The sequence below is a fragment of the Pseudomonas sp. GW821-FHT03E01 genome (assembly GCF_059420765.1).
This window is the reverse complement of record NZ_JBWKUI010000011.1, coordinates 1-104,615: the sequence shown is the minus strand read 5'-3', so window position 1 is coordinate 104,615 and position 104,615 is coordinate 1. Positions and strand designations below refer to the sequence as shown.

Below are 104,615 nucleotides of genomic sequence, written 5' to 3'. Positions count from 1 at the left end.
TGCACGCCAGTTTTCAGGTTGAGGTTCACCGCCACGGTGCTGTCGGTGTAGCCGACAGTGTCCATACCGGCGCCGCCGAAGAACTGGTCTGCACCGCCGCCACCAAACAGCACGTCATTACCGGCACCGCCGCTGATGATGTTGTCGCTGGCGTTGCCGTAACCGGTAAAGGCTGCCGCCCCGGTATACGTCAGGCGCTCAACGTTGGCCGCCATGGAGAAAGTGGCGTAGCTGGTACGGATCTCGTCATTACCGCCACCCACCTGCTCGATGATCGTGCCGCCAGAACCGTTGATGATGTAGACATCATCACCCGCGCCCCCATCAAGGGTCACGGTGCTCAGGTCAACGTTGAACGTGTCGTTGAACCCCGTACCGATGACCTTTTCGATGTTGACCAGGGTGTCGCCTTGCGCGTCACCACCAATGCCGGGGCGCCCGCCGCCGGTACGGATATCGACGTTCACCGCAGCAGCCGACGCCGAATAGTCCACGGTATCAGTACCCGTGCCGCCATCCAGCTTGTCCGCACCGGCACTCCCTTTGATCACATCATTGCCACCCAAGGCATAGATCTCATCATCCCCACTGGTACCTGTCAGCGTATCCACGCCGTTTGTCCCGTTTATCACTGCCATTGCGACTTCTTCCTTGCCATGTTGTTGAACCAGATACCTTTCCCGTAGCGATGTACAAACACGCGTCGCAGAAGGGTCTTTCATATGAACGAAGCTGTGGAGCCTGTATCGACGCAAACCAATCCGGGCTTGAGCCGGCCGCCGCAAATTTGTAACGCGCCCGGTACAAACAAAACAGGCGGCCCAAGGCCGCCTGCAGGTGTACATCCATGCTCGATCAGTTTGGCAGCCAGCCCTCGACCCAGTAGTTGAGGTTGTTGCCCTTGAGCATGTAATCGCGCAGCACTTCTTCGCGCAGCGCATCGCCCATGCGATAGCTCGCATCAGGGTCGGACAAGTGCATGCGGATTGCCTCGAGCCATTCCTCGGTGCTGTTGCTCACGACCTTGGTGCAAGGCAGATAGCCGCGATAGGCCTCAGTGTCGGTGCAAATCACCGGATAACCGCAGGCGCCGTACTCCAACAGACGCAGGTTGCTCTTGCAGTCGTTGAAGATATGGAATTCCAGCGGTGCCAAGGCCAGATCGAGGTTCAGGCTGGCCAGTTTGGCCGGATAGGCCTCCAGGCCGATGCTGGGATGGAACTCATGGACAAACGGACGCAAAGCTGGCGGACACATGCCGAAGAACACCCATTCGACTTCGTTGGCAAGCAGGCGCACCACGTCCGCAATGATTGCCAAGTCTCCATCATGACTCGTCCCGCCGCCCCAACCCACGCGAGGTTTGCGAGAGGTGCGGCGCTGGCTGGTGAGCCCGGTCCAGAGATGCGGGGCAAGCATGTTCGGGACGACCCGGATGTCGTGATGCATGTCCCGCAATGCATCGGCCAGGGGCTGGGTCGAGACCACAACCCGGTCACACAGCCCTACGCCACGGCGCACTATTTTATCGACCCCGACCTCAGCCTTGCGCAGGTGCGCGTTCTTCTTCGGGACATCAATCACATAATCGTCAAGTTCGAAGATGCGGAAAGCGTGCGAACAATTTTTGACTCGCTCAACCTCATCGACCGCATTCTTGCTATAGCGCCCCTGCAACACGATCACGTCGGGGGAGCACCGCTCAAGGTCAATGTCTGTCGGCGTGTGATAACTCAGGTGCCCCATCACGCGCCCGGCCGCCTCCAACTCACGGAACGGCTGGGCAACCCGGTAATGGCCCACTGCGGTGGTATTGATTGGGATCCCCAGCACCTTGGGCAAAAGCGGGCGCGAGAACGGGTCCCAGCCATCCTTGAATCCCGGCTCCAGACTGAAGTTGCTGGCGCCCAGACTCAGGTTAGGGTTGTAGGCCGGATCCCTGGCTATCACCGGCAACCATCGCTGGTAAAAACTTTTTTGCTCGGCCTGTAGCACCCTGGGAGCGGGAGTGAAGGCAGAGGATGGAACCACTCGCATCAATTCGGCGTAGGGAGTCCACACCACCAGGTATCCGTTTTGCCTCACGCGCAGGCAAAAGTCAGCGCCATTGAGTGCCTGCGCCAGATTTTGCTCGTCCAGGCCATGCAGCTCATCAAAAACTTTCTTGCGCACAAGCAGACAATCGATGCCCACGGCACTGAAATTCTGTACCGTCTGCTGGCGCTGCATGTAACCGGACGTGTTGAGCGGCTCACCACGATTGGGAACACCGACGGCCCCCCGCAACCCCAGTACCTGGGCCGTGCCCTCGATACGCCCTTGCGGACTCACCAGCCGACCGCCGACCACACCGACTTCCGGACGCTGAGCGTGATTGAGCAACTCGTCGAGCCAATCAGGGCTCACAACGACACTGTAGGGGCTGAGAAACAACAGATAGTCGCCACGGGCGTGGCCGGCAGCAAAGTTCTGCACTGCCGCCAGATTGTCACCATGATCACAGCGCAACACCCGAAGTTTGTCACTGCCCATTTGCTCCATGGCTGACAGCCAGTTGCAGGCATCAACGGCAGTACTGCCATTGTCGACAATGAGAACTTCATAGCGTTGGCAGGCGGTTTTCTCCAACACACTTTCGACGCAACGCTCCAGGGAGCCCAGTTCATCGCGGGTCGCAATGATGATCGAGACCATGGCTGGCTCATCATGCAGGTAGTCCACACGATTGATCATCGACTGGCTGCCGGGACGAATCCGGTGCGGTGCGCCGAGCCGCTGCAGATGCGCGGCCAGCACGCGAGGGCTCTGCTCGATAATCTGCGGCTGCGTGAGCCACTGGGAGAGACACAGAGCGGACTCCACGAGAACTTCAGCAATGTGCCCAATCGCATGCGGCCCGTTACTCTCCACCAGTCGCCAGACCAGATCGTGCACACCCAGCTCGCCAAAACCGTCTTGCATGCCACCCAGCTCGATCATCCGCTGCCGCTGCAGGGCCAGCACACGGCCGACATAGGGATAGCTGCGCATCAGATCCAGGTTGAAGTCCGGCTTGAACACCGGCTCGACCGAAACATCATCACGCAATCCGCCCTCGTCACTGTAGAGGCAGCGCACGTCAGGCATTTCCACCATGCGCTCTGCCAGCAACAGCAAAGCCAGTTCATTCAAGCGATCCCCCGCGCGAACCAGATAGATCCAGTCTGCGTTGTCCAACTGGGCCAGCAGACGATTGAACTGGGTAACCGGTTCATCATCCAGGCGCACATGTTGCACACCGTCGCATGGCGAGTGCTGCAATTGGGACAGCACTACCACTTGCTCAGCAGCATAGGTTTGCTGACGAATGCTCTTGAGCGTTTCTTCCAGCGCCGGAACATCACCTTCGCTGTCGAGAACAATCGGCACGATGCGTGGACGCCAGCTCCAACCCTGCAATCGGGCGTCGAGCAAGCGTTGCTGGGCCGGTTTCAAACGACGGCACGACAGCCATTCCCGATACATGTCGGCAAAGCTCTCGCACTCGACGCCTACCCGGGTGTGCACCATCGTTTGAATGAAGCCCAGTTGCCGGCCCAGCGCGGTTTCTTCCCAGGCATAGGCGTGCCCCGCAATCGCATCAGCCAGTGCCAGATAACGTACCCAGCCCGGCGCAGGCGCCGGCTCACCACTGCGCAAGGCAAGCATTTGCTTGAGCCAGTCGAGCTCGGTCATTACCGCAGTCTTGACTGGTGCCTGATCGCTCAGCCGCGCCGGATGCAAACGCTCAAGGCTCAACACCTGACCTACCACCACCAAATTGCCACGCCGTAGCAGGCAGGCAAACAAGGCGAAGTCCAGACACGCGATAAAACCTTCGCCGATCTGAGTCAGGGCCGGCAGATATTCCAGCGCATGGCGGGTTCGCAACAACGCCCCGCTGAGGCCGCTGAGAAAATTGACCAGACTGCTTTCCAGAATGCCCAGCAGATCCTCGCCCTTGAACAAGGTGACACCGGTGGAAAAACAGCAATTTTCCACACGGTCGGAAAGCAGGATGTAATCAGCGTCGTAAAACTGCCGCTGGCCGATCACCAGGTGGACATCGGCGTGGTCGATGAAGCCACCGATCTGCTGAGTGATGCATTCAGGAAGCAGCTGGTCGTCGTCGCACAGCAATTTCAGATAGTCACCGCTGGCCTCTTTGGCGCAGGCCATGAGGTTGCCCTGAAAACCCAGGCGCTGAGGATTGCGCACATAGCGCAGGCGAATCGAGACAGGCACCTCACAGGCATCGACGATCTCGCGGATCTCGTCACCGCCACTGTCATCGCAGACGATCACCTCAAGATTGGCGTAGGTCTGATTCAGCGCGCTTTGCAGTGCCGTCTGGAAGAACTGCGGGTTGAAGGCGGGGATGGCGATGGTAACAAGAGGTGCTGGTTTCACGGCGGGAGAACTCGCGAGCGGCGGGAGCTTACTTCAACGAAGTGAAACTCCCCGAACCGCTGAATAAAGACGGTTTGCACTCGGCAGTCGCAAGCCTTCGCGAGATCGCGAAGGCCCTGACTCAGACTTTGTTGAACAGCCCCAACTGAGCGATCTTGCTGAACGCCAGTTGCGAAGCTTGCAGCATGGTCTGCTGTAGAGTCAGGCGGGTCATCACTTCAGCCGGATCGGAATCGCGAATGGCCGATTGGGTCTGGGTGTTGGCGAGTGCCAGACTCTGGTTGATATCAGTCTGGGTATCCAATGACGCACCGCGACCGCCTACAGAACTGATACCGGAGGCCAGTTGGTCCATGCCGCTGGAGAGGTTGCCGATACCGGCAGTGACTGCAGCGTTCATTTGCTGAATGGCAATCGGATTATTATTGGTTGGCGTCGACAGCGCTGTTTTCAGCTGGCTGACGGTGTCCAGAATGTTTTGGGTCTGGTGCGTGTTGACCGCCACTGAGAACTGATCGCCTGCACCCGGCGTACCGGACACGGTGAACGAGACACCCGATGCTGTCGCGGTCGTACCGGCCATGGTACCGGTGGACACCGGTTTACTGTTGACGGTCAATGGCGCGGCATAGAGTTCGAAGTTCGTGGCACTGGTGAACTTGAGAATCGCCCCGCCGCCCGGGAAGCTGGCGTGGTAGTTGGTGCTGTTGGTCACAGAGGCGCCTGTCACCAGCGCAGTCGACGGGTTGCCCGGGCTGCGCGAAGTGTTGAAGCTGTCCGGCTTGGCTGCCAGCGTGAAGCTGTGCCCGGTGATCACGGTTCCCGGGACATCCCCCGCTTGCAGGTTGATGTTCAAGTTCAGATCAATGCCACGAAAACTGACAGTCTGTGTGGCCGCACCGCTGGTGGAACTGAACACGCCGTTCTGACTGGCCTCAGCGGTGACATCATTACCCAACGAGTCCGTAATTTGCAGCTGCGTGCCGCTGACGAAACTCACGGTGTAAGGCTCGCCGCTGCGGAACTTGGCGTTGTAAGTGACATCGGATTCGACCTGACCGTTGGACAACACCACACGACCGTCATCGACCGCAGGCGCGGTGAGCGTGGTCTGAGTCCGGGTAGTGTTGATCGCCTGCTGGAACACGTCCCAACCGGTGCTGTTGGTGGCCATCGACTGGGTATCGCCAATCGGCAGATCCAGCGTGACCTGATCACCGTTGTAGGCGTAGCTGCCATCGGTGTTGCGGGTGAACGGCACCACATCGCCCTTGGACCCGGAGAAGATGTACTTGCCGTTTTCATCCTTGGTGTTCATCAGGCTGAGCAGTTGCTCTTCAATCTGCCCCAGTTCGGAAGCGTTCGCCTGACGGTCGGCATCGGTATAGCCTGCGTTGCCTGCGCCGAGCGCCAGCTCTTTGGCGCGCTGCAGCACGTTGCCAATACTGGTCATCACCGACTCGGTCTGGCCTAGGGTGCCTTTGATGGTGGTCATGTTGGCCGAGTACTGGTCAAGCATCGAAGCCTGCTGACCCAATTGCAGCAAACGCGAAGCGCCGACCGGATCGTCGGCCGCGGTATTCACGCGAACCAGGCTGCTGGCCTCTTCGCTGCTCTTGACCACGTTGGAAAAGTTCTTCTGATAGTTGGCAGCAGAGGACTCGTAAAACTGGGCGGTAGAAATGCGCATGGGCTACGACTCCTTAAAGACTGTTGATCAGTGTGCTGAAGATTTCCTGCGCAGCCTTGATGATCTGCGAAGACGCGGTGTAGTACTGCTGATACTTGACCAGGTTGCCGGTTTCCTCATCGAGGTCGACACCGGACAACGAGTCGCGAGCGCCCTTGGCGTTGGCCAGGATGGCGGTGGTCGCGGCACTGTCGAGTTTGCCTTGAGCGGCCTTGGCGCCGACGCCCGAGACCAGCTTGCCGTAGGCATCGTTCAGGGAAATACCGTTGCTGGCCGAACCGGTGTCCACGGTCTGCTTGGTCTGCAAGGCAGCCAGCGTGGTGCCGTTACGGTTATCCAGCGAACCCGGCTGGCTGAGCGATACGTTGATCGCAGTGCCGTTACCTGGCGAACCGGCCACGGTCATGTCAAACGACACAGTGCGCTGCACGATGGGCGGTCCCGGATCATTGATCGCGGCGCCGGTGCCGTCGACCAGCGGAATGGTCAGGCTCAGCGTATTGTTCTGGCCCGGCACGATGGTGCCGCTGCTGAGCGCGTTGCCTTGGGCATCGAGCATTTGGTAAGTCTGAGTCGTACCACCGGCCGCACCAAATACGATCTTGACCGGCGTCGAAGTCTTCAGGCCGTTCTGGAGCGTGGTGGTGGTCGCCGTGTCGTAGATATCGAACTTGGTGGTCAGGGTCGGTTGACCGCTGGCCGGAATCGTCAGTGTGCCGCTGCCGCCCGCAGCAATCGCCGCGCCCAACGGTGCCGCGATGGCCAGACGCTTGGAGTCGGTCATCTCGGTCTTGATGTTGGTCGCCGCGTTGCGGGTCGGGGTGATCTTGAACGTGTCGCCGGCGGCTGCGGTGCCACCGGAAAGTGTCATGGAGAAACCATCGATCACCGGCGGTGGCGTGGTCAGCGTGCTGAACGCGCCCATGGCGGTGCCTTCAGGCAGACGCTGCACGGTGTAGTTGGTGGCGCTGGTGAAGGTGACCTTGTAATCGTTAATGGTCAGCTTGCCGCTGTCCTCGATGCTCACATCGAAGTTGCCGGAGCCGGCGCTGTTGCCGACCGTGGCAACGCTGCGTTGGGCCATTTGCGCGGCGGTGTTGATGCTGTTGAACAGGTTCGAACCAAAATCACCGTTCTTGTCGATGCCCTGGGCCTGGACGGTGTTCATCTGATCGGCGACGACCAGCGCCACACGCCCCAGTTCATTCATGGCCGGGTCCAGCACGGTGCTGCGATAACGCAGCAAGCCGCCCATCTCGCCACCGGTCATCACCGAGGTGATATCGATGGTGCTCGAACCGCGATTGAGCTGAATGGCCGAACGCGACGGATCGTCTTTGCTCGGCACCACTTCCAGCTTGCTGGCAGTGCTGCCCATGACCAGCGGTTGACCGCTGCCCAGGTAAATGTCGAGGTTGCCGTCACGCTCGATCACCTGCGCACCGGTGAAGGTGGACAACTGGCGCACGGTCTCGTTGCGCGCGTCGAGCAAGTCGTTGGGCTGGCCGCCGGCGTTGGAAACTTCGGAGATCTTCTGGTTCAACTGGGCCACGGTGGCCGCCAGTTTGTTGACCTGATCGGCCATGTCCGCCAGGTTGCCGTTGATGTCCGCGTTCTGCGCGGTCAACTGGCTGGAGATCGAGTTGAAACGGTTGCTCACCGCTTGCGCATCGCTGAGCAGCAGTTGGCGGGAAGCATCGTCGCCCGGTTTGGCGTTGACGTTCTGTACCGAGGCGAAGAACTTGGTCAGGGCGCCGTTGAGGCCGGTGCCGCTGTCTGACAGCAACTTATCGAGCGGGCTGATCTGCCCGGCATAGGCAGCCGAGTCGCTGTTGAGCGAGGTGGTGGTTTGCAGTTGCGCATCGAGGTAGCTGTTGTACACCCGACGCACATCGGCCAGGGTCGTACCCGTGCCGATGTAGACATTGCCGAACTGATTCGAGGCCTTGCTGCCCTGCACGGTTTGCTGACGCGAGTAGCCTGCGGTGTCGGCGTTGGCAATGTTGTTACCGGTCACCATCAACGCGCTTTGGCCAGCGGATAAACCCGACATCCCGATGTTGAGCAAACTCATGATTCAAACCTTATGCCTTGTGCCTATAAAGGCGTAGTGGAAGCGCCCGCTGCAGCGTAGTTTTGGTAACTCGTCATCTGCTTGGCTATCTGCGAAATCTTGCTTGCGTAATCCGGGTCGGTTGCATACCCGGCTTTTTGCAACTCGCGTACAAACTGTTCTGGGTTATCGGCCGACTTCAGCACATCTTGATAGCGATTGTTGCTTTGCAGCAGCGTCACAAGGTCATGGAAACTGTCCTTGTAAGAGGCGTAGGAACGGAACTCAGCCGTCTCCTTGACCATCTGGCCATTTCTGAATTCGCTGGTGATCGCCCGCGCCGAATCACCCTTCCAGTTACCACTGGCCTTGATCCCGAACAGGTTGTGGCTACTGCTGCCATCCTGGGCGCGCATGACCGATTTGCCCCAACCGGTTTCCAGGGCGGCCTGAGCCACCAGGTAACGCGGATCGACACCGATACGGTCGGCGGCTTCTTTGGCCATTGGCAGCATGGTGTTGACGAATTCGTCGGCGGAGCTGAAGGCTTTCTTCGCCGGTGCCAGGGGGATTTGAGCCATGGCACGACCATAAATCTGCAGGCGCCCGCTGGAGGTCGTATCCGTTTGCGAAGCCAGCCAATCGCCGTTGTACAGCGGGCCGGAACCGGTCGCGGTGCTCGGCGGCACCTGGATTTTGTTCTGCGTTGCGGTGGCGGTTGTCGCCGTGGTCGATGCCGATGGCACCAGCCCTGCGAGCAAACGGTCGGCCAGTTTCGGTGGCAGCGCCAGACGCCGCTGATTGATCAGCGCCATGTCGTTGCGGTGTGCGCCCTCGCCCGCACCTGCCGGCGCCCTCACCGCGCGTGAAGCCCACAACGGGCGCTCGCCATTGAGGCGCGACAGCGGCCCATTGGTGGCGACCGTACCGGCGGCAATCGGTGTTTCCACGGCGGCCTTCGCGGCGGCTTGCTTGGCGGCAGATGCTGCCGCAGCCTCACCCGGCGCCAACGGTTTGTTCTTCGACATCTGGCGCATCAACACGTCAGCCAGGCCGATACCGCCGCCTTCGCGAGACAGGGAAACGGCCAACTGCTGGTCGTACATTTCCTGGTATTGCTTGGCTGCCGGCGTGTTGAGCGGATTATCCTTGCCCAGCGCTTCGGTGGCCGAGCGCATGGACTTGAGCATTTCGCCGAGGAACAGCGACTCGAATTCCTGCGCCACTTTGCGCATGTTCGCATCGCTGTTCTTGTCGCCGACCTTGAGCTGATTCAAACGATTCAGGTCCGAGTAGGAACCCGAATCGCTGCTGCTGACCAGACCGCTTTTGCGCATATCCATGATCGCCGTCCTCAGATCACGATCAGGTCGGCTTGCAACGCGCCGGCCTGTTTCAACGCTTCGAGGATCGCCATCAAGTCACCCGGTGCTGCGCCGACCTGGTTCACCGCACGAACGATCTCGTCGAGGGTGGTGCCCGGGCCGAACTTGAACATCGGCTTGGCTTCTTGCTGAGCGTTGACCCGCGAGCGCGGCACGACCGCCGTCTGCCCGTTGGACAGAGGACCGGGCTGGCTGACGATCGGGTCTTCGGTGATGGTCACGGTCAGGCTGCCGTGGGTCACGGCGGCCGGGGAAACCTTGACGTTCTGGCCGATCACGATGGTACCGGTGCGCGAGTTGATGATGACTTTCGCCACCGCCTGGCCCGGATCGACTTCGAGGTTTTCGAGGATCGACAAATAGTCGACCCGCTGGCTCGGATCGAGTGGCGCGGTAACGCGGATCGAGCCACCGTCAATGGCCTGAGCGACGCCAGGGCCAAGCATGTCGTTGATCTTGTCGACGATGCGCTTGGCCGTGGTGAAGTCCGAACGGTTGAGGTTCAGGGTCAGGCTGTTGCCCTGATTGAAGCCGCTCGGCACTGCCCGCTCGACCGACGCACCGCCGGGGATGCGACCGGCCGACGGAACGTTGACGGTGATCTTGGAACCGTCACGACCTTCGGCATCGAAGCCGCCGACCACCAGGTTGCCCTGAGCCACGGCATAGACGTTGCCATCGATACCTTTGAGCGGCGTCAACAGCAAGGTGCCGCCGCGCAGGCTCTTGGAGTTACCGATGGACGCTACGGTGATGTCTATCTGCTGACCCGGCTTGGCGAACGCTGGCAAATCGGCGCTGATCGACACCGCCGCGACGTTCTTCAACTGCACGTTGCCCGAACCCGGCGGCACCTTGATGCCGAACTGCGAGAGCATGTTGTTGAAGGTCTGCAGGGTGAACGGGGTTTGCGTCGTCTGGTCGCCGGTACCGTTAAGCCCGACCACCAGGCCGTAGCCGATCAATTGGTTGGAACGCACGCCGGAAATACTGGCGATGTCCTTCAGCCGCTCGGCTTGAGCATCGAAGGCCGCCATCAGCAACAGGACGCCCACCATAAGGTGTTTAAGATTCAACGTAGCCACCTAGAAAGGGAACAGCGGGCTGAGGAAGAAACGGTCGAACCAGCCTGGCTGACTCGCATCGGCAAACGAACCGGTGCCCGAATAGGTGATGCGCGCATCGGCGATACGGGTCGACGAAACGGTGTTGTCAGTCGCGATGTCATCGGCGCGAACAAGCCCTGCAATCCGCACCAGTTCATCACCGGTATTGAGGGTCATCCACTTCTCGCCGCGTACGGCGATGATACCGTTGGGCAACACGTCGGCGACGGTCACGGTGATCGAGCCGGTGAGGCTGTTGCCCTGCCCGGCCTTGCTGTCACCCTTGGTCGCGCGGTCGCCGCTGTAGCTGGCATCCAGACTCAGGTCGCCGCTGTCGAGCGGGTTATTTACGCTGGGCTTAGTGCCGAACAATGAGGAAAGACCAATGCTGGTCTTGCTGGTCTTGTCGACCTGGGAATTGGCGTTCTTGCTCGCCTGGGTGCGCTCGTTCAGGGTGATGGTGATGATGTCACCGACCCGGAATGCCTTGCGGTCGCTGTACAGGTTCTGTTCGAAACCGGCCTGGTAGATCGAGCCGTTATTGGCGGCAGCCGGCAGCGGCGTGCGCGGCAACACCGGGGCGTAGTAAGGGTCATTGGGCTTTGGCGTCGGACCGACGCACCCCGCCAGCGCGGCGACCCCACTCAGTGCCAGAACAGATACGAAGCGATTCATGACCCTACCTCACGGTGTTGCAGGCGACCTCATGGCCGCCTCATAGACTTGATTACAGATTCTGCGTTACGAACGAGAGCATCTGGTCGGCGGTGGAGATCACTTTGGAGTTCATCTCGTAGGCGCGCTGAGTGGTGATCATGTTGACCATTTCTTCAACGGTGCTGACGTTGGACGTTTCCAGGGTGTTCTGCAGCGTGGTGCCGAAACCGGCCAGGCCCGGGGTGCCGACTTGCGGCGCGCCACTGGCAGCGGTTTCCAGGAACAGGTTGTTACCCACCGCTTGCAGACCGGCCGGGTTGATGAAGTCGGCGGTTTGCAGGTTGCCGATCACCTGGGCGGCCGGGCTGCCGGCAACAGTGATGGACACGGTGCCGTCACGGCCAACGGTGAACGTCTGGGCATTGTTCGGAATGACAATGGCCGGCTCCAGGGCGAAGCCGCTGGCGTTGACGATCTGGCCGTTGGAATCCAGGTGGAAGGTACCGTCACGGGTGTAGGACGTGGTGCCATCGGGCTGCAGGATCTGGAAGAAACCGCGGCCGTCGATGGCCATGTCCAATGGCTGCTCGGTGGTTTGCAGGCTGCCGGCGGTGAAGTTTTTCTGGGTGCCGACGATGCGCACACCGGTACCCACTTGCAGACCCGACGGCAGTTCGCTGTCCTGGGTCGACTGGGCGCCTGGCTGGCGCTTGATCTGATACAGCAAGTCCTGGAACTCGGCGCGGTCACGTTTGAAACCCGTGGTCGATACGTTCGCCAGGTTGTTGGAAATGGTGGTGAGGTTGGTGTCCTGGGCGGACAGACCTGTTTTGGCAACCCATAGAGCCGGAAGCATTCGTTTCTCCTCGTGCGCCTGTTTTACGGCGCGACGTTCTGATAATTAGCTGATCTGCAAGACCCGAGCCATGGCCTGGTCATCGTCTTTGGCGGTGTTCATCATCTTGATGTGCAGCTCGAACTGCTTGGCCAGCGCCAGTACCGAAGTCATTTCTTCCACGGCATTGACGTTGCTCGACTCGAGGAATCCGGACACCAGCTTGACGCCGGCATCGGCTTGCGCCGGCTTGCCGTCCTTGGTGTGGATCGAACCGTCCAGGCCTTTGGTCATGTTCTTGAAGTCCGGGTTGACCAGCTTGATGCGGTCGACTTCGGCCGTCACACGCGGGCCTTCGCCCATCGCACGGATACTGACGGTGCCATCTTCGCCGACTTCGATCTGCTGCTCAGGCGGCACGGCAATCAGACCGCCATTGCCCATCACCGGCATGCCGTTGCCGGCGCGCAACACGCCCAGCGCATCAACGTTCAGGCTGCCGGTGCGCACGTAGCTCTCACCGCCATCGGGGCTCTGCACGGCGATCCAGCCGTTGCCTTGCACCGCGACATCGAGGTCACGGCCGGTTTCCACCAGGGCGCCCGGGGAGAAGTCGGTGGCCGGACGTTCGCTCATGGCAAACGCACGCGCCGGAAAGCTGTCACCAAACACCGGCATCGAACGGGCCTGCTCCAGGTCCTTCTGAAAACCATTGGTAGAGATGTTCGCCAGGTTGTTGGCATGAGCCTTCTGCGCCAGTGCATTCTGGCTGGCGCCGGTCATTGCCACATAAAGGTACTTGTCCACACTCTTTCCTCTGCATGCCGGACGTTTGCCGCCCACCGCTGTACTGCTGAGCCATAAGCAATTTGCAGACCAACTTTTTTCTGGCGGCGCCGGGCCCGGCAAACAAAGGACTTGAGGGATTTAGAGGGGATTGAAGGAATGTATCGAAGACGAAAAACCGGCGGTGTCATGCCGCCAAGAGGCAAGGATCAGCCTGGACGCTGATCGTTCCCCTGTGGCGAGGGAGCTTGCTCCCGCTCGGGCGCGAAGCGGCCGCAAAACCTACCTGCGCGATCTGCCTGCAATAATTCGGTTGTCATTTTTTGGGCTGCTGCGCAGCCCAGCGGGAGCAAGCTCCCTCGCCACAAAAGCCGCTTAGCCCGGCTCCTTGCCGACCTCATACTCGCGCAACTTATTGGCAATGGTGGTATGGGAAACCCCCAGTCGCTTGCCCAGTTGCCGACTGCTCGGATACTCGGAATACAAGCGCTCCAGCACGGCTTTCTCGAAGCGCCCGACAATCTCGTCCAGCCCACCCTCGAGGGAGAAGTCGCCAAGCGGCTGACGCACGCCGTAGTCCGGCAGACGAATGTGCTCGGCTTTGACGGTGCCGCCTTCGCACAGGGAGACCGCCTGAAACAGCACGTTCTCCAACTGCCGCACGTTACCCGGCCAGTGATAGTGACTGAGTCGTTCCATCGCCGCCGGCGCCAGCTTCGGCAGTGGGCAACCGATCTGTCGGCTGGCCTGATCGAGGAAGTGCTCCACCAGCGGCGCCAGTCCGTCGAGGCATTCGCGCAGTGGCGGGATGTGCAACGAGAGCACGTTCAAGCGGTGGTACAAGTCCTGGCGAAATTCACCGCGAGCACACAGCTCGGACAAGTCCACCTGAGTCGCGCAGATCACCCGCACATCCAGATAGACCTCTTCATCGCTGCCGACACGACGGAAGCAACCGTCCTGCAGAAAGCGCAGTAATTTCACCTGCAAGCGCGGGCTCATTTCGCCGACGCCATCGAGAAACAACGTACCGCCCGCCGTCAGCTCCAGGAGCCCGAGCTTGCCTTCGGCCCGCGCCCCTTCGAAGGCGCCGGGGCCGTAGCCGAACAATTCGGTCTCGGCCATGGACTCTGGCAGGCCGGCGCAGTTGAGCGCCATCAGCGGTGATTGCCCGCGCGGGCTCGCCAGGTGACAGGCCCGCGCCAACAACTCTTTGCCGGTGCCGGTTTCGCCTTCGATCAATAGCGGCGCATCCAGCGGTGCCATGCGCCGCGCTTCGCGAACCACCGCCGCCATCACTTTCGAGCTTTGGAAAATGCTGTCGAAGCCGCGCAACTCCTGTTTGCGCACGTTATAGATGCGCTCGCCCACCCGGTCCGCCCGGTGCAGCGTCAACACCGCACCGGCCATGGCCTCGCTTTCGTCATGCTCCGATTGCAGCGGCGCGATGTCGGCGAGAAACACGTCACCCTTGACCTTCACCCGCAAGCCGTTGATCCGCGACTTGTTGGCGCGCACCAGTTCCGGCAAGTCGAAGTCTTCGGCGTACCGCGACAGCGGAATCCCCGGCACCTCATCCACCCGCACCCCGAGCAATTGCGCCGCCGCACGGTTGGCCGCGACGATGGAACCGCCCATGTCGATCGACAGAACCGGAAACTCCAGGGCACCGAGCAAGGCATTGAGCTCCATGTGCCGACGCTCGCTGGGCATCAGCCCTACACGCTTGACACCGAATACCCCACCAATCGCCTCGAACTTCGGCCGCAACGCCTGGAACTGAATGTTGATCAGGTTCGGACAGTGCAGATAGATCGCATTGCCATGCTCACCACCCACCTCGCCGCGAGCGACGTTGATCCCGTACTCGACCAACAGGTTGAGAATGTCGCGCAAGATACCGATGCGGTTCTGGCAGTGGACTTTGATACGCATATGAAGGCCCGTAACAGCGGTGATCGAGGCCCGGCGCAAGGAATTTTCTGCGCGAGCACCAAGTTAGTCGTCAAGATTATGTGACACCTGTAGGCCATTTCAAACCCGTAAATATCAATACTTGCGCCACAGCAGACAATACGTAACGAAAACTTTACGAAGAGCGCGGATTTTTCCTACGCAAGACGCGGATCACCTGCTGCAACACCGAACACCTTGGGGTATTTCTAGGTCCATAGCTGTACACACAACAAGAACGATTCCCCTAGCAGGAGAGCAGCATGAAGCAGACGCAATACGTGGCTCGCGAGCCCGATGCGCAAGGTTTTATCGACTACCCCGCTGAAGAACACGCGGTGTGGAATACGCTGATCACTCGCCAACTGAAAGTGGTCGAGGGTCGTGCATGCCAGGAATACCTGGACGGTATCGAAAAACTCGGTCTGCCCCACGACCGCATTCCGCAACTCGGCGAAATCAACAAAGTCCTCGGTGAAACCACCGGCTGGCAAGTTGCCCGGGTGCCCGCGCTGATTCCCTTCCAGACCTTTTTCGAATTGCTGGCGAACAAGCAGTTTCCGGTGGCGACCTTTATTCGTACCCGCGAAGAACTGGATTACCTGCAAGAGCCGGACATTTTCCACGAGATCTTCGGCCACTGCCCGTTGCTGACCAACCCCTGGTTCGCCGAATTCACCCACACCTACGGCAAACTCGGCCTACAGGCCTCCAAGGAAGAGCGCGTGTACCTGGCGCGTCTGTACTGGATGACCATCGAGTTCGGCCTGGTCGACACGCCGCAAGGCCTGCGCATCTATGGCGGCGGCATCCTGTCCTCGCCGAAAGAAACTGTTTACGCCCTGTCGGATGCGCCTGAGCATCAGGCCTTCGACCCACTGGAATGCATGCGTACGCCGTATCGCATCGACATTCTGCAGCCGCTGTACTTTGTCCTGCCGAACCTCAAGCGCCTGTTCGATCTGGCCCACGAAGACATCATGGGCATGGTCAAACAAGGCATGCAGCTTGGGTTGCACGCACCGAAATTTCCGCCAAAAGCTGCGTGACCCGCGACTTTTGGCATCAAGTGAGTCTGTTACGGATCGCCGCTTTGCTTTAGCGTGGTCCCACTGACGACCGTTTTTCAAAACACTCGATTTCAGGAACACATCATGTCCACATTGAACCAAGCCCATTGCGAAGCCTGCCGCGCCGACGCCCCTCAGGTCAGCGACGAAGAACTGCCGATCCTGATCAAGCAGATCCCTGACTGGAACATCGAAGTGCGCGACGGTGTGATGCAGTTGGAAAAAGTTTTCCTGTTCAAGAACTTCAAGCACGCGCTGGCGTTCACCAACGCCGTTGGCGAAATCTCCGAGGCCGAAGGTCACCACCCGGGCCTGCTGACCGAGTGGGGCAAAGTCACCGTGACCTGGTGGAGCCACTCCATCAAGGGCCTGCACCGCAACGACTTCATCATGGCCGCGCGCACTGACGAAGTGGCCAAAGACGCCGAGGGCCGCAAATAATGCATTTCGACGCCATCGGCCGAGTACCCGGCGACCCGATTCTCGGCCTGATGGAGGCCTATGCGCAGGACCCCAATCCGCGCAAGTTCGACCTTGGCGTGGGGGTCTACAAAGACGCCCAGGGCCTGACGCCGATCCTTGAAGCGGTGAAGCTTGCCGAGCAGCGCCTGGTGGATCGCCAGGCCACCAAGACTTACATCGGCGGCCACGGCGATGCGGCGTTCGGTAAAGTCATCAACGAGCTTGTGCTGGGTGCTGATTCGGCGCTGATCGCCGAGCAACGGGCCGGCGTCACGCAAACGCCGGGCGGCACCGGTGCGCTGCGCTTGAGCGCCGACTTCATCGCCCAATGCCTGCCGGGCCGTGGCGTGTGGCTGAGCAGCCCGACCTGGCCGATCCACGAAACGATTTTCGCGACGGCCGGGGTCAAGGTCAGTCACTACCCGTACGTGGGCAGCGATAACCGTCTCGACGTCGAAGCGATGCTCGAAGTGCTCAATCAAGCACCGAAGGGCGATGTGGTGCTGCTGCACGCCTGCTGCCACAACCCGACCGGTTTCGACCTGTCCCATGACGATTGGCGCCGGGTGCTGGACGTGGTGCGCAGTCGCGACTTGCTGCCTCTGATCGACTTCGCCTATCAGGGCTTCGGCGATGGCCTGGAGCAAGATGCCTGGTCGACCCGGTTGTTCGCCGCCGAGTTGCCGGAAGTGCTGATCACCAGTTCCTGCTCGAAGAACTTCGGCCTGTACCGCGACCGCACCGGCGCGCTGATTGTCTGCGCGCAAACCGCCGGCAAGCTGGTGGACATCCGCAGCCAACTGGCCAACATCGCCCGCAACCTGTGGTCGACACCGCCGGATCACGGCGCCGCCGTCGTCGCGACCATCCTTGGCGATCCAGAGCTGAAAAGCCGCTGGGCCGACGAAGTGGAAGCCATGCGTTTGCGCATCGCCCAGCTGCGCAGTGGCCTGGTCGAAGCGCTTGAACCCCACGGCTTGCGCGAGCGGTTTGCGCACATTGGCGTGCAACGCGGGATGTTTTCCTACACCGGTTTGTCGCCGGAGCAGGTCAAGCAACTGCGCGAACATCACAGTGTGTACATGGTCAGCTCGGGCCGGGCGAACGTGGCGGGGATCGATGCGACACGCCTGGACCTGCTGGCCGAGGCCATCGCTGACGTCTGCAAGTAACACGATGCAATGGCGAGCTCCCTGTGGCGAGGGAGCTTGCTCCCTCGCCACAGTGGGTCTTCGCCTCCTGCTGACCTGTCTAGACAATCCCATCCGTCGTAACAATTGGATATAAAGTCTATTTGTCATTTTTCCTGCTGTATCCTGCCCAGGCTTTTTTAAAAGCGCGGATCTACCAGATCTATCAACAGACTTAGCGAGGAGCGCGAAACATGCACGAGATCCCTAATCTCCCCTTCCCAAGCCTGCACGAAACTGAGCAGACAACCACGCAACAAGCCGGTGCCCAACAGCCCGAGCCGAAAGAAGCACCTGAACGCCGCCAGGCCGACAGAGAAGACTGATACACCTGCAATGCCAGACCGTGTGGAAAGCGCTAACATGCGCTTTCCACACTGCCTGAACCGCGAGCCCGCACCATGAGCGATGATTTCACTGAAGCCCAGGCCAGCGTCCTGATCGGCACCGCCGAGAAGATGATCGAGATCTGGAATCGCCTTTCCCCCGAGAAACAAGCCGCCCTGCTGGCCCGCTTCGGCAGCGAAGAAAATGCCCTGGCCGCCTTGGTCACGACGCAACTGGTCGCCCCCGCAAAATCCTGATTCATCCCGTTCGGCAATTAGTTTTACTTTTTCACGCCCTGCGACCGTCCACGCCGCTATCATAAGCAGCCTATCTATCATGCTGCCCCGTGGACCTTTTACCCATGTCTGAAACCCAGCGCCCCCTGGCGGTCACGCTGCAAGTCGTTTCCATCGTCCTGTTCACTTTCATCGGTTACCTCAATATCGGTATTCCCCTGGCCGTATTGCCGGGCTACGTCCACAGCGACCTCGGCTTCGGCGCGGTGATCGCCGGGCTGGTGATCAGCGTGCAATACCTGGCCACCCTCCTCAGCCGCCCTTACGCCGGGCGCATCATCGATAACAAGGGCAGCAAACTGGCGGTGATGTATGGCCTCGCTGGCTGTGGTTTGAGCGGCGTGTTCATGCTGATTTCAGCCTGGACACAAAGCCTGCCGATGCTGAGTTTGATCAGCCTGTTGATTGGCCGCCTGATACTCGGCAGCGCGGAAAGCCTGGTCGGCTCCGGGTCGATCGGCTGGGGCATCGGCCGGGTCGGCGCGGCGAACACCGCCAAGGTCATCTCCTGGAACGGCATTGCCAGTTACGGCGCGTTGGCGGTCGGCGCACCACTGGGGGTGCTGCTGGTGAGTCAATTGGGTTTGTGGAGCATGGGCGTGAGCATCATGCTGCTGGCGGTGCTGGGCGTGGCGCTGGCCTGGCCGAAAACCGCGGCGCCGATTGTCGCCGGCGAACGTTTGCCGTTCATGCATGTGCTGGGACGGGTGTTCCCTCATGGCTGCGGCCTGGCACTGGGCTCCATCGGCTTTGGCACCATCGCGACCTTCATCACCCTGTATTACGCCACTCAGCATTGGTCCAACGCGGTGCTGTCCCTGAGTTTGTTCGGCGCCAGTTTCATTGGCGCGCGACTACTGTTCGGCAACCTGATCAACCGCCTCGGCGGCTTTCGCGTGGCGATTGCCTGCCTCTCGGTGGAAACCCTCGGGCTGTTGCTGCTGTGGCTGGCGCCGGATGCTCATTGGGCACTGGCCGGTGCGGCGCTGAGCGGTTTCGGCTTTTCGCTGGTGTTCCCGGCCTTGGGCGTGGAAGCGGTCAATCTGGTGCCGGCCTCCAGCCGTGGCGCAGCAGTTGGGGCCTATTCGCTGTTTATCGATTTGTCACTGGGGATTACCGGACCGCTGGCGGGTGCGATTGCTGCAGGATTCGGGTTTGCCTCGATCTTCCTGTTCGCCGCCCTCGCCGCCTTGAGCGGATTGATGTTGAGCGTTTACTTGTACCGACAGGCGCCCAAGTATCGGGAAGAGCGTGAAGCACGCTAAAAATCGACCTTGCCCCGCCCGGCCTTGATGCTGCCGCGCTTGGTCTTTGATTCGAGCCGACGCTTTTTCGAGCCCAGCGTCGGCTTGGTCGGACGGCGTTTCTTTTCCACTTTGGTAGCGCTGAGGATCAACTCGGTCAGACGCTCCAGCGCATCGGCGCGGTTCTGCTCCTGCGTGCGGTATTGCTGGGCCTTGATGATCAACACCCCTTCGCTGGTGATGCGACTGTCGCGCAACGCCAGCAGCCGTTCCTTGTAGAACTCGGGCAGGGACGAGGCCGGAATGTCGAAGCGCAGGTGCACCGCACTGGAGACCTTGTTGACGTTCTGCCCACCGGCGCCCTGGGCGCGAATGGCCGTCAACTCGATCTCGGCATCCGGCAGATGCACGTTGTTGGAAATCACCAGCATGGAAAAAGGTCCGGTATCAGGACCGCCAGAATACCCCGGCTTTCGCATCCTCCACAAAAAACCCGGCACATTGGCCGGGTTTGTTGTTTCTGCGCGTTGCGTTATTTCACCGCGACCTGCAACGCCTGCTGGGCGCTGCGCTTGTTCTTGATGCCGTAGCAGATCCACATGAACGCGACCCATACCGGAATCGCATACACCGAGACCTGGATGCCCGGGATCAGCAACATCACGCCCAGGATGAACACCACGAACGCCAGGCAGATGTAGTTGCCGTACGGGTACCACAGGGCCTTGAACAGCGGCGTCTGCCGGGTCTTGTTCATGTGCTGGCGGAACTTGAAGTGCGAGAAGCTGATCATCGCCCAGTTGATCACCAGGGTCGCAACCACCAACGACATCAACAGTTCCAGCGCGTTTTGCGGGATCAGGTAGTTCAGCAACACCGCGATCAACGTCACAGCGGCCGACGCCAGGATCGAACGTACCGGCACGCCACGCTTGTCGATCTTCGACAAGGCTTTCGGCGCATCGCCCTGCTCGGCCATGCCCAGCAGCATGCGGCTGTTGCAGTAAGTACCGCTGTTGTACACCGACAGCGCCGCGGTCAGGACCACGAAGTTGAGGATGTGCGCGGCGGTTTTGCTGCCGAGCATCGAGAACACCTGCACGAACGGGCTGCCGCTATAGGCATCGCCGGAAGCATTCAGGGTTGTCAGCAGACTGTCCCAAGGAGTCAGCGACAACAGGACCACCAGCGCACCGATGTAGAAAATCAGGATCCGGTAGATCACCTGGTTGATGGCTTTCGGGATCACGGTTTTCGGTTTGTCGGCTTCAGCGGCGGTGAAACCGAGCATTTCCAGGCCACCGAAGGAGAACATGATGATCGCCATGGCCATCACCAGGCCGCTGACACCGTTCGGGAAGAAACCGCCGTGGGACCACAGGTTGGTTACCGAGGCTTGCGGGCCGCCGTTACCGCTGACCAGCAAATAGCTACCCAAAGCAATCATGCCAACGATCGCTACGACCTTGATGATCGCGAACCAGAACTCGGCCTCACCGAAGACTTTGACGTTGGCCAGGTTGATCGCGTTGATCAGCACGAAGAACGCGGCGGCGGAGGCCCAGGTCGGGATATCCGGCGCCCAGTAGTGGATGTATTTGCCGACCGCGGTCAGCTCCGACATGCCCACCAGGATGTACAGGATCCAGCAGTTCCAGCCCGACAGGAAACCGGCAAAACCGCCCCAGTATTTATGCGCGAAGTGGCTGAAGGAACCGGCCACCGGCTCTTCGACGATCATCTCGCCCAGCTGGCGCATGATCATGAAGGCGATGAAGCCGCAAATGGCGTAGCCGAGAATCATCGACGGGCCGGCGGATTTGAGCACGCCGGCCGAGCCGAGGAACAACCCGGTACCGATCGCGCCACCGAGGGCGATCAGTTGAATATGGCGATTTTTCAGGCCGCGTTTAAGCTCGCCTGAATGCGAGTTTTGTCCACTCATGAAAAGGGTCTCACGCAAGGTTTGATGATGTTCGGTAGACGTTGCTGCAAGGTTGCGATTTCAAGCAGCGCCGATCAAACCCCAGCGCAGGCACCAGGAGTTCAGCGTTTTTACGACAGTCATGCGTCACCTGTTTGTTTTTATCTGTGACGAAATCGAACCCGACACGCTCGTGACGCGGCGGAGTGAACAAGGCGGATAGCCTTGAGGTTTGCGCTGTTGCGCAGAGGGTCACAGTTAAAACGCGGCGCATTGTACACCGCTAACCCCCTGCTGCCAGACACCGCTGGATCAGCGCGTCGGTTGCCGGGATTGCCTGTGTCCGCCTCGAAGGTCCCGGGCGGCAGCAAAAATTGAGTCAGACCTTTGCAGGTCTTCGACGGGGGCAGCGGAAAAATCGCCCCACGGAGAGAGATGGAGATGAGTCACGGCGTTCATTGCGCCTCCTTCTTGTTATGCACCTGCACGACAGGCATGGGGCGCATCTCACCTTTCAATCGAGGCTGAGACAAGCGCGCCAGAGCCCTTGAACAGCACCATCGTGGCGGCGGACGGCAGGTTTTCCTTACAGCCCTTTCCACAGCGGCATTCCATGGGGTTTGAGCACGCTTTTCGTAAGGATTTATTTACAGCGCGTAACGCATGCTTTCCAAATCAGATCCAGAGAGCCGTCGACTGTAAATTGACGATAGGAAGCTTCCTAAGGAGTTTTCCGACTTAGTTTTCTGTTTTTTATTAGGAAATTTACTTTTTTTAAAATGGAATAATTAGTTCAAATGAAAATTGTTTAATTATTTTTTTGCAATTCAAAAACCTGTGAACTAGGTTTTCAGCGACTTGCCGAACCGCATCGACCGGCAAGTCGACGCGCTCTTCAATGAATGAAAAACGCGCCACTGTTCTTACCGAAGCTGTTCTTACCGAAAAAGTCATCTAGGAGATTCACCATGCAAGCACTGGACAAAGACTTGGACACTGAACTGCAACTCGACGATTGGTTTGAAGCACCGACCCATGAAGCCGCCGTTGAAATGATGCAAGCCGACGCGGTTGTTCCGTTCGGCACGGCGATGTGGCCTCTGTAAGACATCCCGGCGGGCATGATCCGGCCGGTCGTGCCCGCCACTTACCAGGTTTGTCAGGGAGGACTCCATGGATAAGCAGCGTGCCATCTCGCATTTCCTTTACTACCTCGAACATCACCCAGCTGTTGCCGGCATCAAACCGGCGAAGGTCTTGCTCGGCCATACCGCTGATTACGAGGCGCTGACCGGCGCCATCGTCGAACAGGCCGGCAACAGCCCAAGGTTCGCCTTCAGCGCGATGCGTCTGGACCTCGAACCCACCGAATTGCTGGCCAAGGCGATTGCCGACAGCGATCTGTACATTTTCTTCTACGACTCTTCCACCCTGCCCAACCCGCGTCCCGACGGCCCGGACTTTGTTCGCGCGCTGCAAGGTGTGATGGCGGAAAACTGGAAGAAGTCGCTGCTGTTCAAGGATTACGGCGATTACTTCTACGACACGTTCAGTGTCACCCCGCAGCGGATTGCCGGGTTGAACAGCCACTTGATCCAGCGCATGTCCCAGGCCACCACTTTAAGTTTCAAAGATGAGCATGGCTCGTGGTTCGAAACACCGTTGAGCAGTATCAAGAAGTGGACCGACATCAATGGTGTCGGCAACTTCGACCTGGCGCCCGGCGAGATTGCCACCCATAGCGAGGCGATTAATGGCCGGGTCAAGTTCATGGGGACGTTCCTCAGCACGATTCCGTTTGCCCGCAAGTACGGCGTACTCGCGTCACCGCTGGAGTTGTGGATCGAGAACTCGACCATCAGCAAAATCGCCACCGATGTGCCGGGACTGGAACATGACTTCAACAAGTACCTGGACGCCAATCCGTCCAATCGACGCATCGAGGAGTTGGGGATCGGTACCAACGAAGGTGTGAAAGAGTTGTATGCGCGCAATGCCGGGTTCGAAGAGCGCCATTGCGGTTTGCACTTGGGGTTGGGCGGAGGCGCCAAGGGCAGCCATCATCTGGACCTGATCTTCTCTGGCGGCGTGTTGGCGCTGGATGATGAGCCGGTGTTTGATCGGCGGTTTGTGTTTTAACCCAAGGCTTTCGGCGATACAGATGACGCGCTGATCGTTCCCACGCTCTGCGTGGGAACGATCAAACAACCGCACCTGCTGAAAACCGGTTCTGCCAGACACAAAAAAACGCCATCCCGAGGGATGGCGTTTTTTATGCTGCGCTTACCGATTACTCAGGCTTGCGACGACCGAAGCCCGGACGCTGGCCGGAGCCGGCTGGCGCACCGCGGCGCTTGCCCGATGGCGCGTCCTTGTCGACCAGCACGATGCCTGGGCGTTTCTTCGGCGCCGGTTTGGCCGGGCGCTTGGTGTCGGCCGGGCGGTCTGCCACCGGCGTACCACGGCCGGCAGGCGCACCGCGATCGCTACGACCACCGGACGGAGCGCCACGGCCTTCGCCACGCTCAGTACGACCGTTGGCCGGACGCGGCGTGCGTGGACCGCGCTCGCCGTCCTGGCGTGGCGCTGGCTTGCGGGCCGGGCGCTCGCCTTCGATCTGCGGCTCGCGAGATGGACGCGGGCCGGCAGCTGGAGCGCCAGCGGCTGGACGCAGGGTCCGTACGCGTTCGGTCTTGCCCACCGGGCGGGACGATTTGCGCTGCATACGCTCGAGCTTGTCTTTGCTCTTGGCGTTCATTTGCGGCATCGCCACCGGCGTCAGGCCGACTTCAGCACTCAGAATGTCGACTTCCTGCTGGCTCATTTCGCGCCAGCGACCCATCGGCAGGTCGGAGTTGAGGAACACCGGACCGAAACGCACGCGCTTCAGACGGCTGACCACCAGGCCCTGGGATTCCCACAGACGACGAACTTCGCGGTTACGACCTTCCATCACCACGCAGTGGTACCAGTGGTTGAAACCTTCGCCACCTGGTGCCTGCTTGATGTCGGTGAATTTCGCCGGGCCGTCTTCGAGCACCACGCCTGCCTTCAGACGCTCGATCATCTCGTCGTCGACTTCACCACGTACACGGACGGCGTATTCACGGTCCATTTCGTAGGACGGGTGCATCAGGCGGTTGGCCAGCTCACCGTCGGTGGTGAACATCAGCAGACCTGTGGTGTTGATGTCCAGGCGACCGATGTTGATCCAGCGACCTTCTTTCGGGCGCGGCATCTTGTCGAACACGGTCGGACGGCCTTCCGGGTCGTCACGGGTGCAGATTTCACCGTCGGGTTTGTTGTACATGATCACGCGGCGTACCGACTCGGCAGCTTCTTCGCGCTTGATCACCTTGCCATCGATGGTGATGGCGTCATGCAGGTCGACGCGCAGGCCGAGGGTGGCGTCTTTGCCATTGACCTTGATGCGGCCGTGGCTGATCCAGGCTTCTACGTCACGGCGCGAGCCGACGCCGATACGGGCGAGGACTTTCTGCAGTTTTTCGCCTGCTGGGCCGATTTCCTGGTCGTCTTTCTGGTCGTTGATACTCATCTGGGCACCTCCCGGTGTGATCAAGTTCAGGCCTTGGCCTGAAGATGTGAAATCTGGTCGTTTGACGAAGGGATCGCCAAAGGGTCGCGAATCATACGCTCATGGAAGCGTTCGCGCATCAGAGACTAGCTGATCGACCGTCGGTTATTGGTTTTTCCGCCGGCCGGTGGTGGCTGCGATCTTCTGACGGAGTTCAATCCTCGAACTGGCGGCGTTCGGCCTCGATCGCTTCGGCCAGGGCCCGGGCTTCGGCTTCTTCGTCGCTCAGTTCAGGTTCGGGCTTGGGTTGTTCAAGCGCGGCAACCGCGGCCAGCAGTTTCTCGCGAGCCTCGGCAACGCCAAGAATGTCATCCTCAGGCTCTGGTTCCTGCTCTTCTTCGTCAGCAACTGACGCCTCAACCTGAAGCTCTACCTCGACTTCCGGCTCCGGCTGCTCCGATACCTCTTCAGTCTCGGTCAACTCGCCATCGCGCAACAAATCGTCGAAATCGGTCTTGAGCCCCTCCTCCATCGTGTCCAGCTCAAGCAATAGCGTGTGGAAGCTGGTTTCTTCCTTGGGCTCTTCCGGCTCGGCGCTGGCATCTGCCAATTCTTGCAACCCGGCCGGCACCGGTGCGTCGTCGAACTCGAGCATCGGCTCGGGTTCCAGCTCGCGCAGCTCGGCCAGCGGCGGCAGGTCGTCGAGGTTCTTCAGGTTGAAGTGATCGAGAAACGCCTTGGTGGTGGCGAACATTGCCGGTTTGCCGGGCACATCACGGTAACCGACGATGCGGATCCACTCTCGCTCCAGCAGGGTTTTGACGATGTGGCTGTTGACCGCCACGCCGCGCACGTCTTCGATCTCGCCCCGGGTGATCGGTTGGCGATAGGCAATCAGGGCCATGGTTTCGAGCATGGCGCGCGAGTAACGCTGCGGCCGTTCTTCCCACAGGCGCCCGACCCACGGCGCGAACTTTTCGCGGATCTGCAGGCGATACCCGGAGGCGACTTCCTTCAGTTCGAAGGCTCGGCCGTCGCAGGATTTGCCCAGAATCGTCAGCGCTTTCTTGAAAACCGCTGGTTCGGGCCGCTCGCCTTCTTCGAAGAGTTCGAACAGGCGCTCAAGCGATTGCGGTTTTCCCGAGGCCAACAGAAAGGCTTCAAGCAGTGGCGCCAGCTCGCGGGGTTCAGTCAGGTTCATGATTCAACTCGTTATTCGGCTCGGGCTCGCACATGTATCGCCGCGAACGGCTCATTCTGCACCAGCTCGACCAAGGATTCCTTGACCAGTTCGAGGATCGCCATAAAGGTCACCACTACCCCCAGACGTCCTTCTTCAGCGGTGAACAGCTCGACAAAGGGCACGAAACCGCCACCCTTGAGCCGCTCCAGTACATCGCTCATGCGTTCGCGGGTGGACAGTGCCTCGCGGCTGACCTGGTGGCTTTCGAACATGTCGCCCCGGCGCAAGACCTCGGCCATGGACATCAGCAACTCTTCCAGACTCACGTCCGGCAGCAGCTTGCGCGCCCGGGCTTCCGGCGCGTCGAGCTTGGGCACCACGACATCGCGGCCGACGCGGCTCAGGCCATCGATACCTTCGGCGGCGGCCTTGAAGCGTTCGTATTCCTGCAAGCGGCGGATCAGTTCGGCGCGAGGGTCGTCTTCCTCGTCTTCAATGGTTTCGGCTCGCGGCAGCAGCATCCGCGACTTGATCTCGGCGAGCATCGCGGCCATCACCAGGTACTCGGCGGCCAGTTCCAGGCGCACCGACTGCATCAACTCGACATAGCCCATGTACTGGCGGGTGATTTCCGCCACCGGGATGTCGAGAATATTGATGTTCTGTTTGCGGATCAGGTACAGGAGCAGGTCGAGCGGGCCTTCGAAGGCTTCCAGAAAGACCTCGAGCGCATCCGGCGGGATGTACAGGTCCAGCGGCATTTCCATGACCGCCTGGCCATAGACCATGGCGAAAGGCAGTTCTTGCTGGGCGCCGGCCTGGCTGTCGACGGGTTCTGGTTCTACTGCAGACATCTACGCCTCGGCCATGAATGGCGTTGGGTCGCCGCAACCGACACGGATGACTTCCGGCTCGCCGTCGGCGAGGTTGATCACGGTGGACGCCTTGATCCCGCCGAAACCGCCGTCGATGATCAGGTCCACCTGATGCTCCAGCAACTGGCGCATTTCGTAGGGATCGGTCAGCGGGTCAGTGTCGCCGGGCATGATCAGGGTCACACTCATCAGCGGTTCGCCGAGTTCTTCCAGCAGCGCCAACGCAATCGGATGGCTCGGCACGCGCAGGCCGATGGTGCGTTTTTTCGGGTGCAACAATAGCCGCGGAACTTCGCGGGTAGCGTTGAGAATGAAGGTGTAAGGCCCTGGCAAATGGGCCTTGAGCAAACGGAAGGTGCCAGTGTCGATCTTGGCAAATAGCCCCAACTGCGACAGGTCGCTGCAGATCAGTGCGAAGTTGTGCTTCTCATCCAGCTGACGCAACCGACGCACACGCTCCACGGCGGTCTTGTCACCGATCTGGCAACCAATGGCGTAGGAAGAGTCTGTGGGATAAATCACCACCCCGCCGTTGCGGATGATCTCGACAGCCTGTTTGATCAGGCGCGCTTGCGGGTTTTCCGGATGAATCTGGAAAAATTGACTCACATTCTCTACCTGTTCAGACGGCGGCAATAATTGGGTCATGTTTGAATCGACACCACAGTGGTGGCAGATCCTCCGGGAGCGGGCGGTATTCACCGATCTCGGACCAGCCTCCAGGGCCATGAAAATCACTGCCGGCACTGACCAGCAGACCAAACTCACGGGCAAGAATCGCCAGGCTGCCCACTTGCTCGGCGGGCTGATGGCCATTGACCACTTCAATCGCGTGGCCCCCGGCTTGAATATAGTCAGAAATCAGGCGGCGACGCTTGCTACGAGTGAAATCGTAGTGCCAGGGGTGCGCCAGGCTGACCCAGGCACCCGCGGCGCGCAGGGTCTCGACGGTGTCTTCGAGGGTCGGCCAGTGCAGCTTGACGTCTCCCAGCTTGCCGGCGCCCAGCCATTTGCGGAAGGCTTCGGCGCGATCCTTGACGAAACCTTCGCGCACCATCCAGTCGGCGAAGTGCGGACGGGCCGGCGCGTTGCCGCTGTCGCCCAGTTCCTGCTGAATGGCGCGGGCGCCGTCAAGCGCCCCCGGCATGCCTTTCAACGCCAACTTGCGGCTTATTTCTTCGGACCGTAGCCAGCGGCCATCGTGCAATTTGGCGATGGCCTCGACCAATGGCGCGGCATTGACGTCGAAACCATAGCCCAGCACATGAATGGTCGCCCCGCCCCAGGTGCAGGACAATTCGACGCCGTTGACCAGTTGCATCCCCAGTGCCGTCGCGGCGCTACGGGCCTCGTCGAGGCCTTCAAGGGTGTCGTGATCAGTCAAGGCCAGGACTCGCACGCCTTTCTCGAACGCACGCGCAACCAGTGCCGCAGGCGCCAGGGCGCCATCGGAGGCCGTGCTATGGCAGTGCAAATCAACATTCACAGGACTATGTAACCTCAAATCAGCTGACGCTATCGCGCGTCAATATGTTTGTTATTATGCCGCCACATCCTGCTTCTGGCTGCCACTGTGAAACAATTCATCGACTTCATCCCGCTTCTGCTGTTTTTCATCGTCTTCAAAATCGACCCGCGGGTCGTCGACATTGGCGGTCATCAACTGTCTGTCGGTGGTATTTACAGCGCCACCGCGATGCTGATCATCAGCTCCCTGGTGGTCTACGGCACGCTGTACATCAAGCAGCGCAAGCTGGAGAAGAGCCAGTGGCTGACCCTCATTGCCTGCCTGGTCTTCGGCAGCCTGACCCTGGCGTTCCACAGCGAAACCTTCCTGAAATGGAAAGCCCCGGTGGTCAACTGGCTGTTCGCCCTCGCGTTCATCGGCAGCCATTTCGTCGGTGACCAACTGCTGATCAAACGCATCATGGGCCACGCGCTGACCCTGCCGGAGCCAATCTGGACCCGCCTGAACATCGCCTGGATCGGTTTTTTCCTGTTTTGCGGTGCCGCCAACCTGTTCGTCGCGTTCACGTTCCAGAGCTACTGGGTAGACTTCAAGGTCTTCGGCAGCCTGGGCATGACTTTGCTGTTCCTGGTCGGCCAGGGCATCTACCTGTCCCGCCACCTGCACGACGCCGACACCACAACGCCAAAAACCGAGGACTGACATGCTTTACGCAATCATTGCCACAGACGTTGCCAACTCCCTGGAAGCCCGACTGGCCGCACGGCCTGCGCACCTTGAGCGTCTGCAAGTGCTCAAGGGCGAAGGTCGTATCGTATTGGCCGGTCCACACCCGGCGGTCGACAGCAATGATCCGGGCGCAGCCGGTTTCACTGGCAGCCTGATCGTCGCCGAATTCGAGTCCCTGAGCGCCGCCAAGGCCTGGGCCGACGCCGATCCGTACGTTGCCGCAGGCGTCTACGCCAATGTTCTGGTCAAGCCGTTCAAGCAAGTCCTGCCGTAAAGTTCTCGCGTGCGGTGAATCTTATCGATTCATCGCACGTTCAATCGCTCATTATTCTCGTTTACCGGCCGACAACCTGCCCAATACTCGTATTGGAATCAGGAGTTGCGATGCGCAAAGGTCCGTTGTGTCTGATGTTGGTGACGTTGTCGATCATGGCGCCAGCCCATGGTGAAGAAAGCGCCAATGGCGGTAATTCGACGCCGCTGTCCTTGAGCGCCGGTAGCCAGATCACCGAGTTGCAGCAGCGCTTGAAAGAAAGCGAGCTGCAACGAGAAACACTGAGCAAACAATTGCAAACCACCGATGGCGAGCGCGAAAGCGCCCAGCTGAGCCGGTTGCGCCAGGAGAATCAGCGCCTGAAGCTGCAACTCAAGGAAACCCTGGCCAGCAGCCCGCTACCGCGCCTGCTGACCGATCAGCAGCAGTGGTTCGTTATTGGGGCGGCAGTAGCGCTATTGGCCCTGCTCTGCGGTATCTTCGCCAGTGGTGCCACCAGAAAACGTAGGCAATGGCTAAATTGAGTGAGTCATGAGCGAGCTGTTACTAATTGATGATGACCAGGAGCTGTGTGAGCTCCTGAGCAGTTGGCTGAGCCAGGAAGGCTTTCAGGTTCGCGCCTGCCACGATGGCCAGAGCGCCCGTCACGCGTTGGCCGAAACGTCTCCGGCGGCCGTGGTGCTGGACGTGATGCTGCCGGACGGCAGCGGCCTGGAACTGCTAAAGCAACTGCGCAGCGACCATCCGGATTTGCCGGTGCTGATGTTGTCGGCCCGTGGCGAACCGCTGGACCGCATCCTCGGCCTGGAACTGGGCGCCGACGATTACCTGGCCAAGCCGTGCGACCCACGGGAACTGACCGCCCGCCTGCGCGCGGTGTTGCGCCGCAGTCATCCGACGGCGGTCTCCAGCCAGCTCGAGCTGGGCGACCTGTGCTTCAGCCCGGTGCGCGGGGTGGTCAGCATCGATGAACAGGAATTCACCCTCACCGTTTCCGAAAGCCGACTGCTCGAAGCCCTGCTCAAGCAGCCCGGCGAACCGCTGGATAAACAGGAACTGGCGCAAATCGCCCTCGGTCGCAAACTGACCCTGTACGACCGCAGCCTGGACATGCACGTCAGCAACCTGCGCAAAAAAATCGGCCCACACCCCGACGGCCGCCCACGCATCGTGGCCCTGCGCAGTCGCGGTTACTACTACAGCCTCTGAACCTGACACGCCCCTTCGTAGCAGCTGTCGAGCCCCAGCGAGGCTGCGTTCGGCTGCGAAGCAGTCGTGATCCGCCTGATGCGGTGTATCTGAAAGAGCGTGCAAACAGATTTTACGACTGCTGCGCAGCCGAACGCAGCCTCGCAGGCTCGACAGCTGCTACGAAGGCTAGGTTTCGTCAGAGAAATATCGGCGAAGTGTTGGAATTGTCAGCAAAGCAGAAAACCGTCTTTACCCAAGCTTTACGCTCCGCTGACCGCCGTTGACCTTGATCTGCGTAATCTGCACACATCCGGAACGTACCGGGAACGAGACAAGGAGATACACCATGCGCAAGACTCTTATCGCTCTGATGTTTGCTGCCGCCCTGCCGACCGTTGCCATGGCCATGCCTGAAGGCACAGGCCCGATGGGTGATCACATGGACGGCTCACGCCACAGCGGTCAGATGCACGGCATGCACGGCAGAGGCCCTTACAGCCAACTGGACCTGAGCCGCGAACAGCGCGAGCAGATCCGCAAAATCATGGGCGAGCAGATGCACGAGCGTCAGCAACTGGTCGACAAGTACCTGGAAAAACTCTCGCCGGCCGACCAGAAAGCCCTGAAAGACGAGATGGAGGCCAAGCACAAGAAAGCCGAAGCCGACGTTCGCGCCCTGCTGAAACCGGATCAACAGAAGCAATTCGACGAGATCCAGAAGAAACAAGCTGAGCGTCGCGCCGAATGGGCCGAGTTCAAGGCCTGGAAAGCGCAGCAAGCGCAAAAGGCGCAATAATGCGTTAACCCCGGACCCAATGGCTAATCACCGTTGGGCCTGATGCCTCTCAGTTCGTTGTGGGAGCGAGCCTTTGTGGCGAGGGAGCTTGCTCCCGTTGGGGCGCGAAGCGGCCCCGGTATTTCAAAGTTAAACCGTATGTAACGGGTTTACGACTGCTTCGCAGCCGAACGGGGCGATGCGGCGTTCCGACAAGCCCCCTCGCCACACATTGATTTGAGCTTGTTCGAGGATTTTCTGTGCGCTCATTGTTCTGGCGTATCCTGGCCAGCTTCTGGCTGGCCATCGCTCTGGTTGCAGGGCTTTCCATTTTGCTGGGACACATGCTCAACCAGGACGCGTGGATTCTCAGTCGCCACCCGGGCCTCAACACCCTGGCCGAACAGTGGACGCAAACCTACGAAAGCCAAGGCGAGGAAGCCGCCCAGGACATCCTGGAGCAGCGCAAGCGCCAATATCACATCGACGTTCAGGTGCTCAACGAGGCAGGAGACCCGGTGGTACGCGGCACCTTCCCTCGGCGTGCAGCCGCCTTCGAAGCACGGCAGCAAAACGATGATCGGCGCCTGCCGTGGCGACGCCTGACCGATGAATACACCAGCGCCAAGACGGGCGACACCTACCTGCTGATCTATCGCATTCCCCACCCGGAACTGGACGCCTGGCACCGTGAGAGCCTGCTCTGGCCGTTGAGTGCGCTGGGTATCGCCCTGGTGGTACTGACCCTGTTCAGCCTGTTGGTGACCTTTTCCATCACCCGACCGCTGAGCCGTTTACGTGGCGCAGTGCATGAGTTGGGGCAGACGACGTATCAGCAAAACAGCCTGGCGCAACTGGCTAACCGCCGCGATGAATTCGGTGTGCTGGCCAACGACTTCAATCGCATGGGCGCGCGTCTGCAAAGCCTGATCGGCAGTCAGCGGCAATTGCTGCGCGATGTGTCCCACGAGTTGCGTTCGCCCTTGGCCCGACTGCGCATTGCGCTGGCACTGGCCGAGCGGGCCAATCCCCAGGAGCGGGAAAAACTCTGGCCGCGCCTGACCCGTGAATGTGATCGACTGGAAGCACTGATCAGCGAAATCCTGGTGTTGGCGCGGGTCGATGCCGACAACGCCAGTGCCGAAGAAGTGGATCTCAATGCACTGCTCAATACCCTGCAAAAGGATGCTCAGCTAAGTTCGCCGGAGCAGAACGTGCGCCTTGAGGCCGAGCCGCAACTGAACCTCAGGGGTTGGCCGACCATGATCGAGCGCGCCGTGGACAACCTGCTGCGCAATGCCCAACGCTTTAACCCGGTCGGGCAACCAATCGAAATGCAAGCGTCGCGTCAGGGCGACAGGATTGTGGTCAGCGTGCGCGATCACGGCCCCGGTGTAGAGGCTGATCATTTGAATCAGTTGGGGGAGCCGTTCTATCGGGCACCGGGGCAGACAACGGCCGGGCATGGCTTGGGGCTGGCTATCGCACGCCGTGCGGCGGAACGCCATGGCGGCAGTCTGGTGCTGGCCAATCATCCTGGAGGCGGGTTTATTGCCAGCCTGGAATTGCCGTTGGTGCCGGGGGCGGTGGTGCAGCCGTAAATCGGGGGTGATGCAAAAAGATCGCAGCCTCGTTTCACTCGACAGCTCCTACAAGTGCAACGAGACTGCGATCTTTTGATCTTCAGGCCTTACCGGACCAGGCGCTGACAAACTCGGCCAGATCAACCTTCTCCGCCACACGCGGTTCTTTCTGCGGCGTACCGAGATAAAGGAACGCAATCACCTCTTCCCCTTCGGCCAAACCCAACCCCTTGGCTACATGCGGCGAATAGGCCAGCTCACCGGTGCGCCATACCGCGCCAATGCCTTGCGCGTAAGCGGCCAGCAAAATCCCGTGAGCCGCGCAGCCTGCCGCCAACAATTGTTCGGATTTCGGGTATTTGACGTGATCCTGCAAACGCGCGATCACCACAACCACCAGCGGTGCACGCAGCGGGCCGTTACGGGCCTTGTCCAGCGCGGCTTCTGACACCTCGCTGTCTTGCAGTTTCGCCGCTTCGGCCAGCAACTCGCCCATTTGCTCGCGCGCCGCGCCTTCGACTGTCAGGAAGCGCCAAGGCTGCAAATGGCCGTGGTCTGGCGCACGCATCGCGGCGGCAAACAGCACTTCGCGTTGCTCGGCAGTGGGCGCCGGATCGAGCAGTCGTGGAACGGAAACACGGTTGAGCAAAGCGTCGAGAGCCTGCATCGGCCACCTCCTGAAAAAAATGTCTGCCTATTCTAGCGGTATCCGGCACAGGGCTGTCGGTTTACATGCCCTGCCCCGCAGGTAGAATGGCGCCCTTCCCTACTTCAGCCCGAGCGGACTTCATGGCGTTGCCGACCTTACGGATCATTGGTTTCATCATCGGCATCTTCCTGATCACGCTGGCCATTTCCATGGCCGTGCCCATGGCTACCCTGGTGATCTTCGAGCGCACCAGCGACCTGCCGTCATTCCTCTGGGCCAGCATGATTACCTTTGTCGCCGGCCTGGCCCTGGTGATTCCGGGGCGCCCCGAACACATCCATCTGCGCCCGCGAGACATGTACCTGCTGACCGTCAGCAGCTGGCTGGTGGTGTGCATCTTCGCCGCCCTGCCGTTCCTGCTGACCCAGAACATCAGCTACACCGACTCATTCTTCGAAAGCATGTCCGGCATCACCGCCACCGGCTCGACGGTGCTCACGGGCCTGGACACCATGTCCCCCGGCATCCTGATATGGCGCTCCTTGCTGCACTGGATCGGCGGGATCGGCTTTATCGGCATGGCGGTCGCGATTCTGCCATTGCTGCGCATCGGTGGCATGCGGCTGTTTCAGACCGAGTCGTCAGACCGTTCCGAAAAGGTCATGCCCCGTTCGCACATGGTGGCGCGCTTGATCGTTGCGACCTACGTCGGCATCACCATTTTCGGCAGCCTGGCGTTCTGGTGGGCCGGGATGAGCCCGTTCGATGCGATCAACCACGCGATGTCGGCGATTTCCACCGGCGGGTTTTCCACCTCCGACCAGTCTTTGGCCAAATGGCCGGAGCCTGCGGTGCATTGGGTCGCGATCGTCATCATGATTCTCGGCGCCTTGCCGTTCACCTTGTATGTCGCCACGTTACGCGGTAACCGTCGGGCGCTGATCAAGGATGAACAGGTGCAAGGCTTGCTCGGCATGTTGCTGGTGACCTGGCTGGTGCTCGGCACCTGGTACTGGTGGACCACCCAGTTGCACTGGCTGGACGCCTTGCGGCATGTGGCGCTGAACGTCACTTCGGTGGTGACGACGACAGGTTTTGCACTGGGGGACTACAGCCTCTGGGGCAACTTCTCGCTGATGCTGTTCTTTTACCTGGGGTTTGTTGGCGGCTGCTCGGGTTCGACCGCTGGCGGGATCAAGATTTTCCGCTTCCAGGTGGCCTACATTCTGCTCAAGGCCAACCTTAACCAGTTGATTCACCCACGCGCGGTGATCAAGCAGAAGTACAACGGCCACCGTCTCGACGAAGAAATCGTACGTTCGATCCTGACCTTTTCGTTCTTTTTCGCCATCACCATTTGCGTGATCGCTCTACTGCTGTCGCTGCTCGGCGTGGACTGGATGACCGCCCTTACCGGTGCGGCCAGCACGGTGTCCGGCGTCGGCCCGGGGTTGGGCGAAACCATTGGCCCGGCGGGTAACTTCGCCAGCCTGCCGGATGCCGCGAAGTGGATTCTCTCGTTCGGCATGCTGTTGGGTCGGCTGGAGATCATTACGGTGTTTGTTCTGTGTATCCCTGCGTTCTGGCGTCACTGACCGGCTTGAGCGCTTCCGTCAGCCGCGCCCGGTATTCGCCGGGGGTGGTGTCGAACCAGCGTCGGAAAGCGCGGAAGAAGTTGCTCGGATCGGCAAACCCCAGCAGGTAGGCAATTTCCAGCAGCGTCATGCTCGGTCGCGCCAGGTATTGCTCGGCCAGTTCACGCCGCGTGTCATCCAGCAACGTCTGAAAACTCGTGCCCTCTTCCTGCAAGCGTCGCTGCAAGGTGCGTTGCGACAGGTGCAGCGCCTGCGCTACCGCATCGCGCTTGGGTTCGCCCTGGGGCAGCAAGCGGCACAACACCTGCCGCGCATTGTGGGTCACGCGGCTCTCGGCAAACCGCGCCAGGTATTCACCGGCAAAGCGATCGTGCAGCAACGCCATGGCCTCGTTGGCGGTGGGCAACGGTGCCTCCAGGTCAGCGCGCTCGAAAATCAAGGCATCATAGGGCGCATTGAACATCATCGGCGCGTGGAAGGCTTGCTTATACGGTTCGAGGTCGGCGGGTTGATCGCCCTGCAGCAGCACTTTGCGCGGATGCAGCGCGCTCCCGGTCAGCCACCCGCAAAACGCCAGGGCACAGGCCATCGATGCTTCAGCGCTTTGTCGGGTCGGCGGCAAGTGGTCGCCATGCACCGTCAGAATCAGTGCATAACCCTCGTCCAGTATGCGAAAACTCAGATCGGCACTTTCGGCGATGATTCGCTGATAACGCACCAGACGTTGAAAGCCTTCGGCCAGGGTTCGACTGGACATCAAGGCATAACCGGCAACGTGCAGGGACGCCGGTCGCACCACCTTGCCCATGTTCAGGCCGATCGCCGGGTTGCCGGACAACTCGACCGCGCGCTGCCAGAGCCGCGTCATGGAATCTTGCGGGAAGCGCGCATCCGGATCATCCAGTGCCGCATAGTCGAGCCCTAGCTGCTTGAACAAAACCCGGCAATCCAGGCCGTCCATTTCCAGTGCTTTGACAATCCCCATCGCCCAGCTTGCAGAAGTCGTTCGTTCGCTCATGGCGTTTACTACGTGATGGCCGCATGCCACGACCCAATGCCCAAGGATACTAAAGTGGCGCCTATTGTCACTGGCTGATGCCTATGATCACTCTAGACTTAAATAGGCTACCCGCAGCGCAACTTGTTGCCTGCACACACCACAGAGATCGCAGTCGTGGAAAACATCAAACGTTTCAACAGCTTCGCTGCGTTTTACCCGTATTACCTCAGCGAACACCGCAATAGCACTTGTCGACGACTGCACTTTGTCGGCACCACGCTGGTTATTGTCATTCTGGCGCTGACCATCGCCAAAGGCGCATGGTGGCTGTTGCTGGCCCTGCCGCTGGCCGGTTACAGCTTCGCCTGGGTCGGGCATTTCTTCTTCGAGAAGAATCGTCCTGCAACCTTTCAGCATCCTCTTTACAGCCTGCTCGGCGATTTCGTCATGTACCGCGACATGATTGTAGGTCGCGTGCCGTTCTAGGCTCCTTTGGCCACAAAAGCGTCCTGTGCAGCCAGTGCAGCGCTCTGGATCCAAGCCCTACACTCCAAACATCCCTTTCGATAAGAACAAGAGGATAGCCGATGAATGCCCGCGCCCGTTTTACCCACATGCAGGACGGCACGCAGGAAGACTGGGCGATCATCGCCACAGACTTCAGCGCCTATGCCCGGCAATTGCCTACAAGGATCGTGGCGCATTTGAAGTTACTGGAAGGTGATTTCGGCGGATTCCCGGTGGATCGCCTGACCCACTCGCTGCAAACCGCCAGCCGCGCCTGGCGCGATGGCCGCGACGAAGAGTACGTGGTCTGCGCTTTGCTCCATGACATCGGCGATACACTGGGGTCCTACAACCACCCGGACATCGCCGCGGCGATTCTCAAGCCGTTCGTCAGTGCCGAGAACCTGTGGATGGTGGAGAAACACGGGATTTTCCAGGGCTATTACTTCTTCCATCACCTGGGCATGGACCGGCATTTGCGCGAGCAATTCAGCGCTCATCCGCAGTATCAGGCGACCATCGAATTTTGCGCCCGGTACGACGCGGCGGCGTTTGACCCGGCATACGACACGCTGCCGCTGAGCTTTTTCGAACCGATGATGGAGCGGTTGTTTGCGCAGCCGAAGCATTCGATCTACAAGGCGGCGATGGAAGAACAAGCGCCGGCCTGAAGATCTTTTGACTTTGCTTTTAAGCCGGCTCTGCGACTTTAATTGCCTTCAATTCCGCCTCCCGCGCTTGGGCATCGGCCAACCGGTACAACTCGATCGAGCCGTCCCAATGCTCGATCAGCGCCGTGCACGATTCCACCCAATCCCCGCAATTGAGGTAGTCCACCTCGCCAACCTTGCGAATTTCGGCATGGTGAATGTGCCCACACACCACGCCATGCAACTCGCGTTTGACGCATTCGTGGGCAATGGCTTCCTCAAAATCGCTGATGAAACTGACGGCGGTCTTGACCTTGTGCTTGAGGTACGCCGACAACGACCAATAGCCGTAGCCATAACGGGCCCGCCAATGGTTGAGCCAGCGGTTGAGGGTCAGGGTAAATTCGTAGGCCGAGTCGCCGAGGAACGCCAGCCAGCGGTGATAGCGAGTAATCACGTCGAACTGATCGCCATGAATCACCAGCAGATGACGACCATCGGCGGTCACGTGCACGGCTTCGTCCACCAGCTGGATATTGCCCAGCATCAGTTTCGAATAACGGCGCAGGAATTCGTCATGGTTGCCGGTGACGTAGATCACTTCCGTGCCGCGCTTGCTCATGGTCAACAGGCGACGAATCACATTGGTGTGCGCCTGGGGCCAATACATGCCGCTGCGCAGCTTCCAGCCGTCGATGATGTCACCGACCAGGTAAATCCTGTCGGCATGGTAGCCCTTGAGAAACTGAGACAGGTGTTCGGCCTGGCAGTCCCGTGTGCCCAAATGCACGTCGGAAATCCATAAGGTCCGCACACGTTGCTTACGGCTGGGTTTGGCGAGCTCGGCGCTGGTCATGGGCAACCCTCTGGACAAGTTTTGGCAAGCTTGCGCCGGTCGGGTTAATTGCCCATGACAATCGCAAGTCAGTCCTGTGACAACGCGCGAACGCAGGGCCTCGGTGTAGACTGGCGGCTTCACTCATCAATATCGCCACGAGACCTGCGATGAGACCGATCCTCACCCTGCGCCAATACACCCACGACCTGATCGTCCACAGCCACGACCACGCGCAACTGGTATTCGGGCTGTCGGGTGCACTGGATTTCGAGGTCGAGGGGCTTGGCAGTCAGGTGGTTCAGCAGAGTTTCGTGGTGGTGCCGTCCGGGGCGCATCATGCCTGCGACAGTGCCCATGGCAGCCGTTGCCTGGTGCTGGATGTGCCGAGCGATCAGTGGGTGTCTCAGTCGCTGGGGGACCACGCCGAGGCCAGCCGCCGCTTGCTCGACAATGCCGGGCGCCTGTCGCTGGACGCCGGGCAAAGCCAATTGGTGAGCTGGCTGGCGGGCAGCCCGATCAGCGATCCGCTGATCGCCCAACAAGGCGCGGTGTTGCTGCTGGCCAGCCTCAACAACGCCAAGCCCGACACGGTCGGCGGTCGGCGTCTACCGTATGCGGCGCTCAATGCTCACATCGATCAATACGCGGCCTATCCACTGCAAGTCGCCGACCTGGCGCGTATTGCCGGCCTGTCCAGCGCTCGCTTGCACGCGCGGTTCGTGGCGGAATGCGGGCAAACGCCGATGGACTACATCCGCAGTCGCCGGCTGCACATCGCCGTGCGCTTGTTACGCGATTCGGCGCTACCCATTGGCGAGATCGCGTGTCGGGTCGGCTACAGCTCCCAGAGCGCATTCGCCGCAGCAGTGCTGCGTGAATTCGGCGCCTCACCCGGTAAATTGCGCCGCGAGGCTGGCGACAAATAACGCGAGTCTGGCGACAGACACCCGCAAGCACATCGTTCATTGTGTAGGAGTTGCCGAAGGCTGCTCCTACACAGGTCGACGGTGTCGTCGGCCAGATTCGATACGTTATTCAAGGACTGCAATGACTCCCCGTACCGCCCTTGGCGCTCTGCATATCGGTGCACTGATGTTCGGCCTGACCGGCGTGTTCGGCAAACTTGCCGCCGCCTCACCGGCGATCATCGTGTTCGGTCGTGCCGCGTTTGCCGTCCTCGCCCTGGCGTTTTTCGCCCGGTTCGCCAGTAATACCCGTTGGCAAACACTCGACGCCGTGGACTGGCGCCGCCTGTTGCTCAGCGGCTTGCTGCTGACCGGGCACTGGGTGAGTTTCTTCATTGCGGTGAAGGTGGCCGGGGTGGCGATCGCGACCCTGGGCTTTGCCAGTTTCCCGGCGTTTACCGTGATCCTCGAAGGGCTGATTTTCCGCGAGCGCATCCGCGCCAATGAAATCTTGCTGGTGGTGCTGGTCAGCATCGGTTTGGTACTGGTCACACCGGACTTCGATCTGGCCAGCGGCGCCACCACCGGCCTGTTGTGGGCAGTGGCCTCCGGCCTGCTGTTCTCCCTGCTGTCCCTGACCAACCGCGCCAGCTCCGGGCGAATCCCGCCGGTGCAGGCGGCGCTGTGTCAGAACGTAGTGGTTGCGATCTGCCTGCTGCCGGTGGCGATGCCGCAGTTGAGCGAAGTACGCGCCATCGACTGGCTGTGGATTGGCCTGCTCGGGGTGTTCTGCACCGGCGTCGCTCACAGCCTGTTCGTCGCCAGCCTGGCAGTGATCAAGGCCCGGACCGCGTCAGTGGTGTTTGCCCTGGAGCCGGTTTACGGCATCACCCTGGCCTGGTTGTTGTTCGATGAAAACCCGACGCTGCGCATGCTGATCGGCGGCGCGTTGATCATCGTGGCCATCGTGGTTTCCAGCCGGTTGTCCGGCGGTTCAAGCCACAAGACCGTTGCCGCGCAAGCGCCGTCTCACTGAGTGCGGTCGTTGTGGCCCAGGTCGCGGTCCGGATCGATCTGATCGCGGACCCGCTGCTTGAGCACCTTGGCCTCGGGGAAACCGCCGTCGGCCTTGCGTTCCCAGAGCTGCACATCGTCGCAGAAAATGTGGAACACCCCGCCGGTGCCGGGCACCAGGGATACTTTGCCCAGGTCGTCGCCGAAGGTGCTGAGCAGTTCCTGGGCCAGCCAGGCGGCGCGCAACAGCCATTGGCATTGCGTGCAGTAGGTGATGACGATTTCCGGTTTACGTGCGGTCATGATTGGCAAAACTCCTCTGCCTGAGGGAGCCGCCTCCCCTGTAGGAGCGAGGCTTGCCCGCGAAGAACGATAATGCGGTCATTCTGATAAGCCGCGCCGTCCCTTTCGCGGGCAAACCTCGCTCCTACACGGGGAGGGGTGTTATCGAATACCCGCCAACAGCGTTCGGGCCGTCTCCTTCAGTGGCTCGTCGCCTTCCTTGAGCAACTCGTTCAGCAGCTCGATGGCGCTGTCCAGGTCGCCGTCGTCAATGCAGGTCTGGGCCTGTTCGAGTTTGCCGGCGCTGCTCGGCTCGACCGGTTCAAGATCCATCAACTCAGCATTCAGCGGTTCAAGCTCCAGCGGCTGGCCGGGATCGCTGAATTCGTTGAGAAAGGTCTCGTCCAGAGATTGCGAGTCAGGTTCGGCGACCCATTCAAGCTCGGGCTCATCCAGCGTCGGCTCGTCGGGTATTTCGAAGACATCGGGCAACACATGCAGATTCGAAGTGAACCCGGGCTCGTCTGCCGGTGATGGCTCATTCGATGGTTTGGCGCTGGGCGGTGAGTTGTCGAAGGGGCTGATCAGGTCCCAGTTCGCATCCATCGACAGGTCGTCGAGGTTCAGCTGAAACTCATCGCTCGGTGCCGCTGGGATTGCAGGCGTGGACGGAGCCACTGCCACCGCGGTGGTCACCGGCACGGCATCGATCAGTTTCGGATGGCGGTTGCGGATGTCCTGAAGTTGCTGTGTGTCAAACCCGGCGTCACGCAGGCTACTTTCCTGCGCGTCATACGCTTGCACGTCACCCTGGTTACCAAGAACCTCCAGCAGCTGCACGGCCAGGTCGGTGCGCTGGGGTTCCTTGACCAACGCCTCTCGCAACAGTCCGGCTGCCTCGGACAATCGGCCATAGGCGAGGTAGATACTAACCCCCTCCAGCACGTCGCCTGCGACAGTCTCATCCGCCGAGCCGGCCACCGATCGCGCCTGGGCGGCTGGCCTGGCCGGTTCTGCCGTGCGGCTGAGCACCGGTTCATGACGCGACGGCTGCACGGGTAGCAGCTCGGGTAAGGCCTGAACCTGCTGTCGTTGACGGCGAATGAACACTGCGAGCGACACCAGGGCCACCAACAACAGCAACCCGATGATCAGCGGCCAATGGGATGCTTCGGACGTCTCGACAACCACCGGAACCGGCGCCGGCACCTCGGGTGCGGCAGGCGCCGCCGACGCCTGTTTGACTTCCGTCAGTTGGGTTTGCAGCTCAGACACCTGTTTTTTCTGAACGGCGATCTGCTCGTCCTGCGCCTGCAGCTTCGCATTGAGTTCATCGATGGTCTTTTGCAGCTGCTGGTTTTGCAGCACGCTGGTGGCCAGTTGTTCGGCAACAGGATCACTCGCCGGCGTAGCGGCTGATTTATCGACATCAGGCTTGGGTGCCGAACTATTCACCGCAGGTGGCGGTGCAACAGCCGGTTCAACAGACGGGAACGCGGAATCCTGAGGGCTCGGCGCGGGGTCGTCGTTGACGGGAACAATCCCAGGTGAACCCGGCGGATCGATCAGCACGGTGTACTCGCGCAGCAAACGCCCATTGGGCTGATTGAGCTGCACCAGAAAATTCAGAAAGGGTTCCTTGACCGGCTTACTGGACGTCACCCGGATCAGGTTGCGGTTGCCCCGCAGGATCGGCGTGAACTTCAGGTTATTGAGGAAGAACACCCGCTCGACACCGGCGCGGCTGAATTCTTCCGCCGTCGCCAGGCTGACCGACAGCTCGCCCTCCTCCAGCCCCCCAACGTCCACCAGGGCGATATCGGCGCTGAATGGCTGATTCAACGCCGAATGCTGGGTGATCTCACCCAAGCCTAGCGCGGGGGCCAATGCCGAGTAAGTGACGGCACCACCGACCAGCAGCAGCCGGGTGCAACACCGCAATACAACGTGCCAACTCTCGAGCATGAGCATCCCTTAGATAACCAGAACCAACCTGTATGCATTCGCACATCCGGTACGAACACGATATTGCCTAGTAGTTCTTTATAGTCTGCCCAACGGGGTATCTCAAAAGTCCGACGCGTGGTTGTGCCTCAAGATTTTTCCAGGTTGCCCAGGATGTGCGCGTGGACACGCATGCAGACCTTCAAATCCGCCTCATCAACGCCTTCGAACAATTCGTGGCGCAGTTGCGTGGCAATGGTTTCAATTTGTTCGATCAAGGGGCGGGCCGGGGCACAGAGGACGATTTTTTTCGCCCGACGGTCTTCCAGCACCGATTGGCGTTGCACCAGGCCCTGACTTTCCAGGCTATCGAGCAGTCGAGCCAGGGTAGGCCCTTCGACGCCGACGCTTTGCGCCAGTTCACGCTGGGTGGGAGCATCATCGAAACGCGCCAGGTGCAGCAGCACCAGCCAGCGCGCCTGGGACAGGCCCAGGCCAGCCAGTCGGCGGTCCAGTTCGGCACGCCAGCCCCGAGACATCTGGGCCAGTTGCATGCCAAAGCGGTGTTGATCGGTTAACGGCATAAAACACTCATGGTTAGACTGAAATAGAGAAAAACTAATTATTAGTCAGCTAAGCATGACCTTTGGCTATAGGCAAGGTTTGCTCTGTACTGAATCGTTACATCTGCGCGACAGGTCATTCAAATTTCGAATTCCGACTGCAGCGCCGCACGAACGCAATACAAAACGCCTTCCGGCACCCGTCCTGCGAACAACGCGGCGATCTCCGCCACCGGCGGCAACTCGCCTTCGCCGTCGAGGAAGGCGTCCTGAACTTCGCCCATCAACTCTTCAGGCAGGTCCAGCGCCTGTTCCAGTGACAGCTGCTGCTTGCCGATGGCCTCGGCGAGCATCGTGTAGACGTTCTTTTCCGAGCATTGCAGCTGACCGGCGATCTGCAGCGGTGTCATGCCGGCCCGGGCCAGCGTGATCAACTCGTGGCGCACATCGGCCACCACTTTCGGCGCCTCGACCTGACCGCCGAGCACTTCGAGGAAAGCCTCGCCGTAACGTTCCAGTTTGCGCGCGCCGACACCGCTGACCGTGGCCATTTCCGCCAGCGAGGTCGGCTGGCTGCGGAGCATTTCCAGCAACGTCGAATCGGGGAAGATGACATACGGCGGCACGCCATGTTCTTCGGCCAGTTTGCGGCGCAAGGCACGCAGGGCTTCCCACTGTTCGCGCTCCTCGAAGCGGACCAGTTGGCTCGCCTGGCTCTTACTGCTTTTGGCGGTGGTTTGCGGCTTGAGGTCGCGGCGCAGTTCCAGGGTCACTTCGCCCTTGAGCAGCGGCCGGCAGGTATCGCTCAGGCGCAGCCCGCCGTAGCCTTCGAGGTCGATGTCCGCCAGACCGCGAGCAACAAGTTGTCGGAACAAGGAGCGCCATTCACTTTCGCCCAGCGCTTTGCCTACGCCGTATACCGACAAATGCTGATGACCGAAACTGCGGACCTTTTCGTTGTCCTTGCCCAGCAACACGTCCACCAGATGGCCGACGCCATAACGCTGACCGGTGCGGTAGATCGCCGACAACGCCTGGCGGGCCGGCTCGGTGGCGTCCCAGGTCTGCACGCCGTCGACACAGTTGTCGCAGTGGCCGCAGGGCTCGGGCATGTCTTCGTCGAAGTACGCCAGCAGGGTCTGGCGGCGGCAGCGGGTTTCCTCACAGAGCGAGAGCATGGCGTCGAGTTTGTGCTGCTCCAGACGCTTGTGGCGTTCGTCGCCTTCGGAGTTTTGCAGCATCTGCTTGAGCATCACCACGTCTTGCAGGCCGTACGCCATCCAGGCATCCGCCGGCAGACCGTCACGACCGCCGCGACCGGTTTCCTGGTAATACGCCTCAAGGGACTTCGGCAAGTCGAGGTGAGCCACAAAACGCACGTTGGGCTTGTCGATGCCCATGCCGAACGCCACGGTGGCGACCATGATCAGGCCTTCCTCGTTGAGGAAGCGTTTTTGGTGATGCGCCCGGGTTTCGTTGGCCAGACCGGCGTGGTACGGCAGCGCCGGGAAGCCTTGCTCACTGAGGAACACCGCCACTTCGTCGACCTTTTTGCGCGACAGGCAGTAGACGATACCGGCATCGCTGCGCCGCTCGGCGAGGAACGTCAGCAACTGCTTGCGCGGCTGCTCCTTGGGCACGATGCGATAGAAAATATTCGGGCGGTCGAAACTCGACAGGAAACGCTCGGCATCCTGCAAATGCAGACGATCGACGATTTCTTCCCGGGTGCGCTTGTCGGCGGTGGCGGTCAGGGCGATGCGCGGGACGTTGGGGAACAATTCCGCCAACTGGCCCAGTTGCAGGTATTCGCGACGGAAGTCGTGGCCCCATTGGGACACGCAGTGCGCTTCGTCGATGGCGAACAGGGCGATTTCGAGGCTTTGCAGGAAGGCCAGCATCCGTGGCTGCACCAGGCGTTCGGGCGCCAGGTAGAGCATTTTCACCTCGCCGCGCTTGATCCGTGCAGCAAGATCACGCTGCTGCTCGGCGCTCAGGGTGGAGTTCAACGACGCCGCGGCGACGCCCAGCTCTTCGAGGGTGGCGACCTGATCGTCCATCAGCGCGATCAGCGGCGACACCACCACCGCCAGGCCTTCGCGCAGCAGCGCCGGCACCTGGAAGCACAAGGACTTGCCGCCCCCGGTAGGCATCAGCACCAGGGCGTCGCCGCCACTGGCCACGCGCTCAATGATTGCACCCTGACGGCCACGGAAACTGTCGTAGCCGAAGATGTCCTTGAGGACGCGTTGAGCCTGTTCGAGCATAAAAACTCCAAAAATCACCGAAACATCCCTGCAAGGCTGGTTCAGAACCACGAAAGCTGCACAAACAAATCGTAAGTGCGCATTGCATGACGCAGCATATTTCAGCCGTGACGCCAGCAGGGCATCACAAAACGCGCGAGTATACCCGAGCCCTCCCTTGCAAAGGGCGCCGCTGATAAGACGCACACAAGCCAACCGCGGGAGCAAATATGCCGCGCGGCTGGCCTGAGCGCTCAAGAAGGCCTAGAATTCCCGCATCGTATATTCCCCAAGGTAGCCCTTTAATGTCCTTCGCTGAGCAACTAACCCGCCTGCAAGTCTTCCTCGACGCCGACGAGCTGCATGACGAGGCGCTGGACTACGTGGCCGCCCACGGCTACCTCACTGCGCTGTCGATCTGCTCCGAAAGCGTTCCCGACCGTGAGTGGATCGACGCGCTGTTCGCCGAAGAGCCGCATTACGCCGACGACACCGAGCGTGAAGCGATCGAATCCACCCTGGTGCTGCTCAAGGCTCACATCGCCCGCCAACTGGCGTCCGACGAAGAGTTCGAGCTGCCATGCGACCTCGACCTGGGCGATGACCCGGACGATTCCGACCTGCGTGGCTGGTGCATCGGTTTCATGGAAGGCGTGTTCCTGCGCGAAGCCGCCTGGTTCGAAACTGCCGAAGACGAAGTCAGTGAAATGCTGCTGCCGATCATGGTCGGTTCGGGTCTGTTCGACGAACAGCCTGAGTTCTCCGACATCGCGGCCGACGCCAACCTGATGGACGACATGATCGTGCAAATCCCGGAAGCCCTGACCGCGCTGTACTTGCTGTGCAACGCGCCAGACGAAAAACCGGCGATCCTCAAGCCACGTCACCACTAAGGTTTTGCCTATGGACAACCCCATAGGCAACCGCCCCCTGATGTTGCGCTACGTGCTGCTGGCCATCGGCTGGCTGAGCGTAGCGCTGGGGGTAATCGGGATTTTCCTGCCGGTGCTGCCCACCACACCGTTCCTGCTGTTGGCGGCAGCCTGCTTCGCCCGCAGTTCGCCGCGTTTCTATCACTGGCTGGTTGAACATCCACGGCTTGGACCCTGGATTCGCGACTATCTGGACGGCAACGGCATTCCGCTCAAGGGCAAGGTCTACACCATCGGGTTGATGTGGACGAGCATCCTGTTCTCCTGCTACCTGGTGCCCCTGCCGTGGGCGCGCGGGTTCATGCTGACCAGTGCGGTGCTGGTGACGGTTTATATCCTCAAGCAGAAAACCCTGCATAAACCCTGATTCCTATCGATGGCTCGAGGCTTTTGTGGCGAGGGAGCTTGCTCCCGCTGGGTTGCGAAGCAGCCCCAAAACCTGCAACCCGCCTTCTCCTGACACACCTCATTGATCGGTTTGGCGACTGCTGCGCAGCCGAACGGGAGCAAGCTCCCTCGCCACAGGAAACAACCCGCCGACATCCTTTCGTCCGACGACCTACCCGACCGCCCCGTAAACACCGCCTAGACTTCAGACATCTGCACCCGAGCAGCCAGACATGCCCCGCAGTCCGCGTAGTCCAGGATGGTCAACGCTCCGACTTCGGTTCGGCGGATGGCTGCTGCTGGCGAGTTTTCTACTGGCCGGGTTGGGCAGTGCCTGGGCCGACTGGGATTTTGCGCAGGTTCTGCAAACGGCCGAAAAACGCTACGGCCCCCTTGGCGAGGCACAGGGACGGATCGAGGCCTGGAGCCAAATGCTGCAAAGCGAACGCAACCAGCCTGAGCGCGAACAACTGAACGCGGTCAATCACTTCTTCAATCAGCGACTGAGTTTTCAGGATGACACGCGCATCTGGCATCAGACCGATTACTGGGCCACGCCCGTGGAGTCCTTGATCAAAGCCGCAGGCGACTGCGAAGACTTCGCCCTGGCGAAATACTTCAGCCTGCGTCACCTCGGGATTCCCAGCGAAAAACTACGCATCACCTACGTCAAGGCCCTGACCCAGAACCAGGCGCACATGGTGTTGACCTTCTACAGCAGCCCCACGGCCGATCCGCTGGTGCTGGACAACCTGATCGACGAGATCCGCCCCGCCTCCCAACGCAAAGACTTGCTGCCGGTGTACGCCTTCAACGCCGAAGGCCTGTACTTGCCGGGAGCCAATGGTGGTAAACGCAGCAGCGACTCGAAAAAACTGTCGCGCTGGCAAGACGTATTGAAAAAGATGCAAATCGAAGGGTTCGCCGTGGGCGAAGGCTAGCCGCCACTGCAAGGAGTGTTTTCATGTCACTGCGCAAACAGTTGTTCCTCGCCATTTGCCTGTTCTTGCTGGTGGCCTTCAGCGGCAGTTTTTTTGTCAGCCTGGAAAGCTCCCGTGAACAGATGCTCAGTCAGTTGCGCTCCCACGCCCAGGACGCCGCCACGGCGCTGGGCCTGTCGTTGACCGCGCAGATCGACGACCCGGCGATGATCGAATTGATGGTCAGCTCGATTTTCGACAGTGGCTATTTCAGCAGCATCCGGGTCATCAGCATCGAGAATGAACAAGTGCTGGTGGAGCGCAGCGTACCAGCGCAAATCGAGGGTGTACCCGGCTGGTTCGTCAGTCTGGTGAACCTGCGCCCACAAGGTGGCGATGCACTGGTCACGCGTGGCTGGGACCAGGCAGCCCGGGTCGAAGTGCTGAGCAACCCGCAGTTCGCCCTGGCCAAACTCTGGGACAGCTCCCTCGGCAGCCTGATCTGGCTGCTGATTTGCGGATTACTCAGCGCCGTGTTCGGAGGCTGGCTATTACGCCGGCAATTGCGCCCGCTCGACAACATGGTCAAACAGGCGGAAGCCATCAGTAAACGCGAGTTCCGCAGCTTGCCAAAATTGCCGCGCACGCCGGAGCTCAAACGCGTGGTGCTGGCCATGAACCAGATGGTCGAAAAACTCAAAGCGCTGTTCGCCGAAGAGGCCGCGCGCAGCGAAAAACTGCGCTCCGAATCCTATCAGGACAACCTTACGGGCCTGGCCAACCGGCGCTTGCTGGATGAACAACTGGCCGACCAATTACTGGATTCCGAGCAAAGCCGCGACGGTCATTTGCTGATGCTGCGGATCAACGACCTGATCGGCCTCAATCAACGCCTGGGTGGCCAGCGCACCGATGCCCTGATCAGCGCCGTCGGCGAGTTGCTCAAGCGCCTGACGCAACCTGCAGAACGTCGTACCTGGCTCGCGGCGCGCAATCGCGGTGGCGAATTCAGCTTGCTGACGCCGGGTCTGGACAGTAGGGGGGCCGCGCGCCTGGCCTCCGAAATCAGCGCCACCCTGGAAAACCTGCGCCTGACCGGCGCCAGCGACTGCATGCCCGTGGCGCACCTGGGCATCGTCGCCTACCACCCGGGCGAACCGGCAAATGATGTGCTGCTGCGCCTCGACCAAGCGCTGACCCAGGCCCGGCAACATCCCGAGCGGCCATGGATATACCAGGCCCAGGTCGATACTGCGCCGAATCATTCTCAGCATGATTGGCGCAACTGGATCGACGATGCGCTGACCGAAGGCAAGATGCAGTTGTATTTCCAACCGGTGGTGCAATGCGCCGACACCAGTCAGGTGCTGCACCACAAAGTCCTCGCGCGCTTGCTCGACCCGCAGGGCGAGGCCGTTGCCGCCGGGCATTTCCTGCCGTGGATCGAACGCCTCGGCTGGTCGGCGCGGTTCGATCTGGCGATGCTCGAAACCACCCTCGAATACCTCGCCGCCAACCGCTGGCCGCTCGCGCTGAGCCTGTCCGGCAGCACCCTGCGCGACCAGACCCAGCTGAAACTGATCTGCGACATACTCGAATCATTGCCGGAACTGGCGCCTCTGCTGACCCTGGAAATCGACGAACGCCAACTGCCGCCCCCCAAAGAACTGCAACACCTGAGCCACAGCCTGCTCAACACCGGTTACCGCATCGGTTTGCAGCATTTCGGCGGCAGCTTCAGCCAGATCGGCAACCTGACGCAGCTGGGGTTGGCGTACTTGAAAATCGATGGGGCGTACATTCGGGGTATCGATCAGCAGAGTGACAAGCGGTTGTTTATCGATGCGATATACCGGGCGACCAACAGCATTGATCTGCCGTTGATTGCGGAAATGGTCGAGACCAAAGGGGAACTGGAGGTGATCCGGGAGTTGGGGCTATTTGGGGTGATGGGGCGGTTGATCGGGCCACCGGAGCCGATGTGAGCGGTATGACCACTCGTCTAAAACCTGTGCGCACCTGTCAGATCTGACAGTAGGCAAACACTCACGCCGATTATCTAATCCTTCCGTATCGGTGCCGCCCAATCGGGCAGCCGGGCGCCTCTATGGAAGGTATGCATTCATGAACAGCCCCCTGACAAACGCTGACCTCGCCTCCAATGGACAAGTCGTTGTATTCCCGCCCGATCGCGGCATCGGCGTGCTGGCCGTAGACCCGCCCTACCCGCCGGGCTACAAACCGCAGAGCGACGGTGCGTTGGGGATCAACATCAACATGGTGCACGGCGACCGAGACGGTTTACTGGTTTACATCCTGGCCTATCTGAACATGGCCATCGGCGACTACATCACGGTTTACATCGAAACAAAAAACGCTCCCGTCGCTGAATTTTCCGTCACCGAAGCCCACTTCGATGCCGAAGGCAACGCGAAAAACATTCCTTTCTATATTTCCGCCACAGACATGGAAGCCAGGTTTGCACCGCTGCTATCGGAGAACAAGCAATTCTGGTTCGAAGTTGAGCGTGTGAGCGGAAACGACACCGAACAATCGCCACCTGTGCCGCTGTTTTATAAATACCCGGCGCCGGGTGAACCGGACACAGACGGCGGTAAACCCTTCAACCAGGGCCTCAAGCTGCCCGTCGCTTCGGAATCCGTCATTGATAAAACCGTGGTCGATGAAGGCATGTTCGTGACCGTGCTGGCGTATTACAACCAGCAAATCGGTGATGTGGTCGTCCTTGCCTTTGGAACGCTGCTCCTCGAGTCCACCGTCACTGCGTTGGGTGACGTGGTCTTTGAATTGACACCTGAAATGCTCGCCAGTTTGCCGCCTGGCAATACGGTGATCGTGCGCTGGGAAGTGTTCGATGTCGTGAAGAATTCGAGCGGCTGGTCGGATTCGCTGATCCTGGTTTTCAAGCCAGGGATAGTGCTGCTGACCGCACCGATTTTTGAACAGGCCGATCCCGACGATGTGGTTCATCACGATTGGCTCGTGGGCGGTACCCTGCGGATACTGGTCACCGGTGTGTTTGCAAAAGATGAACTGCTCGAACTGACATTTGAAGGGATCACGAATGGTGGCGACCTGGCCACCCACACCTTCAGCAGGACGCTGACTGCCGCGACCAGAACCGTGGTCTTCGAGGTTCCCAATGAGTGGGTTCGCAACCTGATCCGAGGCTCGGCGCAGGCGTTCTATCAAGTGGTCAGAACAGGCAACCCTCAACCATCGAAACACGCGGGTATCACCATCACCGGTACGTCCCTGCCATTGGGCCTGCCGATGGTCGAGCCGCTGGAGAGCAACGATACCCTGCCAGCGGATACGACCTTGGCGAAGGTGGAGTTCGCCACGTATTGGCCCATGAAAGCGGGCGCGAAGGCCGAATTATGTTGGCAAACCATTGACTCGGACGGTATTGCGATCCTGTTTATTTTCCAACTGATCGTCACCGACCCGACGCTGCCGCTCATCTTCCAGGTGCCAACCAAATACATAGCCCCTTACGCCGGTGCCCCATTGACGCTGCAATGCAAAATCACCAACCCGGGTAAAGTCGAGGTGGTTTCCGATCTGCTGGGTTTAAAGATTGGGGATGAGAAAGACATCGTCCTCGAGCTGCCGTTTCTGGTAGGAGTCCCCCAGCCGATTCACCCCTTGGACGGGGAGCGGACGATAAGGGCCGAATTCCTCGCGGCGATAAAGGAAGACCGGGCGAGACTGATACACATCAAGGCGCCAAACGACTCGCCACTGTTCTCGCTTATTCCTTTGAACCAAAACAAACGCGCCAACTGGGTGCTCGACCCTCGGTTTCTTGTTGCCAACCAGGGAAAGACGATACAACTGCGCTGGAACTTGAGGCGCAACGGGAAAAAAGCCGCTTCATCCCCGGCTGTGGAAATTGTGATCGCCCCGATCGCCCCCGAAGACAGTCGGCTTCCGACGCCCCGGATCAGCGGAGTATCCGGGATTGTGGAAGTAAAAAAACTGACGGCTGCCAATGAACTGGTAGTGGATGAGTGGCCGGGGCAACGTTCAGGACAACCTCAATACCTGATGTTTGAAGGAACCAACACCCAAGGTGAAGTGGTTCGGCATGAAGCCCTTAAAGGCGAACTGACGGGTACCGAGAGGGGCCTGAGACTGGCATTGCCGCTCGACTGGCTTCGCAATCTGAAAGATGAAACCACCTTACACATCTTCTTCCAGGTGAATGTGAACCGAGAGCCTGACAGGGAAACGGCCGTAGCATTTCCCGGGCAAGCGTATATCGTCGATTCGCTGATTGAACTACAGCCGCATATCGATGCGCTGAAAGACCCGCAGGGTCGTGATATTCCACAAGGCGACACTACGATTGCCACCACTATCACCGTACACGGGCATGCAAGCATCCAGGAGCAAGTCGAGATTCTGGTGAATGGCGTGGTGGAGGCGACGGTAACGACAGACGCTAACGGCGATTTTTCGGAGCCCGTGAAGGTTGCCAAGTATGACGCGCTGAACACAATCCGGTTACGAGCGAAGTACGGCGATAACCTGACATCACACGAACGATCTTTCACCCTGCGCCGACCGCTGCAAGTTAACCAAACCACTATGAACCTGCACGGACTCAGGATTGAGATGGGGTGGCAGAAAGTGGGGCCTGATTTCCCGGGCAATACCGAAAATCGTCCCGCATCCTATGGAGTCCCCCCGATCCGCTACACCTCCAGCAATCCGGCTCAGGTCTCGGTCGATGCAAATGGAAAGGTCACCGGTCTTCGTAACGGCGGCGCGTACATCACCGCACAGGATCGATTCAGCACCCTTACCTACTATGTGGACGTGAAGAACGTTTTTGTCGCGGCATCCGCTGGAGTGGCCATGACGTTGACCAATTCTGTCAACTGGATGATCTCTGTTCCGGGCTCCATGCCACTGTCTGATCTGTGGTCACTTATAGTGCTGGTCTATGGACCTTCACACACCTGGATTCTGGGCAATTCAGTTAACTGGATGCTCGACTCCAGAGGGTGCCCCCCGGGCTATTCGCTCATCTACCAACATGGCAATGGCAACGGTCCCGGAATAGTTCCCGGGAATGCGCCCCCGCATGTGGTCTGGAACCCGTGGTGCGCCAGACCTTATTGAGAGAGAAACGAGGAAAAGGGGACATTTGTTCATCTGCCCTGCCTCTACTCCAACACCTGAGTGAGAAATAAACAGCGATGCTTAAAAGACATCTCCAGACACTCACTCAGGCTACACATCCTTGCGCCGTTGCCTACGACTGCGCCAGAATCCGCCGGCTTGTGCGCTTTGGGGGCGGGTTCTATCGTTTCGCGGTCGCTGACGAATCATTGATCGGGTTTCGCAGCCCGGGTCAATCAAGGCGCACTGCGCCACCGTTCCCTTTCAGTTGGCGCTTCTTTTCGTCAACTGGATTGCGTTATGGCGGCTGTGCGCGGGAGATCTTCGGGTCTGCCGGGTTCCTTGATTCCCGGTCTGCGAACCTGCGTACAGCTGCCACCTCCCTCGTTTCGCAGCGAGCAGTGACAGCTCCATTAATCAAGGAGCTTCAACATGTTCAAAATCACACCCAACCCACCCGAAACCGACGACGTTTCCCCCTACGAAACCCCGGACTCCAAAAAACTCAACGAAGCCGCCGAGCGCGCCCTCGATTACTACCTCAAACCGTCCGCCCCCAAGCCCCCACGCAAGCCGAGCACGATTTACACCGTTGCCCCGGACATCGACATCGAAGAGCTACTGGCCAATGCCTGCGAGTCCTTTGCCTCGGCCAAGGTGATCGCCAGTGACTGTGCCGGTTTTCTGGAGGGGCCGCAGAGCAATACGATATTGGGCGTCGCGCAGCTCATCATGTTTGGTGAACTGGCGGTGAGTCGGGCGCTGGACAGTCTGGAACTGAAGGCTGACCCGGCCCTGTAACCTGAGGTCAAACGCTGCCCCCTGTGGCGAGGGAGCTTGCTCCCGCTCGGCTGCGCAGCAGTCGTAAACCCTGTACATGCGGTCTACCTGATGCAATTGGGTCGAATGGTTTTGGGGCCGCTTCGCAGCCCAGCGGGAGCAAGCTCCCTCGCCACAAAAGCCCTTCAGGCTGCAAGTTTTATGGTGGTCTTTCGGGCCTCTTCGCAAGCAAACTCGTTCCCACAGTCGCTCCGGGTTGTTCGCCTGTTTTGTGTTCACTGAAGATCGAATGTGTGAGAGCGAGCCTGCTCGCGAAAACGATCTCACCGGCAAAAAAAACCGCCATTCCTTCAACAGGGATGGCAGGTTTTGTCGTTTCAGCTCACGCATGCCGTTGATGATGGTCGCTGTATCGTGGCCCCCCACAACCACCCGCCCGTAAACGGTTGGTCAGGCAGCCGATGCCGATGTAACTGATATGACCGTTCGTCTTAAATCCACATATACCTGTCAGATCTGATAGTAGCCAATCTGTTTTCCCTGCGGTGTGATGAGTACTCGTCCCGAGTGGACTTGAAACTTGTCGCCTCCCCCGGAGAATTTGATGGATATCCAGTCCGCCGAGCTAACGAAGCTGTTTACGCTGTTTCCCATAATCATCCCGGGCTGGGTATCCCCGATAAGACCCGCCGGCATCGCTGACGGCGGTATTCCCAAAGCCCTTTATGACGGCCAGGCCCAAGGCCTTGAATGCCTGGTTGATTACTGGGAGGAGTTGCAGCTGCGCTCCTGGATCATGGCGGTCGATGATCGCGTGGATTTGTATTGCAACGGCAATCTCGTCCCAGGAGCAGGCCAGACCGTCAAACCCGGAGAGGAACAACTGCGCCAGCGTCTGTACCTGCCGCACGGGTACCTGATCCAGGGCGTCAATCGGTTGCATTACGTGGTCACCCGTGTCAGCGGGAACAGTGAACCCTCTCGGGATCTGCTGGTGCTGTACCACCTGCGGTCTGCGGACAACCTGAATCTGCTGATCCCGGCCGACGTGCTCAAGGACGGCGTCAGCGCCGCACGGGCAGCGCAAGGGGTGGAGTTCGGGTTCACCTATGCCAATCGGCGCAACTATGACCGCATCGAATTTCTGTTGGGCGACACCCAGGACCGGTTCGACGTCCCCGACGGCACGGCGCCGATCACCCATACACTGTTCACCGACATGTTCCAGAAGGCGGGCGACAACCCGAGTGCTGTGGTCGAGTTCTATGTCGTCGACCAGTTGGGCAACCGGGTCAAATCCCCGGAGAGGCGCCTGGACATACATCTCGGCCGTCTCGATCTGAACCCACCAACTTTGGTAGCCCCGGCGAAAAGCCCCATTGATGTGTTGACTCACTCAAATGGAGCAACGGTTCGAATTGAATTCCTGACAGCGGGGTTGAATGATCGAGCGCGTCTAATGATCAAGAATCCGATCGCAGGCGACAAAACGTTTCCTGCGCAGCTATTCAATCAAAACAAAAGGGCAAACTTCAGATTAACTTTCGAGCTTCTATTGGAGTGGATGGGGCGCGATGTCGAATTGTATTGGGAGTTGATTCGCGATGGGAAGCCGGTAGGGACATCGTCGCCGTTGGCACTGACGATTGAACGGATCGTCGACGGTGATGTTCGTTTGGGAGCTCCCATCATCGATCAGGCTGATAGTGCGCGGACCTTGGATATCAATGAATTCGACGGTGATGCCACCATCACTAAAATTCCATGGCCGCTTAAGGGTGGAAATTATCTTATCGACGTAAGGGTCATCGGAATCGGAAGCAATGGAGCATCCCTTGTTATTCCCGTAGTGACAGGAGGTTCCTTGACACCTGCGGAAGAGATTAACGGATTCACCAGAACACTGTCACGTGCGCAACTGTTATTGCTACAGGATGGTTCAACCCTCCATATAGAAGTCAAAGCCAACTTCAAGGGGCAAAAGCCCATAACGATTATCTTCCCGCGCTCTTTAATCTATACAGCCAAGAACATCCAGCCTATTTTGTCGGAAAATTTCGATAGCCACTACTCACGCTTTATATCACTTGGCCAGACCATATCACTGCCTAGCATGACCATTCGCTTTCTCGGAGGAAATGGCATTATGGGTATAAACTCAATAAACACCATTCTCACTGGCCCTTACCCTCCCGTGCATAACCAAAGCGCTGCACAAGTTCTAGAGATGCATACAAACGCCAGTGGCACGAGCCAATACATGCAACTCGAGTTCAACTGGGGCTACTCCTCTGTCGAGTTTTACTACAGATTCGTCCAAAGCAACGGAATACTGGTTAATTTCTTAAGAAAAGACAAAACAAGACTATCTTATCAGTACCTTGCCAATAGTCCCGGCCCCCACCGTGTATTCTTCTCTACTTCAGACAATGACATTTGGTATGTAGAGATCATTACAAGCGTCTGGGATTTAATTACCTTTGATCACTTCACCATGGGTCGCAAATAAATATCCGAAACTCGCGACCACTGGTGCGAACAATATAAACAGAGGACGAAAAAATGAGCGACTCGGAGAAAGGGCACGCCATTATTTATCAGCCCTGCCTCTCCTAAGCCTGAATGAGAAATAAACAACGATGTTTAAAAAACATCTCCAGACACTCACTCAGGCTACACATCCTTGCGTCGTTGCCTACGACTGCGCCAGAATCCGCCGGCTTGTGCGCCTAAGGGTCGGGTTCTATTGTTTCCCGGTCGCTGACAAATCAGCGATCGGGTTTAGCGACCCGAACCTTTGTAGGCGCAACAGCGCTCCAAACTCTCTTGCAGATTGTTCATGTCTGCGATTGATGTCATGGCGGCTGTGCGCGGGAGACCTTCGGGTCTGCCGGGCGCCTACACCCGGTTCGCTAACCTGCGTGCAGCCGCCACCCTTACCTGTTTAGCGACAGGTCTTGGTGGCTCCATTTCCTGTAGGAGTTTCACCATGTTCAAAATCACACCCAACCCACCCGAAACCGACGACGTTTCCCCCTACGAAACCCCGGACTCCAAAAAACTCAACGAAGCCGCCGAGCGCGCCCTCGATTACTACCTCAAACCGTCCGACCCCAAGCCCCCACGCAAGCCGAGCACGATTTACACCGTTGCCCCGGACATCAACATCGAAGAGCTACTGGCCAATGCCTGCGAGTCCTTTGCCTCGGCCAAGGTGATCGCCAGTGACTGCGCCGGGTTTCTGGAGGGGCCGCAGCGCAATACGATACTGGGCGTCGCGCAGCTCATCATGTTTGGTGAACTGGCGGTGAGTCGGGCGCTGGACAGTCTGGAACTGAAGGCTGACCCTGCCCTATGACCTGATCCCTGTGGCGAGGGGGCTTGCCCCCGTTGGGCTGCGAAGCGGCCCCCAAAACCTGCAATCACTGTCTGTCTGGCAAACTGCATGTACAGGTTTTACGACTGCTGCGCAGCCGAACGGGGGCAAGCCCCCTCGCCACATGAGGTGTATCCGGGCACAGGGCCGGTAGATAAATCCGCAACCAACAAAAAACCCGCCATCCCCTTTCACCGGGAATGGCGGGTTTTGTCGTTTCGTTTCAGATCACACGGTATCCACCTTCAACGAATGGTCGTTCAACATGCCGTTGATAATGGTCGCGGTATCGTGACCGCCGGCAATCACACCATTCGCTCCGGGGGTGACGCCGTAGTGACTGGCCAGGTTCACACCGGCCAGGTCGATGGTCTGGCTCGGCGTGGCGCCGGCCATGGCGCTGATGTCGATGCTGGTGACCAGGGTCGCGCCGCTGCCGGTGACTTTGAAGTGCAGGTAGTCATCCAGCGATGCCGCAGTGCCGTTCTCGCCTTGCAGCAGTTGCGACAGGTCGAGTTTGTCGGTGCCCGGGGTGAAGTCGGTGATGACGTCGTGGCCGCTGTTGCCTTTAAGCCACTGGAAGGTGTCGGCGCCGCTGCCGCCGGTGAGGGTGTTGTCGCCCAGGCCGCCGATCAGGAAGTCGTCGCCGCCTCCGCCGTTGAGCACATCGTTACCCAGACCGCCGTTGATGATGTTGCCGTTGTTGTCGCCCGTGAGGCTGTCGTTGAAGTTCGAGCCCGTGAGGTTTTCGATGCCGGTCAGGGTGTCGGTGCCTGCGCCAACGGTGTTTTGCGCGGTGAGCAGGCTGAGGTCGACAGTCACGCCGGCGGTGGCATGGGCGTAGTTCACGGTGTCGTTACCGGTGCCGCCGTCGAGCCAATCGTTGCCCGGCCCGCTGAACAGCAGATCGTTGCCGGCGCCGCCATGCATCTCGTTATTGCCTGAGCCTGCGGTGAGCACATCGTTGCCGTCACCCGCATTGATAATGTTGTTGCCGGTGCCCGCGATCAACACGTCATCGCCCGAGGTGCCGGTCAGTGTATGGCCGGCCTGATAGGTGATGTCGACTGCCGCACTGTCGCTGCCGCCGTGGTTGTCGCTCGCGGTGTAGGTGCCGTGGAAGTCTGGCGTGGAGTCTTGGGCTCCGGCGTAGTTGACGGTCATGGTCAGTTGATAGTTTTCCGCCCCCTTCCCGCTGTTGCCAGGTCCCCCGTCGTCGATGTTGGTGATGTGGATCTGGTACGTGCCGTCCGCCGTGGCGGTGATGGTCTGGCCATCGGCGAGAGCCATGTAAGCGCCGCCATTGACCGAGTACTCCATGGTGATGTGGCCGGCCGCCAGGTTGTGGTCCAGGTTGAGGGTCTCGCCCTGTTTGAGGTTGACGGTGATGCGGTCCTCATCGTTGGTATTGTTGGTGCTGACCGCCCCCAAGGCCCCGCTGACCACCAGCATGGCGGTCATGGCGGCAGCGTTGGCGACGAATGCACTGCGGGCGATGGTCACGGCCTGGACGTTATTGCCGGTGAAACTGAAGCTCGAGTTGGTGCCGGTAAAGTCCGCTCCCTTGGCCGTCCAACCCGTGTTGAAGGTAGTCGGCGATGCCGTGAGCGCATCACCGTTGGGGTCGGTGTCGTTGGCCAATAGCAGCTCGCCCGGCACCACGATACTGCCCGACAGCACGTTGGTGATGATGTGATCATCGACTGCCACCGGTGGCGAATTCGGAATCACGTTGACTGTCAGGGTCGAACTGGTGAGGTCGCCGTCGTTGTCGCTGGCGGTGAAGCCGATGTTTTCGGTGATCTGCACGGCCGTGGTTTTCTGCGAGGTGTAGGTGTACTCGCCGGTGTCGAGGTTCACCAGCAGCGTGCCGCTGTTGTTGGTGGCGATGCTCAGGGTGTTGTCGACGGTGTTGAAGGTGCCGTGGTTGGCGCCGCCGCTGAAGTTCAGCGAACCCTGATTGCTGTTGGCTTTCGGGTCGTAGGTATAGGTGGTGCCGTCGACCGTGAGGGTTTTGATGAAACCGCCATCGGCGCCAAATGTACCGCCCTCGCCCAGCAACGAACCGGTGACCGGCGCACCTTGCACGGTGCCCGAAAGTACCGAGTTGAGTTGGTTGAGGTCGGTCACCACCACAGCGTTGGTGTCGGTGCGCGTGCTGCCGTCATAGGCCACCGGATCGAGGCTGGCGTTATTGACGCCGCTGCCCAGGCCGATGGCGTAGTTCTTGATGCCATTGGCGTCGAGGAAGGCTTTGAGCGCGATCTCGTCCGCAGTGCCGATGTCGCCTTCGTTGGGTTTGCCATCGGAGAAGAAGTAGCCGACGTTCTGCGCCCCGATGAGTTTGCCCGAGGTGTCGAATGCGGTTTCCATGGTTGCCACGGCCGCGTCGTAGTTGGTGCCGCCACCTGCCGTCAGCGTAGCGATGATCGACTTGGCCGTCGCCACATCGACCCAGATCGACGTCTGGTCGGTGGCGCTGCTGCTGAAGGTGACGATCTGTACCTTCACGTCACCCAGATTGTCGTACTTGTCGAGCAGCGCGCTGATCGCCTGCTTGGCCAGGTCCAGCCGCGACAGGCCCGATACGCCGGAGGGGTCGTCCATGCTCCCGGATACATCGATCACCAGCATCAGGTTGGAGTCGATCTGCACCGCCGGCACCGAACGGTCCGAGGCGACGGCGTGAGGCACGTCATCGACGATGCTGACCACAAGGGTGCCGGTGGTGCTGTTGCCGATGGCATCGGTGGCTTGGTAGGTGAAGCTTTCGTTCAGGGTGTTCGCGCCGTCGTTGGCGTTGGGCGAAGTTTTCGGCGCCGAGGTCAAAGTGTACGTGTAGGAACCGTCGGGATTGAGCAGGATCTGCCCGTAGGTGCCGGTGGCGCTGCCGACCAGGGTGTAGGTGATCGCACCCGTGGCGCCAGAGACCGAGCCTGCCAACGTACCTGAGCCGGTTTCACCGGTGTTGCCGGGCTCGCTGCCGGTGACGCTGCCCGCCGCCAGGTCCTGGCCGTCCTTGGTCAGATCCAACGCTTTTTCGTAGACGGTCACATCGGTATCGGTGGCGGCTACGAGGCAGTTGTTGGAGACGTCAACAGTGATCGTGGCGGTGCTTTCATCGCCGTCGGCATCGCGCACGGTGTAGGTGAAGGTGTCCGTGGCGCCCGCTTCGCCGACCGAATTCGGGTTGCTGTGGTACACCGCATTGCCGCTGGCATCCAGGATCAGGTAGCCGTAAGCGCCGTTGATTTGCGTGTTCAAGTCACCGATGGCCGAGGTCGAGGTGTCGCTGCCGGCACGCACGCCGACCACTGCCCCACCCAAGGCCGGGCCATCAGCGCCGAGCACATCGTTGTCCAGCACATTGCCGCTGACCGTGCCGCCCTCCACCACCGAAACCGAATCGCAATGGGCCGTCGGCACGTCATCGACGATGTTGATCACGATGGTACTGGTGACGCTGTTGCCCACAGAGTCGGTGGCCTGGTAGGTGAAGCTCTCGCTCAGGGTGTTCGGTCCGTCGTTGGCGTGCGGCGTGGTGGTGGGTGCCGAGGTCAGGGTGTAGGTGTAGGAGCCGTCCGGGTTGAGCAGGATTTGCCCATAGGTGCCGGTGGCGCTGCCGACCAGAGCGTAAGTGATTGCACCAGTGCCGCCCGTGATTGAACCGACCAACGTGCCCGAGGCAGTTTCACCGGTGTTGTCAGGCTCGCTGCCGATGACGGTGCCCGCCGCCAGGTCCTGGCCGTCCTTGGTCAGATCCAACGCCTTTTCGTAAACGGTCACGTCGTTATCGGGGGCCACCACGAGGGAACAGTTGGAGATGTCGATGGTGATGGTCGTGGTGCTTTCATCGCCGTCGCCATCGCGCACGGTGTAGGTGAACACGTCCGTGGCGCCCGGTTCACCGACCGAGTTCGGATTGCTGTGGTACACGGCGTTGCCGTTGGCATCCAGGGTGAGATAGCCGTAAGTGCCGGTAATGTGCGTGTTCAAGCCACCGATGGCCGAAGTCGAGGTATCGCCGCCGGCGCGCACGCCAACCACCGCGCCACCCAAGGCCGGGCCGTCAGCACCGAGCACATCATTGCCCAACACATTGCCGCTGACCGTGCCGCCTTCCGCCACTGAGACGACATCGGCATGAGCGGTTGGCACGTCATCGACGATGTTGATCACGATGCTGCCGGTGACGCTGTTGCCCAGAGAATCGGTGGCCTGATAGGTGAAGCTTTCGCTCAGGGTGTTCGCACCGTCGTTGGCGTGAGGGGTGGTCGTGGGGGGCGAGGTCAGGGTGTAGGTGTAGCTGCCGTCCGGGTTGAGCAGGATTTGCCCGTAGGTTCCGTTGGCGCTGCCGACCAGGCTGTACGTAATGGTGTCGCTGGTGCCGGTGACTGAACCCACCAGCGTGCCCGAGGCGGTTTCGCCGGTGTTGCCAGGCTCGCTGCCGACGACCGTGCCCGCCGCCAGGTCCTGCCCGTCCTTGGTCAGGTCCAGCGCTTTTTCATTAACCGTCACATCGGTGTCGGTGGCAGCCACGAGGGTGCAGTTGGCCACGTCGATGGTAATGGTGGTGGTGCTTTCATCACCGTCGGCATCGCGCACGGTGTAAGTGAACACGTCGGTCGCACCAGGGCCGTTCACGGCATTTGGATTGCTGTGATAGACCGCATCGCCGTTGGCATCCAGGGTCAGGTAGCCATAGGTGCCGTTGATTTGACTGTTCAAGCCACCGATGGCTGAAGTCGAGGTGTCGCTGCCGGCGCGTACGCCGACCACCGCGCCACCGAGTGCCGGCCCGTCGGCGCCGCCGATGTCGTTGCCCAGCACGTTGCCCGAGACCGTCGCGCCCTCGGCCACTGAGGCGTGGTCCGGGTTGGCGGTGGGCAAGTCATCGACGATGTTGACGTTGATCTGGCCCAACGCCGTGCTGCCGTCGACGTCAGTGGCGACGACGTTGAGGTTCTCGGTGATGCTGTTGGTGCCGTTGGCGTTCGGGTGGGTTTCGTTATCCACCAGGGTATAGCTGTAGCTGACCACGCCGGTCGCGCTGTCGTAACCGGTGACGGTCAGCGTGCTGCCAAGCGGAGTGACGATCGACTGCGGGAAGCCTGCGGCCACGCCACCGGTGACCACCGCGATGCCGCCCACCGTCAGGGTTTGCAAACCGTCGAGCGCGGTGACGGTGAAGGTGCCGCTCTGGGTCAGCGCCGGTGTGTTGGGGCTGCTGCCGTCGCTGAGGTTTTTTTCGTAGACGGTCAGTTCGCCGCCGTTGACGTTCAGGCCATCGAGCGTCACCAGGTCGTCGTTGTTATGGATGTTCAGCACCAGCGTCGCGGTGCTGGTATCGCCATCGGAATCGGTAAGGGTGTAGACGAAATTTTCGGTGCCGTTGCCACCGCCGTGCAGGGCTTTGAAATCGGCGTCGCTGGTGTTCAGGGTGTAGGTGTACGTGCCGTTGGCATTGAGTACCAAGGTACCGAACGTCCCGGTGAAAGTGCCGCCGATGATCGGCCCGCTGTCGGGGCCGGTGGCAATGCGGTCGGCGCCCTGGACGTCATTGGGCAGCACGCTGCCGGTCAGGGTCAGCAGGGTTTCCGATGCCGTATTGGCGTTGCTGTCGTCCACGGCATGAGGCAGGTCATCGACGATGTTCACATCAAGACTGCCAGTCGCGGTGGTGCCGTTGTCGTCCACCACGGTGACCGCAAACTGCTCGGAGAGACTGTTGGCGCCGTTGGCATTCGGATGCATTTCGTTGTCGACGAGGGTGTAGCTGTAGCTGACCACGCCGGTCGCGCTGTCGTAGCCGCTAATGGTCAGCGTACTGCCCAGCGGCGTGACGATTGATTGCGGGAAACCCGCCGATACACCGCCAACCACCACATTGATTCCGCCGACGCTGAGGGTTTGCACGCCATCCAGCGCAGTAATGGTGAATGTGCCGCTCTGGGTCAGCGCCGATGCATCAGGGCTGCTGCCGTCGCTGAGGTTTTTTTCGTAGACGGTCAGTTCGCCGCCGTTGACGTTCAGGCCATCGAGCGTCACCAGGTCGTCGTTGTTATGGATGTTCAGCACCAGCGTCGCGGTGCTGGTATCGCCATCGGAATCGGTAAGGGTGTAGACGAAATTTTCGGTGCCGTTGCCACCGCCGTGCAAGGCTTTGAAATCGGCATCGTTGGTGTTCAGGGTGTAGGTGTAGGTGCCGTTGGCATTGAGTACCAAGGTACCGAACGTCCCGGTGAAAGTGCCGCCGATGATCGGCCCGCTGTCGGGGCCGGTGGCAATGCGGTCGGCGCCCTGGACGTCGTTGGGCAGCACGCTGCCGGTCAGGGTCAGCAGGGTTTCCGACGCGGTATGGGCGTTGCTGTCGTCGATGGCCTTGGGCACATCGTCGGTGATATTGACGTCCAGCGAACCGGTGGCGGTATCGCCGTTGCTGTCGTTCGCAACCACAGTGAATTGTTCACTGAGATTGTTGGTGCCGTCACCGGCGGAATGGGTTTCGTTGCCGACCAGGGTGTAGCTGTAACTGACCACGCCGGTGGCCGGGTTGTAGCCGGTGATCGTCAGGGTGTTGCCCAGTTGAGTGGTGATCGACTGCGGAAAACCGATGGGCACCCCGCCACTGATCACGCTGATCCCGCCGATGCTCAGGCTGCTCAGCCCGTCGGGCGCAGACACTGTGAACGTACTGTGCTGGGTCAGTGCCCCCGGGTTGCTGGCCGACCCGTCCGCCAGGTTGGCTTCATTGAGGGTCAGTTCACCGCCCGCCACCGACAGGCCGGTGAGGATGACCGGGTGATTCGGCACGTTCGCGGCAAACGGCGTAACGATGCCTTTATCGCCGTTGTCCGGCGCAGCGTCCCGGCGTTCCAGGGGGAATTCGGGAATACCGTTGAAGCCGGCGGTGGGGAAACCAATCGTGGGATCGACCCGCCCGCCCACTTCCTCCAACAGCACAAAACTGTGGCCACCACCCAGCGCACCACCGGGCGCGCCCGTTGCGCCCGGTCCGGCGGCGGTGGCCTCAGCGGTCTGGGTCGGGTCGGCACCGGCGGCAATGGCTTTTTGCAGTTGCTCGACATCGGTCAGTTGCGCCTGGCTCGGCGTTACCGCATCAGTGGTCTCCACATGCGGCACCTGGTGCGCCAGTAACTGGGCATTCATTTGCAGGCTGCTGTCACGCCCCAGCGTCAGCTCCTGGCCATTTTGCATATGCACCGCCACCGCCCCTTCAGCCCCGGTGACCAGCTGCTCGCCGGCAAACAGCCGATCGCCCTCGATCAGTGCCCGTCGAGTGCCATCACCCGCCACTGCATACACCTGACCGATGACCTTACTGACGATACCGATGAGCGTTGCCATGTGCATTCCTCCGCTGCCAACTGCTGTCGGCATCCTGTTTGCGCGAAGAAACGTGCTCATGGTTCAAGCAGGTTGCCCGAGACCCGCGTGCCGGAAAGCGTTTACCTGAAGTAAACCGCTGCCTCCCGACACTCTCGCCAGGCGTGTCGCTCGCGAGGGGGGTGTCTTGGGATCGGGATAAAACCCTCTGCAATCAATGGCATCGGGACCCACTTCCAAAACGACCGGCCTGCAAACGCATGCGTAACGGTTCTGAATCACTCGAGTGACAAAAAAATGTCGCCTCTAAACCGTCTCGCTCTCCTCCCCTCCAGCACTTCTTCGCCCTGTGTCGAAAAGTGAATGGAACTTTCCAAAACCCTGTTGATGTTCCAGAAAGCCAATAAAACAAAGGCTTTCGCATTGAACAATGTGCTGGATTTTTCAGGCCGCATAAGTTTTTTTTGGCATAGCCCTTATGAAAAATTTTTCTTAGCTACGCTTCAGGATGTTCTTAGCTCTGTTGTTACAGGCATGAAACGGTTTCATCTAAAAATATCGTCAAAAAAATGGCGACCGCTAAGCACCATCAGGAATCAGGGAGATGCACCCATGCGCGTTTTAACCCCCCTTTGCAGTGCGATTCTGCTGGCCATGGCCTGCGCTTCTCAGGCTCAGGCGATGTCATTGACCGAGGCGATCCAGAGCACCATTGCGACCCACCCGGAACTGGCGTCTCGGGTCGATGCCCGGCTCTCGGCCGACGAGCAGATTAAAGTCGCTAAAGGGGGCTTTTATCCATCGGTGGATTTGAACGCCGCCTATGGTCGCGGCTACAGCGATAACACCACCACCCGGTCGCGAGGCAATCACAACACCGAAATCCTCACCTACACCCAGTCGGAACTGCGCCTGCGGCAAATGCTGTTTGATGGTTTCAACACCGCCAACGAGGTCGCGCGCACCAAAGGCGTGTCCAACTCGCGGGCCTATTACGCTCAAGGCACCGCCCAGGACCTGGCCCTGCGCACCATCGAGGTGTACCTCGAAGTGCTCAAGCGCCGCGAACTGGTGACCCTGGCCAAGAACAATCTACAAGCGCACATGCGGGTCAACGATCAGATCGGCCTGCGTACCCAGCGTGGGATCGGCAGCAACGCCGACGCCGACCAGTCCACCGCTCGCCGGGCACTGGCGCAAAACAACCTCGACACCGCCGAAGTCGATCTGGCCGATGCCGAAGCGAATTTCTACAGCGTCGTGGGGCGCATGCCCGATGAACTCGAAGCGCCGCCGTCGACCCGCGGCGAACTGCCCGCCACCCTGCCCGAAGCCCAGCAGAGCATGGTGGAAAACAACCCGTACCTGAAATCCGCCCAGGCTGATGTGCAATCGGCCGAGAGCCAGTACGAAGTCGCCAAGTCGCCGTTCTACCCACGCTTCGACGCCGAAGCAGCGGTGGGCGCCAATAACAATGTGCAGGGCGATCAAGGCCACGACAACGAATGGCGAGTGGGCGTGGTGATGAACTACAACCTGTTCCGTGGCGGCAGCGACAAGGCCCGGTTGGCCTCCGATGCGCATCAGATCAACCAGGCGATGGACATCCGCAACAACGCATTGCGCCAGCTCAACGAGAACATCCACCTGGCCTGGAACGCCATGCAAAACGCCAAGAAACAAACCCCGACCGCCCGTGAATACGCCGAAACCACCACCCGAGTACGGGCGGCGTATCAGGATCAGTTCGGTCTCGGCCAACGGACTCTGCTCGACTTGCTCGACAGTGAAAACGAGCTCTACAACGCCAACCGCCGCTACACCGAAGTGCGCTACACCGAGGAGTTCTCGATGTACCGCGTGCTGGCGAACATGGGCCAGTTGTTGAGCAAGCAACGGGTGGTGCTGCCCGCCGATGCGATCGCCGCCACCGAAGTGAAAAACGAAGCGCGCTTGCCTGAACTCAAATGAAGTAACGCCGTGTAGGAGCGATCAATGTGACCAGCATGGAAACCGGCAACACGGGTGTCGATCCGCGTCTTAGTTTCGATGATCCGCTTCTGGACGGCCTGTTGATTCTCTGCAAACTCCACGGCGCGACGGTCAGTCGTGCCAGCCTGAGTGCCGGGCTGCCAATGGCACACCAACGCTTGAGCCTGGACCTGCTGCCCCGCGCAGCGGCCCGGGCCAGTTTGCAGGCGCGGGTGCTGCGCCGTGAACTGGCGGATATTTCTGCGCTCAACCTGCCGGTGATGCTGATCCTCAACCATGGCCGCTGCGCGGTCTTGCGCCGTTGGGGCGACGATGGTCAGGCGCTGATTCTGCCCAGCGAAGCCGACGGCGGAGAACAGTGGGTCAGCACGGACGAGCTGGCCGCCAACTACAGCGGCCAGGCCTTGTTCGCCCGGCCACGGCATGAACTCGAAGACTTGCGCGCGCCGCTGGTGCCGCGGGTCGAGGCGTGGTTTCGCGACACGCTGAAGCTGTCGAAATGGCTGTACAGCGATGCGATTCTGGCAAGTTTCCTGATCAACCTGCTGGGCCTGATGGTGCCGCTGTTCGTAATGCAGACCTACGACCGGGTGGTGCCGAACCAGGCCACTTCAACCTTGTGGGTGCTGTCGATCGGCCTGCTGATCGGCACCGGTTTTGAGTTGGTGCTGCGGGTGGTTCGTGCGCACTTGCTGGACACTGCCGGGAAGAAAACCGACGTGATTCTTTCAGCGACCCTGTTCGAACGCATCACCGGCATGGCGATGAAAGCGCGACCCGCAACCATCGGTGGTTTCGCCCAGAGCATTCATGACTTCCAGGGCCTGCGGGAGTTTCTCACCGCCGTCACGCTGACCAGCCTGATCGACATGCCCTTCGCTGTGCTGATGCTGGTGGTGATCGGCCTGCTCGGCGGCTGGCTGGTGGTGATTCCACTGCTGGCCTTCCCCATCACGATCCTCTTCGCCATGGTGATTCAGGCGCGCCTGCGCGACACCGTGCAGAAGAGTCTGAGCCTCGGTGCCGAACGCCAGGCCCTGCTGATCGAAACCCTCGGCGGCCTGGAAACCCTCAAGGCCTGCAGCGCTGAAAGCGAGCGCCAGCACAAATGGGAAAGCACCCACGGCGCCCTCACCCGCCTCGACAGCCATGCGCGCAACCTCTCCGCGCTGGCCACCAACGGCACGCTGTTCATTCAGCAGTTCTCCGGCATGGCGACCATCGTCGCCGGGGTCTATAGCATCATCGCCGGCAACCTCAGCGTCGGTGCGCTGGTGGCAAGCTATATGCTCGGCAGCCGCGTGCTCGCGCCGCTGGGGCAGATCGCCGGGTTGATTACCCGTTACCAGCAAGCGCAACTGACCATGAAAAGCACCGATTCGCTGATGTCGTTGCCGCAAGAGCGCGACGCCAGGCAGCGGCCACTGGAGCGCACGCAACTGCAAGGCGCCCTGGACGTCTGCGGCGTAACGTTCCACTACAACGGCCAGAACGCGCCGGCCCTGGCCAACGTCAGCTTCAGCATGAAACCGGGCGAGCGGATCGGCATCATCGGCCGTAGCGGCTCGGGCAAAAGCACCTTGGCGCGGCTGGTGATGGGTTTCTACGCGCCGGAAGAAGGCCAGTTGCTGCTCGATGGCCTGGACCTGCGGCAACTGGACGTCGCCGACCTGCGTCAACAGATCGGCTACGTCGCCCACGACCTGCCCTTGTTGGCCGGCAGCCTGCGCGACAACCTGACCCTCGGCGCCCGTTATGTCAGCGATGCCCGGATGCTTGAAGTCGCTGAGCTGACCGGCGTGACTGAACTGGCGCGTCAGCATCCACAAGGGTTTGATCGGCCAGTGGGCGAGCGCGGTCAATTGCTGTCGGGTGGGCAACGGCAAGCGGTGTTGCTGGCGCGGGCCTTGTTGCTTGATCCGCCAATCATGCTGCTCGACGAACCGACCAGCGCCATGGACAACAGCAGCGAAGACCTTCTGCGGCAGAAACTCCACGGCTGGGTCCAGGGCAAAACCGTGCTGCTGGTGACCCACCGCTCCTCGATGCTCAGCCTGGTGGATCGGCTGGTGGTGCTGGACAACGGGCGGATCGTCGCCGACGGCCCGAAAGAAGCGGTGATCGATGCATTGCGCAAGGGCCGCGTCGGCTCTGCAACGGTTTAGGAGCGCCCACTCGATGCCAATACATACCTGTGGCGAGGGAGCTTGCTCCCGCTGGGTTGCGCAGCAGCCCCATTCACCTCGTTGTGTCAGCTGGACTTTTGCGACGGCTTCGCCGCCGAACGGGAGCAAGCTCCCTCGCCACAGTTTTTTGTTCGGCATTACTTCTCTTAACTGACGGGTATCGTCCCATGTCTGCTCAAACACCGGATTCAGCGGCCCGAAGCTACTTCGGCAGTTTCAGCAAAAGTGCCGAGAGCGAGTTCATGCCGGAAACCGCCGGCGCCTCGTTGCAGGATTCACCGCGCTGGTCGCGGATCACCGTGTGGCTGGCGGCGGCGCTGCTGATCAGCGCGCTGGTCTGGGCCAAATTCGCCGTGTTGCAGGAAGTCACCATGGGCGAAGGCAAGGCGATTCCGTCGAGCAAGATACAGGTGATCCAGAACCTGGAAGGCGGCATCGTCACCGAGATTTTCGTTCGCGAAGGGCAAATGGTGAACAAGGGCGACACCTTGCTGCGCCTGGATGACACGCGATTCCTGTCGAACAAGGGCGAAAGCGAAGCGGACCGCTATGCCTTGATCGCGCAGGTCGAACGATTGTCTGCCGAAGCGGAAAGCCGGCCGTTCAAGCTGTCCCCGGAAGTCATCGCCAAGGCGCCGCAAGTGGCCGAGGACGAACGCTCGCTGTATGAACAACGCCAGCGCCGACTGGCCAGCGAACAACGCACGCTGACTGAACAACTTCGGCAAAAAACCCAGGAGCTGGCGGAGTTCCGTTCCAAACAGGGGCAGTTCAGTTCCAGCCTGGCGCTGCTGCAACAAGAGATGAACATGTCGGCGCCGCTGGTGGGCACCGGGGCGGTGTCGCCGGTGGAAATCCTGCGGCTCAAACGCAGCGCGGTGGAAATCCGCGGCTCGCTGAACGCCACGACCCTGGCGATTCCCCGGGCGGAATCAGCGATCAATGAGATCAAAAGCAAGATCGACGAGTCCGAACAATCCTTCCGCTCGGACGCGGCGAAAGAGCTGAATGAGAAACGCACCGACCTGTCGAAAATCACCGCCACGAGCATTGCCATCGACGACCGGGTGACACGCACCACGGTGGTGTCGCCGGTTCACGGCATCATCAAAGTGCTGAAGGTCAATACCATCGGCGGCGTGGTCCAGCCGGGCAGCGACATGGTGGAAATCGTGCCCGTGGAGGACAACCTGCTGATCGAAGCCAAGGTCCGCCCTCAAGACGTGGCGTTCCTGCACCCGGGCCAGAAAGCCATGGTCAAGTTCAGCGCTTATGACTACACGATTTATGGGGGGTTGAGTGCCAGGCTTGAGTTGATCGGGGCGGACACCATCACCGATGACAAGGGCAACAGTTTCTATCTGATTCAGGTCAGGACCGACAAGAATCACCTGGGCGGGGACGTGAAACCGCTACTGATCATTCCGGGGATGGTGGCGACGGTGGACATTATTACCGGGGAGAAAAGCGTGCTGGATTACCTGCTTAAACCGGTGTTGAAGGCACGGACCGAGGCGATGCGCGAACGCTAAGTCTCACGCTGTCCCTGTGGCGAGGGAGCTTGCTCCCGCTGGAGTGCGAAGCGCTCCCAAAACCTGTCAGCATGATTTCCCTGACACACAGGCTGAATGGTTTTGGGGCTGCTGCGCAGCCCAGCGGGAGCAAGCTCCCTCGCCACAAGTCATCACCGGCCGTGATTCTTCTGATAGGTCTCCTCCCCCATCGCCGCAATCTGCCCCTCGATCAACGCCTCGAACGGTTTCAATAACGGTTCGAAAGTGGTCGGCGCTTCAAGGGTCTGCAACGCCTGCACAATCGCCTCCACCGTCGACAACGCCCCAGGCCCAGGTGCCTTGCGCAAGCGATAACGCGACACCCCGCCCTCGGCCAATGTCACTCTCGGCAACGCCGCCAGCAACGGATTGAGGTGCAGCATCTTGCGCGCCTTGCGCCAGGTACCGTCCGGAACCACCAGCAGCAGCGGCTTATCACTCGCGGTGTACGCCTGCATCGGCTGCGCATCTTCACCGGGAAACAACAGCCGCGCCTGATAGCCCGGTTGATTCAACAACGCCGGCAAATCCTCGAACACCTCGCCCACGATCAACTCGGCATTCTTGAGTCCCAACGCAGCCAATCGTGCGGTGTTCAATGCATGGTTCACTTCACTCGGATGCTGCAACAGCAACACCCGCGTGCGGCTATCCAGGCTTGGGATCAGTGGGCACAGACAATGGGTTTGCGGACGCAGGCAGCGCGGGCACTGGATTCTGGACATTTTCTTAAGCCTGATTGAGCTGTGCTTTGAGCAAATCACGGAAGGTCTGGATCAGCGGTTCGCGGCTACGGCCACGGCGCACGATCATCGAGAATGGCGCCTGATAACCGAACGTCGCCGGCAGCAGCACGCGCAAATCCCCCTTGTCGGCCCAGGCCTGGGCGTAGTGCTCCGGCAGGTAACCGATGTAGGCGCCGGACAGCACCAGAATCAGCTGGGCCTCCATACTTTCCACGGTCGCCGCGCTGTGCTTGAAACCATGACGCGCCAGTTCGGCCTGGCTCCAATAGCCGCGACCGACCATGCGTTGTTGGGTGATGACCTGTTCGGGGATGCGCCGCTCGTTGAACAGCGGATGACGGCTGCTGCAATACAGCCAGTGCTGTTCGCGGTAGAGCGGCATGTAGACCAGACCGCTCATGCGCGTGGAAAAGGCACCGATGGCCAGGTCGAGGCGGTTGTCCTGCACGCCGAGTTGCAGTTCGTAGGGGCTCATGACCGAGAGATGCAAGTGCACCGCCGGGTGTTCCTGGCTGTAGGCGCCGATGGCTTCGGCGAACGGCAAGGCCTTGTCGCTGACGGTGGAATCGATCACCCCCAGGTTCAACGTGCCGCGCAATTCGCCTTTGAGGGCGGCGGCGTATTGTTCGAAACCTTCGAGTTCGGCCAACAGACGCAGGGTTTCCTGATGGAACAGCTCGCCCTTGCTGGTCAGGCTGAAACCGCCGCGACCACGATGGCAGAGCACCAGGCCGAGGGCCGCTTCGAGCTGGCTCATATAAGTGCTGATGGCCGACGTCGAGAGATTGAGCTCGTGCTGGGCGTTGGCGAACCCCTGATGGCGGACCACGCTGACGAAGATGCGCAATAGTTTCAGGTCGGGTAAAGCGTTGGCCATGGGGGGGCTCCATTGCAAGGTAGTGCATGTTGCTTTTGTGGCGAGGGGGCTTGCTCCCGCTCGGCTGCGAAGCAGTCGTAAACCCGACTCATGCGGTCTGCCCGATGCAACCGGGCTTAATGGTTTTGGGGCCGCTTCGCAGCCCAGCGGGAGCAAGCTCCCTCGCCACAAGGGTTCGGTGCATGGTGGGGAGTCTATCTTCCCGCCCGCCATTAGTTTAGAAAAATCTGAACTAAGTATTTGCCCGTAGCGATTCTTCCCGGCCACTGCATTTCGCAGAATCGGCCCACAGCGGTGCCCGTCTCTCCCCGAGCGGCTTACCTGCATAAATAAAACAACGACGATGAGGCCTTACCCGTGGACAAGATTCTTCACCAACCACTGGGCGGCAATGAAATGCCGCGCTTCGGCGGCATCGCCACCATGCTGCGACTCCCCCATTTGCCATCCGCTGCCGGCCTGGACGCTGCCTTTATCGGCATCCCGCTGGACATCGGCACGTCCCTGCGCCCCGGCACCCGTTTCGGGCCGCGTGAAATCCGCGCTGAATCGGTAATGATCCGTCCGTACAACATGGCCACCGGCGCTGCGCCGTTCGACTCGCTGTCGGTTGCCGACATCGGTGACGTGGCGATCAACACCTTCAACCTGCTGGACGCCGTGCGGATCATCGAAGAGGCCTACGACAATATCCTCGAACACGATGTGATCCCCCTGACGCTGGGCGGCGACCACACCATCACCCTGCCGATCCTGCGTGCCATCCATAAAAAGCACGGCAAGGTCGGCCTGGTGCACATCGACGCTCACGCGGACGTGAACGATCACATGTTCGGCGAGAAAATCGCCCACGGCACCACCTTCCGTCGCGCGGTAGAAGAAGGTCTTCTGGATTGCGACCGTGTAGTGCAAATTGGCCTGCGGGCTCAGGGCTACACCGCTGATGACTTCAACTGGAGCCGCAATCAAGGCTTCCGTGTGGTTCAGGCTGAAGAATGCTGGCACAAATCCCTGGCGCCGCTGATGGCCGAAGTTCGCGCGAAAGTCGGCGACGGTCCGGTGTACCTGAGTTTCGATATCGACGGCATCGATCCGGCCTGGGCACCTGGCACCGGCACCCCGGAAATCGGCGGTCTGACGACCATTCAGGCGATTGAAATCGTGCGCGGCTGCCAAGGCCTCGACCTGGTTGGCTGCGATTTGGTAGAAGTCTCGCCAGCGTACGACACCACCGGCAACACCTCGCTGCTGGGCGCCAACCTTTTGTACGAAATGCTCTGCGTACTGCCAGGCGTGGTCCATCGCTGAGGATCGGTCATGAACGAACGTGATCAGGTACTCAATGCCGCCGCCGAACTGGTGTCGGCCTTTGCCCGAAACGATCGCGAAGCCTACTTCGGCGCATTCAGCATCGACGCCAGCTTCGTGTTCTACACCCTCGAGCAGCCCCTGCTGTCGCGCGATGCCTACCAGGCGTTGTGGGACAGCTGGCGTGCCGAGGACGGCTTCGAGGTGCTGTCGTGCACCTCGAGCAACGCCTTCGTCAGCCTGCAGGGTGACGTGGCGATTTTCATCCATGACGTAGCCACCGAGCTGCGCATGCAAGGGGAGCAACACTTCAGCCAGGAACGCGAGACGATTGTTTTCAAGAAACAGGCGTCTGGCCAAGAACAACAAGGCCTATGGCTGGCCTGCCACGAACATTTGTCCGCAATGCCGGAAGGGCTGCCACCCCCTTAGCCAAACAGGTGACGCTCACGCACGATGAGCGCGCCTTTATGATCGGAGCAGATCATGAATAACAACAACAAAGACCAAAGCCTTACGCAAATTGAAACCTACGGGGTCGAGCAGATCCCGGACAACGAACGCACCGCAGGCCCGACGGACTTGTTCCGGATGATCTTCGGCGGTTCCAACACCTTCGCCACCGCCGTGCTCGGCAGTTTCCCGGTACTGTTCGGCCTGTCTTTTCAGGCGGGCGTCTGGGCGATTGTGCTGGGCGTGTTGCTGGGCTCGCTGATCCTCGCGCCGATGGGCCTGTTCGGTCCACTCAATGGCACCAACAACGCCGTGTCGTCCGGTGCGCACTTCGGCGTGCACGGGCGGATCGTCGGTTCGTTCCTGTCGCTGTTGACCGCTATCGCCTTCTTCTCGCTCTCGGTATGGAGTTCGGGTGATGCGTTGATCGGTGGTGCGAAACGCCTGATCGGCCTGCCGGAAACCGACCTGACCCTGGGCCTGGCCTACGGTCTGTTCGCGATCCTGGTGCTGACGGTGTGCATCTACGGCTTCCGCTTCCTGCTGTGGGTCAACAAGATCGCCGTGTGGAGCGCCAGCCTGCTGTTTCTGCTGGGCGTCTTCGCCTTCGCCGGTCCTTTCGATGTGAACTACGCCGGCAGCGTCAGCCTCGGTCAACCGGGTTTCTGGGCGGCTTTCATCGGCGCTGCGCTGGTGGCGATGAGTAACCCGATTTCCTTCGGGGCGTTCCTCGGCGACTGGTCGCGCTACATCCCGCGTGACACCTCCAAGCGCCGGATCATGGCTGCCGTGGTGATCTCGCAGATCGCGACCTTCATCCCGTTCCTGTTCGGCCTGGCCACCGCCACCATCGTAGCGATCAAGGCACCGGACTACATCGCGGCCAACAACTACGTCGGCGGCCTGCTGGCGGTATCGCCGAGCTGGTTCTTCCTGCCGGTGTGCCTGATTGCGGTGATTGGCGGCATGTCCACCGGCACCACGTCGCTGTATGGCACCGGGCTGGACATGTCCAGTGTGTTTCCACGGGTCCTGTCGCGGGTTAAAGCGACGCTGCTGATCGGCGTGATGTCGATTGCCTTCATCTTCATCGGGCGCTTTGCAGCGAACCTGGTGCAGAGCGTGTCGACCTTCGCCGTGCTGATCATCACCTGCACCACCCCATGGATGGTGATCATGATCATCGGCCTGCTGGTGCGTCGCGGCTTTTACTGCCCGGATGACCTGCAAGTGTTCACCCGTGGCGAAAAAGGTGGCCGCTACTGGTTCACCCACGGCTGGAACTGGCGTGGTCTGGGCGCCTGGATCCCGAGTGCCGCGGTCGGTTTGTGCTTCGTGAACCTGCCGGGGCAGTTTGTCGGGCCGCTCGGCAATCTGGCCGGCGGGATCGACATCAGCCTGCCGGTAACCCTCGGCCTGGCTTCGCTGGTGTACCTGACGCTGCTGAGCCTGTTCCCGGAATCGGCCACGGTGTTCGGCCCCAACGATGCACGCAGCAAGGGCACGGATTCGCTCGGTAAACCGGCGATGCGACAAGCCGCCTGATTCAACACGGTGGTCAACAGAACTTCCGTGGCGAGGGAGCTTGCTCCCGCTCGACTGCGCAGCAGTCGCAAAACAGGTTAATGGCGTTCTCCAGAAGAAACCTGGTTGCAGGATTTGGGGATGCTTCGCAGCCCAGCGGGAGCAAGCTCCCTCGCCACAAAAAGCGGTCTCATGGCCATATTGCTATTCAGCCTCACCATAAAAAAGACAATCGGAGACACGCCATCATGGCTTTGGATTTATTCGTCGTACTCATCTACGCCGCCGCGATGCTGATGCTCGGCTATTACGGCATGCGCAAGGCCAAGACCAACGAAGACTTTTTGGTCGCCGGTCGCAACCTCGGCCCGAGCATGTACATGGGCACCATGGCCGCCACCGTTCTGGGCGGCGCGTCCACCGTCGGCACCGTGCGCCTGGGCTACGTCCATGGCATCTCCGGTTTCTGGCTGTGCGCGGCACTCGGCTGCGGGATCGTGGCGCTGAACCTGTTCCTCGCCAAACCGCTGCTGAAACTGAAAATCTACACCGTTACCCAAGTGCTGGAAAAACGCTACAACCCGATGGCCCGCTCCGCGAGCGCGGTGATCATGCTGGCGTATGCGCTGATGATCGGCGTAGTTTCGATCCTGGCAATCGGCACCGTGCTGCAAGTGCTGTTCGGCCTGCCGTTCTGGGTCTCGGTATTGCTCGGCGGTGGCGTGGTGGTGATCTACTCGGCCATCGGCGGCATGTGGTCCCTGACCTTGACCGACATCGTCCAGTTCGTGATCAAGACCGTGGGCCTGATGTTCATCCTGTTGCCGATCTGCCTGTACCGCGTTGGCGGCTGGGATGAATTGGTGTTGAAACTGCCGGCCACTGCCTTCAGCTTCACCACGATTGGCTGGGACACCATCATCACCTACTTCATGATCTACTTCTTCGGGATCCTGATCGGCCAAGACATCTGGCAGCGTGTGTTCACCGTCAAGAGCGCCAAAGTGGCTCAGGTCGCCGGTACCTTCGCAGGCTTCTACTGCATCCTTTACGGCCTGGCCTGCGCCCTGATCGGCATGGCCGCTCACGTGCTGATCCCGGACCTGGACAACGTCAACAACGCTTTCGCCGCCATCGTCAAACTGTCCCTGCCGGACGGTATCCGCGGTCTGGTGATCGCCGCGGCCCTGGCGGCCATGATGTCCACCGCCAGCGCCGGCCTGCTCGCCGCTGCCACCACACTGACCGAAGACCTGCTGCCGAAACTGCGTGGAGGCAAACAGTCGAGCCTGGGCATGAACCGCCTGTTCACTCTGTTGACCGGCATCGTCGTACTCGGCATCGCTCTGGTCGTACATGACGTGATCAGCGCGCTGACCCTGGCTTACAACCTGTTGGTGGGCGGCATGCTGATCCCGCTGATCGGCGCGATCTTCTGGAAACGCGCAAACACCGCCGGCGCCATCGCCAGCATGGGCCTGGGCTTTGCCACTGCGCTGCTGTTCATGATCAAGGACGGTATGGACGCCAATACTCCGATCTACTACAGCCTCGGCGTGGGCCTGGTGAGTTTCGTGGTGGTCAGCCTTCTGTCCCGTCGCCCGGCCGTAGTGGCGAGCGCTGCCTAAGACTTCTATAACGACCTGATGCTTTCTTCGGCGGGTGTGGCGTCGGTTGCCACACCCGTTTTTTTTCGCCTGAAGGAATTTGCCCATGAAGATCGTCAGCCGCGATCAGTGGTTCAAGATCGAACGCATTTCGGTAGCCTTCCGGAGAGTATCTGCGCTCGATGATTGACGAGTGGCAGCGCCGACACGCCTGAAGCCTGCTGTACTCAGCGTCAGGGACCTCATAACGTTCTCGAAGAAGGACCTCATGACAAGAGCCGCCGTTCGTGCCGCCGTGCATCGTCGCATCCGCCGCCTGCTGGAAAACCAGGATGACTTCGACGACAACACCAACCTGATGCAGTTGGGCTTGGACAAAGAGGATATTGAAGAGCTGATCTTCCGCCTGGAGGATCAGTTGGGGTTGACGGCGTTTACCGCCGAAGAAGACCGGATTCTCAAGACTGCCAGGACGGCGAATGACTTGACCCGGTTTTTGATTGAGATTGGGCGGTATTGAAACGGATTGCTAAATACATCCGATGGGCCGAACGAACCTCTGTGGCGAGGGAGCTTGCTCCCGCTCGATTGCGCAGCAATCGCAAGCTGCACTCGCGCTCAAGCTGACCCACCTGAGTGGCGATGAATGGGGCCGCTGCGCGCCCCAGCGGGAGCAAGCTCCCTCGCCACAGGTGATTTGCCAGACTTACCGACGGCGCTGCTGGCGGCGACGTTGTTCGTCATCAGTGCGAATTGGCACCGGTTGCAGAGGCGGTTCAATCAAACCGAGTGCGACACCCAGGTCATGCAGCCAGTTTTGGATTTTCTCTTTCATGATGCCCCCCTTCAGGGTCGTGCCGAGCGGCCGAAGTTCTGTAGCCCCTTCGCACTGATAATAGTCCGAAGTCCTACGCAATGCTCGCTCAAGATCGCAATGATCTGTTACTGAATTGATCCAAATCCTTGGACGTTAGTTCAAGAAATTGACTGGGCCTGGACCATGGTCGACGGATACACCGCCTGCTGCTGCTCGATCCATGCATTCAGGTTGGCCCCGACCATGCCTTTGCGCCACATCAGCCAGGTGGTCGCGCTGGCAAACGGCTCGGCCAACGGGTGCACCGCCACGCTTTCACGCCCCGGCAGACTGGCGAGCATCGACTCCGACATCAGCGCCACGCCAGAGCCGGCAATCACGCAGGCCAGCATTCCCGGATAAGACTCGATCTCCATGGCTCGGCCCATAGCCGCATGGTCATGGGCAAACCAGGCTTCCAGGCGCATCCGGTAGGAGCAGCCCTGGCGAAACGTGAACACCGAACGCCCTTCGACATCCAGCGCACTGCGCACCGGCGGATGATCGGCCTCGCTGATCAACACCAGCCGTTCGTCGCACAACGGCACGCCGTCGAGCCCGGCCAGTTCCAGCGGGCCGTCCACCAGCGCCGCATCGAGGCGCCCGGTGAGCAACCCTTCGAGCAGTTCACCGCTGGGGCCCGACTGCACTTGCAGGTTCACCGCCGGGTAGCGGCGGTGATAACGCGCCAACAGCTCTGGCAAGTGAATCGCGGCGGTGCTGTACATGGTGCCCAGTACGAAATCCCCGGCCGGTTGCCCGCCCTGCACCGCCGCGTGAGCTTCGTCATGCAAGGCGAACAGCTTGGTGGTGTAGTCCAGCAGGACTTTTCCCGCAGGTGATAACTGCAAACGCTGACGCTCGCGTACGAACAATTCGACACCCAGTTGCTCTTCGAGCTGTTTAAGCCGGGTCGACAGGTTGGAGGGCACGCGATGCAGGCGTTCGGCGGCTCGCGTAATGGAGCCCTCTTCCGCCACCGCTTGGAAGATCCGCAATTGGCTGAATTCCACGCCATTCTCCAAATCAGAACAAGTTTCTCACTATTATTCATTTTTAAAGAAAGTCAATCAGTCCTAGCCTGACGGTCATTGATCCTCGAAACGGAACTCAGACCATGTCCCCGCTGATTCGCTTAACCGCCAGCTTTGTCGCCCTGATGATGGCCATGGGCATCGGGCGTTTCGCCCTCACCCCACAACTGCCGCACTTGCTCAGCGAAGGTCAGATCGACCTGACTGCCGCTGGTCTGATTGCTGCCGCCAACTACCTTGGTTACTTCGCCGGCGCGGTGGATGCGATGTTCGCCCGTCGCCCCGATCAGGTTCGCAGGCGCCTGCTCGGCGGTTTGTGGTTGTGTGTATTGCTGACCCTGGCCTCGTTCTGGGCCAACGGGTTCTGGGCGCATCTGGCGCTGCGTTTCGGCACGGGCGTGGCCAGTGCCTGGGTGCTGGTGATGATTACCGCGTTGAGCCAACCGCTGGCAGCGGCGGCCGGTCGTCCGCGACTCGGCGCCTTGGTGTTTGCCGGACCGGGTCTGGGGATTTTTCTGACAGGGTTGTTGGCCTTGGGCTCGAACCTGCTGGGGCAAACGTCCGCGACCTTGTGGTTGGTGTATGCCGCTGTCGGGCTGGTGATGCTGCTGGCGATTCTGCCGTTCCTGCCGCAGCCGGCCGCCACTTCAACGGTGATACCGCTTGCCACCAAGTCGGCCGCCCAAGGCGTCGGACGCTTACCGGTAATCTATGGGTTGTACGGTCTGGGCTACATCATCCCGGCCACTTTCCTCTCACAAATGGCCAGCGCGCAGTTCCATGGGCAATGGCAAGCCGATCTGTTCTGGCCGTGCTTTGGTCTGGCGGCGGCGACCGGGGTCGTGTTGGTGAGCCTGCGTCGGCACTCCCCGAACGCTACTCGAAATTGGCTGATGGCAACGCTGTGGCTACAGGCCGCCGGTGTGTTTGCTTGCCTGTTGGGCAGCGGCGCCGGACTGGCGCTGGGGGTGATCCTGTGTGGCGGGCCATTCCTGGCCTGCATGCAACTGGTGATGCAGCGCTCCCGGGAACTGGCGCCCCACGCCACCCAGCGCAATGCCGGGCTGCTGACCGCGTGCTTCGCCGTGGGTCAGCTCAGCGGGCCGTTGCTAGCCGCGTTGAGCAGCCATTTCAGCGGTGGCTTGCAACCCGCGCTGGTGATCGCCGGCGGCGGTTTTATCATTGCCGCAGGCTTGTTGCTGCGCCCGATCAGGGTTGCCCAAGTGCTTTGCGCAAACGACGGCGCACCCACTGCTCTGCGCTCACAAAAGTGATCCCGAGCAAAACCAGTACCGCGCCGATCACAAAGTTCAGGCTCAGCTCTTCACCCAGCAGCACCACGCCGAACGTGACGCCGAACAACGGCGTCATGAACGAAAACACCGCGAGGTTCGCCGCCAGGTAACGGCGCAGTAGCCAGAACCACGTCAGGTAGCTGAAGAACGACACCACCAATCCCTGAAACAGCACGCTGGCCACCGCCACCGTGGTCAGGCTGACATGGGTGACCTGACCACTGAGGATCGCAATCAGCAGCAGGCCGACGAAGCCGACGATCAGTTGATAAAACAGCGTCAGGGTCACCGGCGCTTCCGACAGGCGCGAGGCGCGCACCACCACGGTGGTCGCGCCCCACGACGCGCCGGCCAGCACACCCAGGGCATCGCCCATCAACATGCGGTGGTCAAGATTGTCCCAGGACACACCACCGGCAAACGCAATGGCAATGCCAATGAACGCCAGAAAAATCCCCAGCCACTGCACCGGTCTTAAACGCTCACTCGGCAGCAACCAATGCACGCCCAACGCGGTAAAGATCGGCGCGGTGTAGAGAAATACCGACATATGCGCCGCCGTAGTCAGTTGCAGACCTTCGGCAATGAAGAAGAACTCCAGGCCAAACAACGCGCCGGCCAGCAAGCCGCCGCGCCAGGTAGTCCCGACCTGATCCCAACCGCCCTTCCAGCAGATCAATAATCCTACAAGCAACGCGGAAATACCCGACCGCCCCGCCGCCTGCATGACCGGCGCGATGTCGGACGCCGCCCATTTGATCATCACCTGTTGCACACCCCAGATCAGGCACAGCCCGACCATCACTTGCAGGGCAAACCCATCGGCGCTACGCCGGGTGGCGCTCACCGGAACACCTCGACAACACAATCCATGGCAGTGACTCGACAGTAAAAGCAAAGCCCCGGCCTTCCTGCTGAACAGAGGGTGCCGGGGCGAAAAATTATGCTGTCGATTATTAACCAGATGGACAGAAAAAGGTGTCTGCAAAAGACCTTTAAATCGCCACGTACGTCATCCAGCGATGACCAGCGCCGCCGATTGCTGTGCCTGCTCGCGCCTGGCCAGTGCGAAGTACAGGACGCCGCCGAGGAAGCAGCCGGTGAACCAGGCGAAGTTGGCCATCGGCTGCAACACCGGGATGAAAGTGATCGCAACGCCCATCAGGGTGGCAGGAATCAACGCCTTGACCGCCGTCCAGTTGATCCCGCCGCTGTAGTAATAACGCCCGCTCGGGCCGTCATTGAACAGCGCATCGACGTCGATCTTCTGTTTTTTGATCAGGTAGTAATCCACCAACAGAATCCCGAACAGCGGGCCGATGAACGCCGCCAGCACATCGAGGGTGTAGTGGATCACTTCGGGGTTGTTGAACAGGTTCCACGGGGTGATGAAGATTGATGCCACGGCGGCGATCATGCCACCCGCACGCCAACTGATTTTGCTTGGGGCGACGTTGGCGAAGTCGAACGCCGGGGACACGAAGTTGGCGACGATGTTGATGCCGATGGTCGCGGTGACAAAGGCAAAGGCGCCGAGCAGCACCGCCACGCTGTTGTCGATGCGCGCCACGGTGGCGATAGGGTCGTGAAGCATTTCACCGAACACCGGCAAGGTGCCGGAAACGATCACCACGGTCACCAGCGAGAACGCCAGAAAGTTTACCGGCAGCCCCCAGAAATTGCCGCGACGCACGTCATTCATGCTGCGGCAGTAGCGACTGAAATCACCGAAGTTCAGGGTCGGACCGGAAAAGTACGACACCACCAATGCCGTTGCCACGATCACCTGGCCGAAGGCTTCCCAGCCAGACAAGGACTTTTCCGCCAGGGTGAAGCTGATATTGCTCCAGCCGGCCTGCCAGACGATCCAGCCGGCGAGCAGGAACATCACGCCGTACACCACGGGGCCGGCCCAGTCGATGAAGCGGCGGATCGACTCCATGCCGGTCCAGAACACCAGCGCCTGGACGAACCACAGGCTGAGGAAACCGAACCAGCCGAGGTAGGACAAACCGGCAAAGTGCGGTTCGGCGTAGGTCGCCATCGAAGGAAAAAACCGCAGCACGACGATGATGAGTGCACTGGACGCCAGGTACGTTTGAATCCCGTACCAGGCCACCGCAATCAGGCCGCGAATAACCGCAGGAATATTCGCCCCGAACACCCCGAACGCCAGTCGGCAGATCACCGGGTAAGGCACCGCGGCTTGCTGACTCGGCCTGGCCACCAGGTTGGCGATCAACTGCACGATGCAAATCCCGCCGAGCAAGGCAATCAACACCTGCCAACTGGCCAGCCCAAGCGCAAACAAGCTGGCGGCGAACACATAGCCGCCGACGCTGTGCACGTCGCTCATCCAGAAGGCAAAGATGTTGTACCAATTCCATGTCTGCGGCAGTGGCCCCAGGTCCTGGTTATACAGGCGCGGGCTGTAGCCATTGGGCAATCGTTCGGTCATCGCGGGGCTCCTCGAAAGTACAGGCGCGGCCCCCGGGATTGATGCAGCAACCACACTGCGTACGGGAGCCGGCATGGTTTGTATACGAGTTGCTACGCAGAATGCGTGCCATATGATCTAAAGGTGTGACAAATCTGGCTTCCAACCCTGTTCAGAGCACAGCTTTCAAGTCGTAGAGGGGGTGATAATGCCCATGAACAGGGCGTCCGCGCCTGCAAACGGTGCAGGGCGTTATGTATACAAAGAGATGGGTGACTGCTACGCAGAAGGCTACCGTAGGCTGGATCCTTTTTTGATCACAACCTGCGGTAGCGCCTACCGGGGCCGGTGCAGGTCAGCTGAGTTCGATACGATCAGCGTGAATGACGATCTGGCCGTTCTTGTACAACGCACCGATGGCCTTTTTGAAGTTGCCCTTGCTGACGCCGAACATACTGCTGATCAGTGTCGGGTCGCTCTTGTCGCTGACTGGCAGGGTGCCGTTGTTGTCGCGCAACTTGGCGAGAATCTTCGAGTTCAGACTGGTGGCAGCGGCTTCGCCCACCGGCTGCAGGCTCAAGCTGATCTTGCCGTCGGCACGGACTTCTTTGATAAAGCCCTTCTCTTCTTTACCGGCGCGCATGAACTTGAAGATTTCGTTCTTGTGGATCAAGCCCCAGTGCTTGTTGTTGATGATTGCCTTGAAGCCCATATCGGTCGCTTCGGCTACCAGCAAATCAACTTCCTGGCCCGGGGTGTAGTTGGCCGGGGTCTTGTCCAGATAACGGTCCAGACGTGCCGTCGCGGTGATGCGCCGGGTGTGTTTGTCGAGGTAGACGTGCACCACGACATACTCGCCGGCAGTCATCTGGCGCTTTTCTTCGGAATACGGCAGCAGCAGATCCTTCGGCAACCCCCAATCCAGGAACACGCCGATGCTGTTGACTTCAACGACTTTCAAACTGGCGAATTCACCGACCTGAACTTTCGGCTTTTCGGTGGTGGCGATAAGTTTGTCATCGCTGTCCAGATAAATAAAAACGTTGAGCCAATCTTCATCTTCGCTGGGAATATCTTTGGGAATATAACGATTAGGCAGAAGGATTTCGCCATCCGCGCCACCGTCCAGATATAAACCGAAGTTAGTGTGTTTAACCACTTGCAAACTGTTGTAACGCCCGACTAAAGCCATGTCCAATACCCTCATTGCGTGGGCGGCATTCTACCCGGTTTTGCGGGCGGCGTTCGGCGGGCCGGCCCGGTGGCGCGAGAAAATCCACGCAAGGCCCTAATTTCCCTGGGTTTGGCGGGCGTGTTTGGCCGCTCGTCAGGCCGTTCGGGTGGTCTGGACGGTGGCCAGCCCATCCGAAAAGCACTATTTCCCCACTGAGGTTTTTAGTTAAAACAGCAGCTTAGGGGACTATTCCAAATAATAACTTGCGATTATTCGCGCACCTGCCGTGTGTATTTCGGGAGGATATTTACCAAGCAATTGTCAAGTATTTCCTGTACGATGCCTGGCCAAGTTAATTTCTACAGGTTAATGGCCGCCATGCGTGTAAAAGCATCCAACAGCAAAGCAAAGCCAGCTCCAGCCGTTGAAACCAGCGAATCGATCAACAATCAGATCGCTGCGTTCCTCAAGTCCGGTGGCGAGATCCAGCAAATTGCCAAAGGCGTCAGCGGCCAGACGTTCGGCCCGTCCAAGCAGATCACGCTGGGCAAAAAGTAATTCCCCCGCTTTAACTGGTCCCAAAGCGCTTTGAGCTTCGAAGCGCTTGGACTGGAACCCTTCAGCAATACCCCATAAAACAAATCAATATTTCAACAATCGACGAACGGCCCTCGATGCCGAACATTCGCCGGTATGCTTGCACGTGTCTGGATCAAGCGTTTCAGCAGGTTTTCACCACCTGCTCCTCGCAGCTCATGGAGTGACGCATGCTCAAGCCCCTTTTTCTCCTGCTCGCCAGCCTGTTGTGGTGTTCCGTCGCCCATGCGCAAGTCTTCCAGCGCGAATTGGGCGATTTCGATCTCAAACTCGCCACCACCCCCAGCCGCAGCATGGCCCAAGGGCTGGTCAAACCCTCGACGACCGGCTCGTTCCACGGTGGCCTCGACCTGAGCCACGACAGCGGCTTCTACGTGGGCCAATGGTCCCCCAGCATGGGGCTTAGTCCTTCGAGCAACCTTGAAGTCGATTCCTACATGGGCTTTAAACAGCCCTTCGATCACTCCCTCGGCTACGAAGTGGGCATGATCCATTACAGCTATCCCAAAGTGGATACCCTCGACAGCCAGGAGTTGTTCGGCGGCCTGACCCTGCTGGGCAGCCGCTTCGGCGCTGCCTTCAGCAACGACCCGGACAAACAGAACAGCACCCTGTTCGCCGACCTAAGTGGCAATCAGCCGTTCGGCATCGGGGTCAGCCTGAAATACACCACTCACCAGCTCAATACGCCGGTATCCGTTGACGGTGGATATGTAGGCAGTTTTACCGACTGGTCGGTGAAATTGTCCCGGCCGTTCATGGGTATCGACCTGGACTTGATCTACAGTGACTCAAGCCTGAGCGGCAGCGATTGCTCCGCCTATTCCGGCCACAATAGCGAATGCGACGGCCTGGTCACTCTCAAGGCTGTACGCGCCTTCTATTAATCGGCTGAACTGCCAGGCTCGTCCTGCGTTCACATAAAAGAACCCAATAAAAAACCAGGTCTTCGCAAGGGCTTGCCATGTCGCATTGGTTGAAACAGATCACCGTCATCCTCACGCTCAGCCTCGCCGTCGCCGCATGCACCCGCGTGGGCCTGGCTTACCGCAACCTCGATGTGATCATTCCCTGGACGCTCAGCGACTACCTGGACATGAACCGCCAGCAAAAAGACTGGTTGAACGAGCGGCTCAAGGAACACCTGCGCTGGCACTGCACCACACAATTACCCGGTTACCTCGACTGGCTGAATCGTTTACAGACCATGATCGAGACAAACCAGATCACCGACGCCGAGCTGCAAGCCCGTACCCAGGAAGCCAAACAAGCCATCGCCGAAACCGCCCGGGAAATTACCCCATCGGCCATCGAACTGTTGCAAGGGCTGGATGACAAGCAAGTCGCGGAAATGAACGACGCTTTCGCCAAGGACCTGCGCAAACGCCAGGAGGAATACCTCAAACCACCTCTAGAGCAACAGATCAAAGAGCGAAGCAAGCGCATGGAAAAACGCCTGAATGCCTGGCTCGGACCACTCAGCCCAACCCAACAGCAACGGGTGATGGCTTGGTCGAGCGCCCTGGGGGATCAGAACAAAGAATGGATTGCCAACCGCGTCCATTGGCAACAGCAATTCAGCGCGGCGGTCGCGCAACGTCAGAGTCCGCAATTCCCACAGCAAATCGAGACACTTCTGGTTGATCGCGAGAGTTTATGGACCCCCGCTTACCGTGTGGCCTATGCCAACACCGAAGCCCAGGCTCGGGCATTGCTGGTGGACTTGATGGCCGAGAGCACGCCGTTTCAGCGTCAACGGTTGCTGCATAAGATTGAAGACATGCGCAAGGACTTCACTGATTTGAAATGCCTGAAAGCGGCGCAACGAGGATAGGTTCTAAAGCTGCAAGCTTCACGCAATCTGAGCCTTCGACGCCACTTCATCAAACGTCAATTCATCCAGCGCATCTTCCTGCTCATCCAGCACCTGGCGCGGATGCTCATTTCCCGGGATGCTGCTGTCGATCAGGCTCAACAAACTCGAGCCCCGGGGTGTCAATATGTAATTCTCGCCATTGCCACCCTGATCCTCCGGCCGAGGCTCGATATACCCCCGCAACAGCAGTATTTTTTCGTACTCACCGGCCATCGTTTTCAGGCGATCCAGATTCTCGAACGGCTCGCCCGCGGAGGCTTTCGCCGCCGCATACTGCTCGGCATAAGGCCGTGGAGTGAAACTGCGGCCAGCACTGTTCTGCACTTCGTGCAGTAAATGCTCGATCAAATCCCAGTTATAAGTCGTCATCCTGATCAACCTCCAGTGCCCACGAGTGAAATGGCCTTCATAGGTTGTGACCGACAGGGAGTGCAGCCGTTCAGCCGAGTTCTTTCCCCCAACCGACCGGCGGCCTGTCGATTTGAGCGCAGGCCAAACGACTAGGCTGTGTAAGACGGTTTACCCCTCTGCGCGGATCGACTTTCGCCACAGCAAGCAGGAGAAATCAGCATGAACATTCAGACTCATCCGGTCGTGTCCCGGGAAGAATGGCTCGCCGCCCGCAAACAACACCTGGCCCACGAAAAAGCCTTCACCAAAGAACGAGACAAACTCAGCGCCGAACGCCGCGCCCTGCCCTGGGTAAAAATCGACAAACCCTACCGCTTTCAGGGCTCCAACGGCGAACTGAGCCTGACCGACCTGTTCGGCGGCCGCAGCCAGTTGATCGTCTACCACTTCATGTTCGCCGCTGGCTGGGACGAAGGCTGCCCAGGCTGCTCGTTCCTCTCCGACCACATCGACGGCGGCAACCAACACCTGGCCCACCACGACGTCGCCGTGGTCGCGGTTTCCCACGCACCGTTCGCCGAATTCCAACCGTTCAAACAGCGCATGGGCTGGAAATTCGATTGGGTCTCATCTGAAGGCTGCGACTTCAACTACGACTTCGGTGTCTGCGCCCGGGCCGAAGACGTTGCCACCGGAAAAGCCACCTACAACTACGAAAAGACCGACGGCGCAGAGGAAGAACTCCCTGGGCTCAGTGTGTTTTATCGCAACGAAGCGGGGGAGATTTTCCATACCTATTCAACGTATGCCCGAGGCCTGGATCTGCTGGTCGGTGCCTACAACTACCTCGACCTCACGCCTAAGGGGCGTAATGAAGAGGAGATCATGGATTGGGTGAGGCATCACGATCGGTATGAAGACAAGGTGTCAGCTAGTTGCTGCCATGGTGGGTAGATCGCAACCCTTTCGGAGCGAGCCTGCTCGCGATGACTGACTAACGTTCAACATGGATTTCGACTGATGCACCACTATCGCGAGCAAGATCCCACAGGAGGTAAGTGGCGTTGTGTAAATTGCATTCAGACGTCCGACTTCAACAAAACGGGCGACCTATGAGTCGCCCGTTTTTAATGCCTGCCCAATGTTTGGAATACACAACTCAAAGGACGAATAAAGGTTTTTGCCATACTCCATCCCAAACAAATATATCTGCCTCCTTCATGTCCCGACCCAAGCTAATCATATTTAAATTCAACCGCCAGCTTACTGACAGCAACATCCAATGTAATTACGCAGCCACTCCAGATCGGACACCCACTCGTCATTCCGTTCTGAATATAGATTTTTCGAAGTTCAACAAAACATTCAAACAATTCCACATCCACTTGAGCGCTGACGGGGCTAAACCAATCCTACTTACCATCCTCATCCACATAATCAAATAGAAACTGGCAATGATCGTTCTCTGGAGATAGCTCCGCCTCGACGATGATTTTCATTGCCGTCGCGGGGGATGTGTCCAGCAAAATCTGTCCGAGTTGCAGATAGATATCGTCTTCGCTCATTATTCATACCGCCACTTTACATTGAAGGCACGCTCGCCACGGGAATGCGTTCCTGAGCCTGAGTTATATCGTAGACATGCTGCTCACAGCGGCTATCAACAAACTGGAACTCCACCAAATAGACCTTGCTTTTTTCTGGTGTGAAAGTGGTTTTGATCGGACCGCAGCTATATATACTCCCAACACCTGCGCCATTCGAATAACCCGACACTTGGAATGGCTGATCGGCATCCGCCTGCACTTCCAGCTGTGGGAAGCGTTTAAGCGTGGCGCTGTTGGCCGCTTCGTTGAGTTTGGCGATCCAGCCGAAGACCTTGCCCCGACCTGAATCCACCACGGTTCCAAGCACCTCCATACGCTGGTCAGGATCCGATGCGCGGCGGATCGAGAACTCTACTGGGGTAGTGTTACCTGATGCTTTCATGATGATCTTGGCGTGTTGCGCATCGACGGCCACCTTGTTCTGACTCAGCTGGACACCGTCTTTCAGCAGACTGGGGGAAGAGTCCCGGACGTTGGAATGGCAGCCTGGTAATGCCAGAATCAGGGTCAGTGCTAGTAGTGTGGTTCTTTTCACGTCTGAATGTCCTTGAAAGCGTATGTTCGGCTGATGAGAAAATATTTGTCAAAGCGGCGTGTCATAAACGCTGAGTTCGCTATAGGGGGACTGCCACATCCCAAAATCAGACAGATTTATTTTCTGGCCGTCGCATAAAACCAAACAAATAAATCCGCCCTTTTTTTTTCAAACTATTTCATTAAGAAGCCCACTGAGTTTTCCCAGGAAAACTTCCACCTCTAGAAAGACGAATTAGCTTCATAGCAGCTCTTTTCGACCACTCTCCATTTACATCCAGAGGACACTCTTTCAAAACATGAATAGTTTCATCCTTTTTCCCCAGCCGTATTATCCCAACCTCCAAATTCCGGCCAAACGTGTATTCAACATACTCTTCAGTTTCTACAACCTTATCCATCTCTATATAAAATGCCATATAACCCTTCTCAGTTACCTAGTGGACTCGGGTATCGGAGCTGTGTTTTATCAATAGGAAAATGGACAGGAAAAGGGGACGGATTTATTTTCTAGCCACCGCACGAGCCAAATCCGTCCCCTTTTCTTTCCTTTTCTTTTTTCTCCGCTAAACAAGCGTGATCTGCACCCCCCCTACAAATAACCTGCACTTTTCAACATTACCAACAGCTCAGCATTTAGTGACTCATCAATAACCCCTTCAGATTTTCCCGGCCCCCTCCAATGCCAGATAAGTTGCATAGCAAGACTATCAACATCGATAAATTCCTCATGAAAAATCTCACTAAGACGTATATTAGTAAGTTTAGGATCAACCTCTATCAAGTCCCTAAAAACCTGACACGGCAACTCCCCCCTCAGAATACCCTCAAGCATAAATCCTCCACTGCAAAATATCACTTCATGGTTTTTTGAAAACAACCGTGGTTATATCATTAAACATACCAGTTTCAGGCGCTTGAACACTGGTAAAGCCATATTTCGCGGCAAGACGCCCCGTCCAAGTATTCGCAGCGGCCTGAGTAGGCGGCATACCTTTCGTCAAATTAGACAAGTACTCTGCGGTATAAACGCTATTTCATATCGCTAAAGTGCGACACAGAAAACGTAGTCTGCCCCCATTTTCTGCCATTCTCAGGATAAACGTGGTCTGTCCCCGTTTCTCCCCGGCAGCTCCTACAGGGATTGCGCATTATTCAAGATTTGCGCGGGAGACCTTCGGGTCTGCCGGTTACTCGGGGTGACCTGTGGGTCGCCTGTTTCTATCGCAAGAAAAAGTTTGGACTTCCTCTTTCCCGAATATAATCAACGGCCCCACGGCATTTACATAACGCCAACCTCAACATAAACAACTCAACAACTTATGTACCTTCCCTGCATTTCCCGAATGAAACTTTAGGTACTTATCGCAAGCAAGCTTTAGATAATCACGAAACACTTCATCACTTACAATTACCGATGCATCCTCTTCCAGAATATATCCACTGGAAAATCTAACCCCTTCAAAATGATCCTCCTCAAAATAACTATTCATATCGGGAAAAGCACAGTACGCACCATCCGTACTAAACCCCCATTTTTTAACAAGAAACTCTACCGCCTCGATAAACCTACCATCATCGTACATCCTGTCAAAGTAAGCCTTTATTACCCAGTGCGAATCCCGACGATCATAGGGCTGCCCAAACAATTCGTTCACGCCATTACCCCTTTATTCATCTCGGGTGGAAATTACGAACCGTACCAGTAGTCGGGTCCAGATAAATCCTGAACTTGACACCCTCCCGTCTCACCATTATAGGCGTTCATCCCTCTGGTCATGGCGCTGATGTAACCGTCTGCCACCGCCCGCTGCCCACGCAAAAGAGGGGACGCCCATTAGCCGATCTCGAGTCAAGGTTAAAAGCCACCATACAGCTCCCTTTAAAACTCTAAATTATTGCGACAGGACAAATACCAAAACGAGTAGTAACTACATATGACTCTAGTCCATTTCGCTCAGGGACAATTTTTAATATCTTCACCCCCTCAAACTTTAATACTAGAACTTCACCTTCCTCAAGCGAGGCTTCCTCTACTCGATGATTAAAAAAATCAAAGAACAGTGTACTCGTATAAACTTTTTCTCCGTGCCCCCACTGCTCCCACCCAAGACTTTCACACAAAAAAGGACACTGAACTATAACGGTAGCGCCGCTGCCAAAAATCAGAACTTGAGAGCCAACCCCAACAGTTACACCTGTTAGCACTGCTGACTTCAGCTCCGCCAAATCCGCTTCATTAATCATAACTATCCTCTTACCGCGCCGGCGGTTCGGTATTAGGTGGTAATGGCACATGCGTCTCTCCTCTTGTGCCAGTTCCACCTGTTGCTGGATTTATCGGCTGTCCATTTTTCACAGAAATCCAATAACCATTCTCTAAGCCGGTAACGGGGGTTGAGCCTGAAGGCATCAATCGAATATATGTGCTCCCGGGAGCGCTTGGATCGGTACCTGGTGGGTAAGAGAAAACGGGGAGAAAACGGGGACAGACCACGTTTTCCATCTAAAAAATCGAATGCTTTTTCGGTCTGCCCGGGCATCCCCGCCGAGCTCGTCGCCCAATCATAGCTTCAATTTCGGCTGCAAATCGCGAATCACCAAGTACATAGTTGCCATTGGTGGCAGCCCGAATCTGGTCAACCAATCCTATCTCCAACTCGCTTGATAGACTTCAGCAGTCGATACATCTGTGTCCCCCAAGCGATAGGTACTGAGCATGCGGGGTAATGAGATCCGAAAACTCTGATTGTGCGTTAGCACGATAACTCGACCAACGATATTCCGCAGGATGCGTCACCATTTTGGCTCTGACAGGATTCATCTCAATGTAGCGATAACAGACCAATACATAACTATCACTTTGAACAAGGCACGAACGGAAGCGTCCTTCCCATAAAGTCTCACTACGCCCATATGTACGATTTATGTATTGCACATATCGTTGCCCTATTCCTTTCATAAGCGAGCTGGTACTGCTGTGCTCATGAGGGCTAATCAACAAATGGACATGATTAGTCATAAGACACCATGCGTGAATTTCACACGATTTTTTGTTGGCCTGCTCAGCAAGCAGCTCTAAATAAAAAAGGTAATCATCCGCTGAAAAAAAGCAAACTGATCTATTATTTCCTCGTTGAATCAGATGCAAGGGGACACCTGGCATCAAGAGACGTGCTCTGCGTGGCATATGGTGAATCCGTTCACAATTAATGATGCCAATAACTTAGTCAATCCTACGAAAAACAATCTCCCTATCTATTTCACACTTTTTCAGATCGCTAAAGTGCGACACAGAAAAACGTAGTCTGCCCCCATTTTTTGCCATTCTCAGGATAAACGTGGTCTGTCCCCGTTTCTCCCTTAGGTATCCCTTTAGGTATTTATACACATTACCACTTAGAAAATATTATTGTAGTCATACATATATTCTTCATATTCATCAAGCCCCCAAATATGACCATCCAAGCGATCAACCATAAGCATCCCACCTGCTTTTTTCTCCCCATGACCGACAGAGCTCAAACTAAAAGACCAAAAAAGAGGTGGACATTGCGATTGATCTCTCACTCCTACTACTACACCTTGCTCTGCAGAATATTTTTTTGCTATTTCAAATGCTATCTCAAATGAAATCTCACCTTCTCGATATTCGACGGGAACACTGAAACATAATATCTGCTTTTGCCGCAGAGCAGACACTACCGCCACAAGCTTTACCCTATTAACACTTACAAATAAATAACCACTAAACACCTTGCCATCTTCGCAAGCAAAATCATTATCAAACAAACGTAGCATTTTAAGTCGCGACGCATCCACCGGACCACATAAATATAAATCACATTTCTTCTGCATAATATTTATTCACCTATGGATGGACAATTACGCCACCGTTAAGAATCCCTTCTAATGCGCTTGCAGGTACAGAATATGTTGATCCCACACCCAGTAGGAAATCGCAGGAAATCGGGGACAGACCACGTTTAAAAATGTGGTCTGCCCCCGTATACCCCCGTATATCCACTCGTGATGTAGAGTGTGTAAAATGCCTCCGCCAACTCGGGCGGCCTATTTCTCTCTTAATCTATTTTCCCTTAAGACCTTTAATAGGATTAGGATTTACCCAAGTTTTTATAACCTGGCCAGGCTTCAATACCACATCATCGATAGAAGTTGGATTCAATTCATCCAAAAATGCATCAACCCCCACCGACAGCTTGACATACCTATCTAAGACCTCATGATCGACAAAATAAACACAACCATCTATCAAATCAACCGCCACATAGTTGCCACCTTCGGCCCAAGCAATCGGTATAAACCCTTTTCTGAACTCGAACCGTTTAAGCTCTGCAATCACCTCACTAACAGGGATAAATTGATTTATGCCACTACTATTATCATCGCCCACATCAAATACATTTAACGCAGGTTCTCCGCCATTAAATCTTTCAAAAAAACCCCTTATTGAAGCATTCAAAACTGCGCCAACAAACAGTTCAACAGCCTCAAAAGCCCCGCATTCTATATTTTTTACTTTCTTTACTTTAACTTTCATTTGTCAAACCCTCCATTCCGAATAACTGCGGAACCACCAGTATGCCTCGTAGAGTTATGCACATCCTGAGGTATTAGGAGCATCGTCTGGCCATCTTCAACATGAAGCCAGACGAACCCGCTGGGTGTCGCGTCTAATCCAACCGCCGAGTTTGCAAGTTTAGAGTCCACTCCGTATTTCCCAGTGAGTCCCAGAATTTGCACCCTGTGCATAGCGTAAGGAGAAAAATCTGGAAAACCCAAGAAAAAAGGGGACGGATTTATTTTCTAGCCACCGCACGAGCCAAACAAATAAATCCGTCCCCTTTTCTCTTCAGCTCTTTTTAGCTATGTAGCTGGTGATGCTTCAAGATCAAAATCGCCTTCCTGTTCTATTTCTGCATCTGCCTTTAATATCAAAAACGCTGTCCCTCCCTTATTTAGTCGCACATTGATTCTTGGCACCTCTTCACCCATGCTCCCAAAAAACTCAACCTGTAGGGTGTATGTTCCTATCGGTAGTTCAAGAGGCACCGAGCCTGAAATACTTGCAAGTTCGACATTGCTATCCGATACATCAAATGGCACTCGAAATGCCCGTATCACATCCGAGCTCACCTCAGGAACAGCTTCCTCGATAAAGATGGTGATTTCATGATCACCTTCCTCTACCAGCGCTCGAAAGGAGGCGCTACCAGGACGCCAGGAAAAGCCCTGTGAATAGTTTCGATCACTCCAGTCATTATATGGTTGTGGGAGTGAGCTAATAAACACACAAAACTGTGAGTACGACAGATACAGACCTACCGTTAATTTAGCCATTATTCGACCACCTTAATTCTAACTTTCTCTCCATCCTCTAGACCTCTGCATGCATTTCCTATACAAGCACCTGCACCCATATTATTTTTAGGTGTTATGGCGCGCACGCTGGCTCCTTCCCCTCCCTCCTTAAACATTGCTGGAGGATATTCATCTAACTGTTTTCCAGGAATTTTAGGAAGCCCTCCTATTGATTCTTTTCTGTTTCCTGGCGCCCCGGGCGATCAATAGTGAGCACGTCGGGATAACCAGCCTCTTGCGCATTAGATATATGGTCTGCTGCATCCCCGTATTTAGCCCGAGATATGGGAATTTCTTTTGCACCTATGTCACAAAACTTTTAGCTGCTTAGCTATTTTTCTGGCCGAGTGACGTATTTGTTGAGTCTCTCCAGCTTTACTCAACGCCTCCAACTCTGTTTCTAAACTATTAGATCTCGGGACGAATAAAACCCACTTCAATGCCAAGCCAGACCAGTACTCACTCTGACTTCTAAGACCTGCCATAACAATTTGCTCAAATGGAAATAAGTCTATGAACCCCTCGGAAAGCCCATAACCTTTAAGCCCATCGATCATCTTGCAACGAACCACTTCTGGAAGATCCTCTAATACTGGCAGAAAAAATACACACGCAGTTTCGTCGCTGACTGTCTGAACAACAGACTCTGTCGATCTAGCCCAAAGCCCCTTGGAAGTAAGCCCCAAAAGAAAACGCCCCCCACACAATTTTGCTACAGGAAGCCAACTCAAATTAGCCCCTTCAGAGTTGTACTCAATTTTTTTTATCCATGGAGCATCTAGCTTACCGAGCTCCATCAATAGCTTTTTTTTCAGTTCATCTATCATCTAGATATCCCGGGAGTATGGGTAACATCCACGCCATGGCTGCTCATAAAGGACTTGAACTGCTCACGAAGCTCGGGAGTCCAGTTCATCCCGTAATGTCCGCTCCATTCATAGGTTCGAAGGACTCCATTTTCCTTCCAGATCCCGCCGCCGACGATAGCGTCAGATGAAGGGATTTTTCCAGCATCCAATATCCCATCATGCCCAAATTGATTCTTCCCCATGATGAATCGTTGACTAGCCGGATCGTAAATAAAGTCAATAGGTTTTGAATTACTCAACCCTTGTACAGCTTTGGAGGATGAATATGCATCACTGACTTCTAAGAAGCCCTTAGCTGGCCCACTGCCATTTGCCGCAGCTTTTGCAACCCCACCACCCAGAGGACTCGCACCACCATGCGGTCCTTGCATGATGTCAATAGGTTCGACCTTACCAAGGTCATCTTGCTCCTGCTGAGGGATGGGCTCACCCATCATTTTCCTCAGCTCATAGTCTGCTTCCTCAACCTGGTTATGGTGCAGTTCGTCGTTGTACTTCTCCCCAGCCCCACCAATCAAACTGCCAGTATTGGGATTGCCGCCCGCCAGTGCGGCCGAGAGCAGCCCGATCATTTGAGCGGTCGCGATCTTGCTCTGACTGCCTTGCACGCTCAAGTTATCGGCGTTGAAATTCTCACTAACGTACTGCGCTAAAAACTCGTTGGCCTTGGGTGTCAGCCCTTCAGCAACGCCACCGGCAATCGCGCCGCTGGTAAAACCCTCACCTTTGGCCGCCGATATCAGCCCGCCCAACACCGCATGAAGAAAGATGGTCTGCGCGCTTCCAGGGTCAACGCCCAGATTATGAGCAAGATCACCAATACCCTTGTTACCGGCCGCGGCGGCGAGATCCAGCCCCTCACCCAACAGCGCCCCACCCAGATTTCGACCAAAGCTGCCGCCATTGATGGCTGTTGAGATGCCACTGTTGATCAACGCATGCGTGCCGCTGCGCAATACGGTTTGCTCGGCGTTACTCCAGCTGAGCATATCGCTGGAATAGCCCGGATTCTGGATAGGACCTGCCCCTGTGACTTGCGATCCACCATTAGTGGCGCCACTTGGGCTCTGGAACCAGTTGCTGTCCGCATAGCTCATCGCACCAGCGGTTAAACTCCCGATGGCGGCGTTTTTCAAACTGTCGCTGCTGAACGTATCCTTGAGTGCTAGGGCCAGATTGCCCTTGTTGTTGATGAAGCTCACGGCGCCGGTACTGGCCATCGAGGTGAGCGCCGCCGAAGCCATCACGTTGCCCCAACCCGCAGCGACCGTAGAGCTGGCAGCAGCCATCGCAGTGCCTGAACCCGCCGTTGCACTGGCCGCCGTTCCCACGGCCGCACTCGCTGCTCCTGCCGTCAATACAGTCACCACAATTATGATGGCCAGCATTGCCCCTTCGCCCAGCCCAGAATGGCTGTACTTGAAGGAATCGTGCAGTTCTTTGACTTGCCGCCAGTCCACATCGCCGCGTTGCTCGGCGTCCTTCAACCAAGCCAGCTGAGGATCAGCCTGGACCATGGTGTCGATGGTCTGACTAACGGTTTTCTCGTTGATCTGCTTGACGTCGATGTGCAGGCCATTGACCGCATTGATGGTCAATTTTCCTTGGGCGGCCAAAGCGCTCTGGCGCAGGGTTTCGTCGGTCGTGCCTTCGCCCTTCATGGAAGTCCAGGCCAGGCTATTGCTGCTCTTCTCGTGGCTCTCTTGATGCAGGTCCTTCACCCCTTCAAAGGTGATGGCACCACCACTTTGCAACGTCAGGTCTTTACCGCTCTCCAGATTGGCAACCTGATAGCGTTGATCGCCGCTGCTGATCAGGCCGATATTCCCACCGGCCTTGATTTCACTTCCCACGTTAGTGACCTGAGTCACTTCATCACGCTGGGTTTTCTTGCTCCCCCAACTGCCTTTTTTCTTCATGTCGTACAGCGAATAGTCGCTGTCTTGCGCCGCCAGCAGCTCAAGCTTGTCACCCGCCACCAGATAGGCTTCATCTCCAGCGTTGACCTTGCTGGAGATCAGCGTCAGATCCTGACCCGCACTCAGTGCAACGCTGCCGCCCGCGGTAACCGTCGTTGAAACCTGACTGACATGGTCTTCCTGGCTCGTGACTTTCTTGGTCTTGCTGTACGAGTGCTGCTCATCCGCGGCTGATGCCAAGGTCAAGTCGTCTTTGGCTGCCATGGCGATGTCGCGTTTGGCGTCGATCTGGCTGGCAATGGCGGTGAGATCCCGGCCGGCGTTAAGAGTCAGATCGCGACCCGCGTCAATACTGGAGCCGTATTGGGTGATGGTTTGATCGCGGTGGTTCGGACCACGCTCGTTGCTACCGACCTGCTCTACGGAGGTGAGATTGACGTCTCGTCCGGCATTGATCGTGGTGTCCGCCCCGCTTTTCAGTACGCCACCGGTGTTGTTGAAGTCTCGCCCTGCCTTGATGGTCAGGCTGTTGGCGGCTTCGATACGTGCAGCACTGTCAACGAAGTCGGTCCGCTCGTTGCGATAACCGCTGCCACTTTCGTGAGTGGTGACGGTGCGTTCGTTGATCACGTCGCCCCGGGTGGGGTCAACGTGACGTCACGGCCGGCGATGATGCCGCCGGCCTTGTTGACTATGTTGTTGCCGGCTTTCAGGTCGAGGCGATTGCCGGCTTCCACCAGGCCGCTGTTGACCAGATCGTTGGTGGCGGTGGCCGACAGGTTGTTGGAGGCGCGCAAGGTGCCGGCGTTGTTCAGGTCTTTGCCGGCGATCAGGGTCACGTCGCTGCCCTGGATCAGGGCACCGTTGGCGGCCAGGCGATTGTTGGCGTTGGCCAGGTACAACACCGGCACCAGCACTTGCTCGCCGTTCACCTCGGCATTTTCCATCCACACAATGTCGTGGGTCAGGGCCGCGACTTGTTCGGAGGTCAGGCTGACGCCCAGCGACAGGTTGAGTTCTGTTTTGCTGGCGACGGCGTTGTTCATCAAGTATTTGAACAAGCCTTCGTCGCTGGTCTGGCCATCGATAAATCGCTGACCGGTACGCGCCACTACCGCTTGCTGGATCAGGCGTTGTTCATAAAGGCCATCGCCCAGGCGCTTGGCACTTTGGTCGGGGTCGTAGCCGAGGTTCGACAACAGGTAGTCCGAGCTCATGAATTGCTTGAGGTCGGTGAGTACCGGGTTGGTTTCGATCAGGTATTTCTGGGGTTTGGACTGGCCGCTGCTGGCCGGCAACCCTTGGACGCGATTGATGGTAAAGGCCGTGGAACGACCAGGCAGTGTCGAGCCGGTTGAATTGGCAGCCGGTGCGCTGACGTCGATCGCGCTGGCACCGACGCCCACGTTCGACGCCACATAATCAACAGGCTTCAGGTCAACGCTGCTGGCGGAGGCCTGAGTGTTGCTGACCGGTAGAATGTTCCGTGGCTGGACGCTTTGCAGCGGTTGCTGACGCTGGGTCGTGCTGACGCTGCCGCCGCCCATGGTCCAGCTTTGCGGACCGCTGGCCACTGGAGTGCTGCTGTCTTGGCCGCTCAGGCGGAACAGGCCGTTTTGCCCGGTGGGCAGAGCGAAGCCGGGCAAGGCCAGCGGGTTGACTTGCTGTTGGGCCAGGTTGGGCGGCAATTGTTGATTGAGGGTGATGCGCGTGGAGAACTGACTGCCCGCAGCACCGGTGCCCGTGCGCGGACCACTGCCCACGTAGGTGTAGCCAGGGCGTACGACACTGTTATCGATATTGTTCTGGGCGTTGATGTTGACCGCGCCAGCAGCCTGGATCACGGCGGCGTAACTTTGGTCGCTGGACGAGATTTTCGTGGTGCTGCCTAAGTTCGGATACTCCACTTCGGTCATGCCGATAAAGTTGGCTATTCCGGCCTCAAGACCGCCCAGGTCGTTGGGGGTGTAGCCCGCGCTTTCGAACCAGTACTTGTCGGTGAAATTACTGGCCGCGTTGTACCATCCGCCTGCGTTGCGAGTTCGTTCGGAGCGAAATACCCGGGTGGTCTCGGTTTCGCCGGTCTCGATGCCGCTGTTGGTCAGGTTGACCAGCGAGGCGCTCAGATTGCCGCCGGTGGCTATGGTGCTGCTCTGGTTCAGCAGGTCACCACCGGTCAGGGTAAGGTCCCCGCCCGCCGTGATGCTGGACGCGGCACTGGCATCAGTGACTTCAAATTTGTCGCGCTGCACGATCTCCCAAACATGGTTTTGCTTGCCGCTGCAGTCGCCCGCGTTCACCCCTTCGATACAGGTGATTTCGCCGATTCGGGCGGTGTAGATACCCTGGTTATTGGTGGTCAGCACCGCGCGGATGTTCTGAATCGTGCTCGCCGCCAGGCTCATGCTGCCGTCGCTTTGAATCGACGCCGAACTGTTGACGATGCTGGCGGCCTGGGCGCCTTGACCGTTACGGTCGATCGTCAGGTTGCCCAGGCTGTAGATGTTGGCGTAGCTGTTGTTCAGCGCATTGACCCGCAGGCCCATGTTGCCGCCACTGAAGATCAGCCCGTTACTGTTGACCAGCGAACCGGTGGTGACGGTCAGTTGTTGAGCACTGGCCAGCGTCCCGAAGTTGTTGATCCCGCCGGCGTTAACCGTCAGGTTGGCGCCCGAAGTGAGGCGACCGGCGTTATCCAGTTGACCACTGACATTGAGCGTGGTGTTGCCACCGCCAGCGATGCTGGAGGTGACGCTATTGAGGCTCACTTGCGCGGCATTCAGGCCAAGGGCCCCTTGGCTGCTAAGACGACCAGCCCCCCAGTAAGCACCGCTCAGCCCCACGTTCATGCTGCCGTCACTGGCAATCAATCCTTCGTTGAACCAGTTGACACCGGTACCGACGAGGCTATCCGAGGCCAGCAACTGACCACTCGCCGTCTGGGTGAAACTATTGACGTTAACGGTCAGGCGCCCAGCCTGGATGACGTTGCTGTTGGTCCAGCTGTCGGCGTTGAGGGTCAGGCCGCCGCGAGTAACGATGGTGCCGCCGGCGCCGGTGACGTTGGCGGTGGAAATGTCGAAAGTACCGTTGCCCACGTGCAGCAGACTGCCGCCGCCGTTGAGGAAGCCGCCCACTGCCATTGTCAGGTCAGTGTTGGCGCTTTCCAGGGTGCCGTTGCGGTTGTCGAACAGGCCACCGATCTGGAAGCTGGTTTTGCCTTTGTCGCCGAGGGCGCGCAGTTGGCCGGTCTGGTTGTCGAGGCTGGCAGCCTTGATCGACAGGGTGCTGTCGCTCTCGATGATGCCCAGTCGGTTGTTCAGGGCACCGCTGAGGGTGAGGTCGATCTGTTGACCGGCAATCTGGCCGTCATTGTCGCCGCTGTTGTCAAAGTTGTTGCCGGTGACGCTGACCTTGCCTTTGGCGTAGAGGCCGCCGTTGCGGTTGTCGAAGTTGCCGGTGACGACAGTCGCGTCGCCGCCTTGCGCAGCGATACGCCCGCCGTAGTTATCGATGCCGGCCAGCGCGGTCAGGTTCAGGCGCTCGGCCTGGGTGACGCCGCTGCGGCGGTTGTTGTTCAGGTCATAGCCGTTTTTCAGCACACCGGTCAGGTTGGCCGTGAACGCGGCTTGCAGGCTGGCGAGCACGCCGCCGCGGTTATCCAGGTTGCCGGCCTTGATCGACAGGTCACCGGCCTTGGCGACAATGCGGCCGCTCTGGTTGTCAATATCGCCGCCGATGGTGAGGTTCAAAGCGCCCTGGCTTTGCAGGGTGCCCTTGGCGTTGACGAGACTGGCGGCCTGGATTTGCAGGTCGCCATTCTGGCTGTAGATCTGGCCGTCGGCGCTGTTCTGTATCGTGCCGCCGGTGGTGATGGTCAGTAGATCATTGGCCGCGATGGTGCCGAGATTGCGGTTGTCCAGGCCACCGGTGAGCAGCGTCATCAAGCCTTGGCTGGCGATTTGACCGCCCTGGTTATTGATTTGCGTGGCGCGTTGCACCAGCAGTGGGCCGGCGCTGGCCAGTTTGCCGTTGGTGTTGGTCAGGGCGCCGAGCAGGTCGAGGGTCACGGCACCGTTGCCGATCAGATTGCCGCCGGTGTTATCCAGTGTGGTGCCGGTGAAACTGAGGTCCTGTTTTGCGTTGACGGTGCCGCCGGCATTACCCAGGGTCATCGCCTGCATCGCCAGGGTTGCGCCGCTGTCGATCAAGCCGCCCTGAGCATTGTTCAGCAGGCCGCTGAGGGTCAGGGTCTGATTGCCGCCGCTGGAGAGAATGCCGCCGTTGCTGTTGTCCAGGCTCGACGCGTTGACGCTCAGGGTTTTCCGGCTGACCAGTGCACCTTCGCCGCTGTTGAGAATGGCACCACTTACGGTGACGGCCACATCGCTGTCATGACTCGACAGCGTGCCTTTGTTGCGGTTGTCCAGGCTGTTGCTGGTGAGGCTCAGGCCTTGCCAGCCGGAGATCAGACCGCCCTGGTTGAGTACCGTGTCGGCGTTGACCGTCAGCAGGTTATTGCTGATCAATTTGCCGTTGTTGTTATCCAGTGCGCGGGCCGTCAGATCGAGGCTCTGGCTGCTGGAGATTTCGCCGTTCCGATTGTTCAGGTCACGCAGGTGCTTGAGACTCAGCAAACCCGTGGTGGTGATCAGGCCGGCACCGTTGTTCAGGTCGCCGGTAGCCGCCCCGAAGTCGATGGCAATGGCGCTGCCCAGCAAAGAACCGTTCTGGTTATTCAGACCGCTGCTGTTGATTGTCAGCTCCGTGGTGGCGTTGATCAGCCCCTGGTTCTGGTTCGTCAGCAGCCCGTCGAGGCTCAGGTCGAGGTTGGCGCGGCTGGTCAGCGTGCCGCCGCTGTTGTCCAGGCTGGCGGCTTTGACGTCGAGTGCTGCAGCGGCGATCAGGCCTTTGAGGTTGGTCAGTGCCTGATCGATGCGCAGGGTCAGGTTCTGATTGCTCAGCAGTTTGCCGTTGCTGTTGTCCAGGCTGCGAGCAGCGATGGTGAAAGCCTCGGCGCTGGAGATTTCGCCGCCGTTGTTATTAACGTCGGTGAGGTTTTTGAGCATCAACAACGGCGCGCTGATCAGACCATTCTGGTTGTTCAGCTGACCCTGGTTCAGATCCAGTGTCAGAGAGGTGTTGCTGAACAGTTGCCCGCCTTGCTGATCCAGGCCGGTGACGCTGGCAGTCAGGGCACCAACGCTGGCGATACGACCGCCATCCTGGTTGGTCAGTTGGGTGGTGGTCAGGTCCAGACTGGCGCCGCTGTTCAAGCGACCGGCGTGGCTGTTATCCAGTGCGCCGGTGTTGACGATCACCGCCCCCTTGCCACTGATGCTGCCGTTATTGCGGTTGTCGAGGCTGGCACTGTTGAGTGTGATGCCAGCATCCGTGACGATCTCGCCGCCCTGGTTGAGAATGGCGCCGGTGGTGGTCAACGTCAGCGGCCCTGCCGCGGAAACACTGCCCAGGGTGTTGGTCAGGCTGGCGGCCGTGACCCCGAGTGAGCCTTCAGCGCTGAGCAGACCCTGGCTGTTGTTCAGGTCCCCCGTGAGATTGAGCGTCAGGTTTTTCTGACTTAACAGCGAGCCGCCACTGTTGTCGAGATCGCGGCCGGTCAATGTCAGGTCGGCCTTGCCCGAGAGCAGGCCTTTGGCGCGGTTGATGATATTTTCGACCGTCAGGGACAAAGCACCGTCGGCGAATACCTGGCCGCCATCGCTGTTGTCCAGACGGTTGCCGATCAGGGTCACGTTCGACTTGCTCGACAACTCGCCACCACGGTTGTCGACCGATCCGACGTTCAGTTGCAGCGCATTGGTCGCGCCGACTAGTCCGCTGTTGCGATTGTCGAGGCTGGTACCGGTCAGTGTCAGGCCACCGGTGGCAATCAGTTGCCCACCCTGGTTGTTCAAAGTCGCAACGTTGGCCGTGACATCGGTTTTACCGGCGATCTGGCCACGGGTGTTGTCCAGGCTATCGGCGCTGAGGTTCACGTCACCGTCAGCGATGAACGTGCCATCCTGATTGACGATCTGACCGTCCACCGTCATCCCGAGGGTGCCATGACTGCTGATCAAGCCGCCGGTGTTGTCCAGACGCGCGCTGTGCACCTCCAGGGTCTGTGCGGAAATCAGGCCCTTGATGCTGGCGAGCAGTTGATCGATGTGCAGCGTCAAACCCTGATTACTGATCAGCTTGCCGTTACCGTTATCCAGGTTCCGGGCGGCCAGTGTGAAGGCCTGGGCGCTGGAGATTTCACCGTTGCGGTTGTTGACGTCCGTGAGGTTTTTCAACATCAGCAACGGTGCATTGATCAACCCGTTCTGGTTGTTCAGTTGGCCGTGATTCAAGTCCAGGCTCAGGGCGGTTTTGCTGAACAGCTGACCGCCCTGTTGATCGAAACCGGTGACACTGGCGGTCAGGGCCTTATCGCTGGCGATTCGGCTGGCAACGCCATTACTGACCTGGGTCGCGGTCAGGTCGAGCGTATCGCCGCTGATCAATTGACCGCCCTGAGTGTTGTCGAACGTACCCGTGGTGACGGCGGTCGCGCTCTTGCCACTGAGCAGGCCGTTCTGGCTGTTGTTCAGGCTTTGACTGTTGAGGGTCAAGCCGCTGTCGGTGGTGATCGACCCGCCCTGATTGTTCAGCACTCCTGTCGTCGTCAGCGCCAACGCGCCGGCGCTCGACACGCTGCCACGGGTGCTGTCGAGGCTCGCCGCGTTGACCGTCAGGGTGCCTTCACTGCTGATCAGGCCTTCGATGTTGCTTAGCGCGTTGTCGAGGCGGATATCCAGCCCAAGCTGAGTGACCAGGCTGCCACCGCTGTTGTCCAGGTTCTGCCCCGTCACTGTCGTGGCGCCCTTGCCGAACAACAGCCCCTTGTTCTGGTTGATGATCTGCGCCACTTTCAGGCCCAGCTCGGTGCCAGCCAGAATCTTGCCGTTGTCACTGTTGTTCAGGCTTTGGCCTTCGATGGCCACATCAACGGCACTGGAGATTTCGCCGCCGCGGTTGTCCACCTCATCGACATTGAGTTTCAGCGCTTTTGTCGCGCCTACCAGCCCGCCACTGCGGTTATCGAGCCCCTTGCCATTGAGGGTCAACATTCCTTGAGCGACAAGCTCACCGCCCTGGTTGGTGAACTGCGCAACCTTGGCCGTCAGATCGGTTTTGCTGGAGATACGGCCGCCGCTGTTGTCGACGCTGGCTGCCTGCAGTTGCACCGCCCCCGCTGCGCTGAGCAAGCCGTCGCGGTTATCCAGATGAGTGCCGTTGAAGTTGATGGCCGCCTGGCTGTTGAGCAGACCTTGCTGGCGGTTATCGAGTTGTCCGACGGTCAGTTGCAGGTCTTTGCCAGCGCGTACTTTGCCGGTGCGGTTATCCAGTGAATCGCTGCGCAGGGTCAGGCGATCCTTGCCGGTCAGGCTGCCATTGCGATTGTCGAGGCTGCCGGTTTGCAGGTCGACCACGCCTTTGGCACTCAGGTCGCCATTCTGGTTGTCGAACAAGCCATTGATGCGTGCGGTGACGCTGCCATCGCTAACCAGGCTGCCGCCATGACTGTTATCCAGGCTGGCGGCGCTGATGCTCACGCTTTGGCCGGAGCCCAGCACACCGTTCTGGTTATTCAGGGCGCCGATCAAGCCAATGTTCAGGGCTACGTCGCCCGTGACCTGGCCGTCACTGTTGTCCAGTGTTGTGGCGGTGACGGTGGTGGTGCCGGCGCTGGAAACTTCACCATTGTGGTTGTTCAGGTGGCCGAGATTGGCCGTGAGGTTGCCGTTGCTGGTAATGACGCCCTGGGTGTTGAGAACCTGCGTGGCTTTCAGCTCCAGAGTGCCGCTGCCCAATACTCGGCCCTTGTTCTGGTTATCCAGCGTAGTAGCAGTGATGCTGGTTTTTTTCTGCCCGCTTAAAGTGCCGCCCTGGTTATTCAACGTCTGCGCGGTATTGACCGTCAGGTTGCGGCTAGCCACCACGCTCTTGCCGGTGTTGGTGAAATTCTGCGCATTCAGATTCACATCGCCGCTGGCATTGCGGCTGGTGTCGGCGTTGACCCCGGCTTCGATGATGCCGTTGTTGGTCAGCACACCGCCGGCCGTCAGCGCGATGCTGTCCCGGGCCGCGAGGGTTTGCTGGTTGGTCAGGTTGCCCTGGGTTTGCACGTTGACGGCGGTGCCGGCGTAGACCGGGCCGCGCGCATCGAGGCTGGCCGCTTTGACATTGACGGCGCCTGCGGCCGAGGTTTGCGCCAGGCTGAGATGGCCATTGGCATCGATCTGAATATCGCCACCACTGGCCGCGAGGTTGCCATCGAGTTTCAC

At 58.9% G+C, this 104,615-nt stretch carries 87 protein-coding genes; 40 read left to right on the top strand and 47 right to left on the bottom strand.

Annotated features, from left to right (window positions below):
* The 10 genes from AC07VO_RS19285 to AC07VO_RS19240 all read right to left on the bottom strand — a co-directional run.
* A partial coding sequence (locus AC07VO_RS19285; protein ID WP_495007660.1) for a calcium-binding protein occupies positions 1 to 638 on the bottom strand: 638 nt, incomplete at its 3' end.
* Positions 639 to 855: 217 nt separating this feature from the next.
* On the bottom strand, positions 856 to 4,428 hold the full coding sequence (locus AC07VO_RS19280; protein ID WP_086946367.1) for a glycosyltransferase: 3,573 nt from the start codon (positions 4,426 to 4,428) through the stop codon (positions 856 to 858).
* A gap of 121 nt (positions 4,429 to 4,549) precedes the next feature.
* Positions 4,550 to 6,118: a flagellar hook-associated protein 3 gene (locus AC07VO_RS19275; protein WP_064619545.1), complete on the bottom strand. Its 1,569-nt coding sequence runs from the start codon at positions 6,116 to 6,118 to the stop codon at positions 4,550 to 4,552.
* Between the two features lie 13 nt (positions 6,119 to 6,131).
* Positions 6,132 to 8,192, bottom strand: coding sequence for a flagellar hook-associated protein FlgK (gene flgK, locus AC07VO_RS19270; protein WP_064619547.1), 2,061 nt, complete (start codon positions 8,190 to 8,192; stop codon positions 6,132 to 6,134).
* Between the two features lie 23 nt (positions 8,193 to 8,215).
* The gene (flgJ, locus tag AC07VO_RS19265) at positions 8,216 to 9,514 is read right to left on the bottom strand and encodes a flagellar assembly peptidoglycan hydrolase FlgJ (RefSeq protein WP_086946368.1); all 1,299 of its coding nucleotides are present in this window, start codon (positions 9,512 to 9,514) and stop codon (positions 8,216 to 8,218) included.
* A gap of 11 nt (positions 9,515 to 9,525) precedes the next feature.
* Positions 9,526 to 10,614: a flagellar basal body P-ring protein FlgI gene (locus tag AC07VO_RS19260; protein ID WP_064619550.1), complete on the bottom strand. Its 1,089-nt coding sequence runs from the start codon at positions 10,612 to 10,614 to the stop codon at positions 9,526 to 9,528.
* A 27-nt stretch (positions 10,615 to 10,641) separates the two neighbouring features.
* Complete coding sequence (gene flgH, locus AC07VO_RS19255; RefSeq protein ID WP_064619552.1) at positions 10,642 to 11,337, bottom strand: flagellar basal body L-ring protein FlgH; 696 nt, start codon at positions 11,335 to 11,337, stop codon at positions 10,642 to 10,644.
* A gap of 52 nt (positions 11,338 to 11,389) precedes the next feature.
* The gene (gene flgG / locus AC07VO_RS19250) at positions 11,390 to 12,175 is read right to left on the bottom strand and encodes a flagellar basal-body rod protein FlgG (protein WP_007938559.1); all 786 of its coding nucleotides are present in this window, start codon (positions 12,173 to 12,175) and stop codon (positions 11,390 to 11,392) included.
* Positions 12,176 to 12,220: 45 nt separating this feature from the next.
* On the bottom strand, positions 12,221 to 12,961 hold the full coding sequence (locus AC07VO_RS19245) for a flagellar basal body rod protein FlgF (RefSeq protein WP_086946370.1): 741 nt from the start codon (positions 12,959 to 12,961) through the stop codon (positions 12,221 to 12,223).
* 354 nt (positions 12,962 to 13,315) lie between these two features.
* Entirely contained in the window at positions 13,316 to 14,875 is a 1,560-nt protein-coding gene (locus AC07VO_RS19240; protein ID WP_007938551.1) for a sigma-54-dependent phenylalanine hydroxylase transcriptional regulator PhhR, read from the bottom strand.
* Positions 14,876 to 15,156: 281 nt separating this feature from the next.
* Here AC07VO_RS19240 and phhA point away from each other — a divergent pair, with 281 nt between their 5' ends.
* From phhA to AC07VO_RS19210, 6 genes are all read left to right on the top strand, one after another.
* Complete coding sequence (gene phhA, locus AC07VO_RS19235) at positions 15,157 to 15,942, top strand: phenylalanine 4-monooxygenase (RefSeq protein ID WP_018929945.1); 786 nt, start codon at positions 15,157 to 15,159, stop codon at positions 15,940 to 15,942.
* A 105-nt stretch (positions 15,943 to 16,047) separates the two neighbouring features.
* Complete coding sequence (locus tag AC07VO_RS19230) at positions 16,048 to 16,404, top strand: 4a-hydroxytetrahydrobiopterin dehydratase (RefSeq protein WP_018929944.1); 357 nt, start codon at positions 16,048 to 16,050, stop codon at positions 16,402 to 16,404.
* A complete protein-coding gene (locus AC07VO_RS19225; protein ID WP_018929943.1) occupies positions 16,404 to 17,597 on the top strand; it encodes an amino acid aminotransferase in 1,194 nt (397 codons plus the stop codon). Before AC07VO_RS19230 ends, AC07VO_RS19225 begins: the two co-directional genes overlap by 1 nt.
* Before the next feature lie 212 nt (positions 17,598 to 17,809).
* The gene (locus tag AC07VO_RS19220; protein ID WP_007938543.1) at positions 17,810 to 17,941 is read left to right on the top strand and encodes a hypothetical protein; all 132 of its coding nucleotides are present in this window, start codon (positions 17,810 to 17,812) and stop codon (positions 17,939 to 17,941) included.
* Positions 17,942 to 18,016: 75 nt separating this feature from the next.
* Positions 18,017 to 18,199, top strand: coding sequence for a hypothetical protein (locus AC07VO_RS19215; RefSeq protein WP_007938541.1), 183 nt, complete (start codon positions 18,017 to 18,019; stop codon positions 18,197 to 18,199).
* Positions 18,200 to 18,303: 104 nt separating this feature from the next.
* The gene (locus AC07VO_RS19210) at positions 18,304 to 19,503 is read left to right on the top strand and encodes an MFS transporter (RefSeq protein ID WP_018929942.1); all 1,200 of its coding nucleotides are present in this window, start codon (positions 18,304 to 18,306) and stop codon (positions 19,501 to 19,503) included.
* Here the strand turns inward: AC07VO_RS19210 and arfB are convergent.
* Together arfB and AC07VO_RS19200 are read right to left on the bottom strand one after the other, a co-directional pair.
* Entirely contained in the window at positions 19,500 to 19,913 is a 414-nt protein-coding gene (gene arfB / locus AC07VO_RS19205) for an alternative ribosome rescue aminoacyl-tRNA hydrolase ArfB (protein ID WP_007938537.1), read from the bottom strand. The two genes, AC07VO_RS19210 and arfB, sit on opposite strands and share 4 nt — an antisense overlap.
* A 101-nt stretch (positions 19,914 to 20,014) precedes the next feature.
* Positions 20,015 to 21,427, bottom strand: a complete 1,413-nt coding sequence (locus AC07VO_RS19200) for an amino acid permease (RefSeq protein WP_086946371.1) — start codon at positions 21,425 to 21,427, stop codon at positions 20,015 to 20,017.
* 947 nt (positions 21,428 to 22,374) lie between these two features.
* On the opposite strand from AC07VO_RS19200, the gene AC07VO_RS19195 reads away from it, so the two are divergent.
* Both AC07VO_RS19195 and AC07VO_RS19190 read left to right on the top strand, forming a co-directional pair.
* Positions 22,375 to 22,512 carry a hypothetical protein gene (locus tag AC07VO_RS19195; RefSeq protein WP_007938535.1) on the top strand — a complete coding sequence of 46 codons (138 nt, stop codon included), beginning with the start codon at positions 22,375 to 22,377 and terminating at the stop codon, positions 22,510 to 22,512.
* 67 nt (positions 22,513 to 22,579) lie between these two features.
* Positions 22,580 to 23,545: a M29 family metallopeptidase gene (locus AC07VO_RS19190; protein ID WP_086946372.1), complete on the top strand. Its 966-nt coding sequence runs from the start codon at positions 22,580 to 22,582 to the stop codon at positions 23,543 to 23,545.
* 151 nt (positions 23,546 to 23,696) lie between these two features.
* Here the strand turns inward: AC07VO_RS19190 and rluB are convergent, their stop codons facing one another.
* The 5 genes from rluB to AC07VO_RS19165 all read right to left on the bottom strand — a co-directional run bounded on the left by rluB (position 23,697) and on the right by AC07VO_RS19165 (position 28,485).
* A complete protein-coding gene (gene rluB / locus AC07VO_RS19185; RefSeq protein WP_018929938.1) occupies positions 23,697 to 24,962 on the bottom strand; it encodes a 23S rRNA pseudouridine(2605) synthase RluB in 1,266 nt (421 codons plus the stop codon).
* Positions 24,963 to 25,155: 193 nt separating this feature from the next.
* The gene (gene scpB, locus AC07VO_RS19180) at positions 25,156 to 26,142 is read right to left on the bottom strand and encodes an SMC-Scp complex subunit ScpB (protein WP_028939967.1); all 987 of its coding nucleotides are present in this window, start codon (positions 26,140 to 26,142) and stop codon (positions 25,156 to 25,158) included.
* An 11-nt stretch (positions 26,143 to 26,153) separates the two neighbouring features.
* Positions 26,154 to 26,978, bottom strand: a complete 825-nt coding sequence (locus tag AC07VO_RS19175; protein ID WP_007938531.1) for a segregation and condensation protein A — start codon at positions 26,976 to 26,978, stop codon at positions 26,154 to 26,156.
* Positions 26,979 to 27,608, bottom strand: a complete 630-nt coding sequence (locus AC07VO_RS19170; protein WP_007938530.1) for an L-threonylcarbamoyladenylate synthase — start codon at positions 27,606 to 27,608, stop codon at positions 26,979 to 26,981. It lies immediately after the preceding gene.
* 13 nt (positions 27,609 to 27,621) lie between these two features.
* On the bottom strand, positions 27,622 to 28,485 hold the full coding sequence (locus tag AC07VO_RS19165; protein ID WP_018929935.1) for a PHP domain-containing protein: 864 nt from the start codon (positions 28,483 to 28,485) through the stop codon (positions 27,622 to 27,624).
* An 87-nt stretch (positions 28,486 to 28,572) separates the two neighbouring features.
* Here AC07VO_RS19165 and AC07VO_RS19160 point away from each other — a divergent pair, with 87 nt between their 5' ends.
* The 6 genes from AC07VO_RS19160 to AC07VO_RS19135 all read left to right on the top strand — a co-directional run bounded on the left by AC07VO_RS19160 (position 28,573) and on the right by AC07VO_RS19135 (position 33,037).
* Complete coding sequence (locus AC07VO_RS19160; protein ID WP_064619571.1) at positions 28,573 to 29,169, top strand: septation protein A; 597 nt, start codon at positions 28,573 to 28,575, stop codon at positions 29,167 to 29,169.
* Position 29,170: 1 nt separating this feature from the next.
* Positions 29,171 to 29,470: a YciI family protein gene (locus AC07VO_RS19155; RefSeq protein WP_019579534.1), complete on the top strand. Its 300-nt coding sequence runs from the start codon at positions 29,171 to 29,173 to the stop codon at positions 29,468 to 29,470.
* Between the two features lie 110 nt (positions 29,471 to 29,580).
* On the top strand, positions 29,581 to 29,994 hold the full coding sequence (locus AC07VO_RS19150; protein WP_086946373.1) for a translation initiation factor 2: 414 nt from the start codon (positions 29,581 to 29,583) through the stop codon (positions 29,992 to 29,994).
* Between the two features lie 7 nt (positions 29,995 to 30,001).
* Positions 30,002 to 30,679: a response regulator transcription factor gene (locus tag AC07VO_RS19145; RefSeq protein ID WP_086946374.1), complete on the top strand. Its 678-nt coding sequence runs from the start codon at positions 30,002 to 30,004 to the stop codon at positions 30,677 to 30,679.
* A gap of 328 nt (positions 30,680 to 31,007) precedes the next feature.
* Entirely contained in the window at positions 31,008 to 31,457 is a 450-nt protein-coding gene (locus tag AC07VO_RS19140) for a hypothetical protein (RefSeq protein WP_064619577.1), read from the top strand.
* 239 nt (positions 31,458 to 31,696) lie between these two features.
* Positions 31,697 to 33,037, top strand: a complete 1,341-nt coding sequence (locus tag AC07VO_RS19135; RefSeq protein WP_018929930.1) for a sensor histidine kinase — start codon at positions 31,697 to 31,699, stop codon at positions 33,035 to 33,037.
* Positions 33,038 to 33,119: 82 nt separating this feature from the next.
* Here the strand turns inward: AC07VO_RS19135 and AC07VO_RS19130 are convergent, their stop codons facing one another.
* Positions 33,120 to 33,686 (bottom strand): NAD(P)H nitroreductase, encoded by a 567-nt coding sequence (locus AC07VO_RS19130; RefSeq protein ID WP_086946375.1) that lies wholly within the window; start codon positions 33,684 to 33,686, stop codon positions 33,120 to 33,122.
* Positions 33,687 to 33,808: 122 nt separating this feature from the next.
* Here AC07VO_RS19130 and AC07VO_RS19125 point away from each other — a divergent pair, with 122 nt between their 5' ends.
* Positions 33,809 to 35,263: a TrkH family potassium uptake protein gene (locus AC07VO_RS19125; RefSeq protein ID WP_018929928.1), complete on the top strand. Its 1,455-nt coding sequence runs from the start codon at positions 33,809 to 33,811 to the stop codon at positions 35,261 to 35,263.
* On the opposite strand, the gene AC07VO_RS19120 is transcribed toward AC07VO_RS19125, so the two are convergent.
* Complete coding sequence (locus AC07VO_RS19120) at positions 35,220 to 36,281, bottom strand: AraC family transcriptional regulator (protein ID WP_207238835.1); 1,062 nt, start codon at positions 36,279 to 36,281, stop codon at positions 35,220 to 35,222. The two genes, AC07VO_RS19125 and AC07VO_RS19120, sit on opposite strands and share 44 nt — an antisense overlap.
* Positions 36,282 to 36,437: 156 nt before the next feature.
* Between AC07VO_RS19120 and AC07VO_RS19115 the strand changes: the two genes are divergently transcribed.
* Together AC07VO_RS19115 and AC07VO_RS19110 are read left to right on the top strand one after the other, a co-directional pair.
* Entirely contained in the window at positions 36,438 to 36,749 is a 312-nt protein-coding gene (locus AC07VO_RS19115; protein WP_086946376.1) for an Mpo1-like protein, read from the top strand.
* A gap of 101 nt (positions 36,750 to 36,850) precedes the next feature.
* A complete protein-coding gene (locus tag AC07VO_RS19110; protein ID WP_086946377.1) occupies positions 36,851 to 37,441 on the top strand; it encodes an HD domain-containing protein in 591 nt (196 codons plus the stop codon).
* 19 nt (positions 37,442 to 37,460) lie between these two features.
* On the opposite strand, the gene AC07VO_RS19105 is transcribed toward AC07VO_RS19110, so the two are convergent.
* Positions 37,461 to 38,276 (bottom strand): UDP-2,3-diacylglucosamine diphosphatase, encoded by an 816-nt coding sequence (locus AC07VO_RS19105; RefSeq protein WP_018929924.1) that lies wholly within the window; start codon positions 38,274 to 38,276, stop codon positions 37,461 to 37,463.
* 149 nt (positions 38,277 to 38,425) lie between these two features.
* On the opposite strand from AC07VO_RS19105, the gene AC07VO_RS19100 reads away from it, so the two are divergent.
* The gene (locus tag AC07VO_RS19100; RefSeq protein WP_018929923.1) at positions 38,426 to 39,184 is read left to right on the top strand and encodes a helix-turn-helix transcriptional regulator; all 759 of its coding nucleotides are present in this window, start codon (positions 38,426 to 38,428) and stop codon (positions 39,182 to 39,184) included.
* Between the two features lie 121 nt (positions 39,185 to 39,305).
* Positions 39,306 to 40,199, top strand: a complete 894-nt coding sequence (locus AC07VO_RS19095; protein ID WP_064619586.1) for a DMT family transporter — start codon at positions 39,306 to 39,308, stop codon at positions 40,197 to 40,199.
* On the opposite strand, the gene AC07VO_RS19090 is transcribed toward AC07VO_RS19095, so the two are convergent.
* From AC07VO_RS19090 to recQ, 4 genes are all read right to left on the bottom strand, one after another.
* Positions 40,193 to 40,480 (bottom strand): Rdx family protein, encoded by a 288-nt coding sequence (locus tag AC07VO_RS19090; protein WP_007895010.1) that lies wholly within the window; start codon positions 40,478 to 40,480, stop codon positions 40,193 to 40,195. The genes AC07VO_RS19095 and AC07VO_RS19090 overlap by 7 nt on opposite strands.
* Before the next feature lie 141 nt (positions 40,481 to 40,621).
* The gene (locus AC07VO_RS19085; protein ID WP_086946378.1) at positions 40,622 to 42,424 is read right to left on the bottom strand and encodes a motility hub landmark protein FimV; all 1,803 of its coding nucleotides are present in this window, start codon (positions 42,422 to 42,424) and stop codon (positions 40,622 to 40,624) included.
* A gap of 128 nt (positions 42,425 to 42,552) precedes the next feature.
* The gene (locus AC07VO_RS19080) at positions 42,553 to 42,987 is read right to left on the bottom strand and encodes a MarR family transcriptional regulator (RefSeq protein WP_018929920.1); all 435 of its coding nucleotides are present in this window, start codon (positions 42,985 to 42,987) and stop codon (positions 42,553 to 42,555) included.
* Between the two features lie 119 nt (positions 42,988 to 43,106).
* On the bottom strand, positions 43,107 to 45,233 hold the full coding sequence (recQ, locus tag AC07VO_RS19075) for a DNA helicase RecQ (RefSeq protein WP_086946379.1): 2,127 nt from the start codon (positions 45,231 to 45,233) through the stop codon (positions 43,107 to 43,109).
* Positions 45,234 to 45,517: 284 nt separating this feature from the next.
* Here recQ and AC07VO_RS19070 point away from each other — a divergent pair, with 284 nt between their 5' ends.
* The 8 genes from AC07VO_RS19070 to AC07VO_RS19035 all read left to right on the top strand — a co-directional run bounded on the left by AC07VO_RS19070 (position 45,518) and on the right by AC07VO_RS19035 (position 56,740).
* Positions 45,518 to 46,105, top strand: coding sequence for a UPF0149 family protein (locus AC07VO_RS19070; RefSeq protein WP_007938492.1), 588 nt, complete (start codon positions 45,518 to 45,520; stop codon positions 46,103 to 46,105).
* A 10-nt stretch (positions 46,106 to 46,115) separates the two neighbouring features.
* Positions 46,116 to 46,511, top strand: coding sequence for a YbaN family protein (locus tag AC07VO_RS19065; RefSeq protein WP_018929918.1), 396 nt, complete (start codon positions 46,116 to 46,118; stop codon positions 46,509 to 46,511).
* A 253-nt stretch (positions 46,512 to 46,764) separates the two neighbouring features.
* Positions 46,765 to 47,472, top strand: a complete 708-nt coding sequence (gene lapG, locus AC07VO_RS19060; RefSeq protein WP_064619589.1) for a cysteine protease LapG — start codon at positions 46,765 to 46,767, stop codon at positions 47,470 to 47,472.
* A 23-nt stretch (positions 47,473 to 47,495) separates the two neighbouring features.
* Positions 47,496 to 49,436, top strand: a complete 1,941-nt coding sequence (gene lapD, locus AC07VO_RS19055; protein WP_086946380.1) for a cyclic di-GMP receptor LapD — start codon at positions 47,496 to 47,498, stop codon at positions 49,434 to 49,436.
* A gap of 139 nt (positions 49,437 to 49,575) precedes the next feature.
* Complete coding sequence (locus AC07VO_RS19050) at positions 49,576 to 52,602, top strand: Ig-like domain-containing protein (protein WP_086946381.1); 3,027 nt, start codon at positions 49,576 to 49,578, stop codon at positions 52,600 to 52,602.
* Between the two features lie 432 nt (positions 52,603 to 53,034).
* On the top strand, positions 53,035 to 53,403 hold the full coding sequence (locus AC07VO_RS19045) for a DUF6124 family protein (RefSeq protein ID WP_086946382.1): 369 nt from the start codon (positions 53,035 to 53,037) through the stop codon (positions 53,401 to 53,403).
* A 583-nt stretch (positions 53,404 to 53,986) separates the two neighbouring features.
* A complete protein-coding gene (locus AC07VO_RS19040) occupies positions 53,987 to 55,891 on the top strand; it encodes a hypothetical protein (protein ID WP_086946383.1) in 1,905 nt (634 codons plus the stop codon).
* A 480-nt stretch (positions 55,892 to 56,371) separates the two neighbouring features.
* Complete coding sequence (locus AC07VO_RS19035; RefSeq protein WP_086946384.1) at positions 56,372 to 56,740, top strand: DUF6124 family protein; 369 nt, start codon at positions 56,372 to 56,374, stop codon at positions 56,738 to 56,740.
* A 246-nt stretch (positions 56,741 to 56,986) separates the two neighbouring features.
* Here the strand turns inward: AC07VO_RS19035 and AC07VO_RS19030 are convergent, their stop codons facing one another.
* On the bottom strand, positions 56,987 to 64,126 hold the full coding sequence (locus AC07VO_RS19030) for a retention module-containing protein (RefSeq protein ID WP_192351584.1): 7,140 nt from the start codon (positions 64,124 to 64,126) through the stop codon (positions 56,987 to 56,989).
* Between the two features lie 591 nt (positions 64,127 to 64,717).
* Here AC07VO_RS19030 and AC07VO_RS19025 point away from each other — a divergent pair.
* From AC07VO_RS19025 to AC07VO_RS19015, 3 genes are all read left to right on the top strand, one after another.
* A complete protein-coding gene (locus AC07VO_RS19025; protein ID WP_019648053.1) occupies positions 64,718 to 66,076 on the top strand; it encodes a TolC family outer membrane protein in 1,359 nt (452 codons plus the stop codon).
* A 26-nt stretch (positions 66,077 to 66,102) separates the two neighbouring features.
* Positions 66,103 to 68,262 (top strand): type I secretion system permease/ATPase, encoded by a 2,160-nt coding sequence (locus AC07VO_RS19020; RefSeq protein WP_018929910.1) that lies wholly within the window; start codon positions 66,103 to 66,105, stop codon positions 68,260 to 68,262.
* Positions 68,263 to 68,450: 188 nt separating this feature from the next.
* Positions 68,451 to 69,815 (top strand): HlyD family type I secretion periplasmic adaptor subunit, encoded by a 1,365-nt coding sequence (locus AC07VO_RS19015; RefSeq protein WP_086946386.1) that lies wholly within the window; start codon positions 68,451 to 68,453, stop codon positions 69,813 to 69,815.
* A 152-nt stretch (positions 69,816 to 69,967) separates the two neighbouring features.
* Here the strand turns inward: AC07VO_RS19015 and AC07VO_RS19010 are convergent, their stop codons facing one another.
* Entirely contained in the window at positions 69,968 to 70,561 is a 594-nt protein-coding gene (locus AC07VO_RS19010) for a tRNA-uridine aminocarboxypropyltransferase (RefSeq protein WP_086946388.1), read from the bottom strand.
* Between the two features lie 4 nt (positions 70,562 to 70,565).
* A complete protein-coding gene (locus AC07VO_RS19005) occupies positions 70,566 to 71,459 on the bottom strand; it encodes a LysR family transcriptional regulator (protein WP_007938472.1) in 894 nt (297 codons plus the stop codon).
* 357 nt (positions 71,460 to 71,816) lie between these two features.
* Here AC07VO_RS19005 and speB point away from each other — a divergent pair, with 357 nt between their 5' ends.
* The 5 genes from speB to AC07VO_RS18980 all read left to right on the top strand — a co-directional run bounded on the left by speB (position 71,817) and on the right by AC07VO_RS18980 (position 76,871).
* Positions 71,817 to 72,767, top strand: a complete 951-nt coding sequence (gene speB / locus AC07VO_RS19000) for an agmatinase (RefSeq protein ID WP_019648049.1) — start codon at positions 71,817 to 71,819, stop codon at positions 72,765 to 72,767.
* Positions 72,768 to 72,776: 9 nt separating this feature from the next.
* Positions 72,777 to 73,199: a YybH family protein gene (locus AC07VO_RS18995; RefSeq protein WP_018929906.1), complete on the top strand. Its 423-nt coding sequence runs from the start codon at positions 72,777 to 72,779 to the stop codon at positions 73,197 to 73,199.
* Between the two features lie 54 nt (positions 73,200 to 73,253).
* Positions 73,254 to 74,765: a purine-cytosine permease family protein gene (locus tag AC07VO_RS18990; protein ID WP_064619606.1), complete on the top strand. Its 1,512-nt coding sequence runs from the start codon at positions 73,254 to 73,256 to the stop codon at positions 74,763 to 74,765.
* Positions 74,766 to 74,992: 227 nt separating this feature from the next.
* Positions 74,993 to 76,372, top strand: a complete 1,380-nt coding sequence (locus AC07VO_RS18985) for a sodium:solute symporter family protein (protein ID WP_018929904.1) — start codon at positions 74,993 to 74,995, stop codon at positions 76,370 to 76,372.
* 247 nt (positions 76,373 to 76,619) lie between these two features.
* Positions 76,620 to 76,871 carry a phosphopantetheine-containing protein gene (locus AC07VO_RS18980; RefSeq protein WP_026345692.1) on the top strand — a complete coding sequence of 84 codons (252 nt, stop codon included), beginning with the start codon at positions 76,620 to 76,622 and terminating at the stop codon, positions 76,869 to 76,871.
* A 186-nt stretch (positions 76,872 to 77,057) separates the two neighbouring features.
* Here the strand turns inward: AC07VO_RS18980 and AC07VO_RS18975 are convergent, their stop codons facing one another.
* Together AC07VO_RS18975 and ptrR are read right to left on the bottom strand one after the other, a co-directional pair.
* Positions 77,058 to 77,186 carry a PA1414 family protein gene (locus AC07VO_RS18975; protein ID WP_007914492.1) on the bottom strand — a complete coding sequence of 43 codons (129 nt, stop codon included), beginning with the start codon at positions 77,184 to 77,186 and terminating at the stop codon, positions 77,058 to 77,060.
* 140 nt (positions 77,187 to 77,326) lie between these two features.
* Complete coding sequence (gene ptrR / locus AC07VO_RS18970; RefSeq protein ID WP_086946450.1) at positions 77,327 to 78,220, bottom strand: putrescine utilization regulator PtrR; 894 nt, start codon at positions 78,218 to 78,220, stop codon at positions 77,327 to 77,329.
* A gap of 104 nt (positions 78,221 to 78,324) precedes the next feature.
* Here ptrR and AC07VO_RS18965 point away from each other — a divergent pair, with 104 nt between their 5' ends.
* Complete coding sequence (locus AC07VO_RS18965) at positions 78,325 to 79,515, top strand: MFS transporter (protein ID WP_086946451.1); 1,191 nt, start codon at positions 78,325 to 78,327, stop codon at positions 79,513 to 79,515.
* On the opposite strand, the gene AC07VO_RS18960 is transcribed toward AC07VO_RS18965, so the two are convergent.
* The 3 genes from AC07VO_RS18960 to AC07VO_RS18950 form a co-directional block, all read right to left on the bottom strand.
* On the bottom strand, positions 79,451 to 80,383 hold the full coding sequence (locus tag AC07VO_RS18960) for a DMT family transporter (RefSeq protein ID WP_064619614.1): 933 nt from the start codon (positions 80,381 to 80,383) through the stop codon (positions 79,451 to 79,453). The genes AC07VO_RS18965 and AC07VO_RS18960 overlap by 65 nt on opposite strands.
* Positions 80,384 to 80,548: 165 nt before the next feature.
* Positions 80,549 to 81,994: an NCS1 family nucleobase:cation symporter-1 gene (locus AC07VO_RS18955; RefSeq protein WP_086946452.1), complete on the bottom strand. Its 1,446-nt coding sequence runs from the start codon at positions 81,992 to 81,994 to the stop codon at positions 80,549 to 80,551.
* A 334-nt stretch (positions 81,995 to 82,328) separates the two neighbouring features.
* The gene (locus AC07VO_RS18950) at positions 82,329 to 83,165 is read right to left on the bottom strand and encodes a CvfB family protein (protein ID WP_007942143.1); all 837 of its coding nucleotides are present in this window, start codon (positions 83,163 to 83,165) and stop codon (positions 82,329 to 82,331) included.
* 351 nt (positions 83,166 to 83,516) lie between these two features.
* Here AC07VO_RS18950 and AC07VO_RS18945 point away from each other — a divergent pair, with 351 nt between their 5' ends.
* The 3 genes from AC07VO_RS18945 (at position 83,517) to AC07VO_RS18935 (ending at position 85,578) form a co-directional block, all read left to right on the top strand.
* The gene (locus tag AC07VO_RS18945) at positions 83,517 to 83,705 is read left to right on the top strand and encodes a PFL_1563 family small protein (protein WP_017337097.1); all 189 of its coding nucleotides are present in this window, start codon (positions 83,517 to 83,519) and stop codon (positions 83,703 to 83,705) included.
* 209 nt (positions 83,706 to 83,914) lie between these two features.
* Positions 83,915 to 84,631: a TorF family putative porin gene (locus AC07VO_RS18940; protein ID WP_086946453.1), complete on the top strand. Its 717-nt coding sequence runs from the start codon at positions 83,915 to 83,917 to the stop codon at positions 84,629 to 84,631.
* Positions 84,632 to 84,708: 77 nt separating this feature from the next.
* Positions 84,709 to 85,578, top strand: coding sequence for a DUF6279 family lipoprotein (locus AC07VO_RS18935; protein WP_310398352.1), 870 nt, complete (start codon positions 84,709 to 84,711; stop codon positions 85,576 to 85,578).
* 18 nt (positions 85,579 to 85,596) lie between these two features.
* On the opposite strand, the gene AC07VO_RS18930 is transcribed toward AC07VO_RS18935, so the two are convergent.
* The gene (locus AC07VO_RS18930; RefSeq protein WP_018929896.1) at positions 85,597 to 85,989 is read right to left on the bottom strand and encodes a hypothetical protein; all 393 of its coding nucleotides are present in this window, start codon (positions 85,987 to 85,989) and stop codon (positions 85,597 to 85,599) included.
* Between the two features lie 201 nt (positions 85,990 to 86,190).
* Here AC07VO_RS18930 and AC07VO_RS18925 point away from each other — a divergent pair, with 201 nt between their 5' ends.
* The gene (locus AC07VO_RS18925; RefSeq protein ID WP_086946455.1) at positions 86,191 to 86,925 is read left to right on the top strand and encodes a DUF899 domain-containing protein; all 735 of its coding nucleotides are present in this window, start codon (positions 86,191 to 86,193) and stop codon (positions 86,923 to 86,925) included.
* 458 nt (positions 86,926 to 87,383) lie between these two features.
* Here AC07VO_RS18925 and AC07VO_RS18920 read toward each other — a convergent pair whose 3' ends face one another.
* From AC07VO_RS18920 to AC07VO_RS18855, 14 genes are all read right to left on the bottom strand, one after another.
* Entirely contained in the window at positions 87,384 to 87,536 is a 153-nt protein-coding gene (locus AC07VO_RS18920; protein ID WP_225609302.1) for a hypothetical protein, read from the bottom strand.
* Between the two features lie 16 nt (positions 87,537 to 87,552).
* Complete coding sequence (locus tag AC07VO_RS18915; RefSeq protein WP_064619629.1) at positions 87,553 to 88,113, bottom strand: hypothetical protein; 561 nt, start codon at positions 88,111 to 88,113, stop codon at positions 87,553 to 87,555.
* Positions 88,114 to 88,294: 181 nt separating this feature from the next.
* Positions 88,295 to 88,531 (bottom strand): hypothetical protein, encoded by a 237-nt coding sequence (locus tag AC07VO_RS18910; protein WP_086946456.1) that lies wholly within the window; start codon positions 88,529 to 88,531, stop codon positions 88,295 to 88,297.
* Between the two features lie 879 nt (positions 88,532 to 89,410).
* A complete protein-coding gene (gene cdiI, locus AC07VO_RS18905; RefSeq protein ID WP_086946458.1) occupies positions 89,411 to 89,770 on the bottom strand; it encodes a ribonuclease toxin immunity protein CdiI in 360 nt (119 codons plus the stop codon).
* Between the two features lie 232 nt (positions 89,771 to 90,002).
* A complete protein-coding gene (locus AC07VO_RS18900; protein ID WP_086946459.1) occupies positions 90,003 to 90,359 on the bottom strand; it encodes a hypothetical protein in 357 nt (118 codons plus the stop codon).
* Between the two features lie 427 nt (positions 90,360 to 90,786).
* Positions 90,787 to 91,278 (bottom strand): transposase, encoded by a 492-nt coding sequence (locus AC07VO_RS18895; protein ID WP_225609309.1) that lies wholly within the window; start codon positions 91,276 to 91,278, stop codon positions 90,787 to 90,789.
* A 233-nt stretch (positions 91,279 to 91,511) separates the two neighbouring features.
* Positions 91,512 to 91,970, bottom strand: a complete 459-nt coding sequence (locus AC07VO_RS18890; RefSeq protein WP_138866150.1) for a hypothetical protein — start codon at positions 91,968 to 91,970, stop codon at positions 91,512 to 91,514.
* A gap of 229 nt (positions 91,971 to 92,199) precedes the next feature.
* Complete coding sequence (locus tag AC07VO_RS18885; RefSeq protein WP_086946460.1) at positions 92,200 to 92,673, bottom strand: SMI1/KNR4 family protein; 474 nt, start codon at positions 92,671 to 92,673, stop codon at positions 92,200 to 92,202.
* Positions 92,670 to 92,885 carry an HNH endonuclease signature motif containing protein gene (locus AC07VO_RS18880; RefSeq protein ID WP_086946461.1) on the bottom strand — a complete coding sequence of 72 codons (216 nt, stop codon included), beginning with the start codon at positions 92,883 to 92,885 and terminating at the stop codon, positions 92,670 to 92,672. Before AC07VO_RS18880 ends, AC07VO_RS18885 begins: the two co-directional genes overlap by 4 nt.
* A gap of 114 nt (positions 92,886 to 92,999) precedes the next feature.
* On the bottom strand, positions 93,000 to 93,473 hold the full coding sequence (gene comJ / locus AC07VO_RS18875; RefSeq protein WP_086946462.1) for a competence protein ComJ: 474 nt from the start codon (positions 93,471 to 93,473) through the stop codon (positions 93,000 to 93,002).
* A complete protein-coding gene (locus AC07VO_RS18870) occupies positions 93,473 to 93,610 on the bottom strand; it encodes a hypothetical protein (RefSeq protein WP_158245550.1) in 138 nt (45 codons plus the stop codon). Before AC07VO_RS18870 ends, comJ begins: the two co-directional genes overlap by 1 nt.
* 192 nt (positions 93,611 to 93,802) lie before the next feature.
* On the bottom strand, positions 93,803 to 94,321 hold the full coding sequence (locus tag AC07VO_RS18865; RefSeq protein ID WP_192351593.1) for a hypothetical protein: 519 nt from the start codon (positions 94,319 to 94,321) through the stop codon (positions 93,803 to 93,805).
* A complete protein-coding gene (locus AC07VO_RS18860; protein ID WP_495007659.1) occupies positions 94,318 to 96,912 on the bottom strand; it encodes a polymorphic toxin type 43 domain-containing protein in 2,595 nt (864 codons plus the stop codon). Before AC07VO_RS18860 ends, AC07VO_RS18865 begins: the two co-directional genes overlap by 4 nt.
* The coding region (locus AC07VO_RS18855) for a beta strand repeat-containing protein (protein WP_495007658.1) at positions 96,909 to 104,615 on the bottom strand (7,707 nt) is incomplete at its 5' end. The genes AC07VO_RS18860 and AC07VO_RS18855, both read right to left, overlap by 4 nt.

Bases quoted from the DNA above. Each gene is read 5' to 3' on its own strand.
- AC07VO_RS19275 (WP_064619545.1), bottom strand. From the start codon at position 6,118: ATGCGCATTTCTACCGCCCAGTTTTACGAGTCCTCTGCTGCCAACTAT.
- flgK (WP_064619547.1), bottom strand. From the start codon at position 8,192: ATGAGTTTGCTCAACATCGGGATGTCGGGTTTATCCGCTGGCCAAAGC.
- flgJ (WP_086946368.1), bottom strand. From the start codon at position 9,514: ATGGATATGCGCAAAAGCGGTCTGGTCAGCAGCAGCGATTCGGGTTCC.
- AC07VO_RS19260 (WP_064619550.1), bottom strand. From the start codon at position 10,614: ATGGTGGGCGTCCTGTTGCTGATGGCGGCCTTCGATGCTCAAGCCGAG.
- flgH (WP_064619552.1), bottom strand. From the start codon at position 11,337: ATGAATCGCTTCGTATCTGTTCTGGCACTGAGTGGGGTCGCCGCGCTG.
- flgG (WP_007938559.1), bottom strand. From the start codon at position 12,175: ATGCTTCCGGCTCTATGGGTTGCCAAAACAGGTCTGTCCGCCCAGGAC.
- AC07VO_RS19240 (WP_007938551.1), bottom strand. From the start codon at position 14,875: ATGCGTATCAAAGTCCACTGCCAGAACCGCATCGGTATCTTGCGCGAC.
- phhA (WP_018929945.1), top strand. From the start codon at position 15,157: ATGAAGCAGACGCAATACGTGGCTCGCGAGCCCGATGCGCAAGGTTTT.
- AC07VO_RS19230 (WP_018929944.1), top strand. From the start codon at position 16,048: ATGTCCACATTGAACCAAGCCCATTGCGAAGCCTGCCGCGCCGACGCC.
- AC07VO_RS19225 (WP_018929943.1), top strand. From the start codon at position 16,404: ATGCATTTCGACGCCATCGGCCGAGTACCCGGCGACCCGATTCTCGGC.
- AC07VO_RS19220 (WP_007938543.1), top strand. From the start codon at position 17,810: ATGCACGAGATCCCTAATCTCCCCTTCCCAAGCCTGCACGAAACTGAG.
- AC07VO_RS19215 (WP_007938541.1), top strand. From the start codon at position 18,017: ATGAGCGATGATTTCACTGAAGCCCAGGCCAGCGTCCTGATCGGCACC.
- AC07VO_RS19210 (WP_018929942.1), top strand. From the start codon at position 18,304: ATGTCTGAAACCCAGCGCCCCCTGGCGGTCACGCTGCAAGTCGTTTCC.
- arfB (WP_007938537.1), bottom strand. From the start codon at position 19,913: ATGCTGGTGATTTCCAACAACGTGCATCTGCCGGATGCCGAGATCGAG.
- AC07VO_RS19200 (WP_086946371.1), bottom strand. From the start codon at position 21,427: ATGAGTGGACAAAACTCGCATTCAGGCGAGCTTAAACGCGGCCTGAAA.
- AC07VO_RS19195 (WP_007938535.1), top strand. From the start codon at position 22,375: ATGCAAGCACTGGACAAAGACTTGGACACTGAACTGCAACTCGACGAT.
- AC07VO_RS19190 (WP_086946372.1), top strand. From the start codon at position 22,580: ATGGATAAGCAGCGTGCCATCTCGCATTTCCTTTACTACCTCGAACAT.
- rluB (WP_018929938.1), bottom strand. From the start codon at position 24,962: ATGAGTATCAACGACCAGAAAGACGACCAGGAAATCGGCCCAGCAGGC.
- scpB (WP_028939967.1), bottom strand. From the start codon at position 26,142: ATGAACCTGACTGAACCCCGCGAGCTGGCGCCACTGCTTGAAGCCTTT.
- AC07VO_RS19175 (WP_007938531.1), bottom strand. From the start codon at position 26,978: ATGTCTGCAGTAGAACCAGAACCCGTCGACAGCCAGGCCGGCGCCCAG.
- AC07VO_RS19155 (WP_019579534.1), top strand. From the start codon at position 29,171: ATGCTTTACGCAATCATTGCCACAGACGTTGCCAACTCCCTGGAAGCC.
- AC07VO_RS19150 (WP_086946373.1), top strand. From the start codon at position 29,581: ATGCGCAAAGGTCCGTTGTGTCTGATGTTGGTGACGTTGTCGATCATG.
- AC07VO_RS19145 (WP_086946374.1), top strand. From the start codon at position 30,002: ATGAGCGAGCTGTTACTAATTGATGATGACCAGGAGCTGTGTGAGCTC.
- AC07VO_RS19140 (WP_064619577.1), top strand. From the start codon at position 31,008: ATGCGCAAGACTCTTATCGCTCTGATGTTTGCTGCCGCCCTGCCGACC.
- AC07VO_RS19130 (WP_086946375.1), bottom strand. From the start codon at position 33,686: ATGCAGGCTCTCGACGCTTTGCTCAACCGTGTTTCCGTTCCACGACTG.
- AC07VO_RS19125 (WP_018929928.1), top strand. From the start codon at position 33,809: ATGGCGTTGCCGACCTTACGGATCATTGGTTTCATCATCGGCATCTTC.
- AC07VO_RS19120 (WP_207238835.1), bottom strand. From the start codon at position 36,281: ATGAGCGAACGAACGACTTCTGCAAGCTGGGCGATGGGGATTGTCAAA.
- AC07VO_RS19110 (WP_086946377.1), top strand. From the start codon at position 36,851: ATGAATGCCCGCGCCCGTTTTACCCACATGCAGGACGGCACGCAGGAA.
- AC07VO_RS19105 (WP_018929924.1), bottom strand. From the start codon at position 38,276: ATGACCAGCGCCGAGCTCGCCAAACCCAGCCGTAAGCAACGTGTGCGG.
- AC07VO_RS19100 (WP_018929923.1), top strand. From the start codon at position 38,426: ATGAGACCGATCCTCACCCTGCGCCAATACACCCACGACCTGATCGTC.
- AC07VO_RS19095 (WP_064619586.1), top strand. From the start codon at position 39,306: ATGACTCCCCGTACCGCCCTTGGCGCTCTGCATATCGGTGCACTGATG.
- AC07VO_RS19090 (WP_007895010.1), bottom strand. From the start codon at position 40,480: ATGACCGCACGTAAACCGGAAATCGTCATCACCTACTGCACGCAATGC.
- AC07VO_RS19085 (WP_086946378.1), bottom strand. From the start codon at position 42,424: ATGCTCGAGAGTTGGCACGTTGTATTGCGGTGTTGCACCCGGCTGCTG.
- AC07VO_RS19080 (WP_018929920.1), bottom strand. From the start codon at position 42,987: ATGCCGTTAACCGATCAACACCGCTTTGGCATGCAACTGGCCCAGATG.
- recQ (WP_086946379.1), bottom strand. From the start codon at position 45,233: ATGCTCGAACAGGCTCAACGCGTCCTCAAGGACATCTTCGGCTACGAC.
- AC07VO_RS19070 (WP_007938492.1), top strand. From the start codon at position 45,518: ATGTCCTTCGCTGAGCAACTAACCCGCCTGCAAGTCTTCCTCGACGCC.
- AC07VO_RS19065 (WP_018929918.1), top strand. From the start codon at position 46,116: ATGGACAACCCCATAGGCAACCGCCCCCTGATGTTGCGCTACGTGCTG.
- lapG (WP_064619589.1), top strand. From the start codon at position 46,765: ATGCCCCGCAGTCCGCGTAGTCCAGGATGGTCAACGCTCCGACTTCGG.
- lapD (WP_086946380.1), top strand. From the start codon at position 47,496: ATGTCACTGCGCAAACAGTTGTTCCTCGCCATTTGCCTGTTCTTGCTG.
- AC07VO_RS19050 (WP_086946381.1), top strand. From the start codon at position 49,576: ATGAACAGCCCCCTGACAAACGCTGACCTCGCCTCCAATGGACAAGTC.
- AC07VO_RS19045 (WP_086946382.1), top strand. From the start codon at position 53,035: ATGTTCAAAATCACACCCAACCCACCCGAAACCGACGACGTTTCCCCC.
- AC07VO_RS19040 (WP_086946383.1), top strand. From the start codon at position 53,987: ATGGATATCCAGTCCGCCGAGCTAACGAAGCTGTTTACGCTGTTTCCC.
- AC07VO_RS19035 (WP_086946384.1), top strand. From the start codon at position 56,372: ATGTTCAAAATCACACCCAACCCACCCGAAACCGACGACGTTTCCCCC.
- AC07VO_RS19030 (WP_192351584.1), bottom strand. From the start codon at position 64,126: ATGGCAACGCTCATCGGTATCGTCAGTAAGGTCATCGGTCAGGTGTAT.
- AC07VO_RS19025 (WP_019648053.1), top strand. From the start codon at position 64,718: ATGCGCGTTTTAACCCCCCTTTGCAGTGCGATTCTGCTGGCCATGGCC.
- AC07VO_RS19015 (WP_086946386.1), top strand. From the start codon at position 68,451: ATGTCTGCTCAAACACCGGATTCAGCGGCCCGAAGCTACTTCGGCAGT.
- AC07VO_RS19010 (WP_086946388.1), bottom strand. From the start codon at position 70,561: ATGTCCAGAATCCAGTGCCCGCGCTGCCTGCGTCCGCAAACCCATTGT.
- AC07VO_RS19005 (WP_007938472.1), bottom strand. From the start codon at position 71,459: ATGGCCAACGCTTTACCCGACCTGAAACTATTGCGCATCTTCGTCAGC.
- AC07VO_RS18995 (WP_018929906.1), top strand. From the start codon at position 72,777: ATGAACGAACGTGATCAGGTACTCAATGCCGCCGCCGAACTGGTGTCG.
- AC07VO_RS18990 (WP_064619606.1), top strand. From the start codon at position 73,254: ATGAATAACAACAACAAAGACCAAAGCCTTACGCAAATTGAAACCTAC.
- AC07VO_RS18985 (WP_018929904.1), top strand. From the start codon at position 74,993: ATGGCTTTGGATTTATTCGTCGTACTCATCTACGCCGCCGCGATGCTG.
- AC07VO_RS18980 (WP_026345692.1), top strand. From the start codon at position 76,620: ATGACAAGAGCCGCCGTTCGTGCCGCCGTGCATCGTCGCATCCGCCGC.
- AC07VO_RS18975 (WP_007914492.1), bottom strand. From the start codon at position 77,186: ATGAAAGAGAAAATCCAAAACTGGCTGCATGACCTGGGTGTCGCACTC.
- AC07VO_RS18965 (WP_086946451.1), top strand. From the start codon at position 78,325: ATGTCCCCGCTGATTCGCTTAACCGCCAGCTTTGTCGCCCTGATGATG.
- AC07VO_RS18955 (WP_086946452.1), bottom strand. From the start codon at position 81,994: ATGACCGAACGATTGCCCAATGGCTACAGCCCGCGCCTGTATAACCAG.
- AC07VO_RS18950 (WP_007942143.1), bottom strand. From the start codon at position 83,165: ATGGCTTTAGTCGGGCGTTACAACAGTTTGCAAGTGGTTAAACACACT.
- AC07VO_RS18945 (WP_017337097.1), top strand. From the start codon at position 83,517: ATGGCCGCCATGCGTGTAAAAGCATCCAACAGCAAAGCAAAGCCAGCT.
- AC07VO_RS18940 (WP_086946453.1), top strand. From the start codon at position 83,915: ATGCTCAAGCCCCTTTTTCTCCTGCTCGCCAGCCTGTTGTGGTGTTCC.
- AC07VO_RS18935 (WP_310398352.1), top strand. From the start codon at position 84,709: ATGTCGCATTGGTTGAAACAGATCACCGTCATCCTCACGCTCAGCCTC.
- AC07VO_RS18930 (WP_018929896.1), bottom strand. From the start codon at position 85,989: ATGACGACTTATAACTGGGATTTGATCGAGCATTTACTGCACGAAGTG.
- AC07VO_RS18925 (WP_086946455.1), top strand. From the start codon at position 86,191: ATGAACATTCAGACTCATCCGGTCGTGTCCCGGGAAGAATGGCTCGCC.
- AC07VO_RS18920 (WP_225609302.1), bottom strand. From the start codon at position 87,536: ATGAGCGAAGACGATATCTATCTGCAACTCGGACAGATTTTGCTGGAC.
- AC07VO_RS18910 (WP_086946456.1), bottom strand. From the start codon at position 88,531: ATGGCATTTTATATAGAGATGGATAAGGTTGTAGAAACTGAAGAGTAT.
- AC07VO_RS18900 (WP_086946459.1), bottom strand. From the start codon at position 90,359: ATGATTAATGAAGCGGATTTGGCGGAGCTGAAGTCAGCAGTGCTAACA.
- AC07VO_RS18895 (WP_225609309.1), bottom strand. From the start codon at position 91,278: ATGCCAGGTGTCCCCTTGCATCTGATTCAACGAGGAAATAATAGATCA.
- AC07VO_RS18890 (WP_138866150.1), bottom strand. From the start codon at position 91,970: ATGCAGAAGAAATGTGATTTATATTTATGTGGTCCGGTGGATGCGTCG.
- AC07VO_RS18885 (WP_086946460.1), bottom strand. From the start codon at position 92,673: ATGAAAGTTAAAGTAAAGAAAGTAAAAAATATAGAATGCGGGGCTTTT.
- AC07VO_RS18880 (WP_086946461.1), bottom strand. From the start codon at position 92,885: ATGCACAGGGTGCAAATTCTGGGACTCACTGGGAAATACGGAGTGGAC.
- comJ (WP_086946462.1), bottom strand. From the start codon at position 93,473: ATGGCTAAATTAACGGTAGGTCTGTATCTGTCGTACTCACAGTTTTGT.
- AC07VO_RS18870 (WP_158245550.1), bottom strand. From the start codon at position 93,610: ATGTTTAAGGAGGGAGGGGAAGGAGCCAGCGTGCGCGCCATAACACCT.
- AC07VO_RS18865 (WP_192351593.1), bottom strand. From the start codon at position 94,321: ATGATAGATGAACTGAAAAAAAAGCTATTGATGGAGCTCGGTAAGCTA.